We start from the raw sequence: 99,974 nt of genomic DNA, 5'->3' as shown, positions 1-99,974 counted from the left end.
CATAAGTCTTACTAATTCAGCTATAGCTGAAAGTAAGACTAAAAAAAATCTCCATCAATGGGGGGAGGAGCCAACCATTGATGGAGTTAAGGGAGATAGATGATTTAAGGCTTGAATACCACCATACCGTACGTCATTAGGAGGGAAACGTACGGTATGGGGCTATTCACCTACAATGTAGGTTAAATAGCCTTATTTTATTCCATACTACCGTGAACAGTATTGATATTTTCTTGCATCATATTAAAATATGAATCTCCTTTAGTGCCTTTTTTACCTATAGAATCTGTATATACTTCTCCATAAATATCTAAGTTTGTTTCTTCACTTAGACTTTGCATACTTTTCTTATCTACACTCGTTTCTACAAGTAAATGTTTAAGGTTATTGTCTTGAACAAATTTTACAGCTTGCTTCATTTGTTCAGGGGTACCTTGTTTTTCGGTATTGATTTCCCAAATATAACCAGGTTTAATATCAAACTGTTTTGAGAAATATTTAAAAGCACCTTCACTTGTGATCATTGCACGTTGTTCTTTAGGTATATCGTTGAATTTATCATGACTTTCTTTTTTCAAATCTTCTAACTTAGCGATATAATCTTTGGTATTACTTTGAATATCATCTTTATACTTGTCATTTTTCTTAATCAAGGCTTTGCTTATTTCTTCTACATATTTAATACCATTATCTAAACTTAACCAAGCGTGTGGATCTTGTTTTGATTCATCGCCTTCTTTAGCACCGTTTAAGTATAAAGGTTTAACATTTTTTGAAACTTTAACAACAGAACCATCTTCATATGACTTATTAGCTTGTGATAATGCGTTTTTAAACCAACCATTACCTGTTTCTAAGTTTAGCCCGTTATAAAACACAACGTCAGCATCTGTTAATGCTTTAATATCTTTTGGTTTTACTTCATATTCATGTGGATCTTGACCGATTGGGACGATACTATGAATATCTACGTTATCGCCTCCAACATTTTTGACCATGTCATAAAGGATTGAGTTTGTTGTTACAACTTTTATTTTTTCATGTGATTGAGAATTAGAATCGTTGTTTCCTTTACCACATGCACTTAAAAATAATAAAAGAATCATTGTAATTGTTAATAGTTTTTTCATTAAATTGCTCCTTTTTTTGTGAAAAATTGCATTTTATTACAAGTGAAAATAATGATATAAATGATAAACGCACATAAGACGATAGTTGCACCACTTGGAATATTATAAATATAACTAAAATACATACCGACAATTGAACTTATAACACTAATAAGACTAGAAATGATCATCATCGTATGTAATTTTTTAGCGATTAAAAATGCAGCTGAAGCAGGCGTAATCAATAAAGCGACAACTAATATAATACCTACTGTTTGTATGCTTGCTACCGTAACGAGTGAGAGCAATAGCATAACGAAATAGTGTAAAAATGTAGTGTTTAAACCACTCATTCTACTAAAAATTGGGTCGAATGTGGATATCATTAATGGTCTGTAGAAAGTTATAATTAAAATCATAACGATTAAACCAACTACGACTGTTGACCAAAAAGTAGCGTGTGTCACTGCTAATAGGTTACCGAAAAGAATATGATATAAGTCGGTGGTACTATTAATGAGACTAATTAAAATGACCCCGATAGCTAAAAATGCTGTAAAACTAATACCTATCGCAGCATCAGGTTTGGTCTTACTACTTTTGGTAATGAATCCGATAAAGATACTAGCAATCATACCTGTCACTAACGCTCCAACAAACATAGGAACGCCGAATAAAAATGATAATGCGACCCCAGGTAAAACTGCGTGACTCATTGCGTCTCCCATAAGGGACAGGCCTCTTAATACAATGAGGCAACCTACTGTACCACAAACGATTCCTACAACAATTGAAATAATCAATGCATTGCTTAAAAATTTGTATTCAAATAGGTGTTGAAAAAATTCCATATCGTGTTACTTCCTTTCTATTTATGCCGATTCTGACTTTTGTTGCTCTTCCTGTGTGGGGTTTAAGAAAGTTTCGTTTAAATGGTCAGGTTGCATCGCAACATGACTTTCTCCAAAGAAACGAATTGTTTTGTTTAAAAGAATAACACGATTAAAATACTTTTCTGCTTTAGATAAATCATGGTGTACAATTAAAATTAATTTCCCAGCTTCTTTGAGCTCATTTAATTGAGTCATTATGATTTGTTCACTATGGAAATCGATACCTACAAATGGTTCATCTAAAAGATAGAGTGTACTTTCTGTCATGAGTGCTCTAGCTACTAAAACTCTTTGTAATTGACCTCCACTGAGTGCAGAAATTTGTCGATTTCTTAAATCTTGTAATTCTAATGTTGATAGTAGTTGATTAAGTCTAGCTCTTGTTTTAGGGGTAACAAACCTAAACCAACCAATATCTTTATAGGCACCTGAGAGTACAACATCTTCTACCTTAATTGGAAAGTCTAAGTCAATATGTGCTTTTTGTGGGATGTATGTAACATTTTTAAGTGTTTGTTGTATAGCAATGTTATGTAAATTAGCGATACCTGTTGACTTAAATTCACCAATAATTGATTTGAGTAAGGAAGATTTTCCTGCTCCATTGGGTCCCATAATACCTATAATTTCACCTTTTACGGGAATTTCTAAATTAATGTTTTCCAAGACATGTTTATTCCCTAAAGTGAGATTTAAGTTATTAATTTCTAACATTTTTCTACCTCCTTAAATTAAATTTTAGGCTAACCTAATTTAATTTATAATATAACATTAACTTTTAGCGTGTCAAGTAGATTCGTGATACAATAAAGTGAATGACTTGAGAGGTGAAACCATGCTAACTGAAGAAAAAGAAGATTATTTAAAAGCAATTTTGACTCATAATGGCGATCATTCTTTCGTTTCAAACAAGACGTTATCCCAGTATTTAAATATCAAACCACCATCTGTAAGTGAAATGGTGAATCGTTTAGAAAAATCGGGATTTGTAGAAACGAAGCCATATAAAGGTGTGCAATTGTCAGAAGAAGGTTTGACATATACCTTAGATATCATTAAAAGACATCGATTATTAGAATTATTTTTAATTAAGATATTGGAATATAATTGGGAAGAGGTACATCAGGAAGCTGAGGTGCTAGAACACAAAGTTTCACACTTATTTGTAGAACGTTTAGATAAATTATTAGATTACCCAATCACTTGTCCGCACGGTGGTATTATCCCTAGAGATAATAAATATAAAGAGATATATACTACAAATTTATTGTCGTTTGAAGCTGGTGATATAGTGACGATAAAACGTGTGCGAGATAGAACAGAATTGTTAGTTTATTTAACAAGTAAATCCATATTGATTGGGGAACAAATAAAAATATTAGATAAAGATGATACCAATAAAGTGGTAATGGTGCAGAAAGAAGAAAAAGTGACAGTACTGAGTTATGATAATGCAGAACATATTTATGCAGAAAAATAAGAATTTGCATACTGAAGTTTTTTATATGCAACTTAGAAGGATTTAAAAAATTGAAATCGTCTATCTAATAAGCATAAGACAAAGCTTGAAAAGGACATTGTAGTCATATTTAATAGTTAATAGTGATATTGAAAGGAAAAAAGTCTGAGTCATAAATCCTAAAAAATAGCACACAGATGATTTAATTCAATCTATCTGTGTGCTTCTTGTTATTCAATGCTGCGGTGTATTGTTGGCTCGCTTTCTTAGAGGACAGCTTCTGCCCGTCGTCTTCAGTTTGTCCTGTTGTCTCAAGCGTCTTATCAAAATACAACCTATTAGAGCCGATTTTTATATTATTTCTATGGATATTGGCTTTTTCACTTACCCAATAATTTTATGTCCTAGACTCTTTTTGAAGAGGTCTAAGGAATAAAGTAAACTCGGAATAATTGATATACAGTAAATAAATTGATCGCTATCCAAATGAAGCTATAGAGGAAGGTTGGAACACGAGTCAATGCTTTTAAAGTGCTACCATCCCAAGTGATTTCATTTGATGAGAAAGTCAATTTGAATATTGTCCAAGATGATTGAAGAACTTCTCCTAATAAAACACCTAAGATAAAATGTTGTGTAATGGATATAACATAAAGTATCGCTAATTGATTATCACTTTTAAATAAGCAATATAATAAAAAAATTAAAAGTATTACTATGAACATTGGTAATAGCTTTCTAGATGTTAAGCATACAAAATATATAAATATTAATAGGTAAGCAGTGATAAACAAGCTTGGATATTGATATTGCATAGATAGAAATCCTATATATAACATCAATGGCGGCATAACGTAGCCACCGAATGTAGTGATGGACTGACCAACACTATTTTTTGATTGTGTTATGGCGTAGCCTTGTTGAGATGTTGCTAGACGCTCAGCTGGTCTTGCCACAATCACTAAGTCTCTCGCTCGTCCACCGCTCAATTTATTAAATAATATATGGCCAAACTCATGTGTTAATACAGGGATATAGTTAAAATAGATATCTAAAAATTGGTTGATAGGTTTATTTCGATAAGTATGTATGATGATATAGATTATAGCCACTAAAACAATCCAATAAAGATGTAATTGAATAGAAGAACTGAAAAACGCATTTAGCTTAGACATGAAATACCTCATTTTTAGAATACGAAAATTTAATATTTTACGAGATACGATAATAATCAAACAGTATCTCACATATAATAGTATAAAGTAAGATCATCCATAAATCATTTGGACTTTTGATGTATATTATATTTTAAAGCGGTTTGACCTAGGTTTTATTAATATTGTAATATATGCGAGAGTAACAGTATTCATATTACAAGTAATGTATTATAGGGTAACGAGAAAAAGAATTGAGTTAGGAGATAACCAATTATGACAAGAGCTAATAAATTAGAAAAGGTAAACGTATTATCTGTTTTATTCGATAATGTAACGCTGACAGAAATGCGTGACCGTATAAAGCTTTTTTTTGAATCACAATCTGAAAAGAATTTATTTATTGTAACTGCTAATCCTGAAATAGTTGACTTTTCTACTGAAAATGAAGCATATCGTAAGTTAATTAACAAAGGAGACTATGTCATTCCTGATGGTACAGGTGTAGTTATGGCTTCAAAACTGCTTAAAACCCCTTTGAAAGAACGTGTTCCAGGTATAGAATTAATGGAAGCATGTTTGAAAATTGCTAATGCTAATTATCAAAAGGTTTTTTTATTAGGTGCAAAAGATGAGGTTGTCGTTCAAGCTGTGAAGAAATTAAGTGAAAAATACCCTAATATTCATTTTGATTATCACCATGGCTATTTTAATTTAGAAGATGAAACGGTATTGAAACACGTGAGTTCATTTAATCCAGATTATGTTTTCGTTGGGATGGGTTATCCTAAGCAAGAACAATGGATTGAACGTTATGATCATTATTTTAAACAGACATTACTAATGGGTGTTGGCGGATCTATTGAAGTTTTTAGCGGAACGAAAAAAAGAGCGCCCAAAATATTTCGTAAATTAAATATTGAATGGATTTATCGCTTTATCATTGATTGGAAACGGTTTGGCAGAATGAAAGCCATACCAAAGTTTGTATTTAAAGTGATTAAGCAAAAAGTAAAGCAATAAAAAATCGGCTATAGCATTGTTAAGCTATAGCCGATTTTTTACTACAATGACTTTGATATATTTAGCAAATATAAGTTTATTTTAGTTATGATTTATTTATTAAAATTATCATGCAATTGTACAGTCGTTATCTATGATATTTAACAGTCAATAAAATTATTTCACTTCAAATCTTGAGTTATCCAATTTACTTCTAAAGGCTTTTTGTTCCTCTTTGGAATATTTTTTAAAACCGTTTAAGAATTTTTCATATTCGGGTAAAACCTCGTCTAGTTCACCGAATTTTTTTAATTTACCAGCTTCTATCCACGCGATTTTAGTACAAAATTCACGCACTTGTTTCATATTATGGCTTACGAAGAAAATAGTTTTACCTTGCTTTTTATACTCGTAAATTTTATCTAAACATTTTTGTGCAAAAGTTTGGTCTCCAACTGATAATGCTTCGTCAATGACAAGAATGTCTGGATTTGTCGTGATATTAATTGAGAAACCTAACTTGGCTCGCATACCACTAGAATATTTTTTAACAGGTTGATAAATGAATTCTCCTAGTTCACTGAATTCAATAATATCAGGTGTTAAGGCTTTAATCTGTTTTCTTGTGAATCCCATGCATAACATTTTAAATTCTATGTTTTCAATACCTGTTAACTGTCCATTTAAACCAGCATTAATTGCAATCACACTAACTTCACCGTGGCGATTCACATCTCCAGCAGTAGGAGATAGGGAGCCACCAATAATATTACTAAGCGTAGATTTACCTGACCCATTGATGCCTACAAGGCCTATAACATCACCTTCGTATGCTGTTAATGACAAATCATTCAGCGCATAAAATGTCTTGTTTTTATTAAAAGGGACTAAGGCGTCTTTTAAACGCTCTTTATTATTGCGATAGATGCGGTATTCTTTAGTTACATGTTCAATGTTAACCGATACATTCATAATTTTACCTTCCTTATTTGCAGATAGTATATAGTATATTATATTATATATGAGTTGTTAAATTTATTAACCTATTGTAAAGTAAGTGAGTACAAATTTTAAGATAACGTTCTTATACAATTGTTAAAGTTTACTGAATTTAAGTTATAAAATCAACTGAAATGAGGTTATTTTAGCTTCGTTGTTTTTCTATTATACAACAATCATATGAGTAAGCACATCCGCTTTTATTACATAAAATATTTAATTTACCCAATTAAATATAGGTTGTTAAGATGAATAACAAAGCGTATATTAGATTTGAATGTAGACTTTTTATAGCATAATTATGATTAGCAAATTGATTGAAAGTGTGGTTTATTTAAATGAGTGCAGTGTGGGTAGTCTTAAAAGAGCATTTTAAAAATTTCTATCTAATTCAAAGGTTAGCACAATTCCAAGTTAAAATTACTAACACCAATAATTACCTTGGTATGGCTTGGGAATTAATTAATCCAGCAATGCAAATTATGGTTTATTGGTTTGTATTTGGTCTAGGAATTAGAACTAATAATCCAATCGAGGGTGTCCCATTTATTTATTGGTTACTCGTTGGTATTAGTATGTGGTTCTTTGTGAACCAAGGTATTTTGGAAGGTACGAAATCAATCGCAAGTAAATATAACCATGTCGCTAAGATGAATTTTCCGTTATCAATTATACCATCATATATAGTGATGAGTAGGTTCTATGGTCATATCGCACTATTAGTTGCTGTTATTTTATTATGTATGTTAGGTGGTTATTATCCATCTATTTTTACATTACAATTATTTTTATATGTACCATTTGCATTAATTTTTACTACAACAGTAGCATTGTTTACTTCTACGTTAGGTGTATTAGTAAAAGATACTCAACCAGCAATTCAAGCATTGATGAGAATGGTATTCTTTGCTTCATCTATTTTAATTGTACCGCCAGAAGGTATTGTTAAAGATGTTATGCAACTGAATCCAATTTATTATCTTGCTGAGGCGTATCGTGCATCGGTTCTATATAACGAATGGTATTTTGTTACACATTGGGAATTAACATTTTACAACTTCTTTATCATTGTGTTTTTATTTGTCATAGGATCTATATTGCATATGCGTTATAGAGATCATTTTGCAGACTTTATGTAATGGAATTCAGACAAAGACGATTTATATTTAATCCTTTGGTGGCTTAAAAGTCATTAAAGGATTTTTCTATAATTTTAAATATAAAATAGCTATAATAAAAGAGAATAAATAATTACCGGCGGTGGAAATTTGAGACAGTTAATAAAAAAACTTTATATGACAATCATTAGTTTTTTAAATTTGATATATATAAAGAAAAAAATAGATCATCATCATATTGTCGTCATGATGACATTTGCTGAAGATGTACTTCCAATCATCGAAGCATTAAATCGAAAATCTTATGAAGTGACAGTGATTGCCAAGGAAAGTAATAGAAAATATGTTGAACAATTAGATAATGTGACATTTATACCTGCGGGCAATAAAAAAGTCTTTAAACATATAAAGGCCTTGAGTACGGCAAAAATTATTGTGATAGATACATATTATTTATTGTTTGGCGGTTTCAAAAAGAAATCGCAACAGACAATCATTCAAACTTGGCACGCAGTTGGTGCACTGAAAAATTTTGGACTTACTGACCACCAAGTAGATTTAAATAATAAAAAAATGGTGAACCAATATAAAAATGTTTATCGCGCTACTGATAAATATTTAGTAGGGGGCGAACCAATGGTGAATTGTTTTAAATCCGCGTTTGGTGCGAAAGATGATCAATTTTTAAGAACTGGATTGCCTCGTCTTGTTCCATATGTAAATTTAGATATCAAACAAAAGCAGCAAGCATTAAAGTTACAATATGGTATCAATGATAAATTAGCGCTTTATGTGCCAACGTATCGCGAGCATCACCAAGCCAATCAGATTATTGATAAGGCGCGTTTTGAAACAGCATTACCTTCATACACATTGATGAGTAAGTTACATCCATCACTACCTCAAGATGAGCAACACAATATTAGTCTACAATCGCTTATGGTTATGGCGGACGTTATCATCACAGATTATAGCTCATTAGCAATAGAAGCAAGTTTGTTAAATAAGCCGACGCTTTTTTATGTCTATGATGAAGCAAATTATGAAAAAGTACGGGGGCTAAATTCATATTATTATGAAATTCCGGAATTTTACAAAGCATATAGCGAAGAAGACATCGTTCATATACTTCAAACACATGCAAGTGCATTAATGCCATTGTTCAAAAATTGGCATGACTATAATGTTCCAAATAGCTTAACTCAGGTTATAAATCATATAGAGAAAATGGTGAAAACATGAAAATATCAATTATCATACCTGTCTATAATGCAGCAAATACACTTCAAAGAGCAATAAGCTCGGTGGATACAAAGCAAGATTATGAAATTATTTGTATCAATGATGGATCAACAGATGAAAGTAAACAAGTTTTAGAAAGACTACAAAAAGCATACAAAAACATTCGTATTATTAATCAAGCAAATCAAGGTGCAGCTGTGAGCAGAAATAATGCATTGGAGTATGTTACTGGTGATGCTTTTATGTTTTTAGATGCAGACGATGAATTTTTGCCAAATAGTATCGATGCTATGGCAGATTACTTTCAACAGGATGAACATGTAGATATTGTACTAGGACAAATTGGAAGACTAAATAAAGGTGCATGGCAAAGTTTTTATACACACCAACCCATACAAAAATTTGATAAAGTGAATTTAGCACAATGTCCTGAAATGATGCAATCTATTGGTCCAGGAGGCAAGTTATTTAGTGCGACATTCAAAGATTTACGCTTCGATGAAGATGTAGTGTTTTGTGAAGAGCATACATTTATGATATCAGCTTATAAGAAAGCACGAGATGTGCAATTATTACCTTTTATTGTGTATGGTTATCATGAAGAAAAAGGGTCGGTGACAGATCAAAGAGCAGATCGCTTTGTAAATTATATGAGCGATGCGATTAAAGTAAGACATAGAGTGATGCACACATTGTTATTAAGAGAAGAACGGATTTATTACAGTTATCGTATGGATGAACTCATTGTCAGTTACTTGTTGCAAGCATTTCTCACAAATAATAAAAAATTAACAGAACCATTTTTAGATGTCGTAACGTCTTATATGAATAATATGCAAGAAGCAGATTATTCAGGAGAAGCAATGTTTAGAATAATTAGGGTTGTTGAACAATGTGGAAAAAATTGGAATAAAGCGTTATATAAAAAATGGCGAGAAGCATTACTTAATGTAGGCATTGGTAGACCGAATTATTACCGTTTTCAAATGGAAGTGTTACCGAAACGTGTAAAATTCAGAGGTAAAATGAAATTAAAACAAATATTAAAAAAATGAATTTTGGGTATAGTTCGTAAACTTCAAATCAGTGTGCTATACTTTTAAAAAATGTAAATTTTAATTAAATTTTGTTAAGGAGTATGAGCGTATGAAACGTGTTATTACTTATGGAACGTATGATTTATTACATTATGGTCACATTGAATTATTAAGAAGAGCTAGAGAAATGGGCGATTATTTAGTAGTTGCACTATCTACAGATGAATTTAATCGCATTAAAAATAAAAAGTCTTATTATAATTATGAACAACGAAAGATGATGCTAGAGTCTATTCGTTATGTTGATCTTGTAATCCCTGAAAGTGGCTGGGGACAAAAAGAAATCGACGTCGATCGCTATGAAATAGATACTTTTGTAATGGGGCACGACTGGGAAGGTGAGTTTGACTTCTTGAAAGATAAATGTGAAGTGATTTACCTTAACCGTACAGAAGGTATTTCTACTACTAAAATCAAGAAAGAACTTTATGGTGATGCTGAAAAATAAATCAGCAGTCATTTGTTGATATTGAATTATAATTTTAATAAATCATATGTTAAATAAATATATTAAGTGAGGCTGGGACATCGTAATGTCTCAGCCTCAACTTGTTTTGTCATCGAACGATCAAGCTATGAAAAACACCGAGAAGATTTCTAAGTTAAAGCATCTTTTCGGGGTATCATTTTGGCATTGATAATTCATGACTTTATTTATGATTTTTTCTGTTTTTGAAAGTTTCGATAATAAGATAAATAATAATTGCGATTGCAGCTATGATTAATATCGTTCCTAATAAAGTGAGGATTGGATGTTCATCCCACGTCGTTTTCACAACTGTCGTAGTTTGATGCAGAATTGGTTTGCTTACTTTAACAGTTGGTGGGCCGTATTTATCGGAAATAAATTTTCGATCATATTCAATATGCAATTTACCATCTTCAATTACATAGTTATAATCATTTTTATCGAAATCATTTGGAAGTACATCGTATAAGTCTTTTTCTACATAATATGTTTTTCCATTAATTTTGTGATTGCCTTTTGAAATAATTTTTTTATATTTATATTGATCAAAAGACATATTCATTAAGGCATTGCCCATCATATTACGTTGTTTCTCGCCACCTAAGTTGTCGTAGTTACCAGCACCCATTATTGTTTGATTAATTCTAAATTTATCTCTTTTTGTAGTGATAGTGTGATTGTAATCTGCAATGTCACTAGAGCCAGTTTTTAAACCATCTGTCCCCTCTAAACTCATATCCGCACCCTCTAAAGAGTGATTGAACGTGTAATATGTAACATCGTGTTGCGTTGGAGCTAATTGTTTAGTGAAATAAATGATTTTTGGTGTATCTTGAATGGTACGTTGAGCTAAAATTGCAAAATCTTTAGCGGTTGATGTATTATTCTCTTCATTTTTATATTTTTTTGGTGCAAAGTCTTTTAATTGTTTATTTTCAGCACCTGTTGGATTAACAAAATGTGTATCTTTCATACCTATTGATTTTGCTTTTTTGTTCATTGCATCTGTAAAATCTGAAAGGTTTCCAGATACTTCTTGACCTAATATAAGCGCTGCGGCATTACTTGAATTTGAAACAGTGATTTGGAGTAACTCTTTAATCGTGTAAGTCTCTCCAGGATAAAGCTTGGTATTACTTAATTCAGGCAAGGTAGACATGCTGTAATGTTTGTCTGTGATTTTAACTTTATCATCTAAAGATAAATCCCCACGATTAACGGCTTCGAGTGTTAAATACATGGTCATCAATTTGCTCATCGAAGCAGGATACCAATCTTTATCAGCGTTATATTGGTAAAGAATTTGACCGGTTTGGGCAATATTTACTGCACCTTCAGGTTGATAATTATCAGTAACATTATAACCATATTGATTTGCCGCCTGTGTAGGTGTGACTGTTTCAGCGTTGGCAAAAGGTGTTATAATTGAACCGACGAAGAGTACAGTTACAATTGCCAGAATTAACTTTCTCATAATTACATTCCCTCTTAATATGTTCTGTTTTATTGCAATAGAGGTATTTTAGCATATTGTATGTAGTTTATAAAATATTAAACAGAAGAATATTTTTTATAACTAATTTATTGAAAATTATTGTGTAAAACATGATAAAATAAATTGAAATTAATTTAATTTAATACTTTAAAATTAATCTGCTCAAAATTAATGTAAGTAAGAGGTAATTTAAAATATTTTTAGAAGAGGTAATTTAGATATGAATCAAGAGAATCCATTATTCTACTTATTTAAAAAATTATCATGGCCTGTTGGACTGATTATCATAGCTGTTTTAATTTCTTCATTAGGTAGTATTACAGGACTAGTAGTTCCTTTTTTTACAGGTAAGCTCGTAGATAAATTTTCTTTTGAAAATATTAATTGGATGTTTATCATAGCATTTATTTCTATATTTATTATGAATGCGTTGCTTAGCGGTATAGGACTGTATTTATTGAGTAAAATTGGTGAGAAAATCATTTATGCAATTCGATCCGTTTTATGGAAACACATCATTCACTTAAAAATGCCATTTTTTGATAAAAATGAAAGTGGACAATTGATGAGTCGTTTGACAGACGATACAAAAGTAATCAATGAATTTATTTCACAAAAATTGCCCAACTTATTGCCTTCAGTATTGACTATTATCGGCTCTTTAATAATGTTATTTGTGATGGATTGGCAAATGACTTTGCTGACTTTTATCACGATACCTATATTTGTATTAATTATGATTCCATTAGGTAAAATCATGCAAAATATTTCTAAAAAAACACAGGCAGAGATTGCGAATTTCAGTGGCTTACTAGGTCGTGTATTAACAGAAATGCGCTTAGTTAAAGTTTCACGTACTGAAAAAATTGAGTTAAATAATGCGCATAAGAATTTACAAGAAATATACTTTTTAGGACTAAAGCAAGCTAAGATTACAGCTATTATACAACCTATATCTGGTGTAATTATGCTTTTAACGATTGCAGTTATCTTAGGTTTTGGTGCAATTCGAATTTCTACTGGAGCAATCACAGCAGGAACCTTAATTGCAATGATTTTTTATGTTATTCAACTTACGCAACCTATCATTAATTTATCAACTTTGGTTACAGATTATAAAAAGGCTGTAGGGGCAAGTAGTCGTATATATGAAATCATGGAAGAACCTACTGAAGTTTTTGAAATAGAACAAGCAAAACCAATGATTGATGGTAATTTAACATTTGAAAATGTACATTTTAAATACGGTAATAAACCAATTCTTACAAATGTGAGTTTTGATATACCATCTGGTAGTATTACTGCTTTTGTAGGACCTTCTGGTTCAGGTAAGAGCACAATTTTCAATATTATTGAACGAATGTATGACATAGAACAAGGTGATATCACTTATGGCGACCAATCGATTTATGATATAGATCTAGGTCATTGGCGTGAGAAAATAGGTTATGTCATGCAATCTAATTCAATGATGAATGGCTCAATCAGAGACAACATTTTATATGGCATTAATCGTGAAGTCTCAAACGAAGAATTAATTTACTATGCAAAATTAGCAAATTGTCACGAATTTATTATAGCGTTTGAAGATGGATATGACACAATTGTTGGCGAGCGAGGTTTGAAATTGTCAGGTGGCCAACGTCAACGTATAGATATTGCCAGAAGTTTTGTTAAAAATCCAGATATCTTATTATTGGATGAGGCAACCGCTAACTTAGACAGCGAAAGTGAGCGAAAGATTCAAGATGCTTTAGAAGAATTGATGGAAAACAGAACAACAATCGTGATTGCCCACAGACTATCTACAATTAAAAAAGCTGAACAAATTATTTTTATTGATAACGGTAGTGTGACAGGCATAGGCACTCATCAGGATTTGATTGGTAATCATGAAAAATATCAACAATTTGTTCATACACAAAATTTAACGAAGTAATATTGAAAACACGTATGATTGGATGCTGGATAAATATATTTTTTGACTATAAACGAACCATAAAATTTTTATTTTATATAATGTACATACATGGTATAATTATTGTGAATTCATAAGTGACAATCATTTGGGGAATGATAGATTTTTATCAAGAATGAAATTAAATAAATGGATTACAAAATTTAAGATGAGTATATTCGCTGCTATATAATTAAAATTGATAATTAACTTAATGAGCGAGAGCAGATATACTCATCTTAATAATTCTTATACATAATCGAGTGTTGCTTTTAAATATTCAAGTAGTTATTTATTCAATAAGAAATGGTGGGTGTATGATGTTTTTACTTATTAATATTATTGGGTTAATTGTGTTTTTAGGTATTGCTGTACTTTTTTCCAGAAAGAAATCAGATATCCAGTGGAAATCTATTGGCATTTTAGTCGTAATTAACTTATTCTTAGCATGGTTCTTTATGTATTTCCCTTGGGGGAAATTAGCGGTTCAATTATTGGCAAATGGTATATCATGGGTTATTGATTCTGCACATGTAGGTACGGGATTTGCTTTTGCCAGTTGGACAAATACAGAAATGATGGATATGGCTGTGAGTGCGCTATTTCCAATTCTATTAGTGGTACCACTTTTTGATATTTTGATGTATTTTAATATTTTACCCAAAGTTATAGGTGGTATTGGTTGGGCTTTAGCTAAAATTACACGTCAGCCAAAATTCGAATCTTTCTTTGGTATAGAAATGATGTTTTTAGGTAATACAGAAGCATTAGCAGTTTCAAATGAACAATTGAAACGCATGAAAGAAACACGTGTGTTAACAGTGGCAATGATGTCCATGAGTTCGATATCTGGTGCAATTGTTGGCGCGTATGTATCGATGATACCAGGTGACTTAGTGCTAACTGCTATTCCATTAAATATCATTAATGCAATTATAGTTTCTTCTATTTTAAATCCTGTTTCTGTGGAAGAAAAAGAAGATATTATTTATAGTATCCGTAATGAAGAAATTGAAAAACAGCCGTTTTTCTCATTTTTAGGAGATTCAGTATTAAATGCAGGCAAATTGATTTTAATCATCATTGCTTTTGTTATCAGTTTTGTTGCACTTTCTGATTTAATTGACCGTTTTATTAATTTAATCACAGGTATTATCGGTGGTTGGGCTGGTATAAAAGGAAGCTTTGGCCTAGATCAAATTCTCGGTACTTTTATGTATCCATTTGCTTTATTACTAGGATTACCGTTTGATGAGGCATGGATAGTGGCACAACAAATGGCGAAAAAAATTGTGACAAACGAATTTGTGGTGATGGGTCAAATTAAAGATGTTATTGATTCATACTCACCACACAGACGTGCAGTTATTGCAACATTTTTAGTATCGTTTGCGAACTTCTCAACAATAGGGATGATTATTGGAACATTGAAAGGCATTGTAGATAAGAAAACATCTGATTTTGTTTCGCAATATGTTCCAATGATGTTGCTTGCAGGAATTTTAGTATCGTTAATGACAGCTGGATTTGTTGGTTTGTTTGCTTGGTAATGATGGGTTGTAAGTGAATGACTCACTTATAGATGATATATGTCGAAATAATTGTCTAGGTCTATCAATCATGTAAGAAAATTAAATACAGTGAATTTATAATCGATCGTCTTGAAGTAAAAGTTGTATTAATTACTTAGTTGATATCAATAGACGGTAAAAAAAGGAGCGTGAGAAATCAATTGATTATTGATGTCAATAACGCTCCTTTTTTATATTAATGCTTGTTCGTATATGTATTATGATGATTTTAAAATAAAAAATAAAGCCAAGTAATTGACGTGAGGAGACACATGCAATATTACTTGGCTTATACGGGAAATGAATTAATTGTATATTAATAGTAAGGACTAGGTACTAAAAATATACTCGAGCAAAAATTGTTTTGTATGTTACTATAAACAACACAAAGGAGATGGCTTCTTATTGGCAATCAATAAGAAGATAAATTTTATTATAGCAAAGGAAAGTGTATAAGTAAACCGAAAATTCAGAATTTTTGAACTTTTAAAAGTGTAATAAAAAGAAATGTTATAATATCAAGGTTTTACAAGTAAGTGATTCAGAATTTTTTTCAAATATTGTTGTGGTATGTTCGATAGTTTGCTAATATTCAATTGATTGAAGTTAATATGAGGGGGTCATGTGGGTGAATAAAACAGTACGAGATTTGTTATTCGTTATAATTGGGTCATTTATATTTTCAGCAGGCGTTAATACTTTTATCATATCTGCTGATTTAGGCGAGGGAGGCGTGACCGGTATAGCTATCGTACTTTATTATGCCTTTCACATATCTCCTGGTGTAACAAACTTTGTATTTAATGCAGTACTTATCGCTATAGGTTACAAGTTTCTAAGTAAGAGAAGTATGTATTTAACGATAATAGCGACAATATTAATCTCACTATTTTTAGAATTAACAGTGAGTTGGAAAATTGAGACAGGTAATATTTTAGTTAATGCAGTATTTGGTGGCATGTCTGTAGGTCTAGGTATTGGTATTATCGTACTTGCTGGAGGGACAACTGCAGGAACAACGATTTTAGCTAGAATTGCTAATAAATATTTAGATGTTAGTACACCTTATGCACTGTTGTTCTTTGATTTAATTGTTGTTGCAATTTCATTAACAGTAATTCCTGTTCCGAGTGCGTTGGTTACAGTAATCTCACTTTATATCGGTACAAAAGTAATGGATTATGTCATAGAAGGTTTAAATACGAAAAAAGCAATGACGATTATTTCTAGTAAACCAGATGAAATAGCTAAAGTGATTGATGAACAGGTAGGACGTGGGTTGACAATTTTAAATGGGAGAGGCTATTTCTCTAAACAAGAAAAAGACATATTGTATGTTGTTATTACTAAAACGCAAGTTAGTAAAGCGAAACGTTTAATCAAACGCATTGATAACGAAGCATTCTTAGTGATTCATGATGTTCGTGATGTTTATGGTAATGGTTTCTTAATTGATGAACATTAAAAATGAAAAAATGCTAATTAAAACCTTGGTGTATGGATTAGATCCTACATCAAGGTTTTAATTTGAGTATCGCTACAATAATCCGATAACTAAGAATTTTCTTATATTGCTAAAAAACTGTATGGCAATTTAAAATATATTCATAAACCATACATTTTGCTTGCTATCATAAAACATTTATTAGTCATCATATCTAAAAAATGATATAATATCATCTGTGATAATGATTATCATTTAAAGGACAAATTAGAATAAAAATGACATAGATATAGATTGTTTTTGGTACATTTTGTATTAGGAAGAAGGGAAATTATGACTCGATTAGAAGGAGAACAAGTTACGATAGGTTATGGGGATAATGTTATTGTAGATAATTTAGATGTTCATATTCCGACTGGTAAAATCACATCTATTATAGGACCCAATGGTTGTGGAAAGTCTACATTACTAAAAGCATTGTCACGTCTTTTACCGATTAAAGATGGCGAAATTAAATTAGATGGTGAAAATCTGCATACACAATCAACAAAAGAAGTTGCCAAAAAAATTGCGATTTTACCACAATCTCCAGAAGTGGCCGATGGACTTACGGTTGGAGAGCTTGTTTCATATGGTCGCTTTCCACATCAAAAAGGATTTGGGAGACTTTCTGCGGAAGATAAAAAGGAAATTGATTGGGCCATGAATGTAACAGGTACTTATGAATTCCGATTACGTTCTATCAACGATTTGAGTGGTGGTCAACGTCAAAGAGTATGGATTGCGATGGCATTGGCTCAAAGAACGGATATTATTTTCTTGGATGAGCCTACAACATATTTAGATATTTCACATCAATTAGAAATTTTAGAATTAATTACCCAATTAAATCAAGAACAAGGTTGTACTATTATTATGGTGTTGCATGATATTAATCAAGCAGTTCGATTCTCAGATCATCTGATTACGATGAAACAAGGAGACATTGTTGCTGCTGGAGGTACAGAAGATGTTTTAACCAAAGAAAACTTAGAAAAAGTATTCAATATAGATGTAGAGATTAGTACAGACCCTAGAACAGGGAAACCTATGCTAGTTACCTATGATTTATGTAGAAAAAGCTATTCAGAAATTTAGGTGTAATCATGGCTACGCAAAAAAAGGGAAAATTAAGCTTCACAACAACATTAATAATTAGTTTGGTTCTATTAGTCATTGCTTTGACGGTATCAATATTGATTGGAGATGCTAAAATTCACATTTCTACAATATTTGATGCGATATTTAATTATGATAATAAGAATCAACAACATAATATTATTAGTGAAATACGTATACCAAGAGATATAGGAGCAATGCTTGTAGGTGTAGCATTAGCGACTTCAGGTGCAGTCATTCAAGGCGTTACTAAAAATGGTTTAGCAGATCCGAGTTTAATCGGATTAAATTCAGGCGCTTCATTTATGTTAGCGCTAACTTTTGCATTTTATCCAACAGCACCATTTATAGTGCTTATGATTGCAGGATTTATTGGAGCAATCATGGGTGGATTTATTGTATTGATGATTGGTAGGTCAAGAAGTGATGGCTTTAATCCGATGAGAATTATACTGGCCGGAGCTGCCGTAAGTGCTTTGCTAACAGCCTTAAGTCAAGGTGTAGCGTTATTGTTTAGATTAAATCAAAGTTTAACGTTTTGGAGCGCTGGTGGAGTTTCTGGTACGACTTGGAGGCAGCTTGTTTGGGCAGCACCATTTATTATTATTGCATTAGTTATCATTATTGCGATGAGTAAACATCTAACTATTTTAAATTTAGGTGAAACTTTAGCAATTGGATTGGGACAAAATGTTGCTTTAACACGTGCAATTGCTTTGATTATATCTATGGTTATGGCAGGTATTGCCGTAGCAATGGTGGGTCAAATAGCATTTGTAGGACTAATGGTTCCACATATTGTACGTTATTTAGTTGGTACAGACTACGCTCGTGTTCTGCCATTAACTGCTGTTATTGGCGGGTTATTGCTACTCGTTGCTGATACGGTAGCGCGCATGTTAGGTGAAGCTCCAGTAGGTGCAATCATTTCATTTATTGGCGTACCTTACTTCTTGTATTTGGTTAAACGAGGAGGACGCTTTTCATGATAGACCCAAAATTAAGATATAAACAGTTCATTACCATGATTATTCTTATAATATTGGTGGTATTTGCATGTGCTTGGAGTATGACTTCAGGTGAATATAAGATGTCTATAGGTACTTTTTTTAAAACGCTTATAGGTCAAGGTGAATATACCGACACACTCATACTTATGGAATTTAGATTTCCGAGAATGGTTATTACTATTTTAGCTGGTGCTGCTTTAGCAATGAGCGGAGCTATCATACAAAGTGTAACTAAAAACCCTTTAGCGGAACCTGGTATTTTAGGTATAAATGCAGGAAGTGGGTTTGCTATAGCACTATTTATTGTAGTTGGTCAAGTGAATGCAGATAATTTTGTATATGTATTACCAATTATAAGTATGATCGGTGGTATACTGACTGCGCTAGTTATTTTTTCATTTAGTTATAATAAAGGAGAAGGTATCACACCAGCAAGTATGGTGTTAGTAGGCGTGGGTATGGCTACTGCTTTAAGTGGTGGGTCCTTGACGTTAATGTCAACATTTGACGAAGATCAATCAGAGTTTATTGCTTCATGGCTTGCGGGTAATATTTGGGGCGATGAATGGGCGTTTGTAATTGCCTTTTTACCTTGGGTCATTGTACTGATACCGTTTTTATTATTAAAAGCGAATGTTTTAAATGTATTAAATACTCATCAACATATTGCTCAAGGTGTAGGTGTGAAAATTGGTAGAGAACGAATTGTATTATTGTTAATAGCAGTAGTTCTGTCGTCAGCTGCAGTATCCGTGGCAGGAGCTATTGGTTTTATAGGTTTGTTAGGTCCACATATTGCTAAATCAATTGTTGGTCCGAGACATCAAATGTTTCTACCAATTTCCATATTTATTGGTGCCTTTTTACTTGTGTTGGCAGACACTGTCGGACAAGTGATATTACAGCCTTCTGGTATGCCAGCTGGTATTGTTGTATCAATCATAGGCGCACCTTATTTTTTATATTTAATGTATAAAACAAAATCAGTTTAAATATGAAAATAGAAATCATTAAATGTTTGTGTGTAATAAATAAGTATGCAATAAAATTTCGTTATAACTAGATAGTCATTTAAGAAAAACTTTACAGATGGGCGGGTTTTAGAATCAATTTTGAAAAAGATTGATTGAGAACCCGCTCTTTTTTTAAATAAACCCTTTGAGTTGTTAGCGTTTACATTTGTGTGTAGGGTATACTATAAGTGAATAGTGAAAACAGGAGGTCCTCAATATGAAAAAGCTCATTAAAGATAAAACACAATTTTTACCAGATATGTTAGATGGTCTTTCGATTTCAAATAAAAATGTCGAAGTAATTGCTGATACGGTGGTTGTACGTAAACATAAAAAAGAAAAAGGCGTAGCTATTGTATCTGGTGGTGGCAGTGGTCATGAGCCAGCACATGCAGGTTACGTAGCGCAAGGTATGTTAGATGCTGCAGTGTGTGGTGAGGTATTTACATCTCCAACGCCAGATAAAATTTTAAGTGCGATTAAAGCTGTGGACAATGGAGATGGTGTACTGCTTGTTGTTAAAAACTATGCAGGTGATGTCATGAATTTTGAAATGGCACAAGAAATGGCAGAAATGGAAGATATCCAAGTAGAAACCGTTGTGGTCAAAGACGATGTTGCTGTTAGTGATGAAGCACAACGTAGAGGCGTTGCTGGTACAGTATTTGTGCATAAAATAGCTGGATATTTAGCAGAAAACGGAGCCTCACTATCGCAAATTAAAGAAAAATTAAATGAATTATTACCAACTATCAAATCAATAGGTATGGCTTTAACGCCACCATTGGTTCCAACAACAGGTCAATATGGCTTTGATATAGATGATGAATCTATGGAGATTGGTATCGGCATACATGGTGAAAAAGGTCTCTCACGCCAAAAAGTTGAAAGTGTAGATTTAGTCGTTGAACGATTGATTGCCGAACTATTGAAAGAGATAGATGATGAACGACTTATTGTGATGATAAACGGTATGGGAGCTACACCTTTATCTGAACTAAATATTGCAACAAAATACGTGGCACAACAACTCGAAGATAAACAAAAAGACGTAAAATTATGGTTAGTTGGAGACTATATGACTTCATTAGATATGGAAGGTTTATCAATAACATTTTTACCATATACGGAACAAGTTTATGAAGCATTGATTGCACCGACAAGTAGCCCGTACTTTAATGCTTAAATAAAAAATATAGGTTAGGAAGTGAAGCGGAATGAATGTGTCAGAGTTAAAAGAGAGATTGCTTAATTTAGTTGATGTCTTTGAAGAGAAAGAATCATTATTAACAGAATTAGATAGAGCAATTGGTGACGGTGATCATGGCGTAAATATGTTAAGAGGGTTTAAAGCTTTACCCGACCAGCTAGATGATAGCTCTGTGTCTGCATTATTAAAATCTACTGGTATGACTTTAATGTCTAATATTGGTGGTGCTTCTGGTCCACTTTATGGATTTAGTTTTGTGAAAATGTCTCAAGTTGTTGGTGATGAAATTGATAAAGAGAATTTAAAAACAATGCTTAACACATTTTCGGAGGCAGTTGCGCAACGTGGGAAAGTAGAGTTAAATGAAAAGACAATGTATGACGTTATTGAACGTACCAACAAAGCGATAAATAATGGTGAAACTTTATCATTTGAAGATTTACAATCTTTGGCAGAAGCAACTAAGGATATAGAAGCAACGAAAGGTAGAGCAGCCTATTTTAAAGAAGCGTCAAAAGGGCATGTGGACCCGGGTGCACAAAGCAGTGTATATATTTTAAACGCATTAATAGGAGCTGATTAATATGACACAAATTATTATTGTAAGCCATAGTAAAGAGATAGCAGATGGTACAAAAGCTTTGGTAAATCAAATGGTAGGAGAGAATATTAAGATTACTGCACAAGGTGGTGTGCATGGTGAAATTGGCACATCATATGATGATATCCAAACAATGGTGAATCAAATAGATGACGACGCATTATGTTTTTATGACATAGGTTCTGCTGAAATGAATACAGATTTAGCGATTGAGATGTATGAGGGAGAGCATCGTTTAGAAAAAATAGATGCCCCGATTGTTGAAGGTACTTTTACTGCAGCAGTAAATCTTTCTGTAGGAAAGACTATAGATGAAGTGTTAGATGAGTTGAATACGAAATTTGGCTAAGTCAACGTATTAATCAATGATCTCTTTCAAGTAGTTATAATGATATATATAGCGTATGTCGTTCTAACTGCTTCAATTAACTTGACAAAAATATTCTTTTTTATATGAATATATAATTAAGATATGGTAAAATGAGACTTAACTGTTAAAGAAATCTGGATATCTAGGAGGACATTGCAATGAAAGAATTGATACAAAAGCATGTCTTAAACGGCGAATTTGAATCAGTATACCGTCTTATGTCCCAGACAGATTTTATGGAATTTGAAGAAGCTTATATCTCAAGCGCTCATGAAGTGGAAAGTATCATGTTTTATACGTGTATTTTAGATATGATGAAAACTGAAGAAACAGCAGAAATGCATGACTTAGCTTTTCTACTACTCGTTTATCCATTAAGTGAACTACAAGGTGCTTTAGATTCTGCATATTATCATGCAGAGTCATCCATAAAACTTACTGACGGCAAAGAAGTAAAAAGCTTATTACAGATGTTGTTATTACATGCAGTTCCTGAACCAGTCATTTCTGATAAAAAAGCATTAGAGATTTCTCGTCAAATACTTAAACTAGATCCAACAAATAGCGTTGCGCGTAATGTACTAAAAGAAACAGCAAAACGTTTAGATAATGTTGTCGTTGATTTCAATGAACTTAATCGTTTTAAAAATGCACATTAACTTGAGTAAGTGACAGTTAAATCATAGAATAGTGTTTAATTCTGATGTGAAAACAATTGTATATGAAAATGACTTTTTGAGGCTGAGACAAATTGATTGTCTCAGCCTTTTTCATGAGCATAGTTCAGATATTTATTTTAAATCAGTAAAGTTTCTGCTCCGTTTTCTTTGTTTTATTGTTATAACATTAATGAAAATAAGACTTAAATTTATTTTTTATATTTGTTTGGTATAGTGGATGATGATGCAATGAAAATTTTTTCAAAAAATTTTTCATTATAATTTTTGAATTATTATGAAATTTAGAAATGTATAAATTTGCAAAAAGTTATTGGAATTTATTCATATTTATAGTGTATCTTGGAATTGACGATTTATTTTTAAAAGATAAAATGAATGATTAAAAAGAAATATATTGCTTAACTATTATGTTTAATTTTAATGAATTGTACAAATCTTAATTTTCTCATGTTGCAAATTACAGTCAGTACGTTATAATTACAAAATGTGTTAACTATGAGGAGGTTATTTATCACATGGGGTTGAATAAAGAAGCTATAAAAATTGGTTTCGCTTACGTCGGTATCGTAGTAGGTGCTGGCTTTTCAACAGGACAGGAAGTTATGCAATTCTTCTCGCCATATGGCTTATGGTCATATATTGGTGTTTTACTTTCTGGGCTAATTTTAGGATTTATTGGTAGACAAGTTGCGAAAATTGGTACTGCGTTTGACGCACAAAACCATGAATCAACTTTGGACTACTTATTTGGAAATGCGTTCAGTAAAATCGTAGATTACTTACTAATCTTTTTCTTATTTGGTATTTCAGTTACTATGATTGCTGGAGCAGGATCAACATTTCAAGAAAGTTTCGGTGTACCAACGTGGTTAGGTGCATTGATAATGGTAATTGCAATATATATCACACTATTGATGGACTTTAATAAAATCGTACGAGCTTTAGGTATTGTTACGCCATTCTTAATTATATTAGTAGTTATTATTGCTGCTTACTATCTTTTCAATGGTAGTATTTCATTAGGTAAAGTTAACGAAACTGTACCAAGTGACAGCTTATGGTTAGGTATACTTAAAGGTATTAACTATGGTGGTCTTGCATTTGCGGTAGGATTCAGTACTATTGTCGCTATAGGCGGCGATGCTTCAAGACGTCGTGTTTCAGGCGCTGGTGCGCTATTTGGTGGTATTATTTATACCGTGTTATTAGCGTTAATTAACTTTGCATTACAGTCTGAATTTCCAAAAATCAAAGATGCAGATATTCCGATGTTAACATTAGCAAATGCAATTAATCCTTGGATAGCACTAGTGTTATCAGTAATTATGTTAGCAGTAATGTATAATACAATTCTTGGTTTAATGTATTCATTTGCAGCGAGATTTACAGAACCGTATAGTAAAAAATATCATATCTTTATCATAGTTATGGTACTTGTGGCTTATGGTTTAAGCTTTGTAGGTTTCGCAGGTTTAATCAACTATTTATATCCAATAATGGGATATGTTGGTCTTATTGTTGTTATTGGAGTACTTATTAAGTATTACAGTAGAAAACGACAAAACAAGAAATTTATTGCTTAACTTTTAAAAGTGAAAAATTGTAAATTGATATATGATATAACTCAGCTTGCTAACGTATGCAAGCTGAGTTTTCTAGTTTATTATCCTTGTAATACTATTGTGAATTTATTTATTATGGTACAATGCTTCCGAAAGGAAAGGTAATCTATGAAGAAAAAACATAAATGGACCCTTATCACAACGTTTATCATAGTCACGGTTGTAGTAGTTATGGCAGTACTTTTAAAACTACAGTATGATAGACAAAACTCGAGTAGAGTAAACGAAAAAGTTCAAATTAATAATAAAAATGTGAATGCTTTTACAAATATCACATATGGAAAAGGGGCACCCAATAGTCGACTTGATATATTAACGCCAAATGAATTAGATCAAGATAACAAACTTCCAGTCATTTTTTGGATGCATGGCGGAGGATTTATTGCGGGAGATAAACAATATAAAAACCCATTATTATCTAAAATTGCTGAACAAGGATATATTGTGGTGAATATTAATTATGCACTTGCACCAGATTTTAAATATCCTACCCAGTTACAACAGATTGATCAAGCGGTAAGTTTTATTAAGAGAAATAAACATGAGTTACCAATTGATTTCAATCAAGTTATTTTTGGCGGTGATTCCGCAGGTGCGCAGTTATCAAGCCAATATACAGCAATACAAACGAATAAATCTTTAAGAGAGGATATGAACTTTAAGCAACAATTTGAAGCAGATCAGCTTAAAGCAGCTATCTTTTTTGGTGGCTTTTATGACATGAAGACAGTTAGAGCGACAGAATTCCCAAGAATTCAGCTCTTTATGGAAAGCTATACTGGAAAACGAGATTGGGAACAACAATTTAAGTATATAAGTGAGATGTCTACCATCAATCAAGTTACAGAAGATTATCCGCCAACATTTTTATCAGTGGGCGATGCCGACCCATTTTATAGTCAGAATATTGAATTCTATAAAAAATTAAAGTCAACAGACGTACCGGTGGATACATTATTTTATGACGGTTCTCATAAATTGAGACATCAGTATCAATTTCATATGGAATTGCCAGAATCACAGCAAAATATGAAAGACGTCTTAAGGTTTTTAAGCAGAAATACAACTTCTTCAGGCGTTGAAACGGAATATCAATCTGAAGAAGCGAATCCAAATGGAGTTGAATTAAACCCATATTAGATATCGATGATGTAACTATGTTTGATTTAAATAACATCAATGTTTTAAGGAAATTAAAAAACACTTTCGTTGAATGCAAATGAGATGTATTCATACGGAAGTGTTTTTTTAATAATAATGTATAGACTCGATTTAACTTAGTCGTTCTTTTGACTAAACGATTGAAATTGAAATAGAAGGATATACAGAACATATGGAAGTGATAATATAAAGGTGTAAGCAAGCTAGGTTTGGTTGGTATCATATACACTTCAATAATGGTTTAATTGTTAAAATATAGATGAAGACGAAGTTGTCATTTGGATATTTATCCAAAAACGATTAAACTGCAAATAAGGAACTATTTACTAATTTATTACATTAAAATCATTAAATTAGTAATTTTGCCATGATATATTTATTATAATATCGATGATCAATAAACAATTTATCTTTAAGTTCTCCTTCGACTTGATAGTTTGCACTTTTAAATAAATCAACAGCGGTCGTATTTTCGGGAACTACTTCAACTTCAATACGGTGAATGTCATGGTTTAAGCACCAAGCTTCTATGGAATTAATTAATGATTGTCCTAATCCTTTTTCACGATAATGCCTTATAACTCCCATAGAAAAGTGTGCTTCATGTCGTGTACGTTCGAAACTTTCGGTAGTGACAATTGCAAATCCTACGAGTTCGCCATTGTTTTCTGCAATATAAATTGCATTAGAAGGAGAAGTTATATAATGTTCTAAGGTTGCAATAGCATCCGTATTAGAGGGCGCATACTCACCAGGATTGTATATCAAATAATCAGATTCATCATAGATTGTACTTAATAGTTTTATAAAAGGTTCTATATCGTTGATACCAATTTCTCGAATTTGATGAACCATATATGTCCACTCCTCATTTCTAATTTTTAAAACTCAGTTATAGTATAACTTAACATCATTAACATGAATTTACTAGGGAATATTTAAAACAAGAAAAATATATGATAAAGGATGTCGTATAATGAAACCAAATATATTGCTTGCGGGTGTTACAGGTTATATAGGAAAATATCTAATTGAATCCATTAAAGATGAAGGAATCTTATATACATTGTCTAAGTATCCAAAAGAAAAAGAATATCAAGAAATTATTTGGCTTGAAAAAGATATTTATAACTATAATGATGTTTTAATTGCTATGGACGGTATAGATATTGCAATATTTTATTTAGATCCAACCAAGCATTCTGCTAAGCTGACGCATGCAACTGCTAGAGATATCAATTTGATAGCTGCAGATAATTTTGGGAGAGCTGCTGCCAAACAAGGTGTGAGTAAGATAATATATATTAGTGGTAGTCGCTTCGATGTTGAAACGAAGCAGCGTTTATCAGCATACGGTACTGAAGTAGAAGAAACGACGGCAGAAGTCGCCCGCCCTCACGTAGCAGTTGAGTTACAGACTTCAAAATATGATGATGTCAGAAGTGCGTTAAGTATACAACTACCGATGAATTGGACATTAAGCCAAATGGTAACATATTATTTTAAGTGGCTAGATGAAACGAAAGGAACATTGTTGCATACAGCAAAACAAGGGGATAATTTCATTGTGTACATGAAAAACAAACGCAAACCTATACTAGTACTGCGCAAAGAGAATACTGAAAAAGATATCATTACGTTGTATCTTGTGAGTGGTAGAATTGTAAAACCTAATTTAAAAAAGCAAGGGAAATTAGAATTTCGCAAATTAAAAGACACACAACAAGTCATCGTTCATTTGTTTGATTATATTCCTAAATTAACTTGGCCTGTTTATTACTTAATGCAATCACCTTTCCAAGATTTAATGATGCGAGGATTTGAAATTGATTGCCGCATTAAACATTACCAAGGTCGAATTAACTCCGGGGAAAATATAAAATATACAAAATAATTGAGGTGAGCTTATGGAAATTTTATTAGTGGAAGATGATATGACTTTATTTAAGGAACTTAGTGAAGAGTTGGAACAGTGGGACTTTAATGTTAATGGTATCGATGATTTTAATCTTGTAATAGAGAAGTTTAAAGCGGTTGATCCGGCAATAGTTATTATGGATGTTAAGCTACCCAAATATGATGGGTTTTACTGGACGAGAAAGATTCGCGAAATATCAAACACACCAATTTTATTTTTATCTTCAAGAGATAATCCAATGGATCAGGTAATGAGCATGGAATTAGGCGCAGATGACTATGTTCAAAAACCATTTAATACAAACATTTTAATTGCTAAACTACAAGCGATTTATAGACGCGTTTATCAATTTAGTATAGATGAGAAAAGAGTCATAACTTGGCAACAAGCGACACTCGACCTTACTAAGGATAGTATTAATAAAGACGATCAAGTCATATATTTATCTAAAACAGAAATGATTATTTTAGAGATGTTAGTGAAAAAACAAGATACGATTGTTACTAGAGATACATTAATAACTGCACTTTGGGATGATGAAGCATTTGTCAGCGATAATACATTAACAGTCAATGTGAATCGGTTAAGAAAAAAGCTTGCAGATATTAATATGAAAGATGCAATTGAAACGAAAATCGGTAAGGGATATATGGCTCATGGATAGTATGAAATGGGTATGGTTATTCCTGCGTTCACGTAAAAACTGGATATTTTGGTTGCTTGTTTTACAATTCATCTTTTTAGGTATTGCTTTTTTAGATTATGATTTAAATGTAAATAGTGTTTTATATATAATTATTTTAAATATAGGGTTAAGCTGTATTTTCTTATTATTTACATATTTAAAAGAAGTTAAGTTTTATAAGCACTTAGATGATAATATAGAACCCGAAGCGTTAAAGCATAAATCATTGGCCGATACTCCGTTCCAAGAAGAAATGTTAGCATATTTATATCATCAAATTACGACACAAAAAAGTTTAGTGACTAAGCAAAAACAACAAATCAAATCTACGGAAGCTGCGTTAACAGATTTTGTGCATGATATTAAGACGCCTGTCACTGCTTTAAAATTATTAATTGAAAAAGAAAGCGATGATAATAGAAGACGTGCACTCTTATTTGAATGGACACGTATCAATGACATGCTAGATAAACATCTATTTCTGACTCGATTAGAGTCGCAAAATAAAGATATGTATTATGAAAATGTTTACTTAAAACGTTTAGTTATAGACGAAATACAAATCACTAGATATATTAGCCAAGCGAAAGGTATAGATTTTGAACTTGAATTTGATGACAATTATAAAGTATATACAGATACGAAATGGTGTCGCATGATGATAAGACAAATTCTTTCCAATGCTGTTAAATACAGTGAAAACAGCACGATTCATGTAAGCGGCAAACTACTCGAAAACCATGTGACGTTGGAAATTAAGGATGAAGGTAGAGGAATCAGCAAAAAAGATTTGCCGAGAATTTTTGATAAAGGTTTTACTTCAACGGAAAATCGTAATGAAACGACATCTTCTGGAATTGGCTTATATTTGGTGAAAAATGTAAAAGAGAAATTAGGGATAACTGTTCATATCAATTCTGAAGTTAATAATGGAACGAAAGTGCAATTTGTTTTTCCAAACCAAAATGAAATAGTTAGCATGTTATCTGATTATTGATATTGCTCATGTACATTGTATAAAAAACTCTATAACCATTAAAAAAGCGACGTTTGACGCATAAATGATGCGATGAACGATAAGAAGGCAATTTCTAATTTTATGGAGAAATTGTCTTTTTTTATTATCAACCTTTGATGCAATTAAAATAAAACATATCTACATTTAACTTTATTTAGGATGAAATAGAGCGCAGAATAAAATTTTGATAGTATCTACAAATTCAAAAAATCAACTTTCTTTTGAACTAATTGTATCTAATTTAAGTTTGATATATAGAAAAATAATTGTTGCTTAAAAATAGTAATTATGCAAATATTGCTATTGTGTGTTTTGATATATGAATTTATAGATTTTAAAATCATTTTTGAAAAATTATAAATTTCGCAGATCAATATACACAAAATTATTAATTTAACGAAAATGTAATGTTAAGAATTTGTAAATTTAATTGTAGGATTGTTAAAATTGTGCTATTTTCAAATAAGGACAAATCAACATTTGTGAGATTTTTTAAACCTAGTAAGCAAAAACTCATTTACATAATTTTAATAAAATTAAAACAGTAATGGGTCTATTGTAAATCTTGCCAATCTTAATTTGTCTAGAAAAGAATGTAATTTTTTAAATTTATTGAAGGTGATTATATTGGTCACTGTAAATGGAGGATTTTTTGAATGTTTAACAAGAAAAAAGATAAGTTCATGGTGAAACTTGAAGAAATGGTTTTCAACTTAGACCGTGCAGCAATTGAATTTGGTAAAATGGATTTTAATACACACTTAGACCTTAAAGCATACTCAGATAATATTAAAACTTACGAATCACATGGTGACGAGCTCATGCATCAAGTGATTTCGGATTTGAACCAAACATTCATTACACCTATTGAACGTGAGGATATCCTCTCTTTATGTAACGCTATTGATGATGTTTTAGATGCAATAGAAGAAACATCAGCAATGTTTGAAATGTACTCTATAGAATATACCGATGAATATATGGCTGAATTTGTTGATAATATCCAAAAAGCTATTGCTGAAATGAAATTAGCAGTAGGCTTACTTGTCGATAAAAAATTATCTCACATGCGCATTCATTCTATTAATATTAAAGAATTTGAAACTAACTGTGATGGTATATTACGTCAGTCAATTAAACATATTTTTAACAGTGAAACTGATCCTATCACGCTTATTAAAATCAAAGAGATTTATGAAAGTTTAGAAGAAATTGCCGATAAATGTCAAGCTGTAGCGAATAACTTTGAAACAATAATAATGAAAAATAGCTAAGGAGTCCTAACTTATGGAATATATTTTGATTATCACAGTAGCTATCGTTATTTTTTCTTTGATATTTGACTTTATCAATGGTTTCCATGATACAGCCAATGCCGTCGCTACTGCTGTTTCAACACGTGCATTAACTCCTAGAACTGCGATTATTTTGGCGTCAGTTATGAACTTTATTGGTGCGTTAACATTTACTGGAGTTGCAAGTACGATAACAAAAGATATTGTAGACCCATTTAAATTAGAAAATGGTCTAGTTGTGGTTTTAGCTGCTATTATGGCAGCAATTATTTGGAATTTAGTAACTTGGTTTTTTGGAATACCTAGTTCTTCTTCACATGCATTAATTGGATCAATTGCTGGTGCAGCAATTGCTTCTCAAGGTACATTTGCTGTACTACATTATCAAGGCTTTACAAAAATAATCATAGTATTACTTTTATCACCAGTTATTGCGTTTTGTGTTGGTTTTATTATGTATTCAATTGTTAAAGTAGTTTTCAAAAATGCAAATCTAACGAAAACGAATCGTAACTTTAGATTTTTCCAAATTTTCACTGCTTCATTACAATCATTTTCACATGGTACAAATGATGCACAAAAATCTATGGGGATTATTACTTTAGCACTTATAGTTGCGAATATCCAAACAGGTACAAGCACTGAGCCTCAATTATGGGTTAAGATTGCCTGTGCTACTGCAATGGGGTTAGGTACAGCTGTTGGTGGTTGGAAAATTATCAAAACAGTTGGTGGAAATATAATGAAAATACGTCCAGCTAATGGTGCAGCAGCGGATTTATCTTCTGCTTTAACTATTTTTGTTGCGTCATCACTACATTTCCCACTTTCAACGACACATGTTGTGTCTTCATCTATATTAGGTGTGGGTTCTTCTAACCGCATTAAAGGTGTGAAATGGAATACAGCACAACGTATGATTGTGACTTGGGTAATTACATTGCCTATTTCAGCATTATTAGCTGCTTTAATATATTTTGTAATTAATATTGTTTTATAAATATTAACAAAAATGAGTAATAAATAGCTGAATGACTTTAAAATAAATACAAGATAAAGATTCTATGACATAAATACTAGAAAAACAGCACTCGGATGATTCAATTCATCTGAGTGCTTCTTTGTTTTATTCCATAATTCGTATTGTTGGTTCGTATTCTTGGGAACGGAGCTTCAACCTATAGTCTTCAGCTTGTCCTGTTCCTTCAAGCATCTCGTCAAAATATAATGTACACATATATAATTTTATATTGAAATACTTAAAAAAAGCACTTACGTATATTTAATAAACACTACTATACTAAATTATCAAGATGCTATATCGTATCATCCTAAAATATTTTATACTACCAACATAATAGGGACTTTATTGGTAGTAGGTAGTGTTTTTGTGTGTGCATTTCTGTGCGCTGCCTTTGCTTGTAGTGTTCGACTAATGCTATGTAGTTGTCATAAATGATTGTCGAGATTAAAATATATATAAATAAAGTAAGTAAACAAAATAAAGCGTCAATTTCTATAAAAACCTTATAGAAATTGACGCTTATTTATTAATGTTAGAGGTTTAAGATGCTTCCTCTTTTTAATGAATGTAATTATAGCTAGAAGCAGTAGATGCTGGAATTGTACGATAATCTACTGTACCTGGAGGTGTATTATAATTCATTTCTGATATTAAAATACTGCCATCAGGATTTACTTGCTCAACATATGCAACGTGACCAATTGGACCTTCGTAATTTTGCATGATAGAACCAGCAGTTGGCGTGTTGTTTACTGTGTAGCCGTCTGCTGCAGCATTGTTAGCCCAGTGATCAGCATTCCACCAATATGTACTAATTGGTTGTCCAGTTTCTGCTCTACGGTTAAATACATGCCATGTACATTGACCCCAATCATATAAATTAGCGTCACTAGCAGAATTATTACCAGTAGAAGGCGATTGTGTAGCAGTGTTACCAGAACCACCTGAACCACCAACACTTGATCCATTTGGAATCTTAAGTGATTGACCAGGTTGGATTAAATAACCATTTAGATTGTTCGCTGACATTAATGCATCAACTGAAACACCATAATTGTTAGCAATGATATTTAATGATTCACCAGATTTAACTGTATGTGAAGAACCACCTGATGTTTGTGAAGAAGCGTTTGAACTTGAGCTTTGACCACTTCCACCAATTTCGATAACTTGTCCCGGAAATACCATGTTGTTATCGAGGTTATTGTTTTGTTTAATCTCATCTACTGAAACACCATATTGTTCTGAGATTGTCCATAGTGACTCACCTGATTGTACTGTATGCTGTGTTGATGCTTCAGCTTCATGGTTAGCAATAAATGCTGCTGCACCTGAAGCAGCAGTGACTGCAAATGCAAACTTTTTCAAAAGAACTCCTCCTCACACCTATATAAATAACTCATTTTAAATTAAATATATCTGTTTGATTTTCTTTAATTGAATTCATGTTACATACTAACAAAAATTAGGTGACTTGTGTCTATTGTTATAGAGATGTAACATTATTAACATTTTAGAACATTGAGATATAAACCTAATAAATACTTTTGTTATGGACTTTAAACGAAATTTTGGTTTTGAAATTCATTTAAAAATTTATGACTTTGTAACATTAGAAAACGTGTGGAATTCAATTAACGTTAACATCTTTTTGGAATTGATAGTTAAAATGTTTGATTTTAGGTGGAATAGTGAAAATGAAAGTAATGTATTTTATATAAACAAAACTTTAACAACATTTAAGCACATTAATCAGATATGTTGAGGAATACATTCTAATTAATGTGTAAGATGTTATAACATCTAAGGAGTGAAATGATTGGCTGAATCAACACAACAAATTAATCAAAAACAATCTAAATCAAAGCAGGATAAATCCAATTCTCATGCGTATGGTAAAGTATGGTTATTCTTTATTTATTATTGGATTATTTTTGGCATTGGTTGCTATTTTGGGCAGTTTTTACCCATGGAATGGAGAAAACCACTCTCTATCGTCTTGCTAGTTTTAGTTTTATTTACAGTTTTAACGAATCGTGCACGTAAATATGGATTGGTAATTTCACATATATATGCAATTATTGTCGGCTTATTGTCCTATGCTACATTTACAGCTTATTTGCAAAATTTAGGACCAGAAGTGTTTTATAAGAATGTGTTACTAGCAATAGGTGCTTTTATCGCATTTGGTTTAATTGGCTATTTCATTGTCGATAACGCTTCAGGAATGGGTAAATACTTATTTGTAACATTAGTGGCTCTGATTGTTGCTGGAATTATTGGTATGTTTGTGCATAATCCAATTTTCCATACAATCATTACAGTAGTAGGCTTACTATTATTCTTATTATATACAATATATGATTTTAATCGTATGAAACGTGGTCAGTATTCTCCACGAGAAATGGGATTCAACCTATTTATCAATTTATTACACATTATTAAATATGTACTAAGACTTGCGAATAAATTTAAAAAGTAAATATTAGATTTAAAATTAAAAAATATGAGTTATAAATTCTAATAGAAGCGAGAGCCGTAACTGGATTTTTACAGAAATTCAGTTACGGTTTTTTAGATTATTATTTTGCTTTTAATTTTTATTTGTCTAGTATCTTAAAATGATCATTACACAATATTCAGCTAATATAAGATTGACATGCAACGATGACTTTAATTTATGATTACATAATAATGTTATATAACAACTTATTTTATCAATAATAAAATATAAAAAAGTTAGAATTAAGGACGATGAATGAAAAAATATGTTGACAAATTAAATTATTATATTCAAAATTATGTAATGGTAAAACATGTACTTTGAAACTAAAACAGTGAATGTTCTATTTTCAAAAGATGAAAATATAAAAGAAATAATCAATTTTATAAAAATGATTTTATATGTATGGTGTATAACAGAATATGAGAGAGGTTGGAATATGGAAGTACAGTGTTTAAATATTATTTCTAATAATTTTTATCCTACTAAACGTGTAACAGATGGCATACTAGTATTACTGCCAATAAAAGGAGTATTAGAAATTCAACAATTTACAGCTAATATAAAAGTTGAAACGGAATTGTTAATCGTAAACCATACAGAAATTTTTAGCATTAAACGCAATGAAGCAACCATTTTATTATATATAGCGAGTGATTGGTTTTTAGAACGAGGTTATCCTTTTTTTGATTATCAATACGCCTCTAAGTTGATTCAGTCTACAGCACAATTAACTAAATCCTTAATTGAGCTGACGAAACACTATTTGAACGATACTTTAAGTTATGATATTTATGAAAATTACATGGTCAAAATTGTTGAAATTATTGCTAATGAAGCTAAAGTAGATTCGGATTATTTATCCCAACAAACTGATCACGCATACTTTGGTATTACTGGAGAAATACTTGATTATGTAAATCGTAATTTGAAGCAACCATTAACATTAAAGTCAATTGCTGACCATATATTTATTTCACAATCAAATATATCTAGTCAATTTTATAGTAAGCTAGATATGAATTTTAAAACTTATGTGGATACATTAAAATTGGCGGCATCTATGAAAGAGCTATTGGATAGTCAACATACCATTGGAGAAATATCTGATTTATACGGTTTTAGTAGTGCAGCACTTTATAGTAAAAAATTCAAACAATATTACGGTTACACACCTAATCAATATCGTAAACTCTCAAAATACAATAAGTATTTATATTTTCCTTATGAAACATTGAATGACACATTTAAAGATCAAGTAAAGGCTCAACTTACTGCAAAATTAGAAGATAGTTATGTACAAAACAATGAAATTAGTATTTGTACTGATCATTTTTTGGATAATCGTAATTCATCCATGATTATTCAAATTTACACAATAGCAGAGTTATACCAATTGTATACTGATTCTAAAATGAGTTATTTGTTTGAAAATGAGGAACAGATTTATATTTATTGCAATATCAACGTAAAAGATATTCAACAATACATTTCTGAACAAAAAACATATAAAGCTTTTGACTTTATCATATCAAACAATGCTAATTTGGTACTTCAAATCTACGAAAGTCAAGATGTTGAAATATATTTGAATCAGATTTGCAAACCCTACGCGGCTTATTTGCAAACTAGCACAAAGTTAAACAAAGATTTACTAAAAAAGATAAGCTATTGTTTTGATTTAAGTACAATGTCAATAAAAGAAATATACCGTAACATTATCAAAATTAAACAATTTAGAGAGAATGTAAAATTTGGTATTGATATTACTCGTTTATTTAATGAACCAGATGCTTTTAAAATGATGGAAGTACAATTAAAGAGAATTGGTTTTGATTACTATTTTGTAGATAATCAAAAGTTATCAGTGCCATGTTTTAATGAATCACATGAAATGCTGTTGACGAAAGAAATTTTTAAATTTAATTATATAAGGAAAATCATGGCAGAAATGTGTTTGGAGGATAGGTATTATTTTTTATTAAATGTAAGAAATAATTTTTTATTGCATGACGAGTCAATGAATATTATTGAAAGTCCGCCATTGTTAGTCGGTGTGTTTAAAAGAATATTAAAGCATTTTTCGGGTATAGGTGTAGATTTGATACAGCAAATGAACGGTAATGAGGCGTTATACTTATATGATAAAAGTGGTTTCCGTACATTGGTAGGAACTATGTTTCATCGTTTAATAGAAAAAACACGTTATAAAGTTTATGAACATGATTTTTATACTATTATTGATCAAGAGGATAAAATTAGCGTTTATATCAGTGATTGGCAAATTATGGAAAATGAAGTTTCAAAGCACTATACAACAAAAATGTCGGTTAATATCAATTTCAAAGATTTGAAGTTAAGAAAAAAATATTTGATTTTTAAAGAGACATATAATAATGCGCATGGAAATATCAATTGTGTGATACCTTGCAATTTGCGCGAAAAATATCCGTGGTCTGATATATTTATAGAAAAAATTGAATCATATAATCAGCCACGCATAAATGTTTTCGAACATTCATTTAACGACAAATCTTTAAGCGTAGCAATCGATCATAATACTGTACACATTATTGATATTTATAAATAAATGTTTAAACCTAAATTATATAATTAATTTAACATGTTTTGTGATATTCAATTTACTGCTGTTCGTAATAATGACAAAGCTATAAAAATAAATGATAAAGACAGAGTTACTTTTTTTAGAGATAATGAAATTGTATTGCTTACTAGCATTTGGAGGTGTAGCAACAATGAATGATGAAAAAAAGGCGCAGTTATTAAAAATTTATAAAAAATATAATAAAGTAATGTCTTATATAGAAAGTAAATATAAACTAACAATGAATGACATTGCTATTTTGGAAATAATACAACAAAATTGTCAACAGCAAAACATGCTGATGCAGCCATTTTTAAAAATTGCGACGACTGAACTCGATTTGAGTCGAACAAAAGTGTTGGCATCAATTCGACGATTAATTAACCAAGATCGTGTAAGCAAATTACGTTCGACAAAAGATGAGAGAAAAGTTTATTTATCGATGACTGAAGAGAATGATAGGAAGTATCACACATTGTTAGATGAAATTGAAACACAGGTAGACTAAAATATTAAAAATTCATGTTTACATAATGACAATAAAGCTTTAATCAGTTACAAATATTAAATAGTATAATGATACTTCGTGACGAAAGTAGGACAGAAATTTAATTTTATTAAATAGATTTCGTCGTCTCCTCTAATAAGGATTACCTGAGCTTTAGCTCATGCATAAGAACCACTAACCCAACAAGTTGGGAAGTGGCAATAAGGATTACCTGAGCTTTAGCTCATGCATAAGAACCACTAACCCAACAAGTTGGGAAGTGGTTCTTTATATGTTTTAAAATCACTTTTAATATGTATTTAAGTACTCAAAGAAGCGGTTTTCATATCTTAAAATTACCGATGTATAATGTTAAAAGGGGCTAATTCATTCTATATGGATGATACTCTATGTGACAAACGATCAATGTTTGATACAAACTAATAAGTTGCCAAAGGGTATAGATATTTCGAGAGACGTAATAAAAAATACAAGCAAAGTAGTAGGTTAGTCTATGTGATATAATAAAAATATTGTATAATATGATGTACTGACATACGCATTTAATTAGAAAGTGAGATGACATTATGGGACGTAAGTGGAATAATATTAAAGAGAAAAAGGCCCAAAAAGATAAGAATACGAGTAGAATTTATGCTAAATTTGGTAAAGAAATTTACGTAGCGGCTAAATCTGGTGAACCCGATCCAGTATCAAACCAAGCATTAAGATTAACTTTAGAAAGAGCAAAAACATATTCTGTACCAAACCATATTATAGATAGAGCTATTGAAAAAGCTAAAGGTGGCGGCGAAGAAAATTATGATGAGTTGCGATATGAAGGGTTTGGCCCGAATGGCTCTATGATAATCGTAGATGCGCTTACTGATAATGTAAATAGAACTGCATCTGATGTTCGTGCTGCATTTGGTAAAAATGGAGGTAATATGGGAGTTTCTGGATCTGTTGCTTATATGTTTGAACACACTGCAGTATTTGGTGTTGAAGACAAGTCAGCGGATGATGTCTTGGAAAGCTTAATGGAACAAGAGATAGATGTTAAAGATGTCATTGATGAAGATGGTTTAACCATTGTATATGCTGAGCCTGATCAATTTGCCCAAGTGCAAGATGCATTACGTGCATCAGGTGTTGAAACATTTAAAGTAGCGGAATTTGAAATGTTACCACAGTCAGATATTGAGTTATCAGCAGAAGATCAGGAAACCTTTGAACAATTAATTGATGCATTAGAAGAATTAGAAGATGTTCAGAATGTATTCCATAACGTGGATTTGAAATAGCATGAATAAAAATCAAGAAGTACAAAAATGGATTGACCAATTACAATTATATCCGCATCCAGAAGGTGGCTATTATAAAGAGACTATCAAAGCGGTACCGACTAGCTCAAATCAAAGATCGGCTTATTCGAGCATATACTTTCTTTTAACGCACGATAATATATCACATTTTCATCGAATAGATGCTGATGAAATCTGGTATTATCATGCAGGAGATTCTTTGACTGTTCACATGATATACCCTGATGGCAATTATCAAAAAGTAACAGTTGGCCCCAACATCGAAAGCGGTGATGTATTGCAACATGTTGTTCCAAAGGGCACAATTTTTGCATCGTCTATTGAAGGCTGTGCTGGTTATGCGCTTGTTGGTTGCATGTGTCATCCAGCATTTGAATTTAAACATTTTGAGTTATTGAGTAAAGAGTGGCTAAACGAAACATATCCAGCCTTAAAACACATTAATGATCGTTACGCTTTATCAATAATCGACATTAATAGTTAAATATAAAGGAAAACTCGTATTACTTTCTCGTTAAAACAGTTGTGAAAGTAATACGAGTTTTTTAAATATTATTTTGATGTACCAAAAACTTCATTAGCAATTTCAACAATATAAGCTAACTTTTTCCACTGTTCTTCTTCAGTTAATTTATTGCCTTCTTCAGTAGAAGCAAAACCACATTGTGGACTTAGACAAATTTGTTCTAAATCTATATAGTTTTGTGCTTCTTTTATACGTTTTAAAATAGTGGCTTTATCTTCTAATTCACCATTTTTTGATGTGAATAATCCCAACACTGCAAATGAACGATCTTCTGGGAAAAATCTTAAAGGTTCGAAATCACCTGAGCGATTATCATCATATTCTAAGAAGAAACCATCTAATTGCTCTTTAAATAGATATGGAGCGATTGGTTCATAACCACCAGAAATAGCCCACGTAGATTGATAATTTCCACGACAAATATGTGTTGTGATCAATAAATCTTCTGGTAAACCACTGATTGCTTCATTGATAACTTTATAAGCGAGTTGACGTGCAACTTCTTTTTCAGATTCACTTCTATCACGCCCACGTGTATTTTGTGTTCCTGATGTTAAATTTGCCCAATACACATCATCTAGTTGTATATAACGTGCACCGAGATCATAGAATTTTAGTAAACTATCATGATAAGCTTTTGCTACATCATGCGCAAAATCATTGATATCAGGATAAATGTCTTCGTTTAAAATATTAGGATGGAACAATTGATTTGGACTTGGAATAGAAACTTTTGCCGTTGCACGGCCATTTACCTTTTCATATAAAAATTTAAAGTGTTCAAAATGGGGATGATTTGGGTTAAATGTAACTTTATCAACCACCTTGACGTTGTGATTTCTAGTTTCTACACCTTCAAATGTTAAACCACGCTCTGATGTGTAACCTTCAACACCATCTAGGTTTTCTAAGAAATCAAAATGCCACCAACTTCTGCGGAATTCACCATCAGTAATACTATGTAAGCCAATTTCTAGTTGTTTATCTATGATGCGTTCAATTTCCTCATCTTCTATATTTTTTAATGTTTGAGCATCAATAACGTTATTTTGATAATCTTTACGTGCATCTTTTAAACGTTGTGGACGTAGTAAACTTCCTACGTGATCTGCTCTAAATGGTCTTTGTGACGTTGACATATGGCTATCTCCCTTTTTAAAGAATTTTCTGAAAAATATATTAAAAATTTAACAAACTTCTCAACAATTGTCAATTTCGCTTTTACACTATGAAATATAGTACAATAAACATAATTATCTACTCGCTATTAATTAAAAATTTAAATGTAACAAACATAAGATGACATGTAAGGTTCAGTTTTATATAATAATGACAAGGAGTTGGTGGCAGTGAAAGTAAAATATATTGATAAACGTCACTGGCGTCGCATCATTGACCGAGAATATACGGAAGTCAAAGTGAATAATAACAAATTTAAAGGTATTATTGGGTTAGTAACGATGAAAAAGGTACGTGAACCTCTAGAAGTATCGGTCGTAGGACAAAATATTGTTGTGGCTGATGATAACTATCAGTGGTTACAAATATTACCTGAAAAAAAACGTTATAGTATCACAGTGATGTTAGACGACAATGGCAATCCATTAGAATATTACTTTGACATAAATATTAAAAACGTTACGCAAAAAGGAAATGCACGTACGATTGATTTATGCTTGGACGTATTAGCATTACCTAATGGAGAATACGAACTTGTTGATGAAGACGATTTGTTACGCGCGTTAAACCAAGGCCAAATAACCAAGAAGCAATATCACGAAGCTTATATTATCGCGCATCAGTTAATGATTAAAATTGATACAGATTTTACAACTATGCAGAATAAAATTATGTATTGTTTCCATAAAATAAAACAAAAGTCGAAATCTCAAAAGCAATCCTCTTTTAATAAACATAAATTTAAAGGCAAAAAGCATAAAAACGTTGTGTACAATGAGGCTAAACATAAGCCAATAAAAAATTACAATAAGCATCATAATCATTCTAATCAAGATAATAGCAAATCACATCAAAGTAAGATAAAAGATTCTAATGCATCTCAATAATCTTGAAATTGTTATAAAAAATTCCCTATATTAGTCATGCGTTAACCATGTTATAGTAAACACTGCGAGAATTGAAAAGTATTAAATGTAATTCATTAGCGCAAAGTAATAAAAGTAAGGCCACCATAAATAAAGGTATTATAGTATTTGTAAAAAATAGGGGGATAATTATGAAGATTGACGATTATCGCTTGTTAACTACATTAGATGAGACGAAAACGCTCAGAAAAGCAGCGGAAATTTTATACATCTCTCAACCAGCAGTAACACAACGATTAAAAGCGATAGAAAATGCATTTGGCGTCGACATATTCATTCGTACAAAAAAACAATTAATAACGACGACTGAAGGTATGATGATTATTGAACATGCACGTGATATGTTGAATAGAGAGCGTCTATTTTTAGATAAGATGCAAGCACATATCGGTGAAGTAAATGGTACGATTTCTATTGGTTGTTCATCCTTAATAGGGCAAACGTTGTTGCCGGTAGTATTGAATTTATATACACGACAATTTCCAAATGTAGAAATCCAAGTTCAAGTAGGATCGAGTGAACAAATTAAAGCTAATCATAGAGATTACCATGTGATGATTATTCGTGGGAATAAAATGATGAATTTAAGCAACACGCATTTATTTAACGACGAACATTATTTTATACATCCTAAAAATCGTAATGATGAAGTAGAAAAGATGCCGTTTATCGAATTTCAGGCTGATCCTATATACATTAATCAAATTAAAGAATGGTATGGCAGCCAAATTGGTCAAGATTATCATGCGATGATTACGGTTGATCAAGTGGCGACATGTAAAGAAATGTTATTAAATGGCGTTGGCGTGACCATATTGCCGGAAATCATGATGAAACACTTAGATAGGGAACAATTTGCGTTTCAACGCGTAGATATAGACGATAAACCGCTGATTCGTTCTACTTATTTGAGCTATGATCCAAGCATGTTACAGTTGCCGCAAGTTGATTCATTTATTAATTTAATAATGGAATACGTGGAATAACAATTTTAGATAATTGAATATTTTGGTTCATTGATAAATATAACTTTATGAAAAGTTATATGAATTTAATAGGAATAGAGGACGCTAAATGTTTAGTGAATTGTTACATATAAAAAATTACAAATTATTTGTCGTTAATATGATGATGTTAGGTATGGGCATCGCCATTACTGTACCGTATCTGGTATTATTTGCTACAAATGATTTAGGTATGACTTCTACCCAATATGGGTTGCTACTAGCATTAGCTGCAATTAGTCAATTTACAATGAATACAATTGTAGCACGCTTTTCTGATACACATAGTATCAACAGAAAGACAATTATTATTACTGCACTTTTTATGGGGGCAGTCAGCTTTTCAATTTATTTTTACATTCATGAAATCTGGGTTTTTATAGTAATGTATGCCATTTTCCAAGGTTGTTTTGCCCCAGCCATGCCTCAGATGTATGCGTCAGCAAGAGAATCAATCAATACTTCTACATCAAAGGACAGAGCGAAATTTGCTAACGCTGTATTACGTTCAATGTTTTCATTTGGTTTCTTGTTCGGTCCACTTATTGGTGCATTGTTACTTAGTTTTAAAGGATATGCGGGTTTATTTGGCGGAACGATAACAATCATATTATTCACACTATTATTACAAGTTTTTTTCTTTAAAGATATTCAAACAAAGCGTCCAGTAGCAGATAGTACACATGTTGAAGCGGCGGCACCTAATATGTTGCGTGACAAGGTCTTATTTATACCCTTTTTGGCTTTTATTTTATTACATATAGGACAATGGATGTACACGTTGAATATGCCATTGTATGTGACGAACTTTTTGAAAGAACCAGAAAGTCGAGTAGGTGTGCTAGCTAGTATTTGTGCAGGACTTGAAGTACCTTTCATGGTCATATTAGGTATTATATCTGCTAAATTATCGACACGTACGCTATTGATACTTGGGGGATTATTCGGAGGATTATTTTATTTTAGTATTGGCGTATTTAATAGTTTGATCATGATGATAATAGGACAGGTGTTTCTAGCTATTTTTCTAGCTATTTTACTTGGATTAGGGATTAGTTATTTCCAAGATATTTTACCTGATTTTCCTGGTTATGCATCTACATTATTTGCGAATGCCATGGTTATCGGACAATTATGTGGTAATCTTCTCGGTGGTATAATGAGTCACTGGGTTGGCTTAGGTAATGTGTTCTTTGTTTCTGCAGGATCAATATTTTTAGGCATGATTTTAATATATTTTACAAAAGAACAAAAATTCACAGAAGAAAGTATGGAGTAGATAGAAATGACATTGATTTTATGGTTATGCATTATAGCATCATTTATTTTAGCGTTTATTGGTTTAATAAAGCCAATCATACCGTCAGTACTTGTATTATGGATTGGTTTCTTAATTTATCAATTCGGCTTTGACAACCATCATCTGTCTTGGATATTTTATGTATCGATGGCATTGTTCACAATATTTATCATTATAGCAGATTTCATTATGAATAAATATTTTGTCAGTAAGTTCGGTGGATCAAAATTAAGTGAGTATGCAGCGTTGATTGGTGTTATTGTAGGCTGTTTTGTCTTTCCACCATTTGGAATAATTATTATTCCATTTATAGCTGTGTTAGTAGTTGAATTTATACAAGAGCCGCATTTTTCTAAAGCTTTAAAGGCAAGTTTTGGTTCAGTAGTAGCATTTTTAGCAAGTTCCATCGCTCAAGCGATAATAATGATTATTATGGTTGTTTGGTTTTTCATAGATGCATTATTAATCAATTAATCTATGTGATGAAAGATATTACAAACGGTGTACAATCATGGTGAGCGCACTTATAGCATAAATAAAGTGAAATTTAAGCAATCTTCTTGTTTTCGTAATTACTACTTTAGTATAATCACTCACATGTGTTAAAAAGCGGAAAAGGAAGGGAGTCTTAAATGAAATATCCAATTGCTATATGGATGCTTGCAATCGGTGCTTTTGCAATCGGAATGACAGAGTTTGTAATTATGGGATTATTGCCAAACATTGCTAGAGATTTTGATGTCAGTGTAAGCCAAGCAGGGCAACTGATTACAGGTTATGCTTTAGGTGTAGCTATCGGTGGGCCTATCATTGTGATGTTAACAATTAAATGGAATAGAAAATATTTATTGTTGGCATTAATGGCGATATTTATTGTAGGAAATATTGCAGCCTCATTTAGCCCGAATTATGGCTTTATGATGACGAGTCGAATTATTACTTCATTAGCTCACGGTTCATTTTTTGGTATAGGTTCAATATTAGCAGCGAGTATGGTTAAGCCAGAAAAGCGTGCGAGTGCGATGGCATTAATGTTTATGGGCTTAAGCATGAGTAATATTTTAGGCGTGCCGTTTGGAACTTTAATCGGACAAAACTTTGGTTGGCCAATGACATTTATTATTATATCAGTCATCGGAGCTTTAGCATTAATAGGTATTATCATATTTGTACCGATGAAAAAAGAAACAGTTAAATCATCTGTATTAAATGAACTGAAAATTTTAAAAGAAAAGCGTTTATGGTTAACCTTAGCTGTTACATTATTCGGATTTAGTAGTGTATTTGCTTACTTTACTTATATATCAACAGTGCTCATTGATGTGTCACATGTACAAGAAAATTTAATCTCATATTTATTGATTATATTTGGTATTGGGGTCACATTAGGTAATGTTGTAGGTGGAAAGCTTGCAGATTGGAATTTAAATAAGGCATTAAAAATAATATTTAGTGTATTTATTTTATATTTCATTTTATTATACTTTGTGCAAATGAATGGATTATTAATGGTAGCAGGTATTTTCTTTTTCGGTCTCATCGGTTTCAGTATGAGTCCGTCGCTACAATATAAAAGTACGTTAATTTCACAAGATGCACCAACACTTGCGAGTACACTTAACCAATCAGCATTTAATTTAGGTAATGCTTTGGGTGCATTTATCGGAGGTGTCGTGGTAACAAATTTACCAGTTGCATCGTTAAGTTTAATTGCACCGATACTAACAGTGATTGGTCTTATTTTCTTATTTATTAATATTGCAATAGAAAAGAAAGAAAATATAACAACATAGGTGAAACATAAACTAAAAACACGTCAGCCACTTCTCGAATTTTAGAAGCTTGTGCTAACGTGTTTTTTAATAGTATTTATAATGAAGCATTGGTGTTTTTATTAGTAAAATGATGATCGATATATAATGCGATTGGAATGAATATAAATGAAATGATAATAAAAGTCCAATTGCTAATTAATAAATAAGGGCCTACAGTTAAAAACATCTGTGGAATGAAAAAGACATAAAATATTCCACATACAGATAAAAGTAAAACGAGATATGTTAATAACCAAGATAAGTGTGATGTATTAAAACAACGTATTTGTACAGTTTTAAATAACATCCAAATAAAGAAAAATATGATAGCAATACCTACGATTAAAGTAAGCGGGAAAGTATATAAATATAGTCGTTTTGCACCAATAAAAAATCCAGCAAACCCTTTGAGAAAACAAAAAATACCCACAAAAAGCATAATATGACGCATAATGTATTTGAAAATGTTTCTTATTGTTTCATTTGGTAAACGTCTAAGTTCTCTTTTGGCATGGGCTTTAGGATCGTGATCAAAGAATTCCATTGCTAATGTGCCATCCTTTTCAGCTTCTAATAACTGATTTAAAACACGGTTTAACATTTTTTCAGAATCATGTGGGTTGACACTCAAATCAGCTCTGACATAAGTCATGTAGTTTTCAAACGTATCTCTGTCTGTATTATTTAAGCGCAATGCTTTCACATTGTTTTCACGCATTAATTTATCAGTAGATTTCATTGGCATTTGGCATTCCTTCTTATATATAAAATATATTTATAATGCTAATTATGACGAAAATAGTATTATAAATCAATAACACTTTCAAAGGAGTAATAATGGAGTATTTAAAACAATCACATCAACAATATTTAAAAGAAATTGCGGAAATTCATGAACGACAACTTAACCAACAGTATGAGCATTATCAAAACACTACTATTTCTGTTGCATTACGTAAAGAAATGATTGAAAATGGATTAATAGCCAATACTGATGTTGTGATTACCGAAATACAAGACCAACAAATGATTGCTTTTATTTGGGCAAGATATCTAAAGCAATATCAAAAGGTTATTATTGAAATGATGTATGTTTCGGAAGACAATCGAAATCAAGGTATCGCGAAAGCATTAAAAAAAGAGGTTGAAATATGGGCATATAGTAGGGGTGCTTCAGAAATTGAAAGCACGGTAGTCAATCACAACCACGCAATGAAAGATTTAAATTTTAAACTTGGATACTATATAAGTACGGTGACTATGAATAAAAGATTAAGAATAAATAATGAAGATGAGTAAAAATAATGATAAAATTATATTATTATTATGAAATTAACAAAAGGAGTTCTTACATGAAGAAATGTTTAGCACTCATACTAGCATCCACTGTCTTATTGACTGCATGTGGGAAAAATGATGAAAAAGCAACGTTAGAGAAAGATATTGATAAATTAGAAAAACAAAATAAAGATTTGAAAAAACAAAAAGAAGACTTAGAAAAAGAGAAAGATAAACTGAAAGATAAGTCGAAGAATTTAGAAAAAGATGTTAATGCTGAAACATAGGCTTCTATACTAATTGCGTTACAAATGGATTTCATGCAATATTTCCCAGGAAATTATTGTACTATCGTTTTACAAATTGTTATAATGGGTATCATTAACGTAATGAATATAAAAAGTTTCTAAAAAATAGATTTGAAATTATGAGTCAGTTGCTTAGTATTACTTTATATTAAGTGTGACTTTATAATGAATCATTTATTATACGCAGTTTATTAATAATCATTTTTCATTAGGAGAAAGAGGGAATAACGATGCATGAAAAAGATTTTGTATTATTAGAAGGGCGTTCAATTACGCTTCCAGAATTAGGTAGAGAAATTGAAAGTATTACTGGTAGAGAAATCAAAGATTCGACTGGTGAAATTAAACGTGTTATTGCACATTTACCCAATTTTGAATCTGATACAGATACATTTGTAGCTACTTACAAATTAAATCATAAAAATGATTTCATAGATGCAACATTTACGGCGCCCAAAAGTGAACGTGGTCGGTTGAAAGAAGTAGCTGTAAACGTTGAATTGATTAGCTATATTTCAAGAGCATAAGCAATGTTTAATCCATGTGATAGCGCGGTATGAGAATAATCATAACGCGTTATTTTCTATAGAAATTTAATTTCCAGTTTAGAGGTGTAACAGTATGACAGTTTATATAGAAACTGAGCGTTTAAGGTTACGGGACTGGCAAGCAGAAGATTTACTTCCATTTCAGCAGATGAACGCGAATCACCAAGTCCGTAGATATTTTCCAAGTTTATTAAGTTTTCGACGTTCAGAACATGATATGAAAAAGATGAATGATATTATTATCAATCATGATATAGGCCTTTTTGCTGTTGAATTAAAAGAAACAAATGGATGGCTTGGTTTTATCGGATTGAACTATGTACCTAAAGCCAGCAAGTATACGTTTGATGAGCTACCATTCTATGAAATCGGTTGGCGTTTGATCCCCGAAGTGTGGGGGAATGGTTTCGCTACTGAAGGTGCAGAAGCGGTACTCGAATATGCAAAACAGCAGGGGATTAACGAAGTCTATGCATTTACTTCAGAAAATAATGAACCTTCACGTAAGGTTATGGAAAAAATAGGTATGAAGCTATATGATTTCTTTGAATATCCAGAATTAAGTAAGTATCATCCACTTAAAAGACATGTTAGATATTATAAAGATTTAACAAAACAAGCAAAATAAAATTGTAAATAAGTAATGGGGTATAAATCTTATTCTTATGAAAAAGACTAATCCAATTTTTAATATATGGATTAGTCTTTTTGTTTACTATGATTTTGTATCGTCCATGCCTGCCTGGGAATGTGATTCAAGCCATTAGTCTCTCATTCATATCATTTCCCTAGGCGTCAGCACGACTTAAAAGCGGTATGGTGACTGTGTTTTAAAGTGTTTTGCTTGATGTTAGTTTTTTAATAAGTTGGCTTAATTTTTGTAATGCAAATTCTATATCTTCAATGTTTATATAGGAATAAGAAAATCTTATATGATATTGTGCGTTTTTATCATAAATTTCGCCTGGATTAATTAAAATTTGGTTTTGGATCGCTAAATCGAACAGTTCTTTCATGTTTATTGGTACATTTAATTTGAACCAAATATAATAAGAACCTTTAGGTATGGACCAAGTACCTAAATCTTGAAAATGTTGATTTAAAGATGCTAAAAATTTATCACGTCTCTCTATAAGTGCTTGTTTTAAATAATTTACATGTTGTTCATGGTATAAGGGGTTATTTAGCCATTCAGTTGCGATAAATTGTGATAATGAACTGGCACCATAATCATTTTGCATTTTCAAATCCGCTAAGTGCATAACAACTGATGGTTTACCTATAATCCATCCTACCCTTAAACCAGGGCTTACCGTTTTAGATAAACTACTAATATATAGGATATTATCATTCTCTTCTAATGACTTTAAAGGTTGAGGACGATCTCCTTCGAACCACAAGTCGCCATAAACGTCATCTTCTACTATAGGGATTCCTGTTTGTTGGCATTGTTGAATTAATTTATATTTTTCTGTTTGCGTATATGCGTGTTGTGTAGGGTTATGTAAAGTCGGTATACAATAAAAAATGCTATTTTTATATAGTGTTTTAGCATTGAAAATAGTGTTAATTTGTTGTTTGATTTTAGATATTGTCAAAAACCTAAGATCTGCTCGAATGTTATGCCATGTATGCACAGAATTTATATATGAGGGCGTTTCTATAATTATCTTTGAATTTGGAATCAGTAAACCATCAGCGATGAGTTTTAATCCTTGCAATGCACCTGAAGTGACGCAAATGTTTGCTTCATCACATTCAATCCCCAATTTTTTAACATGATTTACAATTGCTTTTCTTAAATTTAAATTACCTAAGGGGTGTTCATAATTAGTTTTAAGCGCAGTAGTCGTTTGTTTTGAAAAAATATCTTGAAATTGCTTGTTTGGGATTAATTGTGGACTGAGTTCACCAGTACTTAAACGTAAGATATGCGCATCGAATTCTAATTCGTTAATTCGTTGTATAAAGTATTGATTATTTTTAGAAGCGCTATTTTTAATGTAGTCATGCCAATTCATATTTTGATTAATATAAGTATTCCAATTACTTTTTGAAACGTAAAACCCTTTACGTGCTTTGCTTTCTAAAATTCCATAACTTTGTAGTATTTCTAAGGACTGAATAACAGTTGAACGATTGACGCGATATTGAGCTGCCAAATTTCTCTGAGAAGGTAATTTCATACCTGCTTCTAAATCACCATTTTTAATCTTCGAAAGTATATCATCAATAATTGCTTTATATTTTGGCATGAACATGCTAAATCTCCTTTAAGTAATTGGTGGGTTTTTAAAATTATAACTGGTTGGTAAAAATCAATTAAATATATTGTATCATGATTATATATAGAAAAATGGTCGTAACTCATATTTGAATATTTAATGCTTATGGTTAGTGTATAGGATTCATTCATTTATTGACTGCACACGTATCATGCGTCAATAAATACATAATGATAAATAATTCTTATTTATTATGAATATTATATTTTTGCGTTAGTTAAGTTTGAGTGAAAACTGGTACGGTTTAATGATAATTTAGTTTTGAAGAAAGAGGAGATAATATGTTGCAACCAATGATTCATGGTTTGTTTTTAGCTTTGGGTTTAATCTTACCTTTAGGCGCACAAAATGTATTTGTATTTAACCAAGGAGCAAACCAAAAACAATTAATTAAGACTATACCAGTAATTATAGCTGCAGGGTTATGTGATACATTATTAATAGTATTAGCTGTATTAGGGGTGTCAGTCTTATTACTATCACTACCGATGTTACAAATCGTAATTTATTGTGTCGGCTTTATCTTTCTTAGTTACATGGCTTGGTCATTATGGCATGAAAAACCACAAACGCTTGAACGTTATCAATCAATGTCCGCGCGAAAGCAAATTGGATTTGCCATGTCAGTCTCATTATTAAATCCTCATGCAATTATGGATACTATTGGTGTTATAGGAACGAATGCAGCAATATATGAAGGCGTGGATAAAATGGTTTTTACGATGACGACAATTGCTGTTTCTTGGATCTGGTTTATATTTTTGGCAATTGCAGGTAAAGTCGTAGGTAATATTGATAAAAGAGGCAAATATATTTTAATATTAAATAAATTTTCAGCAATAATTATTGTGATTGTTGCATTAATAATATTAAAACAATTACTGGCAATACTAGTTTAAGCATAAGAAAAGCAGAGGTAGTGGCATTTGTAGTGCACACATATCTCTGCTTTTAAAATTTAGTCGTAACTTCTAATACCTAATGGTTCATAGTTATGAATCGCTTCGAACAGTGCTTCAGGATTGTTACATAGCGGTGCCAGCGATTGATATTTTTTATCGATAAAGCCTTCATGAATCATATGGTCAATCAATGTTTGCAAAGGCTCAAAAAAGCCGTTGATATTATAGATAGCGATTGGTTTTTCATGAATACCGATTTGCGACCAACTATACATTTCAAAGAATTCTTCTAAAGAACCAGCGCCTCCTGGAGCCATGACAAACGCATCTGCCAATTCTGCCATTTTGTTTTTTCTTTCATGCATAGAATCAACTAAAATGAGTTCGCTTAGTCTCGTACTAGTAATTTCTCGTTCATTTAACATATTTGGCATCACGCCAATAGCACTACCTCCGTGATCTAATACGCCATCTTGAATAGCTCCCATAATTCCAACAGAACCAGCACCAAATACTAATTCATAGTTATGTTTAGCCATATAAGTGCCTAATTGGTAAGCTTGTTTCATGTAAGATTCATCTTTACCTTTACTAGCACCGCAATAAACAGCAATTTTTTTCATACTTTATTCCTCCGTAAATAATGACACATCATTAATTATAGACAAAAATTTTTGTTCAAATATCGCAATGTCATCTGTTGTAAAAGAAGATGGGCCTTTAGTGCGCCCGCCACTTTTTCGAAATTGTGCACTCGCATGTCGTTGTTCTAACAAAGTGTTGATATTATTTTGATCAAATATAAATCCTTTATGGTGCATCACAACTTTAGCTTTGTTTAATAATAAACTTGCAAGTCCATAATCCTGTGTTATTACAATATCTTCTGATCGCGTGATTTTAACAATTTTATAGTCGACTGCATCCGGGCCATCATCAACATAAATGACATTGACGTGATCAGGTTGCATTTTTGAAGAAAAATGACTAAAGCTTCGGACAATGGTAACAAAGATGCTTGTCCCTTTTGTCAATTCAACAACAGAATTGGTAACAGGACAAGCATCTCCATCAATGATGACTTGAGTCATAATAATTATTTACCTTTTTCTTCATTGTTTTGCTTTACAATGCTTTTAGCAACATAATTTTTGTATTTTTTGAACTCCGCTAAACGGTCTTTTTTATTTTTTTCGCGAGCTTTGTCTTCTTCTTTATGACGTTTATCAATATTTTTTTGTAATTTTTTATTGAATTTATTTATTTCTTTGCGGTTTTCTTTTTCTAGCTTTTCGCCTTTTTGTTCTGTCTCTTTGTCTAATTTTCCTGGTGTCATGCCAACTTTTTCCATATGTTTATTAGATTTTTTCATAGATTGAATGCGTTGTTTTTCATTATCTTGACGTTTTTTTTCTTCTTCATTGTGGCGTTTATCAATATTTTTTTGTAATTTCTTCTTCATTTTGTCTGCTTCTTTACGATTCTCTTTTTCAAGTTTTTCGCCTTTTTTCTCAATGTAAGCAGGATCATGTTCTTTAGCAATACGTTTTAATTCACGTTTTTGATCCATATTATGTTTTTTATCAATAACATAATCTTTTGCATTTGCAGATTTATCTACTACTGTATCTTTAATTTGAACAGATTTGTTTGCTACGGTTTTTGAAGCTTTAGCAGTTGCATCACTAGCTTTTTTAACATCTGGATGATCTTTAATACGTTTACGTTCAACGATTAACGGTACTAAAAACACAGGCGCTACTGTGATGATTGTTTTAATTAATTGCTTTTTGTCCATACTCGTTGCCTCCAATAATTTTATACTATCTACTTATTACCCCATAATACATCATAATAAACGGTAAATACACGTACTTTCATGGAAATTATTTCTGCAATTTTAGACATGAAATTTAAGAAGAGGCTGGACAAATTACTTGTCTCAGCCTCTAACTGTTTTATTGTCCACTGATTCCTTGACCTATACCAAAACCAAAGTAAAGGATTGCAATAATAATGACTAATATAATTCTATAAATAGCAAATGGAATCAATTTTATTTTACTAATTAAGAATAAGAATGTTTTAATGGCAATTAAACCAACGATAAATGCTGTGATAAACCCTAGGAAGTAAAAACCGATGTGATTTAAATGAATATATTCAAAGTTTTTGACTAGAGATAAACCACTTGCTGCTAACATTACAGGAACTGCCATAATAAATGTGAAATCAGAAGCAGATTTATGGTTCATTTTCATGAGCACACCTGTAGAAATTGTAGAACCAGATCTACTGAAACCAGGCCACATAGCGATAGCTTGGGATAAACCAATTACAAAAGCTTGGAAATAATTAATTTGGTCTACAGTTTGTGGATTCGTAACTTTTTTACTGTATATATCTGCAATAATCATATATATTGCACCGATAAATAATCCAATCATGACTGTTGGGACACTAAATAAATATTTTTCAATAACATCATCAAACATTAAACCAAGTATACCTGCTGGAATCATACCAACGATAATATGTAGTAAGTTTAAGCGTTTAGGTTTTTGACCGATGCCATCGATAGGTTCAGATCTATATTTCCCTATATGTAACATTTCAAAATAACGTTCACGGAATACCCAGGCACCTGCGAATACAGAACCGAGTTGAATTACAATTTTAAAGGTAAACGCAGATTCTGAACCTAAAAATTGAGTTGATTTTAACCACATATCATCTACAAGAATCATATGTCCAGTAGAAGATACAGGTGCAAACTCAGTTAATCCTTCGACAATTCCTAGAATGATTCCTTTTATCAATTCAAGCAATATCATAATTAACCTACTTTCATAATATGGATTATAGTTTATTCATTTTCATTTTATAATAATAGCACATTAAAATTATAAAGTGCCATAGATAAATAAGATTTTGGACTAAAGACTGAGAGAAAAAGTACTTACTTCAGTTAAATGAGATAAAAGATAAATTATTGTAAATTTTATTCAGAAAGTCAAACTTCTTTTTGCAAATTTTTATTTATAATTTATTAATTATATAATTATAAAAAGTTTGTTTTTTACTTTTGAATTTAAAGCATTCAATCATTTGATTATAATTATGGCAAAAATATGAATTAAGTAAATAAAAATGTATTAATTTTTGAGCCAATTCATTTCATTTTAATACATTCCATTTATAATATGAACCAGGTGATATTTGTGAAAAGATTAACAAGTTTAGCGATGAAATATAAAATTTATCCGATATTAATGTTTGTAATCAGTACAATATTAGCGATTACTGTAGTCATTCAGAACATTGCTATTGCAGAAATTTTAAATGCAATGTTACGTCATACACATCAAGATTTGTTAATTTTACTACTAGTGACATTAATTGTTTTATTAGCAAGAGCGACATTTAACACAATAAATCAAATGATAGGTAATCGTATGTCTTCTCGCGTTAAATATGATTTACGACGTCAATTGATTTTAAATAAATCTTCAGAACCTATTGGTGTTCAAATTAATACATTGACTGAAAATATAGATGGTATAGCACCATTCTTTAATAGTTACTTTCCTCAAGTTTTTAAGTCTATGATGATACCACTATTTATCATTATTGCAATGTGTTTCATACATTTAAACACGGCTTTAATCATGATTGTTACAGCACCATTTATACCAATGTTTTATATCATTTTTGGGTTGAAAACACGTGATGAGTCAAAAGATAAAATGACTTATTTAAATCAATTTAGTCAACAATTTTTAAATAAAATAAAGGGTTTGATTACTCTCAAACTATTTAATAAAACAGAAGCTACAGAACAATCTTTATATGAAGAAAGTACAACATTTCGAAATTTAACAATGCGTATTTTAAGAAGTGCTTTTTTATCAGGTTTGATGTTAGAGTTTATCAGTATGCTTGGAATTGGCCTTGTTGCTTTAGAAGCGGGGTTAGGATTAATATTATTTAATAGTATAGATTTTAAAACTGCAGCCATAGCAATTATATTAGCACCGGAATTTTATAATGCTATTAAAGATTTAGGTCAATCTTTTCATACTGGAAAGCAAAGTGAAGGCTCAAGTGATGTTGTCTTCGATTTATTAGATCGACAAGAAGGTTATGTGAAACCACAAGTGCAAACGAATAGTTATCAAAAGCCATTAATACAGCTTGAGCATATATATTATAAATACAATGATGCACAGCAACATGCTTTGGAAGATATCAACATTAGTATTTATGAAGGGGAACATATTGCATTAATTGGAAAAAGTGGAGCTGGAAAATCTACTTTAGCTCAAGTTATAGCACAACATTTTAAACCGCAATATGGTTCTGTTATTTATAAACAACAGTTAAAAATTGGTTTTTTGAGTCAGCATCCCTATATTTTTAATGCGTCTATAAGAGATAATATGACTATGTTCCAAAAAATTGAAAAAGATAAAATTTTAGAAGCGCTTGACGATGTTAACTTAAAACATGTTGTCAATGCGTTAGAAAATGGTATTGATACTTGGATTGGTGAAGGTGGAGAGATGCTATCTGGAGGGCAGATGCGAAGAATTGAACTGTCACGGTTATTATTATTACAACCTGATGTACTGATATTCGATGAGCCTGCTACGGGATTAGATGTACAAACAGAGCATGTCATTCAATCTGTGATAAACAGAAAGTTTGAAAATACGACGATCATCACCATCGCACATAGAGAACATACAATAAAAAATGCAGATAGACGTATAAAAATTAATGAAGGTTCCGTTGAAGCTATACAAGTAATCGAGCAAAATGCGTATAAAGGTGGTGACTTTTGTTGAGACCACATATTCAATTTAAGGTAGATAAAGATTTGGTTTTATCTATTATTGTAGGTATATTGGGCAGTTTAACTGCATTAAGCATGTTTTTCTTGAGTGGTTATATGGTGACGCAAAGTGCATTAGGGGCACCATTGTTTGCATTAATGGTTTTAATTGTTTCTGTTAAAATGTTTGGGTTTATACGTGCTGTTGCAAGATATATTGAAAGATTACTGTCTCACAGAGCCACATTTACTATGTTGAGAAATGTGAGAGTACAATTCTTCAAACATATTATACCTGTCGTGCCAGATGTGTATAGAAAATTTAAATCAAGTGATTTACTTGGACGCATGGTTGGTAGCGTAGAAGCACTACAAAATATTTATTTAAGAGTTTATTATCCGCCAGTAGTCATTGGTTTAACGGCGATGATTGCAATGGTTGTGACGTTTTACTTTTCATTTGTTCATGCAATTATCATCTTTTTAAGTATGTTGATAACATTGGTTTTAATCCCTTGGTTAAGCGCGAAAAAAGCACAATTATTAAAAAGAGATGTTAATCGTGTACAAGAGCAATTTTTAAATCAATTTTACGATTATAAAGAAGGGTATCAAGAACTTGCAAGATTTGACCAAACAGCATATTATCAACATCGGGTGTTAAATCAATTGAATCAGTATGAACAAGCACAAGCAAAAGAGCAGCGATTCTTATCATTGTATGAATATAGTTTGAATCTGGTTTCAATGATTGCTTTATTTGCAACTTTATATTTAGGTGTTATACAAGTGCAAAATCAACAATTAGATGTTGTTTACTTAACAAGTATTGTTTTGATGATGTTAACATTATTCGAACAAGCAATCCCTATGAGTAATGTGGCTTATTATAAAGCCGAGACGGATGAAGCATTGAGCAATATTAATGAAGTTATTGCTCACCCAATGCAACAAGGCAATCAACCACTATCACTAGAAAGTGATGTGCATCAACCTTTCGTAGAAGTTAAAAATGTTGATTTTAAATATTGGAATCAATCGAATTACACTTTAAAAGAATTGAAATTACGGGTGCATGAAGGTGAACATGTAGCAATTATTGGACCTTCTGGCTCAGGTAAGAGTACCTTATTACAGTTAATAATGGGACTTTATCAAAGTGAAAATGGTGTGGTTTTAATAAATAATCAAGATATTACAACCCTTTTAGATTCAAATAAATACAGTTCGATTAATGCTCTGTTACAGTCACAACAGTTATTTGATGGTACAGTACGTGATAATTTATTTACTGATAAAGATGATGCAGTAATCAAAGAAGTTTTTGATACACTAGGTTTATCGCACATTGAATTAGATAGACACATCACACTTTCAGGTAATACACTGTCTGGCGGTGAGATTCAACGAATGGGTATTGCAAGATTATTATTGAAAGAAGCTCCGATTTGGGTGTTGGACGAGCCTACAACAGCGTTAGATATTTATCATACGAATCATGTGATGGATGAAATTCACAAGCAATCTCAAACACTAATCGTGGCAACACATGATTTACGATTACTACCAAAATTTGATAAAATCGTGGTTATGGTTGACGGTAAAATCATAGAACAAGGAGATTACCAATCGTTACTATCAAATAAAGGCTATTTATATCAAATGGTCACGTTAAATCAAGTGTGACTTTTTAACAAAAGACAGCAATATAAGTACTTGATTTGTAAATGGAAAATGTTAAAGATTTAAAGCGAAAACCTGAGCTGTAGCTCATGCATAAGCCCCACTAACCCAACAAATTGGGAAGTGGGGCTTTAAAATAAACTAGAGCCTAGGACAAATCAATAATGTCCTAGACTCTAGCTTTAAATCAATATATTTAATTAATCAATTTCATATTGTTTAACCTTAACATTTAGAATTTAGCATTATTTTGCTTTTTCTTCTGTAAAGGCATTAATTACTTTTGAAAGTAATCGATTTAGTTCTTTGTTTTCTTCTGCGCTAAGTGAAGATGCAACTGCCACATCTTGACATGCTGTGTCCAATTCAGGTCGAATTGCTTCACTTTTATCTGTTAAGTGGATAAACACTTCACGTTGATCTACTTCAGAACGTTCACGTTTAATTAAATCAACTTGCTCCATTCTTTTTAGTAATGGAGATACAGTACCTGTATCAAGTGCTAATTCAGTTACGACTTTTTTCACATTAACAGGTGAGTCAGCCCATAAGATTGTTAAAACTAAAAACTGTGGATATGTCAATTTGTATTTTTTAAAGACATTGTTAGAGTAGTAGCGATTTACTTGTCTTTGAGCATTATACAAACTGAAACATAATTGATCCTTTAAATTAAGTGGTTCAGACATAAAGTTCTCCTCCAGACATTCTATCCGTTTTGTTCTTTCTGTTATCGGATTTGAATCCGTCTATTGTTGTGTAACACTTCCTCAAGCATACTTTCACACTGTGCCATGCTAAAATAAAGTATGTATAAAGTTTAGAAGAAAGTCAACATTTTATCAAGTGAAAGGTTAATTATAAGAATAATTAAAGTTTTACGCAAACATTTTTATTTATGAAATGAGTGAGTATATGAAAAATATTAACAATCAAAAAACCCGAATTACGATTATCACAGGATTTTTAGGGAGTGGTAAAACAACTTTTCTTAGTAAATATATAAAATATTTACAAAAAAACAATGAAAACCCAAGTGTAATCGTAAACGAATACGGTAATTTAGATATAGATAGCTATGCTATTAGCGATGATATTGAGGTTGCGTCAATATTAAATGGTTGCGTATGCTGTGATTTGCAACTAGATTTAATAAAACAATTAAAACATTTTCTAAGCAAAAGTGCAATGCGCCATATAATAATTGAGGCGACAGGTTTAGCACATCCAATTGAAATTATTGCAGCATGCCAGGATCCTGAAATTATTGAACAAGTCGCTCAACCCACAGTAGTAGGCTTGGTGGATGGGCCTCGCTTCTTAAATCGTTTTCAATATACAAACCATACAATTCAATTGATGGAAGAACAATTATCTGTATGCCATGACATAGTGATGAACAAAATGGATCTCATTGATAATCATACACATGAGCTTGATGAAGCAATCCGCAAAATTAATCCAACAGCATCCAAATATTTTACTACATATGCAGATATGGATATGAATCAAATTGCTCTGGTTGAAAATGGAAACCAAATGAATATAAATAACCATGTACATCATCATGGGATAAATCGTCTACATTATCATTTTTCAGGACCTATTCATAGACAATTATTTTATCAATTTATTTTACGGTTGCCAGATAATGTTCTAAGATTAAAGGGATATGTAAAATTTAAAGATATGCCTAATGATATTTATGAATTTCAATATGCGTTTGGATTACCAGATTATCAAACGATTGATAAAGAAGTACCCTTAACGATTGTTATGATTGGTGAACAATTAGATATAAATCAACTACGAAATCAATTAGATATGCTACAATTTACCTAATTTAAATTAATGTAATGAAGAAGGGGTTTGATTCATTATGGAAAGAGTGAAAATTAACCAACATGTATCCTTTTCAAATGTAATACAAGGGTTTTGGAGAGCAAAAGATTGGGATTGGACACCACAACAATTAAATTACTATATTAATGAATTAGTCGAGCGTGGAATTACTACAATGGATCATGCAGATATATACGGTGATTATAGTTGTGAAGGGATTTTTGGAGAAGCGCTTAAATTATCACCTAATCTACGTGAGCATCTTGAAATCGTTTCTAAATGTGGCATTGTATTGCCATCAGAGCATTTGGCGACAGCAAATGGACATCGATACGATCACAGTAAAAAACATATCAGAGAAACTGTGGAACGTTCGCTTAAACAATTACAAGTAGAACAGTTAGATTCATTATTGATTCATAGACCATCTCCGTTGATGGATCCTCACGAAATCACTGAAGCTGTTAAATCTTTAGTTAAAGAAGGGAAAATCAAATCGTTCGGTGTGTCAAATTTTAACAAATCTCAGTATGATTTATTAAGTAAATGCTTAGTTTGTGATAAATTACATATTACTTTAAATCAATTAGAAGTTTCTCCTTATACATTAGATGCGATTGAAGATGGAACCATTAACTATATGTACAAAGATGATGTTAAAATTATGTCATGGAGTCCGTTGGCTGGAGGGAAACTGTTTGATCTTGAAGACGAAAAATCAGCAAGAATCACTGCGATTATATCTCCATTGGCACAAAAGTATAACGTTACGACAACTGCAATTATAATGTCTTGGTTAAAAAAACATCCAGCTTCAATTATGCCGGTGTTAGGCACGCAAAAGATTAATCGTATTGATGAAGCATTACAAGGTATGACAATAACGTTAACTGACCAAGAATGGTTTGATATTTATACAGCTTCCTTAGGTCATGATATTCCTTAGATTCTAATTAGAAGGAGCGTAGAACATGAGTATTCAGAATGAACAACATCATAGAGATCAGTTTAGATTTCAACGCAATTTTATTAACTTTCCTTTTTTAGGTTTTGCAATAGTAATTGCTTTATTAAACATAGTATATCCTGACATAAATGTCATGATGGCATTGTTTGGTCTGTTCTTTTTATACAATGGTGGGATATTGTTTGTGGCGTTTATAAAGCATTATAAACGTGTGATGGTCTTAGCAATTATCTTAACCTTAATGTCATTAGCACTATTTGGAATGACGATGTATTTATATGCTAAATCAAATAATTTACTATAATGTAAAATATTACATGATCTAAATAAGTAGTAGGAGGGCATGCATGGAGCAATGGATCACTCATTTTATGGAACAATTTGGTTACTGGGGAATTGCTTTTCTGATATTTTTAGAAAATATCTTTCCTCCTATACCTTCTGAAATCATCTTAACGTTTGGTGGTTTTATGACTACACACTCTAACTTGAGTTTTATTGGTGTAACACTTACATCAACTGTAGGATCTATTGTTGGAGCGATTGCCCTTTATGGCATAGGTGCTTGGATAGGAGAAAGAAATTTATATAAAATTGTAGATCGTTATGGAAAAATAATACGAGTAAAAAGAAGTGATTTAGATAAAACACTGCATTGGTTCGAGCGATACGGTTATTGGACGATATTTTTCTGTAGATTTGTACCACTTTTAAGAAGTTTAATTTCAATTCCTGCTGGTTTAACACGCATGAATATGCCTTTGTTTTTATTATTTACAACAATTGGTACATTGATTTGGAATATCGTTTTAATTTATTTAGGACAAACAGTTGGTAGCAATTGGCAAGTGATTGTGCACTATATGGATATTTACTCTAAAATGATTTATATCGTACTTATTATTTTAGTTATTTTTATTATTTGGAAGTGGTTGAAACGTCAACGAAAGCATAAGCAAAATTAAGCATAAGCTTTGCGAATTCGAACAATATTTTAGTAGCTACTAAAGAATGGTTTACTTATTAACATCTTATGGTGTGAGATAGCACTTAAATTTATTCAAATTGATTGTATGTGCACACTTTGCCAAAGTTGACTAGGATTGAGATTCATGCATAAGTCCCACTAACGCAATAAATTGAGAAATGTAATTCAAGCATACTAAGACAATTCACTTATCTATCATTATAAGGGGATGATATTATGACAAAACAAAAGGTTTCTATTATAGGTGCTGGCAATACAGGATCTACATTAGCTTTTATTATAGCTAAACATGAATTAGCAGATGTAGTATTAATTGATCAACCTAAAAATGAAGGACAGGTTAAAGGTAAAGCACTGGATATATTACAAAGTAGTCCAATTTATGGCTTTGATGTAAATGTTTCAGGCTCAGTAGACTATGCTGATACAAAAGACTCGGATATTGTTGTGATTACTGCTGGGGTGCCACGCAAGCCTGGAATGAGCAGAGATGATTTGGTTAAAATAAATGAACAAATAATGGAAGATGTTACCAAAGAAATTGTTAAATATTCTCCTGAATGTAAAATAATAGTGCTCACTAATCCGGTTGATGCAATGACCTATTCGGTCTTAAAAGCATCAGGTTTCTCTAAAGAACGCGTTCTTGGACAGTCGGGTATTTTAGATACTGCAAGATATCAAACATTTATAGCGGAAGCTTTAGGCGTTTCGATTAAAGATATTAAAGGATTAGTACTAGGCGGTCATGGAGATACCATGCTTCCGTTAGTTAATGCTACAAATGTTAATGGTGTACCATTGACTAAATTATTAGATGAAACTACTATTAACCAAATTATTGAACGTACTCGAAAAGGTGGTGCTGAAATAGTAGAATTATTAGGTACTGGTTCTGCTTATTATGCGCCAGCTTCAGCAGTGTATACGATGTTGGAAGCAATTTTAAAAGATCAACAACGTTTATTACCCTCTATTGCATATTTAGAGAATGAATATGGTTTTTCTGATATTTGCTTAGGTGTCCCTACAATATTAGGAGAAAATGGTATAGAACGTATCTTAGAACTCGAGCTATCTGCTGAAGAATTAAAACAATTACAAATTTCAGCAAGTAAAACAATCGCTAAAAAATAAATAACTTTTTTAAAAAGAAACACCCACAACATGGCTAATAAGTCTGCTGTGGGTGTTTCGTTATATAATTAAATTTGTGATTACATCCTGAAAATACAAATATACACCGCAACGTACTCAAGAAAAGTTAAAATATACATATACTTTAACCTTAACTTTGTTTTAATAGAAACATGCCAATCAGGATATTTACGTTCGTAATAGAATAATTGCAAATAAAATAAACCGATACCTAGTGGTAAACACATGAGTAGAATGCTTTTTGTGTATGAAAATCCTATGTCATGGAGTAAATGTCCAATAATTAGCTGAAATACGATGAGTACAATAAGTAAAATTAAAATATTAAAAGTCATTTTGTATGTTGTACTCCTTTCGCAAATGTATAAATTAAAATTTGAAGCAATACCAGTAATATGACAAATAGGAAAGCATCAAAATCTAAATGATTGATGACTTCTCTGTAAATTCGAAGTGGTTCATTGATAATATAAACAGAATGCAAACGCAAGAACCGTCCGATATAAATACCTAAGCCATTTAAAAACATCATTATTAATATAATAGTTCTATTGAACCAACGATGCGTTGTAAAATTTTCCATTTCTACAAACATTAAAATTAATAAATATAAGGCTAATAAGACACCGGTAACTAAAAAAGTAAAATACATCCATTCAACGATGATTAGCCCTTGATAAAAATTAAAAGTAAATTGATTTAAATGTATTAAATCAGTAACCATATATAGTGTATTGGGTACCATGCATAAAAATATAAGTACAAAAACGATAAATAATGGCCATTCATATTTATATTTCGGTTTAAATAAATTTAATAGTAAGCACAATTCAAATGGAATATATGCTAAAAATAGATTGAGTGTCATAAATTGATAAAATTGGTTAAAGAAAATAGATATAATCATTAAAATTAAAAATATTGTTCTAGCAATGTAACGTGGGGCGATACTTACACCTACTTTCCTTTTAGATTTATATATGTGATAAACACACATGATCATATAATTATTATTAGGGGTACAGTTTTAGCTAATGTTAAAAATACGACTTTGTTTGAAAATGTATTTTTAATATTCTCATTGATTAAGTTTAGTTAATGACAAGCAGTTTAATTTTTAAATAGCAAATAAAAATCCCCTCAAAAAGCTCAATATCAAGGGAACAGCAATATAAAATTACGAATGTGATTTTTCATAATACAATTTATAAACGAAAATTTCAATTATAAACATAATTCGAACCTATTGAAAACGTTTTAAAATAAAAACAAGTTATACATAAATAGCTATTTTCAAAACAAAGTAAATATAAAGCATTTGAGTTAATATACATTATTTTTAAATTTTCCGTTTTTGAGCGATGAGGTTGTTTACTTTTAAAGTTTATTAGTATGATTTGGACTTGTAATTTCTCACAAATTCAAACTCAGAGCGTCAAGACGTTTCAAAATGGTAATCGATAAATGTTAGTACAAAAATAATTGAAGTGTGCTAGTTGGCAATATTAAAAGAATATATATACAGAAAAAACGTTAATTTCTATCTAATTTCAATAGAAATTAACGTTTATGCTTTAGCAAGAGCAAATAATGTTCATGTGTTTTGACTAAGATAGTTTAAATGTATACAAATAATTCCTGGCCTATATATAAATTGTATTTTTTGAAGTTAAACACAGTAAATGTTTTTATGGACTAATGATTCATTATTGTTAAATGGACACCAACAATTTACAAGTCTAATAAATTCAAGCCTATGTCTGCATTGTGTTTACGATTTATATCTAGGTTTGTCATTGTAATGACGATTTCTGCAGTAGCAGATACAACTGCTTTTGTTAAATGACCGCTTAATGTTTCATATTGGTTAGTACCAAAAGTTGCATGTAAATGTGCAAACGGCTTTTCATCAATATGAGAAATATTACCTAACAGGCTAATTAATTCTAAAGGTTCTTTAATTTCCTTTTTTTCATAGGTTTTAGTTTCTAAATTATAGAAATTTAATTCTACGTCGTCACAAGCTCCAATACCACTAACCGTTCCAAATTTACCGTTTTGCTCACGAGCAAGATCCGTTACAGCTTCAACAATATCTTCACCTTGCTCTAGAACTAATACGATAGTATTGCCATCTACTTGATATACCATTTGAAAACCTCCATTCAAATTAATACGTTAATATCATTATACAATTAATTATTTATGAGATGTATAATAGTGTTTGAAAATGTAAGTTTTTCTATTGTTTTTCTATAGGAAAATGTTATAGAATGTTCTAATATTATGCATTCCTCTAAATTAACGATTCAAAACAAGATGATTAAAAAATGTGTATAAGAATGGAGTGAGAAACGTGAATAAACAATTTTATATTTTATATTTTAATATCTTTTTAGTCTTTTTAGGTATCGGTTTGGTTGTACCAGTGTTACCCGTATACTTAAAAGATTTAGGTTTAAAAGGTAGTGACCTAGGAATTCTTGTTGCGGTCTTTGCACTCGCACAAATGATTATTTCACCATTTGGTGGTACGCTTGCAGATAAATTAGGTAAAAAATTAATTATTTGTATTGGGCTTGCACTTTTTGCGATTTCAGAATTCTTATTTGCCGCAAGCCACACGTTTTCTCTACTAATCGTTTCTAGAATATTAGGTGGGTTTAGTGCTGGAATGGTTATGCCTGGTGTTACAGGGATGATTGCTGATATTTCTATCGGAAGAGATAAAGCGAAGAATTTTGGTTATATGTCTGCAATCATTAATTCAGGTTTCATTTTAGGGCCTGGTTTAGGTGGATTACTAGCAGAAGTTTCACATAGATTACCGTTTTATGTGGCTGGTACAAGCGGTGTGATAGCGCTTATATTATCTATCACTTTAATTAAAAATCCAAAAAACGAAACGCAAGATGGTTTTACACATTATCAACCTGAATTATTGTCTAAAATAAATTGGAAAGTGTTTCTCACTCCAGTTATTTTAACACTTGTACTCGCATTTGGTTTGTCGGCGTTCGAAACATTATTCCCTTTATATACAGCTGATAAAGCACACTATTCACCTATAGATATCTCCTTTGCAATTACTGGTGGAGGCATTTTTGGTGCGATATTCCAAGTGTTTTTCTTTGATAAGTTTATGAAATACTTTGAAGAACTTACTTTCATTACTTATGCATTACTTTATTCAGCAATTATATTACTTGCGTTGACATTTATGCATAATTACTGGTCAATTATGATTATTAGTTTTATAGTATTTATTGGATTTGATATGATTCGACCAGCAAATACGAATTATTTTTCTAATATTGCTGGAAATCGCCAAGGATTTGCTGGTGGATTAAACTCGACCTTCACAAGCATGGGGAATTTTATAGGACCATTAGTAGCTGGTACATTATACGATATTAACTTTGAATTCCCACTTTATATGGCAATATTAGTAATGTTTATTGGTATGATAGTAATATTTATTGAGAAATCAATTCGAAATCGTCTAAAAAAATCATAAAATTAATAACGCAGACAAGTTACGATGCTTAAAACGAAATGCTATATATGACATGAGAAAATAAGTCACTATTCTATAAAAGGTAATTTAGATTTCTCACAAATAAACTAATATTAAAGGAGTAAGATATGAGATGGGAGTTACCAATTTAATTTCATATCTTACTCCTTTTTAATTTGAAAAATAAAGCAATTCAAACTTTAGAAATATGTTGATTTGTCATGTTAATACTCCTAATAGGTTTAAAAGGGGATGTATTTATTCATTTATAATTTCAAATATGACACGAATATTAAATTAAGTTGCATACGTAATATTCATGTTACAGAAATTACAATTGTTTTAAATTGTAGTCTATATAAGTTTTTTGTTAAATATTTGTGATAATATGTTGTTGTGATTATTAAAGAGAGATGATTAAGGGGATAAAGTTGAAGAATTTACTATTATCAATATTGGCTTTTCTATTAACATGCTGCTTCATATTTTTATTAGTATTAGTTACTAATCAACAAGTGCTAGCCAAAGTACATGAAACGATATCGAGTTATTCCGATACTAATAATACTGTTCAATCCAAAGCAAGCGCGGAAAAAACAGACTTCGAATCAAACGTGCCGAACGATAAAAAGCATGACGCGCAAAAAGAAAAGCCATATAATGCAAAAAACCATGAGCCGATAGCAAAATTAGCAACGCATGATTTGAATGATAAAGAGGCTGGAGAAATCAATTTGCCTCAATTTTCAGAAGCGCTAAATAAAGCGAAAAAAATGGTAGACAATGATAACCATTCTGAAAATAAATATAATGACTATGGTATTGATAGTACATGTGAGGGAACTTATTACTATATTTTTACTTTCGAAAATAAGCAACATCCCAAAACATATTATAGAGTCACTGTAGATCAAAATAATGAGGCAAGAATATTTGATGATGCTTATCAAGTTCAAAAACATCAAGACCAAGACAAACCGAGAATATCGCCTCATGAATCAGAAGTAATTGCTCAAAAATATGCAAAAGATGCACTAGGAAATAATGCTACCTTGAAAAAAGTTCAAACTTCAAAGCAAGGTATGTCTTATACATTTTATGATGCGGCAGCAAATAAAGAATATAAAGTTATTGTGAATAAATTGGGTGATGTCATACGTCAACCTGCATTAAAATAGGGAAATAAAAACATTCAACTTTTAGATACTATTGAAGTTGAATGTTTTTTAGTATCATAAAAAAGTATAAAGTTAAATGTATCGATGTTATTATTATATTAAGACTAAACTGATTTATATTTTGATGAATATTAAATTATTAAAAATTGAAAAGGATGAATGTTTTGAAAAAAATAAAAAAAGCAATTATACCTGCAGCAGGATTAGGTACAAGATTTCTTCCGGCAACAAAAGCTATGCCAAAAGAAATGCTACCAATTTTAGATAAACCAACGATTCAATACATTGTTGAGGAAGCGGCTCGTGCTGGTATTGAAGACATTATAATTGTGACTGGTAAACATAAACGAGCAATTGAAGATCATTTTGATAATCAAAAAGAATTAGAAATGATTTTAGAAGAAAAAGGAAAAACTGATTTATTAGAAAAAGTGAATTACTCTACCGAACTTGCTAATATTTTTTATGTAAGACAAAAAGAACAGAAAGGCTTAGGACATGCGATTTATTCAGCGCGTCAATTTATTGGGGATGAACCTTTTGCCGTATTATTAGGTGATGATATTGTTGAATCTACACAGCCAGCCATCAAACAATTGATGAATACATATGAAGAAACTGGTAAATCCGTAATCGGTGTTCAAGAAGTGGATGAAAACGATACGCATCGTTACGGTATTATTGACCCATTAAGTAAAAGCGGACGTCAATATGAAGTGAATCAATTTGTAGAAAAACCAAAACAAGGAACTGCACCTTCAAATCTAGCAATTATGGGGCGTTATGTGTTAACACCTGATATTTTTGAATATTTAGCAAATCAAGGTAAAGGTGCTGGTGGGGAGATTCAACTGACAGACGCTATTGAAAGAATGAATAAGGAAAGCCAAGTCTATGCCTATGATTTTGAAGGTGAGCGTTATGATGTTGGTGAAAAATTAGGTTTCGTTAAAACTACAATCGAATTCGCTTTAAAAGACCAAGAAATGAAAGCGGCGTTAACGCAATTTATTAAGCAACTTAATCTGGATGAATGATTTGTGATCAAGTTACTTTATAGATAGAAAATATTTTGATATACATGAAACATTTTAATCATATGAGGTATCGAAATGAAGCAAAAGAAAACGAATGCTATGCGAATGTTAGATCGTCAAAAGATAAACTATAGTGTCAATATTTATGAAATTTCAGATGAACATATAGATGGTACTGAAGTAGCAAATAAAGTAGGCATAGAGGATAAGTATGTTTATAAAACACTTGTTTTAGAAAATAGTGATCATCATCATTTTGTGTTTATTATTCCGGTAAGTGACACATTAGATATGAAAGCGGCGGCACATGCGGTAAATGAAAAGAAACTGCAATTAATGCCTTTAGATGATCTTAAAAAAGTAACAGGCTATATAAGAGGTGGTTGTTCACCGATTGGCATGAAAAAGCAATTTGAAACCGTTGTTGATGAGCAAGCAACAAGTATAGATTCACTTTATATTAGTGGCGGAGAGCGCGGGATACAGATTGAAATGGCAGTAGATGATTTGGTTGAAGTCACCAATGCAAAAGTGATGCACGTCACTCATCATTAACAACGCAAAAATAAATAAAATCACGAAATAGGCATGATTCCATTTCGTGATTATTTAGCAGGCAATAAGTAATTAAATATTTTTTGTAATTTTATAAAATTGAGTGTATTAATGATTTGAATCTTTATTCGAATTTTGCACTCTTTTTTTTATGCGTTTTTTAAATTGACGTTCTACAATCATTAAAAACGTAAGGCTCAATGTAAAAAATGTGAGAGCCATCGTTAGAACAAACATAGATTCTATTGGGAGTAACAGTAATATAAGTAGTACGATAAAGTTACTAATATATGCATATGTATAGAGTAAAATCATGGTCATTCGTATATATTTGTCGGATGTTTGACTAATAAATTGTAACAGGTTAAACGCCATTTGAAAAAACAACAAAATATATATTATCAAAGTTTGAAAAAACACAAAATCAGTTTTGAATTTTTCACTTATGTATATATTGAGCATCATTAAAATAGCAAAGATAATTGCGGTACTAATTCTGATTCGTCTTTCCCATTTTACTATAGATGATTTTTGCATAACTTCACGGCACTCCTCGTAAGAAATATGTGGAATAAAAAGATTGTGTTATACATTGTGCATTATAACGTAATGAGATGTATTATCAAGATACTCAAAATGGTTATTAATACATAGTTATGGAGCATAATTATTTATAAAAGGGTCAATCATCAAATTTTATTAGCTTTATATGATTGTTTTTGATTGTTTTTGACAATAAATGATTGAAAAAAGAAAGCGCAACCATTATAATGAAAATGAAATGAGGTGAAGGGATGATTACAGAAAAGCGCCAGGAGCTCATATTGACTGAATTGTCAAAAAAAGATTTTTTAACCTTGCAAGAATTAATAGACCGAACTGGATGTAGTGCTTCTACAATTCGCCGAGATTTATCCAAATTACAAAAAATTGGGAAGTTGAAAAGAGTACACGGTGGGGCAATGCTTAATGAATCATCTATTTTAGAACCTAATTTGGCAGATAAACGCGGTACAAATTTAAAGGAAAAACAAGAAATTGCTCGATTAGCAGCACTAGAAATAGAAGACAATGAATGTATTTTTATAGATGCTGGTTCAACTACACTTGAGATGATTCCTTATATTGATGCACAAAATATCATTGTAGTAACAAGTGGTTTGACGCATGTCGAAGAGTTAATTAAACATGGTATACGTACATTTATTTTAGGTGGAGAAATTAAATCGACAACATATGCGACAGTAGGTGCTAGCGCACTTGAAACGTTGAAAAGCTATCGTTTTGATAAAGTATTCCTTGGTATGAACGGTATTGATTTAAAATATGGTTTAACTACACCAGACGAGCAAGAAGCAATTATTAAAAAACACGCGATATATTTAGGTTCGAAAGCGTATGTTTTAGCTGATCATGATAAATACGACAAGGTGTATTTTGCACATGTGCCTGTCGAAACACAAGTTAGCATTGTTACTTCTAAAAAAGTAAAAGAGAGTGACATATTTAAGCAATATACTGAACATTATACATTTATTGGAGGTACACGATGATTTATACGGTAACTTTTAATCCCTCTATTGATTACATCATGTTTGCTGATGATTTTGAATTAAATGGATTAAACAGAGCGACAGAAACTTTTAAATTTGCTGGAGGTAAGGGTATCAATGTTTCAAGGGTATTGAAAACATTGAATGTCCCTTCAACAGCCTTAGGATTTGCAGGTGGATTTCCAGGTCAATTTATAGATGACACTTTAAAAAAAGCAGGTATTCAAACTGATTTTATAGAGATAGATGAAGATACGCGGATTAATGTAAAACTGAAAACTGGTGATGAAACAGAAATAAATGCACCAGGTCCAAATATTTCTCAAACACAATTTGAAAATCTACTCAGACAACTTAAACAAACTTCAAAAAAAGATATAGTAGTCGTGGCAGGAAGTATACCGAAAAGCGTCCCTAAAGATGCTTATGAACAAATTGCAAAAATCATAAAACAAACAGGTGCTCGATTAGTCGTAGATGCTGAAAAAGATTTAGTGGAATCCGTATTAAAATACAACCCACTATTTATTAAACCGAACAAACATGAATTAGAAGTGATGTTTGATACATCAATCAATTCTGACGAAGATGTTATCTATTACGCACAAGAAATTATGAAACAAGGAGCATCATCTGTGATTGTGTCACTTGGTGGTGAGGGCGCAATTTATGTTGATCATAAACATAGTTTGAAAGCGTCAGTACCTCATGGTCAAGTTGTCAATACAGTTGGTTCCGGTGATAGCACTGTTGCAGGCATGATAGCTGGTCTTGAAACAGGATTGACGATTGAAAACGCGTTTAAACAAGCGGTTTCTGCGGGGACAGCGACTGCTTTTAACGATGATTTAGCCTCATACAAAGCCATTGAAGATATTAAAGAACATGTGACAATTACGACGCTAAAAGGGAGTGAATGAGATGAGAATTACAGAGTTATTAACTCAAGAGACAATAGCTATGGATCTTTCATCAACTGATAAGAATGGTGTCATAGATGAATTAGTGAATCAACTAGATAAAGCAAACAAATTAAACGATGTATCAGTTTTTAAAGAAGCTATTTATAATCGTGAAGCGCAAAGTACCACAGGTATTGGAGAAGGTATTGCGATACCACATGCTAAAGTAGCTGCGGTAGATACGCCTGCTATCGCCTTTGGTAAATCTAAAGCGGGTGTGGATTATCAAAGTTTAGATATGCAACCGGCACATCTGTTCTTTATGATTGCTGCTCCAGAAGGTGGCGCACAAACACATTTAGATGCATTAGCAAAACTATCAGGTATTTTAATGGATGATAAAGTGCGAGAAGATTTACTAAATGCAACGTCTCCACAAGAAGTGTTACAAATCATTGATAAAGCTGATGATGAAGCTACAGAAGAAGTAGAAGAAGAAACCGAAAGTTCTGTCTCTTCAGCTGACACAAATGAACCCTATATATTAGCGGTTACTGCTTGTCCAACGGGCATAGCACATACTTATATGGCTCGCGATGCTTTGAAAAAACAAGCTGAAAAAATGGGCGTTAAAATAAAAGTAGAAACAAATGGATCTGGTGGTATAAAGAATCATCTCACAAATGAAGATATCGAACGTGCAACTGGCGTTATTGTAGCGGCAGATGTGCATGTTGAAACAGCGCGTTTTAATGGTAAGAATGTTGTTGAAGTACCAGTAGCTGACGGAATTAAACGCCCAGAAGAATTAATAAATATGGCTCAAGATACTTCTCGTAAACCGTTTGTAGCGAGTGCTAATTCAAGTAAAGCACAATCAGAAAGTAATGAAAAACAAGGTGTCGGTAAGACAATTTATAAACATTTGATGAACGGTGTTTCTAATATGCTACCACTTGTTATAGCTGGTGGTATTTTAATGGCTATTGTGTTCTTGTTTGGTGCAAACTCATTTGATCCAAAAAATTCAGATTACAATGCGTTCGCAGAACAATTGTGGAATATAGGTAACAAGAGCGCCTTTATGCTAATTATACCTATACTTGCTGGTTATATTGCACGCAGTATTGCAGACAAACCAGGTTTTGCTGCTGGTTTGGTTGGTGGTTTGTTAGCTAGTACAGGTGATTCTGGCTTTATCGGCGGCATTCTTGCAGGTTTCTTAGCAGGTTATTTAACATTAGGCATCAAAAAATTAACAAATGGTATGCCACAATCTCTAGAAGGTTTAAAACCAACTTTAATTTTCCCGGTATTCTCTGTTTCTATAACAGGTTTACTGATGATTTACGTTTTAAATCCTCCAGCATCTTGGTTAAATAATTTATTGCTGAATGGATTACAAAGTTTATCAGGTACTAACATTATGTTACTAGGTCTTGTTATTGGCGCGATGATGGCGATCGATATGGGTGGTCCATTTAATAAAGCAGCTTACGTATTCGCTGTAGCTGCATTGACAGAAGGTAATGCAGCACCAATTACAGCAGCGATGATTGGCGGTATGGTGCCACCGATTGCTATTGCCACAGCAATGTTACTGTTCCGTAAAAAATTCACAAAAGAACAAAAAGGGTCTATTGTTCCAAACTACGTGATGGGGCTATCCTTCATTACTGAAGGCGCAATTCCTTTTGCCGCAGCTGACCCTATTCGTGTAATCCCGTCTATGATGGTGGGTTCAGGTGTAGCAGGTGCAATTGCATTAGGCTTAGGGTCATCCATTCAAGCACCACATGGTGGTATTATTGTTATATTAGGAACAGACTTTAGTCACGTATTACAATCATTGATAGCAATCATTATCGGAGCTATCATAGCAGCAGTTATTTATGGTATGTTAAAACCAAAATTAACTAAAGATGAGATACAAAGTTCAGAAGCGATGAATGATTAAAATTATAGAGGTTCATAATGAAAACCAGAAGAAACTCATGATTGAGTGAAACTTCTGGTTTTTTTAATTATTTGCTTTTGAATATAATATAAGCGTTGAATTTGGTAAAATAAAATATAAGTGATTTAAGAAAATTTTAACCTAAAATAATTGAAAAGAAGGTAATATAAATGGTTGAATATGTAATTGAAAATGGACGAATATATACTGAAACTGAAACCATTGATTGCGGTTATATCATCATTAAATCTGGTAAAATTGCTGGTTTAGGTGTAGGAACGTATGAAGGTGATTTACAAACGATCGATGCACAAGGGCATCATATTCTACCTGGTTTTATTGATATTCATATGCATGGTGGCTATGGGGAAGATGCGATGGATGCATCGATGACGGGCTTAAAACATTTATCAGAATCATTGCTATCTGAAGGCACAACGAGTTATTTAGCAACTACAATGACACAATCAGATGAAAATATAACAAAGGCACTTAAAAATATTGCTACATATCAAACACAACAAGATACGAAAAATACAGCTGAAATTGTGGGTATCCATTTAGAAGGTCCGTTTATTTCTGAGCATAAGGTAGGGGCACAAAATCCTGGTTATGTCCAACGACCTTCAGTAGAAAAATTAAAATACTTCCAAAATATAGCGAATAATCACATCAAAGTCGTCACATTTGCACCTGAAGTCGATGGTGCTAAAGAAACGTTGGCAACTTTTAAAGATCAAATTATATTTTCAATTGGACATACGGTTGCGACATTTGATGAGAGCAATGAAGCGGTGGAAAACGGTGCCAAACATGTTACGCATTTATATAATGCAGGTACCCCGTTTGAACATAGAGAACCAGGTCTATTTGGTGCTGCGTGGGTTAATGAAAAATTAAACACTGAAGTTATCGTCGATGGGATTCATTCACATCCAGCTGCTGTAAATATTGCATATAAGCAAAAAGGCAATGAACATTTCTATTTAATTACAGATGCTATGAGAGCAAAAGGAATGCCGGATGGAGATTATGATTTAGGAGGTCAAAATGTCATCGTGAGAGGCTCAGAAGCACGTTTAGCTTCAGGAGCATTAGCGGGAAGTATTTTAAAAATGAATACTGGTTTGCATAATCTTATTAAATTTACAGGTGATACCCTAGATAATCTATGGCGTGTTACGAGCTTAAATCAGGCCATTGCTTTGAACATTGACGATAAAAAAGGTAGCTTAAAAACAGGTAAAGATGCTGATATTGTCATTGTGAACGATGATATTGAAGTTCAGACAACAATTAAAAATGGTGAAATCCATCATTTTATAAAATAAGCATTATTTTAAAGTATATAAACATTTTCAGAACAAAAGATGTAAAATTTAGAAAGTTGACGTGAAAGTGATTTTGCGTTTAAATGGTACATTAGGTGAATATAAAATTTTAATTTGTATAAATTACTTTCGAAATAAGTATTGTGATAAAATAAAAGAAATGCGTATTTTTAGGGAGGTGTTACAATGGGAAGGATTTAGCATATAAAACAAACTTAAGCAATCAAATCATATTTTATAAGCAGTCACCTATTGTGACACAAAATTTGGAGGTGAATCCCTAGAAATAGGGAACTAATTGGAAACAGTGACCATAATAAATTTAGTAATATTCTTTTTTTTAATAGCATTAACTACAGTCTTCGTAGGCTCAGAATTTGCATTAGTAAAGGTACGTACTACTAGGATTGAACAACTTGCAACAGAAGGCAATGGTAGTGCGCGTGTTGTTAAAAAAATGATTAAAAACCTAGACTATTACTTATCAGCATGTCAATTGGGTATTACAGTGACATCTTTAGGATTAGGTTGGTTAGGTGAACCAACATTTAACAAGTTGCTACACCCATTATTTGAATTAATCCATTTACCTGAAGCACTGACGACAACTATTTCATTTATCGTAGCATTTATCATTGTGACATATCTACATGTTGTTTTGGGTGAGTTAGCACCAAAAACACTTGCTATCCAATATACTGAAAAATTAGCATTGGTTTACGCTAGACCGCTATATTATTTCGGATTTGTAATGAAACCATTAATTTGGTTAATGAATGGTTCAGCAAGAATGATTATTCGTATGTTTGGTGTGGATCCTGATGCAAATAATGATGCCATGTCAGAAGAAGAAATAAAAATTATTATAAATAATAGTTATAATGGTGGAGAAATTAATCAAACAGAATTAGCATATATGCAAAATATTTTTTCATTTGATGAAAGACATGCCAAGGATATCATGGTACCGCGTACACAAATGGTTACATTAAATGAACCGTTTAATGTAGATGAACTATTAGAAACGATTAAGGAACATCAATTCACACGTTACCCAATTACAGAAGATGGCGATAAAGACCATGTTAAAGGGTTTATTAATGTAAAAGAATTTTTAACAGAGTATGCTTCTGGTAAACCGATGAAAGCAAGTAACTATATCCATGATTTACCAATGATTTCTGAAACAACTAGGATTAGTGATGCGCTTATTAGAATGCAGCGTGAACATGTTCACATTAGCTTGATTATCGATGAATATGGTGGTACTGCAGGTATTTTAACGATGGAAGATATCTTAGAAGAAATCGTCGGTGAAATTCGTGATGAGTTTGATGATGATGAAGTCAATGATGTTGTAAGACTAAGTGATAATAAATACCAAATTAACGGTAGAGTGTTATTAGATGATTTAAATGATCAATTTGGTATTGAATTTGAAGATTCTGAAGATATAGATACAATTGGTGGCTGGTTACAGGCACATAATACTAATTTACAACCCAATGATTATGTAGATACACAATATGATCGTTGGATTATATCAGAAGTGGATAATCATCAAATTATCAATGTTATCTTAGAATTTGAATATCATGAAACACGTCCAACTCCAGAAGAAGATGAAGACGAAGAAAGCAATGATAATTAAGCTATGAGTATGATGCACTAGCAATGTTGAAATTTTTAGCATAGTAATCATCATTTGCTGACAAGATATCAACATATGTTTTGCACCACTCGCATATTACTTGTATGATAAAATATAAGTAGGTATTGCAAAAACTGGGACATCATTGAATGTTCCAGTTTTTTTATAATTATCTTTATAGAAAAGCTAAATGCATAACGTGTTTTTATGTAAAATTGAAAATATATTGATATTAAAAATGAGGAGGATAAGTGTATGTTAGAAGATACATATTATTTAAATAATGGTTATCCTATGCCAAAAGTTGGTTTAGGTGTGTATAAAATCACTGATGAGGAAATGGAAAATGCTGTATCTAGCGCTTTAGATATTGGTTACCGTGCTTTTGATACAGCTTACTTTTATAAAAATGAAATTGCATTAGGCAATGCTTTAAAAAAATCTGATGTACCACGTTCTGAATTATTTATTACATCAAAGATATGGAATGATTATCAAGGATATGATAAAACAATTGAATTTTTTACAAAATCTATAGAGAATTTAGGTACTGATTATCTAGATTTATTTTTAATACATTGGCCATGTGAGGAAGATGGACTTTTTATTGAAACGTATAAAGCGATGGAAAAATTATATAGAGATGGTCGAATCCGTGCCATTGGGGTATGTAACTTTAAACAACATCATTTAGAAAAATTGATGGCAGAGACAGAAATTACGCCTGCTGTGAACCAAGTGGAGGTACACCCTTATTTCAATCAGCATGAGCTACAAGATTTTTGTGATAAGCATGATATTGCAGTGACAGCTTGGATGCCACTCATGAGAAACCAAGGTTTACTTGAACATCCTATCATTGTTGATATTGCCGAACGTTATAGTAAAACACCTGCACAAATCGTGTTGCGTTGGCATTTAGCACATAACCGTTTAATTATACCAAAGTCTAAAACACCTAAACGTATTAAAGAAAATTATGATATTTTTGATTTTAGTTTAGAATTAACGGATATTGCTGAGATTGATAATCTAAATCGAGATGCGCGCCAAGGTAAAGATCCTGATAAAGTGCGTATAGGCGATTTAAAGTAATGATCTAAAATAGCAAAATTTAGCTTTGTTTATAAAAATTTGAAGTGAAAGATAGCTGAAAATGGAGAAGTAGTTGCAAAATCAAGGCTTATTTTTTAGTAGTTTCTTCAAAAAAAGGTGAACGTTAAATATTTTAAATAACGTAGGATAGAGCATAGTGTTCATGACACTTGTTTCTCTATCCTACTTTTTTAATTTTACGAATATATGGTTTTATTTCCTTTTCTGACAAATAGTTGATAAACTAAATGGACAATGTTACAACTTTTTACAAAAAAGATATTGAACAATATTTATATGTATATATGCTCTACATTATCATAAAAATTTAAAAACTAAATTTTAGTGTTTCTTAATGACACGAATTATTGGTATTATCTATTTCAAAATTTTTTAAAAGAGTGTAAGTTTTATAATTGATTATTAAGGAAATATAAAAATTGTGTAAACCTAAATGAAAAGAATGGCGAAATAACTGTAAATATTGGTAAAGTAAAATTGAAGTAATTGAAATGAAGGTGTTTATTATGCATATAAGAGTTATAGTGCCATGTTATAACGAAGGTGAAGTAATATTAAAAACATACCACAAGTTAACTGAAATATTAGATGAAGATAGTCTTAACCGTCACTATAACTATGATTTGCTATTTGTAGATGATGGTAGTCAAGATAAAACGATTAATTATATTCAAGAAATGGCAGCACAGGATGAACATGTAAAATATATTTCATTTAGTAGGAATTTTGGTAAGGAATCAGCAATGATTGCCGGTTTCCAACACAGTGTGGAATGTGATGCTGTTGTGATGATTGATGCTGATTTACAGCACCCGCCAGAGCTTATACCACAGATGATAGATAGTTATTTGGATGGCTATGATCAAGTCGTCGCAAAACGAGATAGAACAGGTGAAAAACGTTCAAGAAAATTTTTAACGCAATGCTATTACAAAGTGATTAATCATTTTGTCGAGGATATTAAACTAGAAGACGGTGTTGGAGATTTTAGATTGCTTAGTCAACGCGCGTTACACTCATTAACATCGTTAAATGAATATAATCGTTTTTCAAAAGGGTTATATGAATGGATTGGCTATAATACTAAAGTTTTTACTTATGAAAATGTTGAAAGAGAAGAAGGTACATCGAAATGGTCATTTGGTAAATTATTGAACTATGGTATAGATGGCTTAATCTCATTTAATAATAAACCATTACGCGCTATGATTTATTTAGGACTAATTGTATTTTTTGTGAGTCTACTTTATATTATATTTAGTTTTGGAAATATTATGATTAATGGTGTGAAAACACCAGGGTACTTTTCAACAATTGCAGCTATTTTATTACTTGGAGGTATCCAACTGATTTCAATCGGTATTGTAGGCGAATATATCGGTAGGATATATTATGAAGTAAAACAGCGACCAAAATATATTGTTCAAGTATCTAATTTAAAGCCGGTAGACAAAACGAAAGGGTTGGACTCTGAATTAGAAATGTCTGAATATCCAGAAGAAGCGGAAGAACAAAATAAAAACAGTATAAATAGAGAAGAACATTTTTATGTACCCTCTCATAAGGTTAAAACTGAAAAGAATAAAACACTTGTTAAACATAGATAATCACTGCCCTCAGGTTATGCTAAAAGCGTAGTCTGGGGGTTTCGTTTATTAAAAAATTGAGTTTAATTGTGCATGGTTGTCCGAGGAGGTGATTTGAGCCTGTGTCTTTCGGCATATCAATCTAAAGCATTATCACATTACAAAATTGTATAAGAGCCAAATTAGTTAAATACTCTTAAAAGCAAAAATAAAAATGTTATAGTCAAAGAAATTTTGATACAGAAGTAATGTTTAGTTTTATAAAGGTTGTTTTAGATTTTAGGTTATTGTTGAGCCCGTACACACAAAGTTAAAATAACAACTAAAGATGATACGAATGACATTTTAAAAAAGATAGATCATAAATCCTCATGATAATAACACTTTAAAAAACAAAAAACGTCAATTTCTAAAGTATCTCAATAGAAATTGACGCTTATTTTTGGTTGAGATTTTAGTATTCCTGAGTGCTTTCGCTATTTAGTCATCTTCTGACGATATAGAAACGATGTCATTAAGTTTCAGGAATTTCTTTTAAAACTAAAAAATTAACAAACCATTTATTTTTTACGTAATTTTCCCAATATAAATGATGCAAAGGCAACAAGAATAATTGTTCCAATTAGTGCAGGGAAGATAGCGATACCGCCTAAATGCCAACCCCAATCACCTAATATCCATGAACCTAATGCAGAACCTACGATACCAGCAATGATATTTCCTAAAATACCTCCAGGGATATCTTTACCGACGATACCACCAGCAATCCAGCCGATTAAACCGCCGACAATTAGCATAATAATAAATCCAAACATAAGCATACCTCCTTTTTAAATAGCATAATCAATTATTACATACCACAAAATATAATTTGCTAATCATTTTTTTGAAAAAAATATATTCTGCCATAATAAAAAAAGTAAGAATAATAAATGTACAATTATAAAGGCATACCAATAAGGTGTTAATAAAGGCATGATTGTAAAAGATAATACAATAATAATTTGGCCAATCACTACTGGTTTGCGAATACGATTCAAGATTTTAATTTGTTCTTTTTCATGTGTTTGGAATGTACTATAGAACAATAAAGTTGCACCTATGAGAAAAATAGCTGGAGCTAAATATGGAATGGACATATAGTAAGAATCTTTACTTGTATCGTATGAAAGGATTAAAGATGTACTCATGATAATCGTTAAAATAAAACCAATAAATTTTTGATCAGTTATGACATATGTTTTTGTTTTTTTATTGAGATACAATTGCAACAATGTCCAAATAATTAAATGGGTGCAAGTATAAAATGTTATGTAATCGTATTTACCAACAAGGACTAAATTAATGATACTATTAATGGTTATTGATAAAAGTATAGAGCTAAACTTAAGTTGTTTGAAATTCTGACGATATAAATCAATACCGAGTATGATTGCTACCGTAGCTATATTTATGATTATATTTATTAGCATGTTGCTCTCCTAACCTAGATACTTCACTGCAACATTATATCAATTAAGTTAGATTTAATCATTTAATAACAGTTGATGTTTTAAAAAATTATAAGTCATTATCTGACATATTGTAAAATTGTTATTATTTTAAATAATTATATTTACAGTGACAATCATTGCTATGTTTTATGTACAAAGTAAAAACCGGTTTATTGTATAGACAAAGAGCATTATACAACGAACCGGTTCATTGACTCAATTTAAACACCTTTTTTATTACTCCAAAGTAAAGTATGTAATTGAGGTAATACATATACATTATTCATATCGCTACTATCCATGACACGATTCACAAGGGCTTCATATAATGAAAGTAACTTTTCTGTGTGAGATTCAACATATTCTCCGTCTAGGTATGGATTACCAACTTGTAAATAAAATGGCACGTTAGGATATCTATGATGAATCATTTTGGCAAATTCAAAGTCCTCATCATTGAAAATAACTACTTTAAGATTGAGTGTTTCTGGCTTACATTTAGCAATAACATCATCTAAAATAGGTAAATTTGGTTTCATCATTGAGCTAGGTGGTTTTGGACTAATTGTTAAATCATCAATTTGTGTCATCCATGGTTGGAATTTACTGCCTTGTGTTTCTAGGGCGCTTTGTATGCCTTTGTCTTCGAATAAATCGACTAATGTTTGAATGCCTTTTATTAAAGCTGGATTGCCTCCTGAAATTGTTACGTGATTAAATGATTCACCTGCAATGTCATATAATTGCGCATAAATTTCTGTAGCATCCATCATGCGTATTTCTTCTTTTGCACTGCCATCCCATGTAAAACTAGAGTCACACCAACTGCAACGGTAATCACATCCGGCTGTACGTACAAACATGGTTTTGCGGCCGATGACACGACCTTCACCTTGTATCGTTGGACCAAAAATTTCAAGCACAGGTATTTTACTCATGGTTTGGCTCCTTTGGTCGATATATGACATAACTTGTTGGTGTTTCTCTGACGTAAACTTGCAAGCATTGTGGTTTGTTTGGCCTTTGGTTTAATGAAGACTGAACCATCTCATATATTGTTTGTGCCACAATTTCAGTTGAAGGACTTTTACCCTCAAATTGAGGTAAGTCATTTAATAATTGATGGTCAAATTGACCGTGTACGAGTTGTTTCAATTCACTAAAATTCACTAAAAACCCATTATGGTCTACGGTATCTCCACCGATTGTTAAGTTGACAAAGTAAGTATGTCCATGCGTACGCATGCATTTTCCAGCGTCTTCACTTGGAATATAATGTGCGGCTGAAAAATTAAAATCCTTATTAAGTTCAAATTGGTAATTGTGGTTAACACTAGGGTAATTTTGTTGGAACATATTAATTCGCTCCTTTTTCTTCTAGATAAGCATTAAGACCGCGTGCGCGTAGTTTACAGGCAGGACATTCGCCACATCCTTCGCCAATAATCCCGTTATAACAAGTTAACGTTCGCTTTCGAACGTATTCTAATACACCGAGTTCATCGCTTAAAGCCCACGTTTGTTTTTTATCCAGCCACATTAACGGCGTGTGAATAACGAAATCTTTATCCATAGAGAGGGAAAGTGTAACGTTCATTGACTTAATAAAGCTATCTCGACAATCAGGGTAGCCAGAAAAGTCTGTTTCACATACACCCGTGATAATATGTTTAGTATTTGTCTGATATGCTAGGGCGCCAGCAAAAGATAAGAACAGCAAGTTACGTGCAGGCACAAACGTGTTTGGCATACCACTATCTCCTTCATTTATATCCATATCATGTTGTGTCAATGCGTTAGGAGTGAGTTGAGATAATAGGGACATGTCAAGTATATGGTGCTCGACTGCTTGTTCTTGAGCGATTTGTTTTGCAACCTGAATTTCTGTATCGTGCCTTTGTCCATATTCAAAAGTTACTAAGACAACTTCATCAAAATGTTTTTTTGCCCAAAATAAACAGGTTGTACTATCTTGGCCACCGCTAAATACTACGATGGCTTTATTATTGTTTAATGGCTGTTGTGTCATTATAGTTTACACTCCTTAAAATATCGTGCTAGCTTTGCCATATAAAACTGATGACGCCATAAAAAAACGCCTATCTCTATAAAAAGATAGACGTCGTTCAAGTGTCTAGTTTTTTATAGAGGGTGTCAGCTAGAAACCTCTGTTACATTTATACCGTGACTAGAATAATACATTTAAGCTGTAAAATCAAGTTGAGATTTGGGATAATAACTATATTAGAATAATATATAACTACAAATGAGGTGATTCAATGTTACTTGTAATCGATAATAAAGACTCATTTACGTATAATATCGTGGACTATCTCAAACAATGTTATACAGGGACAATCAAAGTGGTTGATGTGGATGAGATTGATATAGACAAGCTCATCAATATGAAACCATTGGCGATTATCATATCGCCAGGACCAGGAACGCCGTCAGATTATCCGATTTTAAATGAAGTCATCACACAATTTATGAATAATGTACCAATTTTAGGGGTATGCTTGGGATTCCAACAAATTATTACTTATTTTGGGGGACGTATTGTAAAGAATCATAAGCCTATCCATGGCCATACAACTTCAATTACCCACACGGGCAAAGGTATTTTCAAAGATTTACCAAAATCATTTAATGTAATGCGTTATCATTCATTAATGGCAGACATACATACATTTCCTGTTGAGCTAAACGTCACAGCAACCAATGATAAAGGAATAATTATGGCCTGTGAGCACCGAGAATATGCTATTTATGGTGTCCAATATCATCCTGAATCGTTTTTGAGTGAATATGGTATCGAACAAATTAAATTATTTATTGAAAGTGTGGAGGCGCATCATGCAAGTAAAATTTAATTACCAATATTATATAAATGAAACACAAACCGAAACGTATCAATATCTATTTAAAGAATGTTTGAGTAAAAAAATAGCATATCAAATGCAGGATGTTGGAGAAGTCATTCGATTTGCTGAATTACATCAATGTAAAGGTAAATATGTGGCGTTATACTTACCATATGAAGCGGCAAGTTATTTTAATAATCAGTTAGCAACGATAACGCCTAAAGGTATATTTGTGTATGCTGCTGCATATGTATTTGAATCAGTACACGATGACTTAAATGAACAAGCTTTGGCATATCAGCGTAAATATAATTTTAAATTTCAATATAGACATGCGCGCATGATTGATCATATTAAACAAGTGCAAAAAGCGATTGTAGAAGGTAATACATACCAAGTTAATTATACAACCAGATTGAGTGATGACGTAAAAGGACCGATTTCTGAACTTTATCATGTACTTCAGGGCGGAAATCATGGTCATTATTCTGCTCTGATTGATACAAAAGAAGTTCAAATAGCATCATTATCCCCAGAGCTATTTTTTCAATTTGGCCCATTTAAAAATCAATCCAATATTGTATTAAGTAAGCCGATGAAAGGAACAATAGCCAGAGGAGAAACAGAATTAGAAGATAAGGCACATTTTGAAAAACTTAGAAACTCTAACAAAGATAGGGCAGAAAATGTCATGATTGTTGATTTATTACGGAATGATATAAGTAGAGTAGCCAACACTGGCACAGTTAAAGTATATCAACCGTTTCGTATTGAAAGGTATCAAACGGTGTATCAAATGACATCTATGGTTACTGGGCAGTTAGCAAACCATGTGAGTTTAGCGCAAGTATTAGAAGCTATTTTCCCTTGTGGTTCAATTACCGGCGCGCCGAAAGTAAACACAATGAAATATATTAAACAATTAGAGCAAACACCAAGAAATGGCTATTGCGGAACTATTGGTTTATTGTTACCTGATGGGAAAGCTATTTTCAATGTACCTATTCGTACGATTCAATATATTAATGGGAAAGCTGTATACGGGGTTGGTGCAGGTATTACCATTGATTCCAACCCAGAATCTGAAGTGCAAGAATTCATCGATAAGACTAAAATTTTGGAGAGATTATAATGCAGTTATTTGAAACATTACGATTAGACTCAGGCAAATTTTTAAGGTTGAGATATCATTTTGACAGGATAAAACATTCAGCAAATCAATTTCAAATGACATTCGATGATAATCAATGGCATGAAACGATTTCTGAAATTAAAAACCATTATTTTACAGGAACGTATAGAGTGAAAATTATTTTATATCCCAATGGCATTTTTAAATATGAAGTTGCTGAATTACCTCAAAAAGATAGCTTTACAGCAAAAATTGTACCATTAACCCAAATTCAAGATAAACGCATACTTACGAATAAAACGACAAATAGAGATCATTTAGCACATAATCACGAAACTGACCTCATTTTACTTTATGACGAATCAGGAAAAATATTAGAATTTGATATTGGAAATATTATGATCAAAGAAGGAGATCATTATTATACGCCAGTATTTAATGATGATTTTTTAAAAGGATGTAAGAGACAAGAATTAATAGATGAAGGTGAATTAATAGAAAAAGATTATAGTTTGGCAACATTTAAGCAAAAGTTAAGGCAAAATCAAATTCAAGTTTTTCTGATAAATAGTTTAAGAGAGGTTGCCGATGTTGCAATAAATCTATAGAATATAGAAAGTATAAGAAAAATATAAATTTTAATTCTAATAATTGTGATAAAACGTTATTGCGATAGTGTTTGATATCCATAATTGAATGTATCAAATATGCTACACATAGATATAGTTTAACTGTAAGTTATGAAGTAAGTTAAACAAAGTTATATGCGTCTTAAAAATCTAATGTCAGCAAGCGAGGCAAAATAATGATATGGATTTGGATTTTATTAATTATTACGCTAATCGGCCTTACAAAATGGTATGTAACCTATTTAATGAATCACCATAAATATTATATTACTAAGTTAGTCATCACTATTTCATGTGCTATTCAATTTATATTTATCTATGGTTTAGTTAAAGAATTAATACGCTACTTAATACAAATATTAAATGTATTTTATCGATAGACACAATAGATGAGGTGAATTTATGAAGATATATAGTCAAGGTGACCAAGCAATTGTGGTTTCTATAGAAAAGGAAGTTTCCAAAGATTTAACTGATGATTTACTCGCATTAAAAACATATCTTATTAATAAAAATTATCCTTTTATTACAGAAATTGTACCAACAGAGTCGGATATGATGATTTGTTATGATGCTAGAGATATGATTAAACATCACAACATAAAATCACCTTTTTTATATATGAAAGCACTTTTGCAATCTGTTCAATTAGAGATAAAACATGTAGAAGAAACACCCTTACCCATTCAGATACCTGTAGTATATGGTGGTGACTTTGGACCAGATTTAGCATCCTTGCTAAAATATTATAAAATGGATTTCGACAAATTTGTAAAATTACATACAAATTCGAATTTTTTCGTATCAATGATGGGCTATTCTCCAGGATTTCCGTATTTAACAGGGATGGATAAACGCTTATTTGTCAATCACACAGGTGGCAAAAAAGCATTTATTCCTGCAGGATCAGTGATTATAGAAGGTAAGAAAACTGGTATTACTACAATTGATACTTATGGTGATTGGCTAGTGATAGGCTACACACCAGTGGAATTATTTAATCCACATCAAACAGATTTTACAACTTTAAAATTAGGGGATAATGTGCAATTTCAAGCTGTGTCAGAGGATGCATTGGATTTAGGAGGATTTAAACCATGTCAATCATAATAGAAAATGAAGGATTGTTCTCAAGTTTTCAAGATTTTGGGCGTATCGGTTATGAGCACAATGGTGTAATCCCTAGTGGTGCTTTAGATCCATTATCACATGAAATTGCAAATCGATTAGTAGCCAACGATAAACATGAAGCTACTTTAGAAATGACCAATAGAATGGCAAGTATTCGTTTTACTGAACCTACTTTAATTGCATTAAGTGGTGGCAGTTTTAAAGCTAAAACTGCTAATTTAAAAGTTTTACCCAATAAACTTTATTTAATGGAAAAAGGTGATGTACTCGAGTTTACAGAAACTTCACGGACATCAAGAGTCTATTTAGCCGTTGGTGGTGGATTCGAGCTAGATGAATGGTTGGGTTCTACTTCAACTGATTTTATGTCTAAACTTGGTGGTTTTCATGGGCGCAAACTAGAAAAAGGTGACGAAATCAATATGAAACGTGATTATACAGAACGTCACCATAAACTTTTTGAAAATCTTGAACATACACATCAGACTGACTGGGGTATAGATGGCTATGCGCTTTCTTTTAATTATATGTCAGATGTATTTCATGTCATTAAAAATAAAGGAACAGAAGATTTTAATCAAAATGCTTTAAATCGTTTTACTTACGGGGAATATAAAGTGACAAGTAAAGCGAATAGGGTAGGTATGTATGTCGAAGGCCAACCTGTTAAAGCATTTTATGAAGATATGCCCGCACATCAATCTGTACAAATAGGAACAATTCAAGTTAAGAGAGATGGTACGCCAATTATTTTGTTAAATGATCATTACACGTTAGGGAGCTATCCACAAATAGGGACAATTGCCAGTTACCATTTAACTAAGTTAGGTCAAAAACATCCTGGTACTAAATTGAAATTTCAATTTATAGATGTTGAAACTGCCGAAAAGAACTTAATAAAATATACTAATTGGTTAAACCAATTGTTTCATGGTATCGAGTATAGAATGCAATTAGAAATGTTAAAATAATGTACACGATTAGAGAATGAAGTGTATGTGTGTATAGCAAAATGTTACGAGCATTAGCATTTAAAATTAATAATCAGTTAATCTATAAAACATTATTATATTAAGACGCTTTTGAGCTAAAGAATCTTAGAACAAATAAAAGTGTCTTGGACGAGTAAAAAAAGGCAATTTCTATTGAAATATTATAGAAATTGTCTTTTTCAATATTGTTTTATTTATAGTTAGCTCATTGAGTTATTACTTGAGTTTCTATAGATTTATATCTCAAGCTGCTTTTTTATGTTGGATGATTTTTATAATATGTCTGTTGCTTTCGACAAATACTTAAGTAAAATATAGTTCTAAATTAATGTATACAATACATGGTCAATGATTATTCGAAAAGCGTTCAGCTATAGCAATTATTTCGTAGATTTACTTTTGGTCTTTCGTATTTATTATCAACAGCATGAATGTCGAATATGATAAGATTTAGTAATTACTTAAGTCATTCTGTATAATTTAACCTTTATTTAAATAGGTCCAAGGCCTGATTAATTTATTAAATAGAACAAGTATAATTATAAAGGAAATTTAAATTTTAACCTTATTTTAATCGCGTATTCATAATAGGTTAATGATACCTTCATAAAACGGTTAAATCAGCTTTTTAAATTAAAAAAAGTGTGTTTTTACTTGATATTAGTCAAGAATTGCTTTATATTTATTAATTGAACTATAATCGTTTTATTACAATGATATTACAGAGTGAACGCAGTGTAAAAACGATGTAAAACATAACAAAACGCATTAACATAATTTACATTACAACAAATATAATTTTTCACAAAAGAACAAATAAAATTCATTGAAAATAAAAAATTGCTACTTTATAAAAATAAATTAGTGACATAAGAAAAAAAGATGTGTTTTAAAAGAAAATACAGGAGTTACCGTGTTTTTTAACTTAAATTTTAACTTTCGCAAATAACGATAAAGATGTTGGTAGAAATTATCACTTACGCGCTAACAACGGGTACAAAGCATTTAATCTAGCTAGGTATTAGCACAAACTTTTATTAATTTATATCGGGGGAACAGACATGAGTCTACACAAAAAGAAACTAACTCTTTTTGCGTTTTTTATTTTAACTGTTATAACAGTTACTGCTAAAACGTATTTTTCATACTATGTTGACTTTTCTTTAGGTGTTAAAGGGTTAGTTCAAAATTTAATTTTATTAATGAATCCATATAGCTTAATTGCATTAGTATTGAGTATTTTCTTATTCTTCAAAGGTAAGAAAGCATTTTGGTTTATCTTTATAGGAGGTTTTATTTTAACCTTCTTATTATACGCAAATGTTGTATATTTCAGATTCTTCTCTGATTTCTTGACTTTTAGTACATTAAATCAAGTAGGAAATGTTGAATCAATGGGTGGCGCTGTATCAGCTTCATTTAAATGGTATGACTTTGTTTACTTTATCGATACAATCATTTATTTATTTGTATTAATCTTCAAACAAAAATGGTTAGATAAGCGTGTGTTTAGCAAGAAGTTTGTTCCAGTAATCATGGCAGCGTCTGTTGCATTATTCTTCTTAAACCTAGCTTTTGCAGAATCTGATCGTCCAGAATTATTAACGCGTACATTCGATCATAAATATTTAGTGAAATACTTAGGTCCATATAACTTCACAGTTTATGATGGTGTAAAAACGATTCAAAATAATCAACAAAAAGCGTTAGCAAATGAAGATGATTTGACAAAAGTTTTAAATTATACGAAACAAAAACAAACACAACCAAACCCAGAATATTTCGGTGCAGCAAAGAAAAAAAATGTGATTAAAATACACTTAGAAAGTTTCCAAACTTTCTTGATAAACAAAAAAGTAAATGGCGAGGAAGTTACACCATTCTTAAATAAACTTTCTTCTGGTAATGAAGATTTTAGATATTATCCGAACTTCTTCCACCAGACAGGACAAGGTAAAACTTCAGACTCAGAATTCACTATGGATAACAGTTTATATGGTTTACCACAAGGTTCGGCATTCTCACTTAAAGGGGATAACACGTACCAATCATTGCCAGCTATTATGCATCAACAACAAGGATACACATCTAGCGTAATGCACGGTGATTATAAAACTTTCTGGAACCGTGACCAAGTATACAAACATTTTGGTGTAGATAAGTTTTATGATGCAACATATTTTGATATGTCAGAAGAAAACCAAGAGAACTTAGGTCTGAAAGATAAAGAATTCTTTGATGAATCAGCTGATTATTTAGCGAAGGAAAAAGAACCTTTCTATAGTCACTTAATAACGCTAACAAACCATTATCCATTTACATTATCTTCAGAAGATGCATCAATTGATAAACCAAATACTGGTGATTCAACAGTTGACGGTTATGTTCAGACAGCGAGATATTTAGACGAATCGTTAGAACAGTTTGTAAATGAATTGAAGAAAAAAGGTATCTATGATGATTCCGTTATTATGATTTATGGTGACCATTATGGTATTTCTGAAAACCATAATAAAGCGATGGAAAAATTATTAGGTGAAGACATTACACCAGCTAAGTTTACAGATTTAAACCGAACAGGCTTCTGGTTGAAAATACCTGGTAAAGAAGGTACTGTTGATAAAACTTATGCTGGACAAGCAGATGTAATGCCAACATTATTACATTTAATGGGTATTGATACTAAAAATTATCTCATGATGGGTACAGACTTATTGTCAAAAGATCATAATGACACAGTACCGTTTAGAAATGGTGACTTTGTAACGAAAGATTACAAATATGTAAATGGTAGAATATATGATAATAAAAATAATGAGCCAGTTACAGAAAAACCAAGCGATTTTGATAAACGCAAACAACAAGCTGAAAAAGACTTGCAAATGAGTGATGACGTCCTAAACGGTGATTTATTGAGATTTTATGATAACCCTGACTTTGATAAAGTGAAACCATCAAACTATAAATATGAAACAGGTCCACAAGGACAAGAGAAAAAATAATTAATACTTTAGCCCTAATCCATTATTTAAAATGGATTAGGGCTTTTATATATATGTAAGTGTATTGAATGGTATTTTATGATGCGCATGATGATTGTATTGAATTATTTAATATGAGTGAACTTTAAGCAGGGTAGGATAGCAGATTAGTACATATCCAGAGCAAACATGCACATTATAAAAAAGAATGCTAAAAAGGCTAGAACATAAATCCCCATTCTCAAAAAGAGATTGTTTGAGACATTTAGTTCTTGGACAAATGTGACGTATTTTGGCGAGACGCTTGAGTGAATAGGAGAAGCTGAAGACTACAGGCTGAAGCTGTTCCCCTAAGAAAGTGAATCACCAATATGAAGTATTGAAAAAATAGAAGCACTCAGATGAATTGAATTAAATCATCTGAGTGCTATTTTTCTTGTATTTACCCCAAAATCTTTGTTTTGAACTTGAGACGATTGTCTCAGCTTCATCATTTTTTTATTTAAAAAATGGATTCAAGTTATTTCTTTTTCTTTTACCTTTTATCCAAGTGCAACGTCTAAAATCATCATGATAGTAAAACCTAGCATTAAACTTAATGTTGCTAAATCAGTATTATTACTAGCTTGAGAGTCTGGTATAAGTTCTTCTACAACTACAAATATCATCGCTCCAGCGGCAAAGGCGAGTGCGTATGGTAACATAGGTGTAATGAACAGTACTGCAGCAGCACCTATAGTAGCAAATATGGGCTCAACAATTGCAGATGCTTGACCATAATTAAAAGCTTTCCATCTTGAAGCCCCAGCTGCTCTGATAGGCATAGAAAGCGCAGCACCTTCGGGAATATTTTGAATCCCGATACCAATTGCCAAACCAAGTGCGCCTAAGAAAGTGGCTTGTCCATTACCGGCTACTACGCCACCAAATGCTACACCAATAGAAAGCCCCTCTGGTATGTTATGGAGTGTAATAGCCAATACAAGTAATGTATTTTTATTGAGTTTTTTTGTTCCTACACCTTCTTGGTATTGGTTAGTGTCTTGGGTGTTTGGGTGAATGTGTGGGATAATTAAATCTAACGCGCGTATAAAAAAACCGCCCAATAAAAAACCTATTGCTGCTGGTAACCATGCAATAGATGAACCTGAACCATAATCAATAGATGGTTGTAATAGAGACCAGAAACTGGCAGCAATCATTATGCCTGCAGCAAAACCTTGCATTGAGTTCAGTATTTTATCATTAACTCTTTTAAATATAAAAACTGCAGCAGCCCCTAATGCAGTCAACAACCAAGTGATGATACCGGCGATGAGTGCTTGGATAAAAGGAGGTAAGTCTTGAAAAAAATCTGACATAAGCTACGCTCCCTTGTATCATTTGAGTTCAAAAAGGTGTATAATATATAGAACTGAAATTAAGTTTAACAGAATTAATTATAATTTTCGATATTAAAAAGGATGTTGGACGATGGAAGCCTACAAAATTGAACATTTACATAAATCATATGCCGATAAAATCATTTTTGATGATTTGCATCTGTCTATTTCTGAAGGAGAAAAAATAGGTCTTGTAGGTATTAATGGTACAGGCAAAAGTACTTTGTTAAAGGTAATCGCTGGTTTGGATGAAGACTTCGAGGCAGAGGTTTCACATCCTAATGCATATCGCATACGTTATTCGTCTCAAAAGCAAGAATTCGAAGAAAATTTAACGGTTTTTGAAGCGGTATTAACGTCAGAGACAAAGACACTTCAAGTGATACGTTCATATGAAGCTGCTGTAACAAAATATAGTGAGACACAGAATGAGACAGATTTTCAACAGATGATGCAAGCACAAGAAGCAATGGATACATATCAAGCTTGGGATTATAGTGCTGAAATCAAAACTATTTTATCAAAGCTAGGCATCAATGATACGACTAAAAAAGTGAGAGAACTTTCGGGTGGCCAACAAAAACGAGTTGGTCTTGCTAAAACACTTATAGAGCAACCAGATTTATTACTCTTGGATGAACCTACGAACCATTTAGATTTTGAGTCAATTAGTTGGCTAATTAATTATGTTAAACAATACCCACATACAGTGCTGTTCGTAACTCATGATCGTTATTTTTTAAATGAAGTATCATCTCGTATTATTGAATTAGATCGTGGGAAATTAACTACTTATCCCGGTAATTATGAAGATTACATCGCACAACGCGCTGAAAATGAAGTCGTAGAGCAAAAACAACAAGCGAAACAACGTGCATTATATAAACAAGAATTAGCTTGGATGCGTGCAGGAGTTAAAGCACGTTCTACTAAACAACAAGCACGAAAAAATAGATTTAAAGATTTAGAACATGATGTAAAAAATCAACAACAACAAGATAAAGCCTCTTTAAATCTTGCATATTCACGTTTAGGTAAACAAGTTTTTGAACTTGAAAACGTGTCAAAACACATCGGCGATAAGGTATTGTTTGAACACATCACAGAAATTATACAAAATGGACAACAAATTGGTATCGTTGGACCAAATGGCGCCGGTAAAACAACATTACTGAATATTTTGAATGGTGATGACCAAGCGTTCGAAGGGGCATTGAAAGTTGGTCAAACTGTTAAAATTGCTTACTTCAGACAGACAGAAGCGCGCTTAGATCGAGACATCAGAATGATCGATTACTTGCGTGAAGAAAGTGAAGTAGCTAAAGAAAAAGATGGAACTGCTGTTTCTGTTACACAGTTGTTAGAACGCTTTTTATTCCCTAGTGCAACGCATGGAAAAAAGGTGTATAAATTATCTGGTGGAGAACAAAAAAGATTGTATCTATTAAAATTATTAGTACATCAACCTAATGTTCTATTATTAGATGAACCGACGAATGACTTGGATACAGAAACTTTAACCATTTTAGAAGATTATATCGCTACTTTTGGTGGTACAGTCATCACGGTGAGTCATGATAGATATTTTTTAAATAAAGTTGCTCAAGAATATTGGTATATTCATGATGGCAAATTAGAACGTATTATAGGAAGTTTTGATGACTATGAAGCATATAAAAAAGAGATAGATAAACGCCAAATGCAAGAAAAGCAACAATCAAAAGTGAAACCAACATATGCAAAGAAAAAGAAAAAGGGTCTATCATATAAAGAAAAACAAGAATATGAAACAATTATTGCGCGTATTGAAACAACCGAACATAGATTAGAAGAGATCGAACAAGAAATGGTTGAAGCAAGTTCTGATTACGCTAAAGTCAAAGAATTAAATGAAGAACAACAAAATCTTAATACGTTGTATGAAGATGATATAACAAGATGGAGCGAGCTTGAAGAATTAAAAGAACAATGAGGGATTATATAACATGGAAGCAACATTATCACATTATTTTGGCTATGACACATTCCGTCCAGGTCAAAAAGAAATAATAACTAAAGTAATGGATCATCGTAATGTGCTTGGCGTTTTACCAACTGGTGGGGGAAAATCAATTTGTTATCAAGTGCCGGGATTAATGCTAGGTGGTACCACAATCGTAATCAGCCCGTTAATTTCACTTATGAAAGATCAAGTTGATCAATTGAAGGCCATGGGGATTCGCGCAGCATATTTAAATAGTAGTTTGACACAAAAGCAACAAAAAGATATTCAAACACAACTGAAAAGTGGGGAAATCCAATTTTTATATGTTGCACCAGAACGTTTTGATAATGCCAATTTTATGCGCTTATTACAGCAGTTAGATATACACTTAGTTGCGTTTGATGAAGCCCATTGTATTTCAAAATGGGGACATGATTTTAGACCAAGTTATCAGGAAGTCATCCATAAAGTTTTTGCACTACCACAAGATTTTTCAATTGTAGCATTAACAGCAACAGCAACAATCGAAGTACAAAAAGATATTATGGATCGCTTAAACATCGATAAACACGATGAAATCAAAACAAGTACGAAACGACGAAATTTAATATTTCAAGTTAATCCAACGTATCAGCGTCAAAAGTTCGTATTAGAATATGTTAAAGATCATCAAAAAGAAGCAGGCATTATATATTGTTCGACACGTAAACAAGTAGAAGAACTACATGAAGCATTAGAAAACAATAAAATTAGCAGCACAATATATCATGCTGGTTTATCCAATAAAGAGCGGGAAGCAGCTCAAAATGATTTTGTATATGATCGTGTGCGTGTCGTAGTTGCAACGAATGCATTCGGTATGGGGATTGATAAATCTAATGTGCGCTTTGTGATTCACTATAACATGCCTGGTGATTTAGAATCGTATTATCAAGAAGCGGGTCGTGCAGGTCGTGATGGACTGAAAAGTGATTGCATCCTTTTATTCAGTGATAGAGACATTGGTTTACACCAATATTTTATTTCATCTTCAAAAGCAGACGATGATTACAAAGAAAAAATGGGTGAAAAATTGAATAAAATGCTACTATATACGAAAACTAAAAAGTGTCTAGAAGCAACACTCGTACATTATTTTGAACCCAATGAAAAACTAGAAGAGTGTGAGCAATGTAGTAATTGTGTTAGAGAAAATAAAACATATGACATGACGAACGAAGCGAAAATGATCGTAAGTTGTATTGCACGTATGAAACAGCAAGAAAGTTATAGTGTTATTATTCAAGTTTTAAGGGGTGAAGACTCTGATTATATTCGCTATTGTGATTATAATCAATTGTCCACACATGGCATTATGAAAAACTATACGACATCTGAACTCAGTCATCTTATGGATGAATTGCGATTTAAAGGATTTTTAAATGAGCATGATGAAATATTGATTTGCGATGTATCTGTAAAGGAATTGCTAAATAATCAAATTTCAATTTATACAACACCATTTAAACGTAAATCAAAAGAAAAAGTTAACATCAATACCGTAGAAGGCGTAGACCGTGCCTTATTTGATGAATTAGTTGCCGTGCGTAAACAATTAAGTGAAAAATTAACTATTCCACCAGTAAGTATTTTTTCAGATTTTACTTTGGAAGAATTTGCCAAGAGAAAACCAGAATCAAAGCAAGATATGATCTTAATTGATGGTGTTGGAAGTTATAAATTAAAACACTACTGTCCAATATTTTTAGAAACAATACAATCTTATAAAGCTCAAATTTAGTTGAGCAAATAATTGTTTTTAGAATATATAATCTCATATACTTAATTTTAACGGTATTAGTATTTTACATTGAAATAATTGCGATAAATACGAAGTTAATTTGACAACTATTAATATACTATACAAGTACAAATGTAATAGTGATATTGATCGGTTTCAATTAACTTCGTTTTTGTTTTATCTAACTATGTTCAAAAGGGTTAAATGATACATTAATCGGTTATGTGTTAACTATGTGAATTTTTTTAAGTGATAGTAAAGGCAATGAAAAGAGTGAGGGTGAAAAATTGATAGAATTTAAAAATGTAATCAAACGTTATGGGGATAAAAAGGCTGTAGATGATCTTAGCTTTAATATAAAAGAAGGTGAGTTTTTTGTTTTAATCGGACCTTCAGGTTGTGGTAAAACAACGACATTAAAAATGATTAATCGTTTAATTTCATTAACAGAGGGATTTATTTATTTTAAAGGTAAACCAATTAGTGACTATCCAGTATATGAAATGCGTTGGGATATTGGTTATGTCTTGCAACAAATTGCATTATTTCCACATTTAACAATAAAAGAAAATATTGCACAAGTACCACAAATGAAAAAATGGAAAGACGTGGATATTGATGAACGTATAGATGAGTTGTTAAATATGGTTGGCTTAGAGCCAGAACTTTTTAAAGATAGAAAACCAGATGAACTATCAGGTGGGCAACAACAACGTGTTGGTGTGGTGCGTGCATTAGCCGCAGACCCACCAGTTATATTGATGGACGAACCTTTCAGTGCATTAGATCCAATCAGTCGAGAAAAACTACAAGATGATTTAATAGCATTACAGCAAAAAATAAAGAAAACAATCGTTTTTGTAACACATGATATACAAGAAGCGATGAAACTTGCTGACAGAATTTGTCTATTAAACAAAGGACATGTAGAGCAAATAGATACACCTGAAAATATGGTTAATCATCCTAAAAGTGATTTTGTAAAACAATTTGTTGGGGATAAATCACTTAAAATAGAAAAAGATATTAAACTATCAGAACTTATTGGAGAATTAACGATTGATGAACAAGCAGCTACCAAAGGCTATCCTATTGTTAACAGCGACGTCTCTATTAAAAACATTTATAGTGATTTAGCTAATCATGATGCTATAATTATTAATGATGAATCGACTGCTACTCAACATGTGCTTAAACGCGAAGATATGTTTAAATATCTATCCGAGCATACAGGGGGTGGTCAAAGATGAATGAATTAATAAATACACTTTCAGATCGAAAGGGACAATTGTTAACTACGATATTTGAGCATATCCAAATATCATTTATTGCATTGCTCATTGCTGCAATAATTGGAGTACCATTAGGTATTTTGCTCACGAAGACACGTAAGATTTCTGAAATTGTGATGAATATTGCGGCAGTACTACAGACAATACCATCATTAGCATTGCTTGGTTTGATGATACCACTGTTTGGTATTGGTAAGGTACCAGCAGTGATTGCGTTAGTAGTGTATGCATTATTACCGATATTAAGAAATACATACACTGGTATCAATGAAGTGGATAGCTCATTAATTGAGGCAGCTAAGGGTATCGGTATGAAGCCAGGAAGAAGATTAACGAAAGTGGAATTACCCATAGCTATGCCAGTAATTATGGCAGGTATTAGAACAGCTATGGTATTGATTATAGGGACTGCTACATTAGCAGCTTTAATTGGTGCTGGTGGTCTTGGTGATTTGATTCTTTTAGGTATAGATAGAAATGACACATCATTGATCATTATTGGAGCGATTCCCGCAGCTTTATTAGCAATTCTTTTTGATTTAGTTTTACGGTATATGCAAAAGCTGTCCTATAAAAAGTTACTTATTTCTCTAGGTGCAATTATTATAATTCTGCTATTAGTGATTATTGGACCAATGTTTGCTCAAAAAGGAGATAAAATTACATTAGCAGGTAAACTTGGGTCAGAACCATCTGTAATTACAAATATGTATAAAATTTTAATTGAAGAAGAAACAGATGATACAGTAGATGTTAAAGACGGCATGGGGAAAACTTCATTCCTATTTAATGCTTTGAAATCTGACGATATAGATGGCTACCTTGAGTTTACAGGTACTGTACTTGGAGAGTTAACAAAGGAAGATTTGAAATCTAAACAAGAAAATAAGGTATATCAACAAGCAAAATCAAGTTTAGAAGATAAATACGATATGACTATGTTAAAACCAATGGAATATAACAATACTTATTCATTGGCAGTTAAAAAAGATTTTGCGAAAAAACATAACCTTAAAACGATAGGTGACTTAAACAAAGTAAGTGACCAAATTAAGCCAGGTTTCACATTAGAGTTTAATGATCGTGGTGATGGTTATCCAGCTGTTAAAAAAGCATATGATTTAGATTTTGGAGAAGTTAAGACGATGGAGCCGAAATTAAGATATCAAGCAGTTGAAAGCGGAGATATTAACTTAATTGACGCATATTCAACAGATGCCGAATTAAAACAATACGATATGGTTGTTTTAGAAGATGATAAAAAGGTATTCCCACCATATCAAGGTGCACCTATGTTTAAAACATCATATTTAAAGGAACATCCTGAAATCAAAGCACCACTTAACAAATTAGCAGGTAAGATATCTGATGAAGATATGCAACAAATGAATTATGAAGTTACAGTGAAAAAACAAGATCCTTATGAGGTAGCTAAAAACTATTTAGAAAAACATAATTTAATTGATTAATTCATAAGACAATACGAGTTTAACAATGTGTTTTACTATGTTAAAGCACACATTAAGTTGAACTCGTATTTATATTTGATTAAATTCTCACTTCAAAAAAAGTTACATTGATTTTCAATGGAAATAAGGTATATAATGGTTACTAAGTTTTGAAATTTCTGTAAATTTAAGGAGGCCCGAATCAACAATGAAAAAACAAATAGAACAATTATCAGCATATCAACCAGGTTTATCACCAAGAGCACTAAAAGAACAATACGGGATTGAGGGTGAACTTTATAAATTAGCTTCTAATGAAAATTTATATGGACCGTCACCTAAAGTGAAAGACGCAATCACGCAGCATTTAGATGAATTGCAATTTTATCCTGAAACGGGTTCTCCGTTAATTAAAGAAGCAATAAGTGAGCATTTGAATGTTGATCCAGCACGTATTTTGTTCGGTGCAGGATTAGATGAAGTGATATTAATGATTTCACGTGCTGTTTTAACTAAAGGAGATAAAATTGTTACAAGTGAAATGACTTTTGGTCAATATTATCATAATGCCATAGTAGAAGCAGCAGATGTTGTTCAGGTACCACTAAAAGATGGTGGGTTTGATTTAGAAGGCATACTTTCTGAAGTTGATGATAACACTAAACTTGTATGGCTATGTAACCCTAATAATCCTACTGGCACATATTTTACACATGATGAATTGCAACGTTTCTTGTCACGTGTGCCTCAAGAAATACCAGTAATTATAGATGAAGCTTATGTTGAATTCGTGACAGCTGAAGACTTTCCAAATTCATTAGCACTACAAGAGCAATTTTCCAATGCTTTTTTACTTAGAACGTTCTCTAAAGCATATGGATTAGCAGGTATGCGTATTGGATATGTGGTCGCTGCTCAAGAAGCAATTGAAAAGTGGAATATTATACGACCACCATTTAATGTAGGACGGTTATCAGAACACGCTGCACTTGCTGCATTAGAAGATCAAGCGTATTTAGATTCTATTCGTGAAAAAAATGCTCGAGAAAGAGCAAAATTCTTTGATTCAGTTAGTAGTCATAAATTAAATCCAAGCCAAACGAACTTCATTTTTGTGAATACGTCACGACCTCACGAATTGTATGAAGCATTGTTAAAACAGGGGTGCATTACAAGAGAATTTCCGAATGGTGTCAGAATTACGATTGGCTTCCCTGAGCAAAATGATAAAATGATCGAAGTATTAAATAACTTTGATTTATAACAAACATCATTTATAACGTTCAATAAATTAAAATGTATAAAGCTTGAACTATATAACGAAAATATTTAATTTATATAGTATATTATGATAGGCTTATGTACAATTTTGGTTTCATTGAACGTTTTTTGCTATACTAATAATGATAAACAGGGTCATGTTGTCAGATGATTAATGTAATCATGCGTGATCATTGTTAGTGAATGAGAACTTAAAAGGGAGTAGAGTATGAGATGACTAGAAAATCAATTGCTATTGATATGGACGAAGTACTTGCTGATACAGTAGGTGCACTGATTGAAGATGTGAACAAACGTACAGATTTAGGTATAACCTATGATATGCTGGACGGTAAAAAATTACGTCACGCAATGCCCGAACATGATGGCTTATTGCATGAAATTTTACGCGAACCAGGTTTTTTCAAAAAATTGAAAGTGATGGCACATGCTCAAGAAGTTGTGAAAAAATTAACTGAATACTATGATGTTTATATTGCTACTGCTGCAATGGATGTTCCTACATCATTTCATGATAAATATGAATGGTTAAGAGAGTATTTTCCATTTTTAGATCCACAGCACTTTGTTTTTTGTGGGCGTAAAGATATCGTAAATGCAGACTATCTCATAGATGACAACCCTCGTCAGTTAGCTATATTTACAGGTAAGCCAATTATGTATACTGCGTCTCATAATGTAAACGATGATCGTTTTACACGTGTAGATGACTGGTTTGATGTTGAAAAATATTTCTTAGGTGACCGTGATTACGATATATAAATTTAATGACATGCACGTATCTTTGTGTGTTTAAATATGTAATTTTAATGATGCTATACTTAAAATGTGCAGAATCTTGAAAATTCATGAGTGAGCGGGCGATAAGTTCAAGTGTACTATCTATACTTTAAGAGAGTAAACATTTCTAAACGCTATATCAAAAGGACTAATCCATTGTGTACGTGAACTGCACCCTGTCAAGTA

94 protein-coding genes are annotated in these 99,974 nt (G+C 31.7%); 69 read left to right on the top strand and 25 right to left on the bottom strand.

Annotated features, from left to right (window positions below):
* Nucleotides 1–197: 197 nt before the first annotated feature.
* Genes mntC through KA833_RS04450 form a run of 3 tightly spaced genes read right to left on the bottom strand, consistent with a single transcriptional unit; the run spans nt 198 to nt 2,716 of the window.
* On the bottom strand, nt 198–1,130 hold the full coding sequence (gene mntC / locus KA833_RS04460) for a manganese ABC transporter substrate-binding lipoprotein MntC (protein WP_064209570.1): 933 nt from the start codon (nt 1,128–1,130) through the stop codon (nt 198–200).
* The gene (locus KA833_RS04455; protein WP_210128504.1) at nt 1,130–1,960 is read right to left on the bottom strand and encodes a metal ABC transporter permease; all 831 of its coding nucleotides are present in this window, start codon (nt 1,958–1,960) and stop codon (nt 1,130–1,132) included. Before KA833_RS04455 ends, mntC begins: the two co-directional genes overlap by 1 nt.
* A gap of 21 nt (nt 1,961–1,981) precedes the next feature.
* Complete coding sequence (locus KA833_RS04450) at nt 1,982–2,716, bottom strand: metal ABC transporter ATP-binding protein (protein WP_046207314.1); 735 nt, start codon at nt 2,714–2,716, stop codon at nt 1,982–1,984.
* 121 nt (nt 2,717–2,837) lie between these two features.
* Here KA833_RS04450 and KA833_RS04445 point away from each other — a divergent pair, with 121 nt between their 5' ends.
* Nucleotides 2,838–3,482 carry a metal-dependent transcriptional regulator gene (locus KA833_RS04445; protein WP_046207315.1) on the top strand — a complete coding sequence of 215 codons (645 nt, stop codon included), beginning with the start codon at nt 2,838–2,840 and terminating at the stop codon, nt 3,480–3,482.
* 404 nt (nt 3,483–3,886) lie between these two features.
* On the opposite strand, the gene KA833_RS04440 is transcribed toward KA833_RS04445, so the two are convergent.
* Complete coding sequence (locus KA833_RS04440; protein ID WP_210128505.1) at nt 3,887–4,636, bottom strand: M50 family metallopeptidase; 750 nt, start codon at nt 4,634–4,636, stop codon at nt 3,887–3,889.
* 255 nt (nt 4,637–4,891) lie between these two features.
* On the opposite strand from KA833_RS04440, the gene tarA reads away from it, so the two are divergent.
* Nucleotides 4,892–5,638 (top strand): N-acetylglucosaminyldiphosphoundecaprenol N-acetyl-beta-D-mannosaminyltransferase TarA, encoded by a 747-nt coding sequence (gene tarA / locus KA833_RS04435; RefSeq protein ID WP_210128506.1) that lies wholly within the window; start codon nt 4,892–4,894, stop codon nt 5,636–5,638.
* Nucleotides 5,639–5,794: 156 nt separating this feature from the next.
* On the opposite strand, the gene tagH is transcribed toward tarA, so the two are convergent.
* Nucleotides 5,795–6,589, bottom strand: a complete 795-nt coding sequence (tagH, locus tag KA833_RS04430) for a teichoic acids export ABC transporter ATP-binding subunit TagH (RefSeq protein ID WP_046207318.1) — start codon at nt 6,587–6,589, stop codon at nt 5,795–5,797.
* Between the two features lie 365 nt (nt 6,590–6,954).
* Between tagH and KA833_RS04425 the strand changes: the two genes are divergently transcribed.
* The 4 genes from KA833_RS04425 to tagD all read left to right on the top strand — a co-directional run bounded on the left by KA833_RS04425 (nt 6,955) and on the right by tagD (nt 10,521).
* Complete coding sequence (locus KA833_RS04425) at nt 6,955–7,755, top strand: ABC transporter permease (RefSeq protein WP_046207319.1); 801 nt, start codon at nt 6,955–6,957, stop codon at nt 7,753–7,755.
* Nucleotides 7,756–7,884: 129 nt separating this feature from the next.
* Nucleotides 7,885–8,976, top strand: coding sequence for a teichoic acid glycerol-phosphate primase TarB (tarB, locus tag KA833_RS04420; protein ID WP_046207320.1), 1,092 nt, complete (start codon nt 7,885–7,887; stop codon nt 8,974–8,976).
* Nucleotides 8,973–10,031, top strand: a complete 1,059-nt coding sequence (locus KA833_RS04415; protein WP_210139531.1) for a glycosyltransferase family 2 protein — start codon at nt 8,973–8,975, stop codon at nt 10,029–10,031. The genes tarB and KA833_RS04415 overlap by 4 nt, the downstream gene beginning before the upstream one ends.
* 91 nt (nt 10,032–10,122) lie before the next feature.
* On the top strand, nt 10,123–10,521 hold the full coding sequence (tagD, locus tag KA833_RS04410; RefSeq protein ID WP_019468395.1) for a glycerol-3-phosphate cytidylyltransferase: 399 nt from the start codon (nt 10,123–10,125) through the stop codon (nt 10,519–10,521).
* 202 nt (nt 10,522–10,723) lie between these two features.
* On the opposite strand, the gene pbp4 is transcribed toward tagD, so the two are convergent.
* Nucleotides 10,724–12,016: a penicillin-binding protein PBP4 gene (gene pbp4, locus KA833_RS04405; protein WP_210128508.1), complete on the bottom strand. Its 1,293-nt coding sequence runs from the start codon at nt 12,014–12,016 to the stop codon at nt 10,724–10,726.
* 241 nt (nt 12,017–12,257) lie between these two features.
* On the opposite strand from pbp4, the gene KA833_RS04400 reads away from it, so the two are divergent.
* The 12 genes from KA833_RS04400 to KA833_RS04345 all read left to right on the top strand — a co-directional run bounded on the left by KA833_RS04400 (nt 12,258) and on the right by KA833_RS04345 (nt 25,813).
* Nucleotides 12,258–13,976 (top strand): ABC transporter ATP-binding protein, encoded by a 1,719-nt coding sequence (locus tag KA833_RS04400; protein WP_192947774.1) that lies wholly within the window; start codon nt 12,258–12,260, stop codon nt 13,974–13,976.
* A gap of 338 nt (nt 13,977–14,314) precedes the next feature.
* Nucleotides 14,315–15,544 (top strand): NupC/NupG family nucleoside CNT transporter, encoded by a 1,230-nt coding sequence (locus KA833_RS04395; RefSeq protein ID WP_070657593.1) that lies wholly within the window; start codon nt 14,315–14,317, stop codon nt 15,542–15,544.
* Between the two features lie 649 nt (nt 15,545–16,193).
* Nucleotides 16,194–17,030 carry a YitT family protein gene (locus KA833_RS04390; protein WP_046207325.1) on the top strand — a complete coding sequence of 279 codons (837 nt, stop codon included), beginning with the start codon at nt 16,194–16,196 and terminating at the stop codon, nt 17,028–17,030.
* A gap of 312 nt (nt 17,031–17,342) precedes the next feature.
* Nucleotides 17,343–18,146: an ABC transporter ATP-binding protein gene (locus tag KA833_RS04385; protein WP_046207326.1), complete on the top strand. Its 804-nt coding sequence runs from the start codon at nt 17,343–17,345 to the stop codon at nt 18,144–18,146.
* Between the two features lie 8 nt (nt 18,147–18,154).
* Nucleotides 18,155–19,156 carry a FecCD family ABC transporter permease gene (locus KA833_RS04380; protein WP_210128509.1) on the top strand — a complete coding sequence of 334 codons (1,002 nt, stop codon included), beginning with the start codon at nt 18,155–18,157 and terminating at the stop codon, nt 19,154–19,156.
* Nucleotides 19,153–20,169 (top strand): FecCD family ABC transporter permease, encoded by a 1,017-nt coding sequence (locus KA833_RS04375; RefSeq protein WP_210128510.1) that lies wholly within the window; start codon nt 19,153–19,155, stop codon nt 20,167–20,169. Before KA833_RS04380 ends, KA833_RS04375 begins: the two co-directional genes overlap by 4 nt.
* 238 nt (nt 20,170–20,407) lie before the next feature.
* The gene (gene dhaK / locus KA833_RS04370; RefSeq protein WP_192946102.1) at nt 20,408–21,376 is read left to right on the top strand and encodes a dihydroxyacetone kinase subunit DhaK; all 969 of its coding nucleotides are present in this window, start codon (nt 20,408–20,410) and stop codon (nt 21,374–21,376) included.
* Between the two features lie 31 nt (nt 21,377–21,407).
* Nucleotides 21,408–21,983 carry a dihydroxyacetone kinase subunit DhaL gene (gene dhaL / locus KA833_RS04365; RefSeq protein WP_070657597.1) on the top strand — a complete coding sequence of 192 codons (576 nt, stop codon included), beginning with the start codon at nt 21,408–21,410 and terminating at the stop codon, nt 21,981–21,983.
* 1 nt (nt 21,984) lies between these two features.
* The gene (dhaM, locus tag KA833_RS04360; protein WP_204180173.1) at nt 21,985–22,350 is read left to right on the top strand and encodes a dihydroxyacetone kinase phosphoryl donor subunit DhaM; all 366 of its coding nucleotides are present in this window, start codon (nt 21,985–21,987) and stop codon (nt 22,348–22,350) included.
* Nucleotides 22,351–22,529: 179 nt separating this feature from the next.
* The gene (locus tag KA833_RS04355; protein WP_046207332.1) at nt 22,530–23,030 is read left to right on the top strand and encodes a hypothetical protein; all 501 of its coding nucleotides are present in this window, start codon (nt 22,530–22,532) and stop codon (nt 23,028–23,030) included.
* A 536-nt stretch (nt 23,031–23,566) separates the two neighbouring features.
* Complete coding sequence (locus KA833_RS04350; protein ID WP_064209560.1) at nt 23,567–24,634, top strand: YkvI family membrane protein; 1,068 nt, start codon at nt 23,567–23,569, stop codon at nt 24,632–24,634.
* 147 nt (nt 24,635–24,781) lie between these two features.
* Nucleotides 24,782–25,813 (top strand): alpha/beta hydrolase, encoded by a 1,032-nt coding sequence (locus KA833_RS04345; protein ID WP_070038992.1) that lies wholly within the window; start codon nt 24,782–24,784, stop codon nt 25,811–25,813.
* 369 nt (nt 25,814–26,182) lie between these two features.
* On the opposite strand, the gene KA833_RS04340 is transcribed toward KA833_RS04345, so the two are convergent.
* A complete protein-coding gene (locus tag KA833_RS04340; RefSeq protein ID WP_046207335.1) occupies nt 26,183–26,689 on the bottom strand; it encodes a GNAT family N-acetyltransferase in 507 nt (168 codons plus the stop codon).
* A 121-nt stretch (nt 26,690–26,810) separates the two neighbouring features.
* On the opposite strand from KA833_RS04340, the gene KA833_RS04335 reads away from it, so the two are divergent.
* The 5 genes from KA833_RS04335 (at nt 26,811) to KA833_RS04315 (ending at nt 31,750) form a co-directional block, all read left to right on the top strand.
* Nucleotides 26,811–27,728, top strand: coding sequence for an NAD-dependent epimerase/dehydratase family protein (locus KA833_RS04335; protein ID WP_210128511.1), 918 nt, complete (start codon nt 26,811–26,813; stop codon nt 27,726–27,728).
* Between the two features lie 13 nt (nt 27,729–27,741).
* Nucleotides 27,742–28,416 (top strand): response regulator transcription factor, encoded by a 675-nt coding sequence (locus KA833_RS04330; protein WP_046207337.1) that lies wholly within the window; start codon nt 27,742–27,744, stop codon nt 28,414–28,416.
* Nucleotides 28,409–29,434 (top strand): sensor histidine kinase, encoded by a 1,026-nt coding sequence (locus tag KA833_RS04325; RefSeq protein ID WP_046207338.1) that lies wholly within the window; start codon nt 28,409–28,411, stop codon nt 29,432–29,434. Before KA833_RS04330 ends, KA833_RS04325 begins: the two co-directional genes overlap by 8 nt.
* 677 nt (nt 29,435–30,111) lie before the next feature.
* Nucleotides 30,112–30,729 carry a DUF47 domain-containing protein gene (locus KA833_RS04320; protein WP_019468170.1) on the top strand — a complete coding sequence of 206 codons (618 nt, stop codon included), beginning with the start codon at nt 30,112–30,114 and terminating at the stop codon, nt 30,727–30,729.
* Between the two features lie 13 nt (nt 30,730–30,742).
* Nucleotides 30,743–31,750 (top strand): inorganic phosphate transporter, encoded by a 1,008-nt coding sequence (locus tag KA833_RS04315; RefSeq protein WP_046207339.1) that lies wholly within the window; start codon nt 30,743–30,745, stop codon nt 31,748–31,750.
* Nucleotides 31,751–32,332: 582 nt separating this feature from the next.
* Here the strand turns inward: KA833_RS04315 and KA833_RS04310 are convergent.
* Nucleotides 32,333–33,142: a LysM peptidoglycan-binding domain-containing protein gene (locus KA833_RS04310; RefSeq protein ID WP_046207340.1), complete on the bottom strand. Its 810-nt coding sequence runs from the start codon at nt 33,140–33,142 to the stop codon at nt 32,333–32,335.
* Nucleotides 33,143–33,593: 451 nt separating this feature from the next.
* Between KA833_RS04310 and KA833_RS04305 the strand changes: the two genes are divergently transcribed.
* The 5 genes from KA833_RS04305 (at nt 33,594) to KA833_RS04285 (ending at nt 39,178) form a co-directional block, all read left to right on the top strand.
* Entirely contained in the window at nt 33,594–34,256 is a 663-nt protein-coding gene (locus KA833_RS04305; protein ID WP_046207341.1) for a Bax inhibitor-1/YccA family protein, read from the top strand.
* Nucleotides 34,257–34,716: 460 nt separating this feature from the next.
* The gene (locus tag KA833_RS04300) at nt 34,717–36,867 is read left to right on the top strand and encodes a helix-turn-helix transcriptional regulator (protein WP_210128512.1); all 2,151 of its coding nucleotides are present in this window, start codon (nt 34,717–34,719) and stop codon (nt 36,865–36,867) included.
* A 166-nt stretch (nt 36,868–37,033) separates the two neighbouring features.
* Nucleotides 37,034–37,390, top strand: a complete 357-nt coding sequence (locus KA833_RS04295) for a transcriptional regulator, SarA/Rot family (protein WP_070657608.1) — start codon at nt 37,034–37,036, stop codon at nt 37,388–37,390.
* A 566-nt stretch (nt 37,391–37,956) separates the two neighbouring features.
* On the top strand, nt 37,957–38,673 hold the full coding sequence (locus tag KA833_RS04290) for a YebC/PmpR family DNA-binding transcriptional regulator (protein WP_046207344.1): 717 nt from the start codon (nt 37,957–37,959) through the stop codon (nt 38,671–38,673).
* A gap of 1 nt (nt 38,674) precedes the next feature.
* Entirely contained in the window at nt 38,675–39,178 is a 504-nt protein-coding gene (locus tag KA833_RS04285) for a cupin domain-containing protein (RefSeq protein ID WP_070039001.1), read from the top strand.
* A gap of 68 nt (nt 39,179–39,246) precedes the next feature.
* Here KA833_RS04285 and KA833_RS04280 read toward each other — a convergent pair whose 3' ends face one another.
* On the bottom strand, nt 39,247–40,359 hold the full coding sequence (locus KA833_RS04280; RefSeq protein WP_210128513.1) for a 5-methyltetrahydropteroyltriglutamate--homocysteine S-methyltransferase: 1,113 nt from the start codon (nt 40,357–40,359) through the stop codon (nt 39,247–39,249).
* Nucleotides 40,360–40,569: 210 nt separating this feature from the next.
* Here KA833_RS04280 and KA833_RS04275 point away from each other — a divergent pair, with 210 nt between their 5' ends.
* From KA833_RS04275 to KA833_RS04255, 5 genes are all read left to right on the top strand, one after another.
* Nucleotides 40,570–41,286, top strand: a complete 717-nt coding sequence (locus tag KA833_RS04275; RefSeq protein WP_064209555.1) for a ribonuclease FAU-1 family protein — start codon at nt 40,570–40,572, stop codon at nt 41,284–41,286.
* A gap of 170 nt (nt 41,287–41,456) precedes the next feature.
* The gene (locus KA833_RS04270) at nt 41,457–42,311 is read left to right on the top strand and encodes a LysR family transcriptional regulator (protein WP_046207348.1); all 855 of its coding nucleotides are present in this window, start codon (nt 41,457–41,459) and stop codon (nt 42,309–42,311) included.
* A gap of 88 nt (nt 42,312–42,399) precedes the next feature.
* Nucleotides 42,400–43,608, top strand: coding sequence for a sugar efflux transporter (locus tag KA833_RS04265; RefSeq protein ID WP_210128514.1), 1,209 nt, complete (start codon nt 42,400–42,402; stop codon nt 43,606–43,608).
* A 6-nt stretch (nt 43,609–43,614) separates the two neighbouring features.
* Complete coding sequence (locus KA833_RS04260) at nt 43,615–44,103, top strand: DUF456 domain-containing protein (RefSeq protein ID WP_073343300.1); 489 nt, start codon at nt 43,615–43,617, stop codon at nt 44,101–44,103.
* 158 nt (nt 44,104–44,261) lie between these two features.
* Complete coding sequence (locus KA833_RS04255; protein ID WP_046207351.1) at nt 44,262–45,422, top strand: MFS transporter; 1,161 nt, start codon at nt 44,262–44,264, stop codon at nt 45,420–45,422.
* Nucleotides 45,423–45,498: 76 nt separating this feature from the next.
* Here the strand turns inward: KA833_RS04255 and KA833_RS04250 are convergent, their stop codons facing one another.
* Complete coding sequence (locus KA833_RS04250) at nt 45,499–46,182, bottom strand: DUF1129 family protein (RefSeq protein WP_046207554.1); 684 nt, start codon at nt 46,180–46,182, stop codon at nt 45,499–45,501.
* Between the two features lie 98 nt (nt 46,183–46,280).
* Here KA833_RS04250 and KA833_RS04245 point away from each other — a divergent pair, with 98 nt between their 5' ends.
* The 4 genes from KA833_RS04245 (at nt 46,281) to KA833_RS04230 (ending at nt 48,205) form a co-directional block, all read left to right on the top strand.
* A complete protein-coding gene (locus KA833_RS04245; RefSeq protein WP_210128515.1) occupies nt 46,281–46,742 on the top strand; it encodes a GNAT family N-acetyltransferase in 462 nt (153 codons plus the stop codon).
* A 53-nt stretch (nt 46,743–46,795) separates the two neighbouring features.
* On the top strand, nt 46,796–47,008 hold the full coding sequence (locus KA833_RS04240; RefSeq protein ID WP_046207353.1) for an SA0632 family lipoprotein: 213 nt from the start codon (nt 46,796–46,798) through the stop codon (nt 47,006–47,008).
* A 251-nt stretch (nt 47,009–47,259) separates the two neighbouring features.
* The gene (locus tag KA833_RS04235) at nt 47,260–47,556 is read left to right on the top strand and encodes a hypothetical protein (protein WP_046207354.1); all 297 of its coding nucleotides are present in this window, start codon (nt 47,260–47,262) and stop codon (nt 47,554–47,556) included.
* Nucleotides 47,557–47,650: 94 nt separating this feature from the next.
* Complete coding sequence (locus KA833_RS04230; RefSeq protein WP_064209553.1) at nt 47,651–48,205, top strand: GNAT family N-acetyltransferase; 555 nt, start codon at nt 47,651–47,653, stop codon at nt 48,203–48,205.
* Nucleotides 48,206–48,407: 202 nt separating this feature from the next.
* Here the strand turns inward: KA833_RS04230 and KA833_RS04225 are convergent, their stop codons facing one another.
* A complete protein-coding gene (locus KA833_RS04225) occupies nt 48,408–49,838 on the bottom strand; it encodes an aminotransferase-like domain-containing protein (RefSeq protein WP_210128516.1) in 1,431 nt (476 codons plus the stop codon).
* Between the two features lie 305 nt (nt 49,839–50,143).
* On the opposite strand from KA833_RS04225, the gene KA833_RS04220 reads away from it, so the two are divergent.
* Nucleotides 50,144–50,761 carry a LysE/ArgO family amino acid transporter gene (locus tag KA833_RS04220; RefSeq protein ID WP_046207357.1) on the top strand — a complete coding sequence of 206 codons (618 nt, stop codon included), beginning with the start codon at nt 50,144–50,146 and terminating at the stop codon, nt 50,759–50,761.
* A gap of 59 nt (nt 50,762–50,820) precedes the next feature.
* Here the strand turns inward: KA833_RS04220 and KA833_RS04215 are convergent, their stop codons facing one another.
* From KA833_RS04215 to KA833_RS04200, 4 genes are all read right to left on the bottom strand, one after another.
* On the bottom strand, nt 50,821–51,387 hold the full coding sequence (locus tag KA833_RS04215; RefSeq protein ID WP_046207358.1) for an LOG family protein: 567 nt from the start codon (nt 51,385–51,387) through the stop codon (nt 50,821–50,823).
* 3 nt (nt 51,388–51,390) lie between these two features.
* Nucleotides 51,391–51,855, bottom strand: coding sequence for a YaiI/YqxD family protein (locus KA833_RS04210; protein WP_064209550.1), 465 nt, complete (start codon nt 51,853–51,855; stop codon nt 51,391–51,393).
* Between the two features lie 5 nt (nt 51,856–51,860).
* Nucleotides 51,861–52,562: a hypothetical protein gene (locus KA833_RS04205; protein WP_046207360.1), complete on the bottom strand. Its 702-nt coding sequence runs from the start codon at nt 52,560–52,562 to the stop codon at nt 51,861–51,863.
* 160 nt (nt 52,563–52,722) lie between these two features.
* Nucleotides 52,723–53,598: an undecaprenyl-diphosphate phosphatase gene (locus KA833_RS04200; protein WP_046207361.1), complete on the bottom strand. Its 876-nt coding sequence runs from the start codon at nt 53,596–53,598 to the stop codon at nt 52,723–52,725.
* A gap of 387 nt (nt 53,599–53,985) precedes the next feature.
* Here KA833_RS04200 and KA833_RS04195 point away from each other — a divergent pair, with 387 nt between their 5' ends.
* Together KA833_RS04195 and cydC are read left to right on the top strand one after the other, a co-directional pair.
* A complete protein-coding gene (locus tag KA833_RS04195; RefSeq protein WP_046207362.1) occupies nt 53,986–55,611 on the top strand; it encodes an ABC transporter ATP-binding protein/permease in 1,626 nt (541 codons plus the stop codon).
* Complete coding sequence (cydC, locus tag KA833_RS04190) at nt 55,608–57,284, top strand: thiol reductant ABC exporter subunit CydC (RefSeq protein WP_046207363.1); 1,677 nt, start codon at nt 55,608–55,610, stop codon at nt 57,282–57,284. The genes KA833_RS04195 and cydC overlap by 4 nt, the downstream gene beginning before the upstream one ends.
* Before the next feature lie 242 nt (nt 57,285–57,526).
* Here cydC and mgrA read toward each other — a convergent pair whose 3' ends face one another.
* Complete coding sequence (gene mgrA / locus KA833_RS04185; RefSeq protein ID WP_046207364.1) at nt 57,527–57,970, bottom strand: global transcriptional regulator MgrA; 444 nt, start codon at nt 57,968–57,970, stop codon at nt 57,527–57,529.
* Between the two features lie 226 nt (nt 57,971–58,196).
* Here mgrA and KA833_RS04180 point away from each other — a divergent pair, with 226 nt between their 5' ends.
* From KA833_RS04180 to mdh, 5 genes are all read left to right on the top strand, one after another.
* The gene (locus KA833_RS04180; RefSeq protein WP_046207365.1) at nt 58,197–59,123 is read left to right on the top strand and encodes a CobW family GTP-binding protein; all 927 of its coding nucleotides are present in this window, start codon (nt 58,197–58,199) and stop codon (nt 59,121–59,123) included.
* A gap of 37 nt (nt 59,124–59,160) precedes the next feature.
* Nucleotides 59,161–60,069 carry an aldo/keto reductase gene (locus KA833_RS04175; protein WP_046207366.1) on the top strand — a complete coding sequence of 303 codons (909 nt, stop codon included), beginning with the start codon at nt 59,161–59,163 and terminating at the stop codon, nt 60,067–60,069.
* A 25-nt stretch (nt 60,070–60,094) separates the two neighbouring features.
* Nucleotides 60,095–60,394: a hypothetical protein gene (locus KA833_RS04170; RefSeq protein ID WP_046207367.1), complete on the top strand. Its 300-nt coding sequence runs from the start codon at nt 60,095–60,097 to the stop codon at nt 60,392–60,394.
* 43 nt (nt 60,395–60,437) lie between these two features.
* Entirely contained in the window at nt 60,438–61,055 is a 618-nt protein-coding gene (locus KA833_RS04165; RefSeq protein WP_046207368.1) for a DedA family protein, read from the top strand.
* A gap of 239 nt (nt 61,056–61,294) precedes the next feature.
* Complete coding sequence (gene mdh / locus KA833_RS04160; protein ID WP_210128517.1) at nt 61,295–62,215, top strand: malate dehydrogenase; 921 nt, start codon at nt 61,295–61,297, stop codon at nt 62,213–62,215.
* Between the two features lie 80 nt (nt 62,216–62,295).
* Here the strand turns inward: mdh and KA833_RS13855 are convergent, their stop codons facing one another.
* From KA833_RS13855 to KA833_RS04150, 3 genes are all read right to left on the bottom strand, one after another.
* A complete protein-coding gene (locus tag KA833_RS13855) occupies nt 62,296–62,571 on the bottom strand; it encodes a hypothetical protein (RefSeq protein WP_070657624.1) in 276 nt (91 codons plus the stop codon).
* The gene (locus tag KA833_RS04155) at nt 62,568–63,233 is read right to left on the bottom strand and encodes a DUF1361 domain-containing protein (RefSeq protein WP_210128518.1); all 666 of its coding nucleotides are present in this window, start codon (nt 63,231–63,233) and stop codon (nt 62,568–62,570) included. Before KA833_RS04155 ends, KA833_RS13855 begins: the two co-directional genes overlap by 4 nt.
* A 734-nt stretch (nt 63,234–63,967) precedes the next feature.
* Nucleotides 63,968–64,387, bottom strand: coding sequence for a PPC domain-containing DNA-binding protein (locus tag KA833_RS04150; RefSeq protein ID WP_046207371.1), 420 nt, complete (start codon nt 64,385–64,387; stop codon nt 63,968–63,970).
* Nucleotides 64,388–64,592: 205 nt separating this feature from the next.
* Here KA833_RS04150 and norA point away from each other — a divergent pair, with 205 nt between their 5' ends.
* The 11 genes from norA to KA833_RS04095 all read left to right on the top strand — a co-directional run bounded on the left by norA (nt 64,593) and on the right by KA833_RS04095 (nt 78,640).
* Nucleotides 64,593–65,753, top strand: a complete 1,161-nt coding sequence (gene norA, locus KA833_RS04145; RefSeq protein WP_210128519.1) for a multidrug efflux MFS transporter NorA — start codon at nt 64,593–64,595, stop codon at nt 65,751–65,753.
* A 431-nt stretch (nt 65,754–66,184) separates the two neighbouring features.
* Nucleotides 66,185–66,931 carry a hypothetical protein gene (locus tag KA833_RS04140; RefSeq protein ID WP_046207373.1) on the top strand — a complete coding sequence of 249 codons (747 nt, stop codon included), beginning with the start codon at nt 66,185–66,187 and terminating at the stop codon, nt 66,929–66,931.
* 164 nt (nt 66,932–67,095) lie between these two features.
* Complete coding sequence (gene galU, locus KA833_RS04135) at nt 67,096–67,968, top strand: UTP--glucose-1-phosphate uridylyltransferase GalU (protein WP_046207374.1); 873 nt, start codon at nt 67,096–67,098, stop codon at nt 67,966–67,968.
* A gap of 75 nt (nt 67,969–68,043) precedes the next feature.
* Nucleotides 68,044–68,523 (top strand): Cys-tRNA(Pro) deacylase, encoded by a 480-nt coding sequence (gene ybaK / locus KA833_RS04130; protein WP_210128520.1) that lies wholly within the window; start codon nt 68,044–68,046, stop codon nt 68,521–68,523.
* Nucleotides 68,524–69,317: 794 nt separating this feature from the next.
* A complete protein-coding gene (locus tag KA833_RS04125) occupies nt 69,318–70,076 on the top strand; it encodes a DeoR/GlpR family DNA-binding transcription regulator (protein WP_046207377.1) in 759 nt (252 codons plus the stop codon).
* The gene (gene pfkB / locus KA833_RS04120; protein ID WP_046207378.1) at nt 70,073–70,996 is read left to right on the top strand and encodes a 1-phosphofructokinase; all 924 of its coding nucleotides are present in this window, start codon (nt 70,073–70,075) and stop codon (nt 70,994–70,996) included. The genes KA833_RS04125 and pfkB overlap by 4 nt, the downstream gene beginning before the upstream one ends.
* Before the next feature lies 1 nt (nt 70,997).
* Complete coding sequence (locus tag KA833_RS04115) at nt 70,998–72,935, top strand: PTS fructose transporter subunit IIABC (RefSeq protein ID WP_210128521.1); 1,938 nt, start codon at nt 70,998–71,000, stop codon at nt 72,933–72,935.
* Nucleotides 72,936–73,105: 170 nt separating this feature from the next.
* Nucleotides 73,106–74,266: an N-acetylglucosamine-6-phosphate deacetylase gene (nagA, locus tag KA833_RS04110; RefSeq protein WP_210128522.1), complete on the top strand. Its 1,161-nt coding sequence runs from the start codon at nt 73,106–73,108 to the stop codon at nt 74,264–74,266.
* Between the two features lie 298 nt (nt 74,267–74,564).
* Nucleotides 74,565–75,917, top strand: a complete 1,353-nt coding sequence (locus tag KA833_RS04105; RefSeq protein WP_046207381.1) for a hemolysin family protein — start codon at nt 74,565–74,567, stop codon at nt 75,915–75,917.
* Nucleotides 75,918–76,172: 255 nt separating this feature from the next.
* Entirely contained in the window at nt 76,173–77,012 is an 840-nt protein-coding gene (locus tag KA833_RS04100) for an aldo/keto reductase (RefSeq protein ID WP_046207382.1), read from the top strand.
* A gap of 527 nt (nt 77,013–77,539) precedes the next feature.
* Nucleotides 77,540–78,640: a glycosyltransferase family 2 protein gene (locus tag KA833_RS04095; protein ID WP_064209530.1), complete on the top strand. Its 1,101-nt coding sequence runs from the start codon at nt 77,540–77,542 to the stop codon at nt 78,638–78,640.
* A 539-nt stretch (nt 78,641–79,179) separates the two neighbouring features.
* Here KA833_RS04095 and KA833_RS04090 read toward each other — a convergent pair.
* From KA833_RS04090 to queC, 5 genes are all read right to left on the bottom strand, one after another.
* On the bottom strand, nt 79,180–79,434 hold the full coding sequence (locus tag KA833_RS04090) for a GlsB/YeaQ/YmgE family stress response membrane protein (protein WP_145381720.1): 255 nt from the start codon (nt 79,432–79,434) through the stop codon (nt 79,180–79,182).
* Nucleotides 79,435–79,497: 63 nt separating this feature from the next.
* Nucleotides 79,498–80,091 carry a hypothetical protein gene (locus tag KA833_RS04085; RefSeq protein WP_070039048.1) on the bottom strand — a complete coding sequence of 198 codons (594 nt, stop codon included), beginning with the start codon at nt 80,089–80,091 and terminating at the stop codon, nt 79,498–79,500.
* 242 nt (nt 80,092–80,333) lie between these two features.
* On the bottom strand, nt 80,334–81,050 hold the full coding sequence (gene queE, locus KA833_RS04080; RefSeq protein WP_107365389.1) for a 7-carboxy-7-deazaguanine synthase QueE: 717 nt from the start codon (nt 81,048–81,050) through the stop codon (nt 80,334–80,336).
* The gene (gene queD, locus KA833_RS04075) at nt 81,043–81,468 is read right to left on the bottom strand and encodes a 6-carboxytetrahydropterin synthase QueD (RefSeq protein ID WP_210128523.1); all 426 of its coding nucleotides are present in this window, start codon (nt 81,466–81,468) and stop codon (nt 81,043–81,045) included. The genes queE and queD overlap by 8 nt, the downstream gene beginning before the upstream one ends.
* Nucleotide 81,469: 1 nt before the next feature.
* Nucleotides 81,470–82,141: a 7-cyano-7-deazaguanine synthase QueC gene (gene queC / locus KA833_RS04070; RefSeq protein ID WP_046207388.1), complete on the bottom strand. Its 672-nt coding sequence runs from the start codon at nt 82,139–82,141 to the stop codon at nt 81,470–81,472.
* Between the two features lie 250 nt (nt 82,142–82,391).
* On the opposite strand from queC, the gene KA833_RS04065 reads away from it, so the two are divergent.
* The 7 genes from KA833_RS04065 (at nt 82,392) to ltaS (ending at nt 89,862) form a co-directional block, all read left to right on the top strand.
* Complete coding sequence (locus KA833_RS04065) at nt 82,392–82,985, top strand: anthranilate synthase component II (RefSeq protein ID WP_210128524.1); 594 nt, start codon at nt 82,392–82,394, stop codon at nt 82,983–82,985.
* The gene (locus KA833_RS04060) at nt 82,969–84,108 is read left to right on the top strand and encodes a chorismate-binding protein (protein WP_210128525.1); all 1,140 of its coding nucleotides are present in this window, start codon (nt 82,969–82,971) and stop codon (nt 84,106–84,108) included. The genes KA833_RS04065 and KA833_RS04060 overlap by 17 nt, the downstream gene beginning before the upstream one ends.
* Nucleotides 84,108–84,716: an aminotransferase class IV gene (locus KA833_RS04055; protein WP_192946453.1), complete on the top strand. Its 609-nt coding sequence runs from the start codon at nt 84,108–84,110 to the stop codon at nt 84,714–84,716. Before KA833_RS04060 ends, KA833_RS04055 begins: the two co-directional genes overlap by 1 nt.
* Nucleotides 84,717–84,913: 197 nt before the next feature.
* Entirely contained in the window at nt 84,914–85,117 is a 204-nt protein-coding gene (locus tag KA833_RS04050; RefSeq protein WP_071562148.1) for a hypothetical protein, read from the top strand.
* Nucleotides 85,118–85,139: 22 nt separating this feature from the next.
* The gene (locus tag KA833_RS04045; protein WP_073343224.1) at nt 85,140–85,847 is read left to right on the top strand and encodes a 5-oxoprolinase subunit B family protein; all 708 of its coding nucleotides are present in this window, start codon (nt 85,140–85,142) and stop codon (nt 85,845–85,847) included.
* Entirely contained in the window at nt 85,835–86,839 is a 1,005-nt protein-coding gene (locus KA833_RS04040) for a 5-oxoprolinase subunit C family protein (RefSeq protein ID WP_046207393.1), read from the top strand. Before KA833_RS04045 ends, KA833_RS04040 begins: the two co-directional genes overlap by 13 nt.
* A gap of 1,082 nt (nt 86,840–87,921) precedes the next feature.
* A complete protein-coding gene (gene ltaS / locus KA833_RS04035) occupies nt 87,922–89,862 on the top strand; it encodes a lipoteichoic acid synthase (RefSeq protein WP_210128526.1) in 1,941 nt (646 codons plus the stop codon).
* Nucleotides 89,863–90,383: 521 nt separating this feature from the next.
* Here the strand turns inward: ltaS and KA833_RS04030 are convergent.
* A complete protein-coding gene (locus KA833_RS04030) occupies nt 90,384–91,202 on the bottom strand; it encodes a ZIP family metal transporter (protein WP_046207395.1) in 819 nt (272 codons plus the stop codon).
* A gap of 112 nt (nt 91,203–91,314) precedes the next feature.
* On the opposite strand from KA833_RS04030, the gene KA833_RS04025 reads away from it, so the two are divergent.
* From KA833_RS04025 to KA833_RS04000, 6 genes are all read left to right on the top strand, one after another.
* Nucleotides 91,315–93,195 carry an ABC-F family ATP-binding cassette domain-containing protein gene (locus KA833_RS04025; RefSeq protein ID WP_064209524.1) on the top strand — a complete coding sequence of 627 codons (1,881 nt, stop codon included), beginning with the start codon at nt 91,315–91,317 and terminating at the stop codon, nt 93,193–93,195.
* Between the two features lie 13 nt (nt 93,196–93,208).
* Nucleotides 93,209–94,987 carry a DNA helicase RecQ gene (gene recQ, locus KA833_RS04020; RefSeq protein ID WP_046207397.1) on the top strand — a complete coding sequence of 593 codons (1,779 nt, stop codon included), beginning with the start codon at nt 93,209–93,211 and terminating at the stop codon, nt 94,985–94,987.
* Nucleotides 94,988–95,274: 287 nt separating this feature from the next.
* Nucleotides 95,275–96,237 (top strand): ABC transporter ATP-binding protein, encoded by a 963-nt coding sequence (locus tag KA833_RS04015; RefSeq protein ID WP_064209522.1) that lies wholly within the window; start codon nt 95,275–95,277, stop codon nt 96,235–96,237.
* Nucleotides 96,234–97,748, top strand: a complete 1,515-nt coding sequence (locus KA833_RS04010; protein ID WP_210128527.1) for an ABC transporter permease/substrate-binding protein — start codon at nt 96,234–96,236, stop codon at nt 97,746–97,748. Before KA833_RS04015 ends, KA833_RS04010 begins: the two co-directional genes overlap by 4 nt.
* A 187-nt stretch (nt 97,749–97,935) precedes the next feature.
* Entirely contained in the window at nt 97,936–98,991 is a 1,056-nt protein-coding gene (hisC, locus tag KA833_RS04005) for a histidinol-phosphate transaminase (protein ID WP_046207400.1), read from the top strand.
* A gap of 230 nt (nt 98,992–99,221) precedes the next feature.
* The gene (locus KA833_RS04000) at nt 99,222–99,770 is read left to right on the top strand and encodes a 5' nucleotidase, NT5C type (protein WP_210128528.1); all 549 of its coding nucleotides are present in this window, start codon (nt 99,222–99,224) and stop codon (nt 99,768–99,770) included.
* The last annotated feature ends 204 nt before the right edge of the window (nt 99,771–99,974 follow it).

The organism is Staphylococcus sp. GDY8P67P (assembly GCF_017892545.1).
In the GTDB taxonomy this organism is placed as follows: Bacteria; Bacillota; Bacilli; order Staphylococcales; family Staphylococcaceae; genus Staphylococcus; species Staphylococcus ureilyticus.
The sequence above is the reverse complement of the archived record's forward strand: the minus strand, read 5'-3'. Positions and strand labels throughout refer to the sequence as shown.

What these genes read in the sequence shown, in the direction of transcription:
- KA833_RS04240 (WP_046207353.1), top strand. Translation starts at nt 46,796, where the DNA reads ATGAAGAAATGTTTAGCACTCATACTAGCATCCACTGTCTTATTGACT.
- KA833_RS04415 (WP_210139531.1), top strand. Translation starts at nt 8,973, where the DNA reads ATGAAAATATCAATTATCATACCTGTCTATAATGCAGCAAATACACTT.
- KA833_RS04065 (WP_210128524.1), top strand. Translation starts at nt 82,392, where the DNA reads ATGTTACTTGTAATCGATAATAAAGACTCATTTACGTATAATATCGTG.
- KA833_RS04395 (WP_070657593.1), top strand. Translation starts at nt 14,315, where the DNA reads ATGTTTTTACTTATTAATATTATTGGGTTAATTGTGTTTTTAGGTATT.
- KA833_RS04385 (WP_046207326.1), top strand. Translation starts at nt 17,343, where the DNA reads ATGACTCGATTAGAAGGAGAACAAGTTACGATAGGTTATGGGGATAAT.
- KA833_RS04325 (WP_046207338.1), top strand. Translation starts at nt 28,409, where the DNA reads ATGGATAGTATGAAATGGGTATGGTTATTCCTGCGTTCACGTAAAAAC.
- tagH (WP_046207318.1), bottom strand. Translation starts at nt 6,589, where the DNA reads ATGAATGTATCGGTTAACATTGAACATGTAACTAAAGAATACCGCATC.
- dhaK (WP_192946102.1), top strand. Translation starts at nt 20,408, where the DNA reads ATGAAAAAGCTCATTAAAGATAAAACACAATTTTTACCAGATATGTTA.
- KA833_RS04340 (WP_046207335.1), bottom strand. Translation starts at nt 26,689, where the DNA reads ATGGTTCATCAAATTCGAGAAATTGGTATCAACGATATAGAACCTTTT.
- mntC (WP_064209570.1), bottom strand. Translation starts at nt 1,130, where the DNA reads ATGAAAAAACTATTAACAATTACAATGATTCTTTTATTATTTTTAAGT.
- KA833_RS04245 (WP_210128515.1), top strand. Translation starts at nt 46,281, where the DNA reads ATGGAGTATTTAAAACAATCACATCAACAATATTTAAAAGAAATTGCG.
- dhaL (WP_070657597.1), top strand. Translation starts at nt 21,408, where the DNA reads ATGAATGTGTCAGAGTTAAAAGAGAGATTGCTTAATTTAGTTGATGTC.
- KA833_RS04060 (WP_210128525.1), top strand. Translation starts at nt 82,969, where the DNA reads ATGCAAGTAAAATTTAATTACCAATATTATATAAATGAAACACAAACC.
- KA833_RS04180 (WP_046207365.1), top strand. Translation starts at nt 58,197, where the DNA reads ATGAAAAATATTAACAATCAAAAAACCCGAATTACGATTATCACAGGA.
- KA833_RS04380 (WP_210128509.1), top strand. Translation starts at nt 18,155, where the DNA reads ATGGCTACGCAAAAAAAGGGAAAATTAAGCTTCACAACAACATTAATA.
- KA833_RS04055 (WP_192946453.1), top strand. Translation starts at nt 84,108, where the DNA reads ATGCAGTTATTTGAAACATTACGATTAGACTCAGGCAAATTTTTAAGG.
- dhaM (WP_204180173.1), top strand. Translation starts at nt 21,985, where the DNA reads ATGACACAAATTATTATTGTAAGCCATAGTAAAGAGATAGCAGATGGT.
- KA833_RS04280 (WP_210128513.1), bottom strand. Translation starts at nt 40,359, where the DNA reads ATGTCAACGTCACAAAGACCATTTAGAGCAGATCACGTAGGAAGTTTA.
- nagA (WP_210128522.1), top strand. Translation starts at nt 73,106, where the DNA reads ATGGTTGAATATGTAATTGAAAATGGACGAATATATACTGAAACTGAA.
- tagD (WP_019468395.1), top strand. Translation starts at nt 10,123, where the DNA reads ATGAAACGTGTTATTACTTATGGAACGTATGATTTATTACATTATGGT.
- KA833_RS04335 (WP_210128511.1), top strand. Translation starts at nt 26,811, where the DNA reads ATGAAACCAAATATATTGCTTGCGGGTGTTACAGGTTATATAGGAAAA.
- KA833_RS04225 (WP_210128516.1), bottom strand. Translation starts at nt 49,838, where the DNA reads ATGTTCATGCCAAAATATAAAGCAATTATTGATGATATACTTTCGAAG.
- KA833_RS04300 (WP_210128512.1), top strand. Translation starts at nt 34,717, where the DNA reads ATGGAAGTACAGTGTTTAAATATTATTTCTAATAATTTTTATCCTACT.
- pfkB (WP_046207378.1), top strand. Translation starts at nt 70,073, where the DNA reads ATGATTTATACGGTAACTTTTAATCCCTCTATTGATTACATCATGTTT.
- KA833_RS04030 (WP_046207395.1), bottom strand. Translation starts at nt 91,202, where the DNA reads ATGTCAGATTTTTTTCAAGACTTACCTCCTTTTATCCAAGCACTCATC.
- KA833_RS04265 (WP_210128514.1), top strand. Translation starts at nt 42,400, where the DNA reads ATGTTTAGTGAATTGTTACATATAAAAAATTACAAATTATTTGTCGTT.
- queE (WP_107365389.1), bottom strand. Translation starts at nt 81,050, where the DNA reads ATGAGTAAAATACCTGTGCTTGAAATTTTTGGTCCAACGATACAAGGT.
- KA833_RS04200 (WP_046207361.1), bottom strand. Translation starts at nt 53,598, where the DNA reads ATGATATTGCTTGAATTGATAAAAGGAATCATTCTAGGAATTGTCGAA.
- mdh (WP_210128517.1), top strand. Translation starts at nt 61,295, where the DNA reads ATGACAAAACAAAAGGTTTCTATTATAGGTGCTGGCAATACAGGATCT.
- KA833_RS04250 (WP_046207554.1), bottom strand. Translation starts at nt 46,182, where the DNA reads ATGAAATCTACTGATAAATTAATGCGTGAAAACAATGTGAAAGCATTG.
- KA833_RS04330 (WP_046207337.1), top strand. Translation starts at nt 27,742, where the DNA reads ATGGAAATTTTATTAGTGGAAGATGATATGACTTTATTTAAGGAACTT.
- KA833_RS04440 (WP_210128505.1), bottom strand. Translation starts at nt 4,636, where the DNA reads ATGTCTAAGCTAAATGCGTTTTTCAGTTCTTCTATTCAATTACATCTT.
- KA833_RS04375 (WP_210128510.1), top strand. Translation starts at nt 19,153, where the DNA reads ATGATAGACCCAAAATTAAGATATAAACAGTTCATTACCATGATTATT.
- ybaK (WP_210128520.1), top strand. Translation starts at nt 68,044, where the DNA reads ATGAAGCAAAAGAAAACGAATGCTATGCGAATGTTAGATCGTCAAAAG.
- KA833_RS04025 (WP_064209524.1), top strand. Translation starts at nt 91,315, where the DNA reads ATGGAAGCCTACAAAATTGAACATTTACATAAATCATATGCCGATAAA.
- KA833_RS04000 (WP_210128528.1), top strand. Translation starts at nt 99,222, where the DNA reads ATGACTAGAAAATCAATTGCTATTGATATGGACGAAGTACTTGCTGAT.
- KA833_RS04125 (WP_046207377.1), top strand. Translation starts at nt 69,318, where the DNA reads ATGATTACAGAAAAGCGCCAGGAGCTCATATTGACTGAATTGTCAAAA.
- KA833_RS04290 (WP_046207344.1), top strand. Translation starts at nt 37,957, where the DNA reads ATGGGACGTAAGTGGAATAATATTAAAGAGAAAAAGGCCCAAAAAGAT.
- KA833_RS04260 (WP_073343300.1), top strand. Translation starts at nt 43,615, where the DNA reads ATGACATTGATTTTATGGTTATGCATTATAGCATCATTTATTTTAGCG.
- KA833_RS04315 (WP_046207339.1), top strand. Translation starts at nt 30,743, where the DNA reads ATGGAATATATTTTGATTATCACAGTAGCTATCGTTATTTTTTCTTTG.
- KA833_RS04425 (WP_046207319.1), top strand. Translation starts at nt 6,955, where the DNA reads ATGAGTGCAGTGTGGGTAGTCTTAAAAGAGCATTTTAAAAATTTCTAT.
- KA833_RS04095 (WP_064209530.1), top strand. Translation starts at nt 77,540, where the DNA reads ATGCATATAAGAGTTATAGTGCCATGTTATAACGAAGGTGAAGTAATA.
- KA833_RS04090 (WP_145381720.1), bottom strand. Translation starts at nt 79,434, where the DNA reads ATGTTTGGATTTATTATTATGCTAATTGTCGGCGGTTTAATCGGCTGG.
- KA833_RS04165 (WP_046207368.1), top strand. Translation starts at nt 60,438, where the DNA reads ATGGAGCAATGGATCACTCATTTTATGGAACAATTTGGTTACTGGGGA.
- pbp4 (WP_210128508.1), bottom strand. Translation starts at nt 12,016, where the DNA reads ATGAGAAAGTTAATTCTGGCAATTGTAACTGTACTCTTCGTCGGTTCA.
- KA833_RS04320 (WP_019468170.1), top strand. Translation starts at nt 30,112, where the DNA reads ATGTTTAACAAGAAAAAAGATAAGTTCATGGTGAAACTTGAAGAAATG.
- KA833_RS04010 (WP_210128527.1), top strand. Translation starts at nt 96,234, where the DNA reads ATGAATGAATTAATAAATACACTTTCAGATCGAAAGGGACAATTGTTA.
- KA833_RS04235 (WP_046207354.1), top strand. Translation starts at nt 47,260, where the DNA reads ATGCATGAAAAAGATTTTGTATTATTAGAAGGGCGTTCAATTACGCTT.
- queD (WP_210128523.1), bottom strand. Translation starts at nt 81,468, where the DNA reads ATGTTCCAACAAAATTACCCTAGTGTTAACCACAATTACCAATTTGAA.
- KA833_RS04175 (WP_046207366.1), top strand. Translation starts at nt 59,161, where the DNA reads ATGGAAAGAGTGAAAATTAACCAACATGTATCCTTTTCAAATGTAATA.
- KA833_RS04345 (WP_070038992.1), top strand. Translation starts at nt 24,782, where the DNA reads ATGAAGAAAAAACATAAATGGACCCTTATCACAACGTTTATCATAGTC.
- KA833_RS04445 (WP_046207315.1), top strand. Translation starts at nt 2,838, where the DNA reads ATGCTAACTGAAGAAAAAGAAGATTATTTAAAAGCAATTTTGACTCAT.
- KA833_RS04115 (WP_210128521.1), top strand. Translation starts at nt 70,998, where the DNA reads ATGAGAATTACAGAGTTATTAACTCAAGAGACAATAGCTATGGATCTT.
- KA833_RS04210 (WP_064209550.1), bottom strand. Translation starts at nt 51,855, where the DNA reads ATGACTCAAGTCATCATTGATGGAGATGCTTGTCCTGTTACCAATTCT.
- KA833_RS04355 (WP_046207332.1), top strand. Translation starts at nt 22,530, where the DNA reads ATGAAAGAATTGATACAAAAGCATGTCTTAAACGGCGAATTTGAATCA.
- KA833_RS04170 (WP_046207367.1), top strand. Translation starts at nt 60,095, where the DNA reads ATGAGTATTCAGAATGAACAACATCATAGAGATCAGTTTAGATTTCAA.
- KA833_RS04155 (WP_210128518.1), bottom strand. Translation starts at nt 63,233, where the DNA reads ATGTGTGTTTATCACATATATAAATCTAAAAGGAAAGTAGGTGTAAGT.
- KA833_RS04350 (WP_064209560.1), top strand. Translation starts at nt 23,567, where the DNA reads ATGGGGTTGAATAAAGAAGCTATAAAAATTGGTTTCGCTTACGTCGGT.
- queC (WP_046207388.1), bottom strand. Translation starts at nt 82,141, where the DNA reads ATGACACAACAGCCATTAAACAATAATAAAGCCATCGTAGTATTTAGC.
- KA833_RS04455 (WP_210128504.1), bottom strand. Translation starts at nt 1,960, where the DNA reads ATGGAATTTTTTCAACACCTATTTGAATACAAATTTTTAAGCAATGCA.
- KA833_RS04220 (WP_046207357.1), top strand. Translation starts at nt 50,144, where the DNA reads ATGTTGCAACCAATGATTCATGGTTTGTTTTTAGCTTTGGGTTTAATC.
- KA833_RS13855 (WP_070657624.1), bottom strand. Translation starts at nt 62,571, where the DNA reads ATGACTTTTAATATTTTAATTTTACTTATTGTACTCATCGTATTTCAG.
- KA833_RS04285 (WP_070039001.1), top strand. Translation starts at nt 38,675, where the DNA reads ATGAATAAAAATCAAGAAGTACAAAAATGGATTGACCAATTACAATTA.
- KA833_RS04295 (WP_070657608.1), top strand. Translation starts at nt 37,034, where the DNA reads ATGAATGATGAAAAAAAGGCGCAGTTATTAAAAATTTATAAAAAATAT.
- KA833_RS04450 (WP_046207314.1), bottom strand. Translation starts at nt 2,716, where the DNA reads ATGTTAGAAATTAATAACTTAAATCTCACTTTAGGGAATAAACATGTC.
- KA833_RS04085 (WP_070039048.1), bottom strand. Translation starts at nt 80,091, where the DNA reads ATGCTAATAAATATAATCATAAATATAGCTACGGTAGCAATCATACTC.
- KA833_RS04400 (WP_192947774.1), top strand. Translation starts at nt 12,258, where the DNA reads ATGAATCAAGAGAATCCATTATTCTACTTATTTAAAAAATTATCATGG.
- hisC (WP_046207400.1), top strand. Translation starts at nt 97,936, where the DNA reads ATGAAAAAACAAATAGAACAATTATCAGCATATCAACCAGGTTTATCA.
- KA833_RS04100 (WP_046207382.1), top strand. Translation starts at nt 76,173, where the DNA reads ATGTTAGAAGATACATATTATTTAAATAATGGTTATCCTATGCCAAAA.
- mgrA (WP_046207364.1), bottom strand. Translation starts at nt 57,970, where the DNA reads ATGTCTGAACCACTTAATTTAAAGGATCAATTATGTTTCAGTTTGTAT.
- KA833_RS04270 (WP_046207348.1), top strand. Translation starts at nt 41,457, where the DNA reads ATGAAGATTGACGATTATCGCTTGTTAACTACATTAGATGAGACGAAA.
- tarA (WP_210128506.1), top strand. Translation starts at nt 4,892, where the DNA reads ATGACAAGAGCTAATAAATTAGAAAAGGTAAACGTATTATCTGTTTTA.
- KA833_RS04150 (WP_046207371.1), bottom strand. Translation starts at nt 64,387, where the DNA reads ATGGTATATCAAGTAGATGGCAATACTATCGTATTAGTTCTAGAGCAA.
- recQ (WP_046207397.1), top strand. Translation starts at nt 93,209, where the DNA reads ATGGAAGCAACATTATCACATTATTTTGGCTATGACACATTCCGTCCA.
- KA833_RS04205 (WP_046207360.1), bottom strand. Translation starts at nt 52,562, where the DNA reads ATGGACAAAAAGCAATTAATTAAAACAATCATCACAGTAGCGCCTGTG.
- KA833_RS04215 (WP_046207358.1), bottom strand. Translation starts at nt 51,387, where the DNA reads ATGAAAAAAATTGCTGTTTATTGCGGTGCTAGTAAAGGTAAAGATGAA.
- KA833_RS04045 (WP_073343224.1), top strand. Translation starts at nt 85,140, where the DNA reads ATGAAGATATATAGTCAAGGTGACCAAGCAATTGTGGTTTCTATAGAA.
- ltaS (WP_210128526.1), top strand. Translation starts at nt 87,922, where the DNA reads ATGAGTCTACACAAAAAGAAACTAACTCTTTTTGCGTTTTTTATTTTA.
- KA833_RS04040 (WP_046207393.1), top strand. Translation starts at nt 85,835, where the DNA reads ATGTCAATCATAATAGAAAATGAAGGATTGTTCTCAAGTTTTCAAGAT.
- KA833_RS04255 (WP_046207351.1), top strand. Translation starts at nt 44,262, where the DNA reads ATGAAATATCCAATTGCTATATGGATGCTTGCAATCGGTGCTTTTGCA.
- KA833_RS04050 (WP_071562148.1), top strand. Translation starts at nt 84,914, where the DNA reads ATGATATGGATTTGGATTTTATTAATTATTACGCTAATCGGCCTTACA.
- KA833_RS04230 (WP_064209553.1), top strand. Translation starts at nt 47,651, where the DNA reads ATGACAGTTTATATAGAAACTGAGCGTTTAAGGTTACGGGACTGGCAA.